Annotated in this window: 126 protein-coding genes, 1 tRNA gene, 3 pseudogenes and 1 riboswitch (1 of these 131 running past the window's edge); of the genes and pseudogenes, 50 read left to right on the plus strand and 80 right to left on the minus strand. The window is 66.7% G+C overall.

Going from position 1 to position 108,064, the window contains the following annotated elements; genetic code table 11:
- Positions 1–303: 303 nt before the first annotated feature.
- The 45 genes from BMZ38_RS09530 to BMZ38_RS09730 all read right to left on the minus strand — a co-directional run bounded on the left by BMZ38_RS09530 (position 304) and on the right by BMZ38_RS09730 (position 30,579).
- Positions 304–819 (minus strand): hypothetical protein, encoded by a 516-nt coding sequence (locus tag BMZ38_RS09530; RefSeq protein ID WP_091336737.1) that lies wholly within the window; start codon positions 817–819, stop codon positions 304–306.
- Between the two features lie 10 nt (positions 820–829).
- Positions 830–4,984: a phage tail protein gene (locus BMZ38_RS09535; RefSeq protein ID WP_139202475.1), complete on the minus strand. Its 4,155-nt coding sequence runs from the start codon at positions 4,982–4,984 to the stop codon at positions 830–832.
- Positions 4,981–5,412, minus strand: coding sequence for a C40 family peptidase (locus BMZ38_RS09540; protein WP_139202474.1), 432 nt, complete (start codon positions 5,410–5,412; stop codon positions 4,981–4,983). The genes BMZ38_RS09535 and BMZ38_RS09540 overlap by 4 nt, the downstream gene beginning before the upstream one ends.
- Positions 5,409–6,383, minus strand: coding sequence for a DUF2163 domain-containing protein (locus BMZ38_RS09545; RefSeq protein ID WP_091336743.1), 975 nt, complete (start codon positions 6,381–6,383; stop codon positions 5,409–5,411). The genes BMZ38_RS09540 and BMZ38_RS09545 overlap by 4 nt, the downstream gene beginning before the upstream one ends.
- Positions 6,380–6,736: a DUF2460 domain-containing protein gene (locus BMZ38_RS09550; RefSeq protein WP_091336745.1), complete on the minus strand. Its 357-nt coding sequence runs from the start codon at positions 6,734–6,736 to the stop codon at positions 6,380–6,382. Before BMZ38_RS09550 ends, BMZ38_RS09545 begins: the two co-directional genes overlap by 4 nt.
- Complete coding sequence (locus BMZ38_RS09555) at positions 6,733–9,615, minus strand: phage tail length tape measure family protein (RefSeq protein ID WP_091336747.1); 2,883 nt, start codon at positions 9,613–9,615, stop codon at positions 6,733–6,735. Before BMZ38_RS09555 ends, BMZ38_RS09550 begins: the two co-directional genes overlap by 4 nt.
- Before the next feature lie 61 nt (positions 9,616–9,676).
- Positions 9,677–10,084: a hypothetical protein gene (locus tag BMZ38_RS09560; protein WP_091336749.1), complete on the minus strand. Its 408-nt coding sequence runs from the start codon at positions 10,082–10,084 to the stop codon at positions 9,677–9,679.
- A 186-nt stretch (positions 10,085–10,270) separates the two neighbouring features.
- Positions 10,271–10,666: a hypothetical protein gene (locus tag BMZ38_RS09565; protein ID WP_091336751.1), complete on the minus strand. Its 396-nt coding sequence runs from the start codon at positions 10,664–10,666 to the stop codon at positions 10,271–10,273.
- A 3-nt stretch (positions 10,667–10,669) separates the two neighbouring features.
- Entirely contained in the window at positions 10,670–11,404 is a 735-nt protein-coding gene (locus tag BMZ38_RS09570; RefSeq protein WP_091336753.1) for a hypothetical protein, read from the minus strand.
- A gap of 5 nt (positions 11,405–11,409) precedes the next feature.
- Entirely contained in the window at positions 11,410–11,661 is a 252-nt protein-coding gene (locus BMZ38_RS17875; protein WP_217638770.1) for a hypothetical protein, read from the minus strand.
- A gap of 11 nt (positions 11,662–11,672) precedes the next feature.
- Positions 11,673–12,110, minus strand: a complete 438-nt coding sequence (locus BMZ38_RS09575; RefSeq protein ID WP_091336755.1) for a hypothetical protein — start codon at positions 12,108–12,110, stop codon at positions 11,673–11,675.
- The gene (locus tag BMZ38_RS09580; RefSeq protein ID WP_091336756.1) at positions 12,107–12,598 is read right to left on the minus strand and encodes a hypothetical protein; all 492 of its coding nucleotides are present in this window, start codon (positions 12,596–12,598) and stop codon (positions 12,107–12,109) included. The genes BMZ38_RS09575 and BMZ38_RS09580 overlap by 4 nt, the downstream gene beginning before the upstream one ends.
- Positions 12,595–13,143: a head-tail connector protein gene (locus tag BMZ38_RS09585; protein WP_091336758.1), complete on the minus strand. Its 549-nt coding sequence runs from the start codon at positions 13,141–13,143 to the stop codon at positions 12,595–12,597. The genes BMZ38_RS09580 and BMZ38_RS09585 overlap by 4 nt, the downstream gene beginning before the upstream one ends.
- On the minus strand, positions 13,143–13,322 hold the full coding sequence (locus BMZ38_RS09590) for a hypothetical protein (RefSeq protein WP_091336760.1): 180 nt from the start codon (positions 13,320–13,322) through the stop codon (positions 13,143–13,145). Before BMZ38_RS09590 ends, BMZ38_RS09585 begins: the two co-directional genes overlap by 1 nt.
- 59 nt (positions 13,323–13,381) lie before the next feature.
- Complete coding sequence (locus tag BMZ38_RS09595; RefSeq protein ID WP_091336762.1) at positions 13,382–14,860, minus strand: hypothetical protein; 1,479 nt, start codon at positions 14,858–14,860, stop codon at positions 13,382–13,384.
- 97 nt (positions 14,861–14,957) lie between these two features.
- A complete protein-coding gene (locus BMZ38_RS09600) occupies positions 14,958–16,157 on the minus strand; it encodes a hypothetical protein (protein ID WP_091336764.1) in 1,200 nt (399 codons plus the stop codon).
- Positions 16,158–16,160: 3 nt separating this feature from the next.
- On the minus strand, positions 16,161–18,431 hold the full coding sequence (locus tag BMZ38_RS09605) for a phage portal protein (RefSeq protein WP_091336766.1): 2,271 nt from the start codon (positions 18,429–18,431) through the stop codon (positions 16,161–16,163).
- Between the two features lie 3 nt (positions 18,432–18,434).
- Positions 18,435–19,637 carry a phage terminase large subunit gene (gene terL, locus BMZ38_RS09610; protein WP_245747348.1) on the minus strand — a complete coding sequence of 401 codons (1,203 nt, stop codon included), beginning with the start codon at positions 19,635–19,637 and terminating at the stop codon, positions 18,435–18,437.
- 237 nt (positions 19,638–19,874) lie between these two features.
- A complete protein-coding gene (locus tag BMZ38_RS17560; RefSeq protein WP_139202473.1) occupies positions 19,875–20,186 on the minus strand; it encodes a hypothetical protein in 312 nt (103 codons plus the stop codon).
- An 8-nt stretch (positions 20,187–20,194) separates the two neighbouring features.
- Positions 20,195–20,371 carry a hypothetical protein gene (locus BMZ38_RS17760; protein WP_175483832.1) on the minus strand — a complete coding sequence of 59 codons (177 nt, stop codon included), beginning with the start codon at positions 20,369–20,371 and terminating at the stop codon, positions 20,195–20,197.
- The gene (locus tag BMZ38_RS17765) at positions 20,368–20,544 is read right to left on the minus strand and encodes a hypothetical protein (protein ID WP_175483831.1); all 177 of its coding nucleotides are present in this window, start codon (positions 20,542–20,544) and stop codon (positions 20,368–20,370) included. Before BMZ38_RS17765 ends, BMZ38_RS17760 begins: the two co-directional genes overlap by 4 nt.
- Before the next feature lie 47 nt (positions 20,545–20,591).
- Positions 20,592–20,999 carry a 3TM-type holin gene (locus BMZ38_RS09620; RefSeq protein WP_091336779.1) on the minus strand — a complete coding sequence of 136 codons (408 nt, stop codon included), beginning with the start codon at positions 20,997–20,999 and terminating at the stop codon, positions 20,592–20,594.
- The gene (locus tag BMZ38_RS09625) at positions 20,996–21,451 is read right to left on the minus strand and encodes a glycoside hydrolase family protein (protein WP_091336781.1); all 456 of its coding nucleotides are present in this window, start codon (positions 21,449–21,451) and stop codon (positions 20,996–20,998) included. The genes BMZ38_RS09620 and BMZ38_RS09625 overlap by 4 nt, the downstream gene beginning before the upstream one ends.
- Positions 21,448–21,681 (minus strand): hypothetical protein, encoded by a 234-nt coding sequence (locus BMZ38_RS09630; protein WP_091336782.1) that lies wholly within the window; start codon positions 21,679–21,681, stop codon positions 21,448–21,450. The genes BMZ38_RS09625 and BMZ38_RS09630 overlap by 4 nt, the downstream gene beginning before the upstream one ends.
- 11 nt (positions 21,682–21,692) lie before the next feature.
- On the minus strand, positions 21,693–21,935 hold the full coding sequence (locus BMZ38_RS09635) for a hypothetical protein (RefSeq protein ID WP_091336783.1): 243 nt from the start codon (positions 21,933–21,935) through the stop codon (positions 21,693–21,695).
- A complete protein-coding gene (locus BMZ38_RS09640) occupies positions 21,932–23,017 on the minus strand; it encodes a winged helix-turn-helix domain-containing protein (protein WP_091336797.1) in 1,086 nt (361 codons plus the stop codon). The genes BMZ38_RS09635 and BMZ38_RS09640 overlap by 4 nt, the downstream gene beginning before the upstream one ends.
- A complete protein-coding gene (locus tag BMZ38_RS09645; protein WP_091336799.1) occupies positions 23,014–23,250 on the minus strand; it encodes a hypothetical protein in 237 nt (78 codons plus the stop codon). Before BMZ38_RS09645 ends, BMZ38_RS09640 begins: the two co-directional genes overlap by 4 nt.
- A gap of 347 nt (positions 23,251–23,597) precedes the next feature.
- Positions 23,598–24,104: a hypothetical protein gene (locus BMZ38_RS09650; RefSeq protein ID WP_091336801.1), complete on the minus strand. Its 507-nt coding sequence runs from the start codon at positions 24,102–24,104 to the stop codon at positions 23,598–23,600.
- A 35-nt stretch (positions 24,105–24,139) separates the two neighbouring features.
- Positions 24,140–24,355, minus strand: a complete 216-nt coding sequence (locus BMZ38_RS18200) for a helix-turn-helix domain-containing protein (protein ID WP_091336803.1) — start codon at positions 24,353–24,355, stop codon at positions 24,140–24,142.
- Positions 24,352–24,555, minus strand: coding sequence for a hypothetical protein (locus BMZ38_RS09660; RefSeq protein WP_091336805.1), 204 nt, complete (start codon positions 24,553–24,555; stop codon positions 24,352–24,354). The genes BMZ38_RS18200 and BMZ38_RS09660 overlap by 4 nt, the downstream gene beginning before the upstream one ends.
- Positions 24,552–24,698, minus strand: a complete 147-nt coding sequence (locus BMZ38_RS17770) for a hypothetical protein (protein ID WP_175483830.1) — start codon at positions 24,696–24,698, stop codon at positions 24,552–24,554. Before BMZ38_RS17770 ends, BMZ38_RS09660 begins: the two co-directional genes overlap by 4 nt.
- Positions 24,698–25,222, minus strand: a complete 525-nt coding sequence (locus BMZ38_RS18135; RefSeq protein WP_343123974.1) for an XF1762 family protein — start codon at positions 25,220–25,222, stop codon at positions 24,698–24,700. The genes BMZ38_RS17770 and BMZ38_RS18135 overlap by 1 nt, the downstream gene beginning before the upstream one ends.
- Entirely contained in the window at positions 25,135–25,587 is a 453-nt protein-coding gene (locus tag BMZ38_RS09670) for a RusA family crossover junction endodeoxyribonuclease (RefSeq protein ID WP_091336807.1), read from the minus strand. Before BMZ38_RS09670 ends, BMZ38_RS18135 begins: the two co-directional genes overlap by 88 nt.
- Positions 25,584–25,973 (minus strand): nuclease domain-containing protein, encoded by a 390-nt coding sequence (locus BMZ38_RS09675; protein ID WP_091336808.1) that lies wholly within the window; start codon positions 25,971–25,973, stop codon positions 25,584–25,586. Before BMZ38_RS09675 ends, BMZ38_RS09670 begins: the two co-directional genes overlap by 4 nt.
- Positions 25,970–26,614: a DNA-methyltransferase gene (locus BMZ38_RS09680; protein WP_091336810.1), complete on the minus strand. Its 645-nt coding sequence runs from the start codon at positions 26,612–26,614 to the stop codon at positions 25,970–25,972. Before BMZ38_RS09680 ends, BMZ38_RS09675 begins: the two co-directional genes overlap by 4 nt.
- Positions 26,611–27,057 carry a hypothetical protein gene (locus BMZ38_RS09685; protein ID WP_091336812.1) on the minus strand — a complete coding sequence of 149 codons (447 nt, stop codon included), beginning with the start codon at positions 27,055–27,057 and terminating at the stop codon, positions 26,611–26,613. Before BMZ38_RS09685 ends, BMZ38_RS09680 begins: the two co-directional genes overlap by 4 nt.
- A complete protein-coding gene (locus tag BMZ38_RS09690; RefSeq protein ID WP_091336815.1) occupies positions 27,057–27,272 on the minus strand; it encodes a hypothetical protein in 216 nt (71 codons plus the stop codon). The genes BMZ38_RS09685 and BMZ38_RS09690 overlap by 1 nt, the downstream gene beginning before the upstream one ends.
- A complete protein-coding gene (locus tag BMZ38_RS09695; protein ID WP_091336816.1) occupies positions 27,269–27,478 on the minus strand; it encodes a hypothetical protein in 210 nt (69 codons plus the stop codon). The genes BMZ38_RS09690 and BMZ38_RS09695 overlap by 4 nt, the downstream gene beginning before the upstream one ends.
- Complete coding sequence (locus tag BMZ38_RS17565) at positions 27,475–27,810, minus strand: hypothetical protein (RefSeq protein WP_139202472.1); 336 nt, start codon at positions 27,808–27,810, stop codon at positions 27,475–27,477. Before BMZ38_RS17565 ends, BMZ38_RS09695 begins: the two co-directional genes overlap by 4 nt.
- Positions 27,807–28,631 carry a hypothetical protein gene (locus BMZ38_RS09705; RefSeq protein ID WP_091336833.1) on the minus strand — a complete coding sequence of 275 codons (825 nt, stop codon included), beginning with the start codon at positions 28,629–28,631 and terminating at the stop codon, positions 27,807–27,809. The genes BMZ38_RS17565 and BMZ38_RS09705 overlap by 4 nt, the downstream gene beginning before the upstream one ends.
- Positions 28,628–29,176: an HNH endonuclease gene (locus tag BMZ38_RS09710; RefSeq protein WP_091336835.1), complete on the minus strand. Its 549-nt coding sequence runs from the start codon at positions 29,174–29,176 to the stop codon at positions 28,628–28,630. Before BMZ38_RS09710 ends, BMZ38_RS09705 begins: the two co-directional genes overlap by 4 nt.
- Entirely contained in the window at positions 29,176–29,535 is a 360-nt protein-coding gene (locus BMZ38_RS09715) for a hypothetical protein (protein WP_091336841.1), read from the minus strand. Before BMZ38_RS09715 ends, BMZ38_RS09710 begins: the two co-directional genes overlap by 1 nt.
- Entirely contained in the window at positions 29,532–29,879 is a 348-nt protein-coding gene (locus BMZ38_RS09720; protein ID WP_091336843.1) for a hypothetical protein, read from the minus strand. Before BMZ38_RS09720 ends, BMZ38_RS09715 begins: the two co-directional genes overlap by 4 nt.
- Entirely contained in the window at positions 29,876–30,247 is a 372-nt protein-coding gene (locus BMZ38_RS09725) for a hypothetical protein (protein ID WP_091336845.1), read from the minus strand. The genes BMZ38_RS09720 and BMZ38_RS09725 overlap by 4 nt, the downstream gene beginning before the upstream one ends.
- A gap of 98 nt (positions 30,248–30,345) precedes the next feature.
- Positions 30,346–30,579: a transcriptional regulator gene (locus tag BMZ38_RS09730; RefSeq protein WP_091336847.1), complete on the minus strand. Its 234-nt coding sequence runs from the start codon at positions 30,577–30,579 to the stop codon at positions 30,346–30,348.
- Between the two features lie 85 nt (positions 30,580–30,664).
- Here BMZ38_RS09730 and BMZ38_RS09735 point away from each other — a divergent pair, with 85 nt between their 5' ends.
- The 4 genes from BMZ38_RS09735 to BMZ38_RS17775 all read left to right on the plus strand — a co-directional run bounded on the left by BMZ38_RS09735 (position 30,665) and on the right by BMZ38_RS17775 (position 32,142).
- Entirely contained in the window at positions 30,665–31,138 is a 474-nt protein-coding gene (locus BMZ38_RS09735; protein WP_091336857.1) for a hypothetical protein, read from the plus strand.
- Positions 31,139–31,163: 25 nt separating this feature from the next.
- Positions 31,164–31,370 (plus strand): hypothetical protein, encoded by a 207-nt coding sequence (locus BMZ38_RS17570; protein ID WP_139202471.1) that lies wholly within the window; start codon positions 31,164–31,166, stop codon positions 31,368–31,370.
- Positions 31,371–31,483: 113 nt separating this feature from the next.
- Positions 31,484–31,942 carry a hypothetical protein gene (locus tag BMZ38_RS09740; protein WP_091336860.1) on the plus strand — a complete coding sequence of 153 codons (459 nt, stop codon included), beginning with the start codon at positions 31,484–31,486 and terminating at the stop codon, positions 31,940–31,942.
- Between the two features lie 23 nt (positions 31,943–31,965).
- A complete protein-coding gene (locus BMZ38_RS17775; RefSeq protein ID WP_175483829.1) occupies positions 31,966–32,142 on the plus strand; it encodes a hypothetical protein in 177 nt (58 codons plus the stop codon).
- A 55-nt stretch (positions 32,143–32,197) separates the two neighbouring features.
- Here the strand turns inward: BMZ38_RS17775 and BMZ38_RS09745 are convergent, their stop codons facing one another.
- Complete coding sequence (locus BMZ38_RS09745) at positions 32,198–32,428, minus strand: hypothetical protein (RefSeq protein ID WP_091337456.1); 231 nt, start codon at positions 32,426–32,428, stop codon at positions 32,198–32,200.
- Between the two features lie 175 nt (positions 32,429–32,603).
- On the opposite strand from BMZ38_RS09745, the gene BMZ38_RS09750 reads away from it, so the two are divergent.
- The 26 genes and pseudogenes from BMZ38_RS09750 (at position 32,604) to BMZ38_RS17960 (ending at position 42,715) form a co-directional block, all read left to right on the plus strand.
- Positions 32,604–32,813, plus strand: coding sequence for a hypothetical protein (locus BMZ38_RS09750; RefSeq protein WP_091336862.1), 210 nt, complete (start codon positions 32,604–32,606; stop codon positions 32,811–32,813).
- A 42-nt stretch (positions 32,814–32,855) separates the two neighbouring features.
- Positions 32,856–33,116, plus strand: coding sequence for a hypothetical protein (locus BMZ38_RS09755; protein WP_091336863.1), 261 nt, complete (start codon positions 32,856–32,858; stop codon positions 33,114–33,116).
- A complete protein-coding gene (locus BMZ38_RS09760) occupies positions 33,113–33,409 on the plus strand; it encodes a hypothetical protein (protein WP_091336865.1) in 297 nt (98 codons plus the stop codon). Before BMZ38_RS09755 ends, BMZ38_RS09760 begins: the two co-directional genes overlap by 4 nt.
- On the plus strand, positions 33,406–33,702 hold the full coding sequence (locus BMZ38_RS17575) for a hypothetical protein (RefSeq protein WP_139202470.1): 297 nt from the start codon (positions 33,406–33,408) through the stop codon (positions 33,700–33,702). Before BMZ38_RS09760 ends, BMZ38_RS17575 begins: the two co-directional genes overlap by 4 nt.
- On the plus strand, positions 33,699–34,103 hold the full coding sequence (locus BMZ38_RS09765) for a hypothetical protein (protein ID WP_091336866.1): 405 nt from the start codon (positions 33,699–33,701) through the stop codon (positions 34,101–34,103). Before BMZ38_RS17575 ends, BMZ38_RS09765 begins: the two co-directional genes overlap by 4 nt.
- Positions 34,104–34,106: 3 nt before the next feature.
- On the plus strand, positions 34,107–34,274 hold the full coding sequence (locus tag BMZ38_RS17780) for a hypothetical protein (protein ID WP_175483828.1): 168 nt from the start codon (positions 34,107–34,109) through the stop codon (positions 34,272–34,274).
- Positions 34,271–34,726: a hypothetical protein gene (locus BMZ38_RS09770; RefSeq protein ID WP_091336872.1), complete on the plus strand. Its 456-nt coding sequence runs from the start codon at positions 34,271–34,273 to the stop codon at positions 34,724–34,726. Before BMZ38_RS17780 ends, BMZ38_RS09770 begins: the two co-directional genes overlap by 4 nt.
- Positions 34,723–34,899, plus strand: a complete 177-nt coding sequence (locus BMZ38_RS17785) for a hypothetical protein (protein ID WP_175483827.1) — start codon at positions 34,723–34,725, stop codon at positions 34,897–34,899. Before BMZ38_RS09770 ends, BMZ38_RS17785 begins: the two co-directional genes overlap by 4 nt.
- Positions 34,900–34,913: 14 nt before the next feature.
- Positions 34,914–35,336: a hypothetical protein gene (locus BMZ38_RS09775; RefSeq protein WP_091336874.1), complete on the plus strand. Its 423-nt coding sequence runs from the start codon at positions 34,914–34,916 to the stop codon at positions 35,334–35,336.
- Positions 35,337–35,445: 109 nt separating this feature from the next.
- The gene (locus tag BMZ38_RS09780) at positions 35,446–36,408 is read left to right on the plus strand and encodes a hypothetical protein (RefSeq protein ID WP_091336876.1); all 963 of its coding nucleotides are present in this window, start codon (positions 35,446–35,448) and stop codon (positions 36,406–36,408) included.
- 9 nt (positions 36,409–36,417) lie between these two features.
- The gene (locus BMZ38_RS09785) at positions 36,418–37,278 is read left to right on the plus strand and encodes a hypothetical protein (protein WP_091336878.1); all 861 of its coding nucleotides are present in this window, start codon (positions 36,418–36,420) and stop codon (positions 37,276–37,278) included.
- On the plus strand, positions 37,278–37,895 hold the full coding sequence (locus BMZ38_RS09790) for a lambda exonuclease family protein (protein WP_091336880.1): 618 nt from the start codon (positions 37,278–37,280) through the stop codon (positions 37,893–37,895). Before BMZ38_RS09785 ends, BMZ38_RS09790 begins: the two co-directional genes overlap by 1 nt.
- Before the next feature lie 2 nt (positions 37,896–37,897).
- Positions 37,898–38,161 (plus strand): hypothetical protein, encoded by a 264-nt coding sequence (locus BMZ38_RS09795; protein ID WP_091336881.1) that lies wholly within the window; start codon positions 37,898–37,900, stop codon positions 38,159–38,161.
- A gap of 10 nt (positions 38,162–38,171) precedes the next feature.
- On the plus strand, positions 38,172–38,399 hold the full coding sequence (locus BMZ38_RS09800; RefSeq protein ID WP_091336883.1) for a hypothetical protein: 228 nt from the start codon (positions 38,172–38,174) through the stop codon (positions 38,397–38,399).
- A 23-nt stretch (positions 38,400–38,422) separates the two neighbouring features.
- Complete coding sequence (locus tag BMZ38_RS09805) at positions 38,423–38,755, plus strand: hypothetical protein (protein WP_139202469.1); 333 nt, start codon at positions 38,423–38,425, stop codon at positions 38,753–38,755.
- A gap of 2 nt (positions 38,756–38,757) precedes the next feature.
- The gene (locus BMZ38_RS09810) at positions 38,758–39,504 is read left to right on the plus strand and encodes a hypothetical protein (protein ID WP_091336887.1); all 747 of its coding nucleotides are present in this window, start codon (positions 38,758–38,760) and stop codon (positions 39,502–39,504) included.
- Complete coding sequence (locus tag BMZ38_RS09815) at positions 39,501–39,860, plus strand: Lar family restriction alleviation protein (protein WP_091336889.1); 360 nt, start codon at positions 39,501–39,503, stop codon at positions 39,858–39,860. The genes BMZ38_RS09810 and BMZ38_RS09815 overlap by 4 nt, the downstream gene beginning before the upstream one ends.
- 133 nt (positions 39,861–39,993) lie before the next feature.
- Complete coding sequence (locus tag BMZ38_RS09820; RefSeq protein ID WP_091336891.1) at positions 39,994–40,395, plus strand: hypothetical protein; 402 nt, start codon at positions 39,994–39,996, stop codon at positions 40,393–40,395.
- Between the two features lie 251 nt (positions 40,396–40,646).
- Positions 40,647–40,859, plus strand: a complete 213-nt coding sequence (locus BMZ38_RS09825; RefSeq protein ID WP_091336893.1) for a DUF551 domain-containing protein — start codon at positions 40,647–40,649, stop codon at positions 40,857–40,859.
- A complete protein-coding gene (locus BMZ38_RS09830) occupies positions 40,846–41,154 on the plus strand; it encodes a hypothetical protein (protein WP_091336895.1) in 309 nt (102 codons plus the stop codon). Before BMZ38_RS09825 ends, BMZ38_RS09830 begins: the two co-directional genes overlap by 14 nt.
- Positions 41,155–41,158: 4 nt before the next feature.
- On the plus strand, positions 41,159–41,461 hold the full coding sequence (locus BMZ38_RS09835; protein ID WP_091462172.1) for a hypothetical protein: 303 nt from the start codon (positions 41,159–41,161) through the stop codon (positions 41,459–41,461).
- Positions 41,458–41,715 carry a hypothetical protein gene (locus BMZ38_RS09840; protein WP_091336902.1) on the plus strand — a complete coding sequence of 86 codons (258 nt, stop codon included), beginning with the start codon at positions 41,458–41,460 and terminating at the stop codon, positions 41,713–41,715. The genes BMZ38_RS09835 and BMZ38_RS09840 overlap by 4 nt, the downstream gene beginning before the upstream one ends.
- Positions 41,712–41,906 (plus strand): hypothetical protein, encoded by a 195-nt coding sequence (locus tag BMZ38_RS09845; protein ID WP_091336903.1) that lies wholly within the window; start codon positions 41,712–41,714, stop codon positions 41,904–41,906. Before BMZ38_RS09840 ends, BMZ38_RS09845 begins: the two co-directional genes overlap by 4 nt.
- Positions 41,906–42,160: a helix-turn-helix transcriptional regulator gene (locus BMZ38_RS09850; RefSeq protein WP_217638768.1), complete on the plus strand. Its 255-nt coding sequence runs from the start codon at positions 41,906–41,908 to the stop codon at positions 42,158–42,160. The genes BMZ38_RS09845 and BMZ38_RS09850 overlap by 1 nt, the downstream gene beginning before the upstream one ends.
- A gap of 99 nt (positions 42,161–42,259) precedes the next feature.
- A pseudogene (locus BMZ38_RS18205) lies at positions 42,260–42,448 on the plus strand (HNH endonuclease signature motif containing protein); the annotation flags it as partial.
- 15 nt (positions 42,449–42,463) lie between these two features.
- Positions 42,464–42,715: a hypothetical protein gene (locus BMZ38_RS17960; protein ID WP_245747347.1), complete on the plus strand. Its 252-nt coding sequence runs from the start codon at positions 42,464–42,466 to the stop codon at positions 42,713–42,715.
- Here the strand turns inward: BMZ38_RS17960 and BMZ38_RS09860 are convergent.
- The 6 genes from BMZ38_RS09860 to murJ form a co-directional block, all read right to left on the minus strand.
- On the minus strand, positions 42,699–43,712 hold the full coding sequence (locus BMZ38_RS09860; RefSeq protein ID WP_245747346.1) for a tyrosine-type recombinase/integrase: 1,014 nt from the start codon (positions 43,710–43,712) through the stop codon (positions 42,699–42,701). The genes BMZ38_RS17960 and BMZ38_RS09860 overlap by 17 nt on opposite strands.
- 184 nt (positions 43,713–43,896) lie before the next feature.
- Entirely contained in the window at positions 43,897–44,859 is a 963-nt protein-coding gene (ispH, locus tag BMZ38_RS09865; RefSeq protein WP_091336910.1) for a 4-hydroxy-3-methylbut-2-enyl diphosphate reductase, read from the minus strand.
- A gap of 90 nt (positions 44,860–44,949) precedes the next feature.
- Positions 44,950–45,444, minus strand: coding sequence for a signal peptidase II (gene lspA / locus BMZ38_RS09870; RefSeq protein WP_091336912.1), 495 nt, complete (start codon positions 45,442–45,444; stop codon positions 44,950–44,952).
- Between the two features lie 132 nt (positions 45,445–45,576).
- On the minus strand, positions 45,577–48,438 hold the full coding sequence (gene ileS, locus BMZ38_RS09875) for an isoleucine--tRNA ligase (protein WP_091336914.1): 2,862 nt from the start codon (positions 48,436–48,438) through the stop codon (positions 45,577–45,579).
- 161 nt (positions 48,439–48,599) lie between these two features.
- Positions 48,600–49,553 (minus strand): bifunctional riboflavin kinase/FAD synthetase, encoded by a 954-nt coding sequence (locus BMZ38_RS09880; protein WP_091336918.1) that lies wholly within the window; start codon positions 49,551–49,553, stop codon positions 48,600–48,602.
- A 64-nt stretch (positions 49,554–49,617) separates the two neighbouring features.
- A complete protein-coding gene (gene murJ / locus BMZ38_RS09885) occupies positions 49,618–51,210 on the minus strand; it encodes a murein biosynthesis integral membrane protein MurJ (protein ID WP_175483796.1) in 1,593 nt (530 codons plus the stop codon).
- 245 nt (positions 51,211–51,455) lie between these two features.
- Between murJ and rpsT the strand changes: the two genes are divergently transcribed.
- Entirely contained in the window at positions 51,456–51,719 is a 264-nt protein-coding gene (gene rpsT / locus BMZ38_RS09890) for a 30S ribosomal protein S20 (protein WP_008213299.1), read from the plus strand.
- A 101-nt stretch (positions 51,720–51,820) separates the two neighbouring features.
- Here rpsT and BMZ38_RS09895 read toward each other — a convergent pair whose 3' ends face one another.
- From BMZ38_RS09895 to BMZ38_RS09915, 5 genes are all read right to left on the minus strand, one after another.
- Positions 51,821–52,861, minus strand: coding sequence for a glycosylasparaginase (locus BMZ38_RS09895; protein WP_091336922.1), 1,041 nt, complete (start codon positions 52,859–52,861; stop codon positions 51,821–51,823).
- Positions 52,862–53,078: 217 nt separating this feature from the next.
- A complete protein-coding gene (gene cgtA, locus BMZ38_RS09900; protein WP_091336926.1) occupies positions 53,079–54,149 on the minus strand; it encodes an Obg family GTPase CgtA in 1,071 nt (356 codons plus the stop codon).
- 154 nt (positions 54,150–54,303) lie between these two features.
- Entirely contained in the window at positions 54,304–54,561 is a 258-nt protein-coding gene (gene rpmA, locus BMZ38_RS09905; RefSeq protein ID WP_091336927.1) for a 50S ribosomal protein L27, read from the minus strand.
- Between the two features lie 24 nt (positions 54,562–54,585).
- Entirely contained in the window at positions 54,586–54,900 is a 315-nt protein-coding gene (gene rplU, locus BMZ38_RS09910) for a 50S ribosomal protein L21 (RefSeq protein WP_091336928.1), read from the minus strand.
- A 114-nt stretch (positions 54,901–55,014) separates the two neighbouring features.
- Complete coding sequence (locus tag BMZ38_RS09915; RefSeq protein ID WP_091336929.1) at positions 55,015–55,605, minus strand: DUF2059 domain-containing protein; 591 nt, start codon at positions 55,603–55,605, stop codon at positions 55,015–55,017.
- Between the two features lie 130 nt (positions 55,606–55,735).
- On the opposite strand from BMZ38_RS09915, the gene uvrA reads away from it, so the two are divergent.
- The 4 genes from uvrA to BMZ38_RS09935 all read left to right on the plus strand — a co-directional run bounded on the left by uvrA (position 55,736) and on the right by BMZ38_RS09935 (position 61,694).
- Positions 55,736–58,672: an excinuclease ABC subunit UvrA gene (gene uvrA, locus BMZ38_RS09920; protein ID WP_091336930.1), complete on the plus strand. Its 2,937-nt coding sequence runs from the start codon at positions 55,736–55,738 to the stop codon at positions 58,670–58,672.
- Positions 58,669–59,130 (plus strand): acyl-CoA thioesterase, encoded by a 462-nt coding sequence (locus BMZ38_RS09925; RefSeq protein ID WP_091336931.1) that lies wholly within the window; start codon positions 58,669–58,671, stop codon positions 59,128–59,130. Before uvrA ends, BMZ38_RS09925 begins: the two co-directional genes overlap by 4 nt.
- A 251-nt stretch (positions 59,131–59,381) precedes the next feature.
- On the plus strand, positions 59,382–60,824 hold the full coding sequence (locus BMZ38_RS09930; protein WP_091336932.1) for a DUF4139 domain-containing protein: 1,443 nt from the start codon (positions 59,382–59,384) through the stop codon (positions 60,822–60,824).
- 105 nt (positions 60,825–60,929) lie between these two features.
- A complete protein-coding gene (locus tag BMZ38_RS09935) occupies positions 60,930–61,694 on the plus strand; it encodes an enoyl-CoA hydratase/isomerase family protein (protein WP_091336933.1) in 765 nt (254 codons plus the stop codon).
- Between the two features lie 57 nt (positions 61,695–61,751).
- Here the strand turns inward: BMZ38_RS09935 and BMZ38_RS09940 are convergent, their stop codons facing one another.
- From BMZ38_RS09940 to bamJ, 3 genes and pseudogenes are all read right to left on the minus strand, one after another.
- A complete protein-coding gene (locus tag BMZ38_RS09940; protein WP_091336934.1) occupies positions 61,752–62,615 on the minus strand; it encodes a sulfurtransferase in 864 nt (287 codons plus the stop codon).
- Positions 62,612–63,423, minus strand: a pseudogene (locus BMZ38_RS09945) (CoA pyrophosphatase). The gene BMZ38_RS09940 and the pseudogene BMZ38_RS09945 overlap by 4 nt, the downstream one beginning before the upstream one ends.
- 143 nt (positions 63,424–63,566) lie before the next feature.
- On the minus strand, positions 63,567–64,277 hold the full coding sequence (bamJ, locus tag BMZ38_RS09955) for a BamJ family beta-barrel-assembly machinery protein (RefSeq protein ID WP_091336948.1): 711 nt from the start codon (positions 64,275–64,277) through the stop codon (positions 63,567–63,569).
- 146 nt (positions 64,278–64,423) lie between these two features.
- Between bamJ and BMZ38_RS09960 the strand changes: the two genes are divergently transcribed.
- Complete coding sequence (locus tag BMZ38_RS09960) at positions 64,424–65,206, plus strand: enoyl-CoA hydratase/isomerase family protein (RefSeq protein ID WP_091336949.1); 783 nt, start codon at positions 64,424–64,426, stop codon at positions 65,204–65,206.
- Positions 65,207–65,250: 44 nt separating this feature from the next.
- Here BMZ38_RS09960 and BMZ38_RS09965 read toward each other — a convergent pair whose 3' ends face one another.
- The 5 genes from BMZ38_RS09965 to BMZ38_RS09985 form a co-directional block, all read right to left on the minus strand.
- Positions 65,251–66,168 (minus strand): DUF1684 domain-containing protein, encoded by a 918-nt coding sequence (locus BMZ38_RS09965; protein ID WP_091336950.1) that lies wholly within the window; start codon positions 66,166–66,168, stop codon positions 65,251–65,253.
- Between the two features lie 113 nt (positions 66,169–66,281).
- On the minus strand, positions 66,282–68,087 hold the full coding sequence (gene mutL, locus BMZ38_RS09970) for a DNA mismatch repair endonuclease MutL (RefSeq protein ID WP_091336951.1): 1,806 nt from the start codon (positions 68,085–68,087) through the stop codon (positions 66,282–66,284).
- Between the two features lie 121 nt (positions 68,088–68,208).
- Positions 68,209–69,675, minus strand: a complete 1,467-nt coding sequence (locus BMZ38_RS09975; protein ID WP_091336952.1) for an N-acetylmuramoyl-L-alanine amidase — start codon at positions 69,673–69,675, stop codon at positions 68,209–68,211.
- Between the two features lie 161 nt (positions 69,676–69,836).
- On the minus strand, positions 69,837–70,295 hold the full coding sequence (gene tsaE, locus BMZ38_RS09980) for a tRNA (adenosine(37)-N6)-threonylcarbamoyltransferase complex ATPase subunit type 1 TsaE (protein ID WP_425431889.1): 459 nt from the start codon (positions 70,293–70,295) through the stop codon (positions 69,837–69,839).
- Entirely contained in the window at positions 70,292–71,776 is a 1,485-nt protein-coding gene (locus tag BMZ38_RS09985) for an NAD(P)H-hydrate dehydratase (protein WP_091336959.1), read from the minus strand. The genes tsaE and BMZ38_RS09985 overlap by 4 nt, the downstream gene beginning before the upstream one ends.
- A 40-nt stretch (positions 71,777–71,816) precedes the next feature.
- Here BMZ38_RS09985 and queG point away from each other — a divergent pair, with 40 nt between their 5' ends.
- On the plus strand, positions 71,817–72,917 hold the full coding sequence (gene queG / locus BMZ38_RS09990; RefSeq protein WP_091336960.1) for a tRNA epoxyqueuosine(34) reductase QueG: 1,101 nt from the start codon (positions 71,817–71,819) through the stop codon (positions 72,915–72,917).
- A gap of 34 nt (positions 72,918–72,951) precedes the next feature.
- Here the strand turns inward: queG and pgi are convergent, their stop codons facing one another.
- Both pgi and panD read right to left on the minus strand, forming a co-directional pair.
- Positions 72,952–74,577: a glucose-6-phosphate isomerase gene (gene pgi, locus BMZ38_RS09995; protein ID WP_091336961.1), complete on the minus strand. Its 1,626-nt coding sequence runs from the start codon at positions 74,575–74,577 to the stop codon at positions 72,952–72,954.
- Between the two features lie 128 nt (positions 74,578–74,705).
- Positions 74,706–75,092 (minus strand): aspartate 1-decarboxylase, encoded by a 387-nt coding sequence (gene panD / locus BMZ38_RS10000; RefSeq protein ID WP_091336963.1) that lies wholly within the window; start codon positions 75,090–75,092, stop codon positions 74,706–74,708.
- Positions 75,093–75,300: 208 nt separating this feature from the next.
- Between panD and metG the strand changes: the two genes are divergently transcribed.
- From metG to nth, 3 genes are all read left to right on the plus strand, one after another.
- Positions 75,301–77,385 carry a methionine--tRNA ligase gene (gene metG / locus BMZ38_RS10005; protein WP_091336966.1) on the plus strand — a complete coding sequence of 695 codons (2,085 nt, stop codon included), beginning with the start codon at positions 75,301–75,303 and terminating at the stop codon, positions 77,383–77,385.
- A 65-nt stretch (positions 77,386–77,450) separates the two neighbouring features.
- On the plus strand, positions 77,451–78,059 hold the full coding sequence (locus tag BMZ38_RS10010) for an RnfABCDGE type electron transport complex subunit B (protein ID WP_091336967.1): 609 nt from the start codon (positions 77,451–77,453) through the stop codon (positions 78,057–78,059).
- A complete protein-coding gene (gene nth, locus BMZ38_RS10015; protein WP_091336969.1) occupies positions 78,056–78,694 on the plus strand; it encodes an endonuclease III in 639 nt (212 codons plus the stop codon). The genes BMZ38_RS10010 and nth overlap by 4 nt, the downstream gene beginning before the upstream one ends.
- Position 78,695: 1 nt before the next feature.
- Here nth and BMZ38_RS10020 read toward each other — a convergent pair whose 3' ends face one another.
- From BMZ38_RS10020 to BMZ38_RS10030, 3 genes are all read right to left on the minus strand, one after another.
- On the minus strand, positions 78,696–79,481 hold the full coding sequence (locus BMZ38_RS10020) for a sulfite exporter TauE/SafE family protein (protein WP_091336971.1): 786 nt from the start codon (positions 79,479–79,481) through the stop codon (positions 78,696–78,698).
- Between the two features lie 42 nt (positions 79,482–79,523).
- The gene (locus tag BMZ38_RS10025; protein ID WP_091336972.1) at positions 79,524–79,949 is read right to left on the minus strand and encodes a protein tyrosine phosphatase family protein; all 426 of its coding nucleotides are present in this window, start codon (positions 79,947–79,949) and stop codon (positions 79,524–79,526) included.
- 310 nt (positions 79,950–80,259) lie between these two features.
- On the minus strand, positions 80,260–81,510 hold the full coding sequence (locus tag BMZ38_RS10030; RefSeq protein ID WP_091336974.1) for a porin: 1,251 nt from the start codon (positions 81,508–81,510) through the stop codon (positions 80,260–80,262).
- A gap of 193 nt (positions 81,511–81,703) precedes the next feature.
- Here BMZ38_RS10030 and rnt point away from each other — a divergent pair, with 193 nt between their 5' ends.
- From rnt to phoU, 6 genes are all read left to right on the plus strand, one after another.
- A complete protein-coding gene (rnt, locus tag BMZ38_RS10035; RefSeq protein WP_091336975.1) occupies positions 81,704–82,363 on the plus strand; it encodes a ribonuclease T in 660 nt (219 codons plus the stop codon).
- 135 nt (positions 82,364–82,498) lie between these two features.
- Complete coding sequence (gene pstS / locus BMZ38_RS10040) at positions 82,499–83,533, plus strand: phosphate ABC transporter substrate-binding protein PstS (protein ID WP_091336977.1); 1,035 nt, start codon at positions 82,499–82,501, stop codon at positions 83,531–83,533.
- 117 nt (positions 83,534–83,650) lie between these two features.
- Entirely contained in the window at positions 83,651–84,670 is a 1,020-nt protein-coding gene (pstC, locus tag BMZ38_RS10045; RefSeq protein ID WP_091336979.1) for a phosphate ABC transporter permease subunit PstC, read from the plus strand.
- Positions 84,670–85,536, plus strand: coding sequence for a phosphate ABC transporter permease PstA (gene pstA / locus BMZ38_RS10050; protein WP_091336981.1), 867 nt, complete (start codon positions 84,670–84,672; stop codon positions 85,534–85,536). Before pstC ends, pstA begins: the two co-directional genes overlap by 1 nt.
- A complete protein-coding gene (gene pstB / locus BMZ38_RS10055) occupies positions 85,529–86,341 on the plus strand; it encodes a phosphate ABC transporter ATP-binding protein PstB (RefSeq protein WP_091336982.1) in 813 nt (270 codons plus the stop codon). Before pstA ends, pstB begins: the two co-directional genes overlap by 8 nt.
- An 86-nt stretch (positions 86,342–86,427) precedes the next feature.
- Positions 86,428–87,150, plus strand: a complete 723-nt coding sequence (gene phoU / locus BMZ38_RS10060) for a phosphate signaling complex protein PhoU (RefSeq protein WP_091336983.1) — start codon at positions 86,428–86,430, stop codon at positions 87,148–87,150.
- Positions 87,151–87,206: 56 nt separating this feature from the next.
- Here phoU and BMZ38_RS10065 read toward each other — a convergent pair whose 3' ends face one another.
- The 3 genes from BMZ38_RS10065 to rnr are packed head-to-tail and all read right to left on the minus strand — an operon-like array spanning position 87,207 to position 91,071.
- Entirely contained in the window at positions 87,207–87,488 is a 282-nt protein-coding gene (locus tag BMZ38_RS10065) for a CBU_0592 family membrane protein (RefSeq protein ID WP_091336984.1), read from the minus strand.
- Positions 87,485–88,237: a 23S rRNA (guanosine(2251)-2'-O)-methyltransferase RlmB gene (gene rlmB / locus BMZ38_RS10070; protein ID WP_091336985.1), complete on the minus strand. Its 753-nt coding sequence runs from the start codon at positions 88,235–88,237 to the stop codon at positions 87,485–87,487. The genes BMZ38_RS10065 and rlmB overlap by 4 nt, the downstream gene beginning before the upstream one ends.
- On the minus strand, positions 88,234–91,071 hold the full coding sequence (gene rnr / locus BMZ38_RS10075) for a ribonuclease R (protein ID WP_425477774.1): 2,838 nt from the start codon (positions 91,069–91,071) through the stop codon (positions 88,234–88,236). The genes rlmB and rnr overlap by 4 nt, the downstream gene beginning before the upstream one ends.
- A 136-nt stretch (positions 91,072–91,207) precedes the next feature.
- Between rnr and BMZ38_RS10080 the strand changes: the two genes are divergently transcribed.
- Positions 91,208–91,292: transfer RNA gene (locus BMZ38_RS10080), tRNA-Leu, on the plus strand.
- 68 nt (positions 91,293–91,360) lie between these two features.
- On the opposite strand, the pseudogene BMZ38_RS10085 reads toward BMZ38_RS10080, so the two are convergent.
- A pseudogene (locus BMZ38_RS10085) lies at positions 91,361–91,579 on the minus strand (VOC family protein); the annotation flags it as partial.
- Positions 91,580–91,739: 160 nt separating this feature from the next.
- A riboswitch (glycine riboswitch) is annotated at positions 91,740–91,848 on the plus strand.
- A gap of 38 nt (positions 91,849–91,886) precedes the next feature.
- On the opposite strand from BMZ38_RS10085, the gene gcvP reads away from it, so the two are divergent.
- The 3 genes from gcvP to BMZ38_RS10095 all read left to right on the plus strand — a co-directional run bounded on the left by gcvP (position 91,887) and on the right by BMZ38_RS10095 (position 99,233).
- On the plus strand, positions 91,887–94,829 hold the full coding sequence (gene gcvP / locus BMZ38_RS10090) for an aminomethyl-transferring glycine dehydrogenase (protein WP_091336991.1): 2,943 nt from the start codon (positions 91,887–91,889) through the stop codon (positions 94,827–94,829).
- Between the two features lie 290 nt (positions 94,830–95,119).
- Entirely contained in the window at positions 95,120–96,586 is a 1,467-nt protein-coding gene (locus tag BMZ38_RS17790) for a ShlB/FhaC/HecB family hemolysin secretion/activation protein (RefSeq protein ID WP_175483793.1), read from the plus strand.
- Positions 96,587–96,743: 157 nt separating this feature from the next.
- Positions 96,744–99,233, plus strand: coding sequence for a beta strand repeat-containing protein (locus BMZ38_RS10095; RefSeq protein ID WP_175483792.1), 2,490 nt, complete (start codon positions 96,744–96,746; stop codon positions 99,231–99,233).
- Between the two features lie 90 nt (positions 99,234–99,323).
- Here BMZ38_RS10095 and BMZ38_RS10100 read toward each other — a convergent pair whose 3' ends face one another.
- From BMZ38_RS10100 to kdpB, 6 genes are all read right to left on the minus strand, one after another.
- The gene (locus BMZ38_RS10100; protein WP_091336997.1) at positions 99,324–102,158 is read right to left on the minus strand and encodes a glycoside hydrolase family 31 protein; all 2,835 of its coding nucleotides are present in this window, start codon (positions 102,156–102,158) and stop codon (positions 99,324–99,326) included.
- A 125-nt stretch (positions 102,159–102,283) separates the two neighbouring features.
- Positions 102,284–102,976: a response regulator gene (locus BMZ38_RS10105; protein WP_091336999.1), complete on the minus strand. Its 693-nt coding sequence runs from the start codon at positions 102,974–102,976 to the stop codon at positions 102,284–102,286.
- Positions 102,973–105,627 carry a sensor histidine kinase gene (locus BMZ38_RS10110; protein WP_091337001.1) on the minus strand — a complete coding sequence of 885 codons (2,655 nt, stop codon included), beginning with the start codon at positions 105,625–105,627 and terminating at the stop codon, positions 102,973–102,975. The genes BMZ38_RS10105 and BMZ38_RS10110 overlap by 4 nt, the downstream gene beginning before the upstream one ends.
- 9 nt (positions 105,628–105,636) lie before the next feature.
- On the minus strand, positions 105,637–106,215 hold the full coding sequence (gene kdpC, locus BMZ38_RS10115) for a potassium-transporting ATPase subunit KdpC (protein WP_091337004.1): 579 nt from the start codon (positions 106,213–106,215) through the stop codon (positions 105,637–105,639).
- A gap of 14 nt (positions 106,216–106,229) precedes the next feature.
- Entirely contained in the window at positions 106,230–107,042 is an 813-nt protein-coding gene (locus BMZ38_RS10120; RefSeq protein ID WP_091337007.1) for a TorF family putative porin, read from the minus strand.
- A gap of 3 nt (positions 107,043–107,045) precedes the next feature.
- A protein-coding gene (gene kdpB / locus BMZ38_RS10125) for a potassium-transporting ATPase subunit KdpB (RefSeq protein WP_091337459.1) crosses the window boundary here: on the minus strand, positions 107,046–108,064 show its 3' portion. The gene runs 1,054 nt beyond the window's last position; 1,019 of the gene's 2,073 nt are visible here — the last part of the coding sequence; its start codon lies off the right edge, out of view — the gene reads right to left on this strand; its stop codon occupies positions 107,046–107,048.

Genomic DNA, 108,064 nt, shown 5'->3' on the forward strand with positions numbered 1-108,064 from the left:
CGTCACGGATGGCTCAACCATGCGGCTTTGGTGGCGACACGCACGCCTATCGGGCGACAGCGCAAAACGCCAACATTGCCTATTTCCGGCACCAGCACAGCAAGGAAAGACGCCGCTTCCGAGACCCTCTGGGGTAATCTTGGGGCGGCGTTTCTCTTTACCCCACCGTCCGCCAGTGGCTACGCGCACCACTTGAAAGCGCCCCGGTCATCGGTCCGCGCCTGACAGGATCGGATGAGACCTGACTCGCGGGGCGAGATCAGTGTGCCACCCAGGGCTCCCCGCGGCTGTAGGGGCGCACCGTCAAAGTACGTCGGCGAGCGGTGCGGCGAGCTGGTCGGCGACGGCAATCGCTGTACGAATGGAGCCGTTCGCGGCGTCCATCGCGGGAGTTGGAAAAACGTCCTGTACCTGCGGTGCGGGCGGCGGATCAGAGCTGGGAATCGGCACCTGCGGCTGCGGCTCGCCCAAGGCCAGCATCAGACAGGCCTTGCGCACCGTGCTCACGGTCCAGGCATCCAGATGCTCCTGCATGACGCCACGCCAGGTTGCGACGCCGGCAATCTGGCCGTTGGCCTTCTGGCGTGGGGCACCGTCGACCAGTTGCATCGCCACGGCGAGCAGGTCGATCGCCACCGTCTCGGGCTTGTCGTGCACCACGCACGAGCACCAGACGGTTTGCCCGGTATCGAGCATGACGGCAGAGCCGGCGGCGATCAGATCGTCGGCAAGACCCGGGAAGTCGATGCCGTTCTGGGTCAGGAGCGCGGCCAGGCCGGCGGCAACATCGAAGGTGGTGTCGAGTTTCGTGTAGCTCATGGGTACTTCCTCACTTCGCGGGCTTCATGTTGTGGTGCGAGTAGTCGCCGACCCAGAAGCAGTCGTTCTCGCAGGTAATGTGCTGCACGAGGATGTCTCCCACGTCGAACACCTCCGCCACGCGCATCACGCCAGCCGTGCGATGTTTAAGCACCAAGTCGCGCGTATAGGGCGCACGCACGCAAAGGCCATCCGCCGTTTCGAGCGGCGCGCTCTCCGAGCAGATGATGCTGGAGCCGTCCAAGCCCACCACGCGCACGCCGGGCTGCAGCTTTGCCTCCGAGTACGAGACTCGGCCCCAGCGTCCGCTGGCGAGCAACAGGTCATCGCCCACGCGCACGTCGCCGGCACGGATCGTCTCGTGCGAGCCATCCGACGCGCGGCGAATCACCGGCTCGTCCACCTGCGGGCAACCGGTCTGCCCGCCGCCGCTGCCGGTACCGCTGGTGGGGTAGGTGATGGTGGCCTGTCCCACGAATACCCGACCGTTGGCGTTGAGGCTGGTGATCTGGCTCGTCGTCGCCTGGAGTGACTTGCTGCCGCCGGTCATGCCGGGGTCGTCGTAGTAGAAGTAGTACGTCACGGTTGCACCTGGCGAGCCCGATACCGTGACGTTGCCGGAGTTATAGGCAATGGAGTCGCCCCCGCCAACAAAGCTCGCGGCGCTGGCGCTGAACGAGGCGGAGGTCGTGGTGGTGGTGTAGGTGACGGACAGACCAGACCAGCCGCCACCGTAGTTGCCCCATGTCACCAGTGGTAGGTTGCGCTGGGTGCTGAGCGTGCCGGAGACTTCGGTGGCGAGGTCAGAAACCGAGTAACCCTGTGCGCTGATGACACGGCAGTCGTAAGGGAGGCTTCCTGCGACGTAGGTTGAGCCGCTGGTGTTGCTTATGTACCCGTCAACCTCAATCCATGCCGCCGCCGTGTCAGCGGGAGCGGTCAAGCTACCGCGCACAACGGATGACGCCCTTCCCACCCGAGCGAACTCCGCGCCGCTAATAATGCTGCCGTCTGCCTTGAGCCAGGCGACTTGAATCGTTGTATACGTGTTCACGCCAGCCGGCGGGATCGAAGCGAAAGCCACGCTTGCGTTCAGTTCCGCGACGATGACCTGCCCCGCGCTCACAGGAAAGATCTCAGAGCGCAGCACAGATACCACGGTGGCGCCATTCGGGACCGATGCGCCAGTAGCTACTCGGAAAAGAATGTCGGTGCTTTCCGGGATAACCGCCCAGGTTGCTGCGTTCTGGTTGATAGCCAGCGTCCAGTTGTCTACAGCGTACGCACCAACGGCGATGCCGAGACCCTTCGCGATGCCCATCGTGTTGCGCGAGAACGTGGGGTTTCCGATAAGGCTCTTGCCTGCGCCCGCCAACGGAATAGAGCCGTTGATGAGTGCCGCCAGCCGGGTCTTGCCCCACGTAGAGCTATCGGGGACCTCATCGAGGCTAGCCGGTTGCACCGTCATCACGCAGCTGGTGGCGTTGTAGTAGCCACTGGAGTGGTTGACGTAGTACAGCTCGAAATGCGCGAACTGCGCGCCCGCGGGGGCCGCGCCTACAGCCTTGCTCACGGTTTGGCCGGTTGGACCGCAGGTGATGGACGCCAAGGTCGTGGCGACTTCGGTATGCGATGCGTCGCGCCACGAGATGCGGCATCCCGCCGATGATCCGGCGTTCGCGCTCAGACCACGTAGGCAGCAGGCGACGGTGATCGTCTGCCCAGGCACCACGCTCACGTAGCCGGTATTGCGCGCGTAAGTCGTGGCACCGCCGGCCTGCCCCTGGCGCACCAGGTGGGTCGGGCACGCGCTGTCCGGGCTGTTGCCGTCCGTGCCGTTCTGATAGAAGCCGGTCGGGTTGTCGAAGGTCCAGCCAGCCGTTCCGTTGAGGAAGTTGCCGTTGATGACGTGCGGGACGTTGACCGCTGCTGTCACATCGGCGCCATCGGCGACCGTCTTGCCCTTGTTCGTGAGGACCGCCGTGTAGGCACTCCAGCCGGCCGAGACCACCGCGCCGCGCGAGCGCAGGCGGTAGTAGTAGGTCGCGCCGGTGGTGAAGTGGTGCACGTAGGACGTGCTGGTCGGGCCGACCTGCGCCAGCACCGTCCAGGGGCCGCCGCTCGCCGTCGCGTACTCGATCGACGTGCAGCCCACCGCGGCTGGGTTGGGGTTGAACCAAGTGATCGAGACGCCGTCAGCGACCGCCGTGACGGCGGGACTGTTGGGTGTCACCGGCACGTCCGGCAGCTCGATGTTCGTGCCGACGATGTAGGTGTAGGCGGTCTCGTCGGCCAGCGTCCGGCCACCCTTGCCGAACACGTTGAAGCTCACGAACTTGAGGTAGACCGTCTGGCCGATCTGCGAGGGATCGACCGGGATGCGCAGGATGTTCTCGTCTAGGCGCACGAATGGTGCGCCAGCGCTGTGCGCTACTTGGTCCGATCCGTAGCCGCCACGCCGCAGGTAGCCAAGCGTGTAGCTCGGGCCGCCGGCCAGCGTGGCGGTTTGGTAGGCGACGAGCTCGTTGTCGATCATCGCCAGGGTGATGAATTGGTCGGCGTCGGCCTGGGTTCCGCCCAGCAGCTCGACCGGGCCGTTGAGCACTACGTTGGGCGCGCCAGTCGTGTCCGGGTCACTGCCGGCGGCCAGGCTGTTGGTCAACTCACCATAGGCCGCCCGCTGGCTGTGCGTGGTCAGGTAGGTGTAGCTGGTGCCATCGTGGCTGAGGTACACATCGCAGCCAGCCCATAGCGGATCGGTGCCCGACAGGGCACACCATATCTCCGGTTGGTTGTTCGAGACTAGGAATCCAGGGCCGCGAAACAGGTAGGGGCCGTCCACCGGGCCGGGGTCAGCGTTGGGATCGACGCTTGTGCCGGCGTTCGGCTGCGTGGCGTAGATGCTGGCGTGGCTGATGCCCTCGGGGAACTCTTCGGCCACGATGGACAGCAGGCCATGCTCATCCTCGGACACTTCGGTGATGCGCACGGGCGTCAGGTACAGGCCCGTATTGGCATCGGTCAGCGTCACGATGTCCATCGGTTCCAAGTAGCAGTAGCGCCACGACAGTTGGAACTCGTAGGTATTGCGGATGTAGTACGTGCGCTGCAGCAGGTTTTGCGCCACCAGCTTGGCGACCGCCGCCTGCGTCACCATGTCGACCGAGTCGGACTGGTCGGCGCGGGCGCCCGTACCCACCACGTCTTGGTCAATCGACGCGACCACCGTGCCGGTGTGGTACGTGTTGGCGCGGTCCTTGAACTCCACGCGCTGCATGTTCATTGCATCGGCCGGCGCAATGCGCTTGACCGTGACCGGATCGCCGGGACCGTTGGTGATGAAATCGTCGCGGCCGAGATCCGCAACCGCCGTCAGGCTGGGCGTGTAGGTGACGCCGTTGCCGGTGATCGTGGCATCGCCGTAGGGGACAACCTTCAGCACACCCTCGGAGAAGAACGGGGCGCTGTTGGCGTACTTGAACAGGTCGTCCAGCGCCTGCTGGGCCGGCGTCTGCGTGCTGTAGACGGGCGAGAAGAACAGGCCGGCTGCGGTGCAATAGTTCTTGAACGCGGTCAGGTCGCCCAGCGCGTTGAACTGCACACCGATCTGGCTATCGGTGCAGATGGCGGTCGCAATGTCCGCCGGGTTGGCGTCCTTGATCGACGCGCTGAACTGGTTGCGGCCGTCTATCTCGAAGTTGTAATTCGGCAACGAGGCCGAGCTGCCCAGGTCCTTGTTCTGGAACGCGGCCAGCACCGTGCCTGAATAGCCTAGAGCATGGTCGCCGGACAGGTGCGACCACGCGGACTGCCCTTGCGCGCCCGTGAATGCCAACCCGCCCACAGCCGAGAGCGTGGTCGTGCTGCTGCCATCGTAGACGGTAACGATATTGCCCACGCCCTCCGCCAGGCCGAGCAGGTAGCTGCACTGGTAGGTGTAGGACGTGCTGGCTTGACCGCCGCCGCCACCACCCTTGCCGCCCTGCTGCTTTTGGGTGTGAGCGATGGCCTTGAAGTCCATGTAATCGATGACGTTGCCGGCCAGCTTGTTGCGGCCGAACACCACCGGGATGGGCGAGCCGTACTGCGCACCCTGCAGGTCGATGCCCATCGCACGGGTAGGCGTCTGCGCTGCGGATTTGTGACCGCCACCGAATAGGCTCACGCTCGGATTCTCCAAAAACCATGGGGGCGATCCGCCCAGCGGCGCACTTCGGCGCGCTCGACTTTGCCCGCCTCGCGGCTGGCGTGGATCATGTAAAGCTCGGGCTCGATGGCCTCGACGATGCCGCCGTGCGAGAAGCAGCGGCCGACGCGGAACAGCACCAGGTCACCGATCTGCGGGGCTTCGACCGGGTCGGCAAAGCGCTTCACCCAGCCGAGGTACTTTTCCTCGCTGCGGTGCAGGTGCCAGTCCGGCGCGTAGGGGCGCGGCTCCACTTCGGCCGGGATCAAGCCCAGCGCCGTCAGCACACGCACCGGCAGCATGGCGCAGTCCACGCCCACGCCGAGAACGTCCGCTTGGTGGCGATAGGGCGTGTCTAGCCATCGCCGCGCCTCCGCGACGATGCGTTCGCCTTGAGGGAGGGTCATTGCAGGTCGAAGCGATTTTTCTGCCCGCCCGGCCCACGCCCGATGCCGCCATGCCCAAGGCCGGCGCCGCCACCGCTCGAAGAGCTGGGAGCATTGCCGCCCATCTCGATCACTTCGGGCGTGGGCACGTAGGGGAATCCACGGAAGCGCGACAGGTTGGCGAATTTGGCCGAGCAGGTGCTTTGCGTCTTGTCGCAGCCGGGGTACGCGGTGAAGGTGTCACCGGCCGCACAGGCGCCAGGCAGCGGATAGAGCAACGACAGCACGCCGCCGCTGAAGCTCTTCACCGATCGCGTCAGGCCGGCATTGGCGCCCGAGGTAATGACGATGTACCCCTGCGCGAAGTAGTCCGCCGCCTGCGTGAGCCCAGCGTCGGTGATCGTCGTGACCGTACCGCTATCGACGCTACCGGACACGGCAAAGCTCGACTTCACCAACCCACACCCGGCATCGAACAACGCATGGTTGCACTGCGGCAGGAAGTAGTTGCGAGGGAACGCGGCGCTCAGGTAGACAAGATCGCTCGACACGTTGAGCGAGACCTTGCCCGAGCCGGCCGACACATCCGCCACCGTGCCCGTGAACAGGTTGACGATCCCGCGCGAGGTGTCGGTCAGGCTGGGCGTCAGGAACTTGTCCACCTTGACGCGCGCGCCATCGAAGCCGCCCGCATTGGCGAACGCGCCCGGCGTCTTGCCCATGATCAGCGTGTCGCCGTCGTAGAACACGTCGACTTCCAGGCTTTCGACCTGCAGGCCGATCGACAGCTTGATCGGGCCGCGACCGAAGCCAGGCACGCCACTGGACGACTGCGCGGCAAGGAAGATGTGCCCGCCGTAGGTTATGTTCTGCGGCGCGTCGGTGTAGTACAGCACCGTCCCCGAGAGCAGCGTCAGGGTGTAGAGGTCGGCCACCATGAGCTGCTTCGAGCTGGTGAGCATCGTCTTAAAGTCGGCGCTGATCGATTTCATCGCACCGTCCGCATGGTCACGGTCTGGACCTCGTACATCTGGTTTAGCATCTGGTTGAACTCGACCTTGTCGTCGACAAAGCGCACCGTGAACGGGCTCGCCGGGTCGTTTGGCACGTTGAGGTAGAACGGCGTCAGGCTTCCCTGCTGGCCGTCGAAGAAACTCTGGAAGGTCTGGAAGTCGGCCTGCGACAGGTAGGCGAACGTCAGGTCGAACTCATAGACCGGTGCCGTCCATCGGCCGGTGCGGAACTCCGCTCCCGATGCCGTCGTCTCGACGTCCGTCGACCATAGCGAGCGCTTCTTGATGTCCCAGGTGACGCCGGGAAAGGTCGGGAAGGTGTTGATGCTCATCGCGCCCCCAGCATGTGACCGCGACGGCCTGCCAGCTTGATGGCGCTAGCAATGGCGGCCGGATTGCGCCGCATGTAGTCCTTGAAGCTGCGCGGGTCGGTTGTGTGGACGTGCACCTGTGGGCCGCCCCCCTGCCCGCCCTGCTTCGCCATCTGGCGCATCGGGTTGGCGATATTGGCCGGCAGCACCATCTCGTCCTTGTGCAGCTCGGTCATCGCGCCATCGAAGGGGACGCGCTCCCAGCCGCCACGCGCCGAGGCCAGCGAGCCAGAGAACGCCTCGATACCGGCGAACGCCACGCCGGCCGCAATCGGCGCCAGGATCGGGCCGACGTAGGGGATGCCCACGATGGCCTGATAAGCCTTCGCCGCGCCGGTAGCTGCTGCGCTGGTGATTTGGCTCTTGCCGGTGGCGGCGTCGGTGGCCTTGGATTGGGCGGCGGCAGCCTGCTCGACTACGGCGCGCTGCTCGGTGCCAGTAGTGGTTGCGGCAGTCTTTGCGCCCTCGTTGGCGATCCAATTCATCAGGGTTGAGATACCCATCTGGGCATAGCTCGCCACAATCGACAGCAGGATGTTGTCCAGCCCCTTCTTGAAACTTTGCGTGCCTTGGATCATTCCTTGGATCGACTGCTGGAAGGCGCTGTCGATGGGCTTGAGCGCCTTTTGCCACGACTGCTGCATGGCCTTCTGCCGGTCCGCATCGCTCTTGGCGGCATCAGCGGTGTATTGCTTTTGCAGGTTGGCGATCTTGCGCTCGACTTCTTCGGCCGCCTTTGACTTGGCATCGAGCAAGGCAAGCTCGCGGGCAAGCGCCTGAATTTCGAGCTGGTACTCGGCGTCGTTGGCGGCGGCGATGGCGGTCAACTCCTGCTGCCGGGAGATGTTGCCCAGCTCGAACGCCGTTTCGATCTGCTGCCGCTTGGTCGCCATGGCGGTCTGCACGGCGTCGATGTCGATTACTTCCTTCTGGCGGGCCGCCTGCTCGCGTTCGCGGACAACCGCTGCGTCATAGCTCTTCTCGTCGGCCAGCAGTTGGTTCAGCGCGGCCTTTTGCTGCGATGAGTTTTCCCCGTACAGCCGGGAGGCGTTGGTTAGAACCGATGCGTCAGCCTGCATCCGCTCGGCCGTGTTGGCGGCAGTGCCGGCCCGAACCATTTCCAGGTCGTTAAGCTCTTCGGCCATCGCCTGCTTGCGTTCACGCGAAGCCTGCATCTCGGCCTGATGCTGGGCACGCGTGGTGGTGTCGATGTCCTGGTATTTCTTGTTGATCTCCGCCAGTAGCTCTGCCAGCTTGGCACCACCTACGGCGGCGCCACTGATGGGATCGAACTCGACGCCTTGAACGCGCTCATCGTTTGGGTTGGCGTCGTGCATCGCTTTGAGCTGCTGTTCAAGCTCAATGCTTTTCTGTAGACGCTCGTTCTTGCGGTCTAGGTTGGCGAACTGCGCATCGAACGCCTTGGCAGCATTGATGCCATCGGTTTGTACCTGCGCGGCTTTCGCTTTGGCCTTCGCTGCATCCTCGGCAGCTTGCTTGGTCTTTTCCAGCGCGGCGCGCTGCTGCTCCAGGTCGGCAATCTGCCCCGACGTGTCCTGAGCGAAAATAGCGTCAATGATGTCCGAGCCAGAATCGACGCCCTGCCCGTCCCGCAGCGTTTGAATCTGCGCATTGATCTTTGCGATCTTCTCGTCAACGGTGGCCTCGCGGAGCGAATCGCCCATGCGCGTGCCGATGCCCTCGATCGCCATGCCGAGGTCTTGCCACGCCTGCTTGATCAGGTTCGTTTCTTTGACCGCCTCGGGGGCTCGGTTCGCCATCGCGTCGGCAAAGGCGTTCAGTGCAGTCGTGGCGGCATCGGTTGCGTCGCCGGTTCTCTCTAGCTGCTCGATTTCCTCCATCTGCGTGAGCGAGAGAAAATGGAACTGCTGATCCAGTGCACGAACCGCCTCCACTGGGTTCGCCTGCAGCTTCATGACCGCATCCACGGCCTGATCCATGCTCTGGCCGGTGACAGTCGCCATGTCTGCAGCGGCTTGCGCGGCTACCTGCATCTGCTCTGCGTTGAACCGGCCCGAGCCAGCGAGCTTGGTTACGGCCTGCTCGGCTTCGCGGGCGCTCACCTCTGCGCTGGCCGTGGCGCTAGACAGGCTGAGCAACTGGTCGCGAGTCATGCCCGCCACGCCATTGGTCAGCGTCAGCGAGTGTGCCAGGTCATCATCGGCCTTGATGCCCTCGTAGGCCTCATACGCGAAGGTGCCCACCGCAGCCGCAGTCGCCGTGATCGCCAGCCCGAGCGGGCTGAATGCGTACTGCAGCAGGTTGAGACGGTTCGCCATCGTCATGGCCGAACCTTCCATGCGCGTCCAGTTTCCGCGCAGCGCCTCGCCTACCAGCACGCCGGCCTCACGGGTCACGCCCGCATTGACGACGATGGCTTCGGTATTGGCCTCAACCGCAACCGTCGCCGCATCCGTTGCCTCGGCAACTTCGGTCTCAGCCGCCGCCTGCCGCGTGGCCGCGGCCATCTGGTCGTTCTGAGCGGCGATCTGCGCCGCCGTCGCGTCAAGTTGGGCGTCCGTAGCCTCCACGCGCAAGCCCATGCGCTCGGCTAGGCTGCGTTCGCTCTCAGCCAGCCCCGAGTTGGCGCGAACCTGCTCCATGGATGCCGCGACCATCGCTTTGATACGAGCGGATGCGGCCTCGGCAGAATCCGCCACGGCGGCCTGGGCCGCCTGTATCTCCGTCGATGAGGCCACAACCGATGCGGTCATGGCTTCGGACGAGGATGCTACCGACTCGGCGGCCGCATCCATGCCGGCCTTGAGCTCGCTAAGGTCAGCGGTCAGCAGGACTTTGATTTCGTTGTCGGCGGCCATGGGTTTCCTGCGGGCAATAAAAAACCCCGCCGGAGCGGGGTTTGTATGGAGATCACTTGGATCAACCGTGGTTTATTGATTCGACCCTATCGTCGCTTCCGTAACCAACGAAATCGGATGGGACGACGGAATCGTCTGCTGCCTCCATCTCAAGATCAATGCGCTTGCATTGATCTATGTGCCCGATGGTTGAGAATTCCTTCTGCCGGCAGTCAAAGCCTGCAGCCTCAACCTCATCGGGCGACATTCCGATGTGTATAAACCCTTCCGCAATCTCTTGTTTGAACTTGCTTTCGGGATGAGCATTGATATACGCATCCCTGTCTGATTGGACTCGCTCGGCTGCGCGCTGGCTGCTGGCGTCCCTAGCATCCTGCTCTGCGCGCATCTGTGCAGCGTAATCGACGACTGGGGCGGTCGAGCATCCACCAAGACCCAGCACGACAGTTACAACAAACATCCGCTTCATTGCGCACTCTCCACTGTTGAGTGCGCCGATCCTACCGCTGCCCGGCGAACGCTGCCACAGCAGCGTCAAACTCGCCGTCGTCCTCTGGCTTGGCCGTGGTGCCAATCCCGAGATACGCCTGCACCATCCATTGCACGGGCGGCCGATCCTTCCAGCCCTCGGAAAGATCGGCCACGTCGCGCCAGGTCAAACGTTCGAGGATGTCGTCGGGGAACCATCCAGTAGCGGAGTGGACGAGTCCGACGACGCCGGCTCGGGTGAGGGGCTCGCGCTCCCCGTCGCCGCCGGTTCCAAAGGGCGGCCGACATACCCCGAGATATGCAGCATGCCGTTGATGATGGGACGCAACATCGGCAAGTCAATCAGGTCGTTGAACTGATCGCGGGTCAGGTCCGGATAGTTACGTTTGACTAGCGCGAACAGCACGTTCGACGCTGCCTCGACGTAGACCCGGAAATCCACGTTGCCTTCCGGCTCGCACAGAACCGCGATGGCGTCCTTGTAGTCGAAGTCGATGCGCAGATTGATCGGAGGCACGGTGAACTCCGTGCCCCCGAGGTTGAGGATTGCACCCGGGATCATGCGTTACTCCGAGACATACGGGGTGATGGTGCGGCCGGCGCTGTCGGCGAACGCAGTGAAGTCCAGCTCCGTGATGCCCCAATCGGCCATCTTGGTCGGCAGCGAGAGCTTCGAGGCGATGCACGACCACAGCTTGAACGCCTCCTGCTGGCCGTTGTACTGGCGCACAACGATGATCGAGAAGGTCGGCTGGACGCCCTGCAACGGGTTGCCGGTGGTGATCGTGGTGCCGTTGGTCGCGTCCGTCTTGGTGTAGCTGATGAGCACGTTCTTGGACGCATCGGCCGCTGCGAAGGTGTATACGCCGGCCGCTACGCTGTACTGGCCCTGCGTCGGGGCGCTGGCCACCTTCTTGAACGGCAGGCCGGTATCGGCATACAGCACGCCCTCGTCGTCGACGAAGTTGGCCGAGCCGTTCACGGTAACGGTGTAGGGCGTGACCGCGGGGATCGCGCCGGCCTCCTGATACACCAGCAGCGTCTGGCCCGTGGCGGAGGTGCCGCCGAAGAACAGGTCGTTGTAGAGGTTGCCGCTGACCTGGGCGAACTTCGCCTTGCCGGTGATCTTCTGCTGCGCGGCGCCCACGGCCACCGGGAACTGCCCCTGGCCGTACAGCTCCTTGACGGTGCGCGAGATGTCCAGCGAGACATCCTGCAGGGTGCCGAACTGAATCGGGGTGGAATTGGCGGCGGTGTTCGTGGCGAACAGCAGGCCGGAGCCGAAGGAACGCTGGGGCATGACGGTTACTCCTCAGTGGCGGCGGGTGCCACGGCTTCGGCGAGGTGCTTGAGCAGCTCGGCCTTGTCGGCGGCGGAAACAGGGGCCATGCCGGCAACGGCGCAGCGGTGGAAGTGGCGCTCGTACCAGCGCTCGACGGCGGCGAGCACGCGCTCGGCGTCGACCGTGGCGGGATTGGCGATGTCGCCCAGGCGCGTTGAGCGGGATGCGGGCAAGGCCTGGCCCTCCGGTTGCCCGGATGCGGTGTCGTCGTTCATGGGGTGGCCTCCTAGAAGCCGGGTAGCACGATGGTGATGGGAAGGACGGCCACGGCGCGGTCGCCAAGCACGCCCTCGAACACCTGAATGGCGCCGTCAATGGCCGCATATTCGACCAAACCGCCGAGTGTCTGGCGGTTGGAGCCGGGGGGCGGGTTGAGCAGCGCGCAGGCCGCGTCGATCAGCGCATTGAGGTCGGTCGACGGCGCCGCGCTGGGATCGTCGTTGTGCACGTAGAGCAGCCAGTCGGCCTTCCAGGTGAAGGTTGACGGCGTGTTGCCGCTGAACTTCGCGTCCTGGCTTCCCTGCAACTGGAACGCGGCCGGAAACTCCTCGGGCTGCACATCCTGCACGTTGCGCAGGCGGCGGCTGACCGTGAACACGCCCGGCAGGCTTTGCAGCTTGGCGAACAGGGCCGCAAACACGGCCTCACGGGTGGCGCGGGTCATAGACCGATCGCCTCTTTTACGGCGGCGCGCAGCTCGGCGATACCTTCGGGCGCCTGCTCGCGCAAGGCACTGCGCATGTAGCTTCGCTCAGGCAGGTTCACGTAGCTCGAATGCTGATTCACCAGCACCTCGCGGGGGTTTGCCATCGGCTTGCCCCAGGCCATCGTCTGCATGCGGTGGAACGCCGACACGACCACGTTGCGCTGCATGCCGTACTCGTGCGCCTTGGGGTAGGGCACGTCCAGGCCGGCCCGCGCGCCGCCGCTGATGGTGTCGGCGGTCTCGCGCTTGTCCGGGTAGACGGAACTCGACAGTTTGCCGCTGCGACGGTGCAGCGGGTCGCCGGACAGCTTGCTCATCTTGATGTAGCCGGCAAGCTCGGTCGCCCACATATCCAGTGACGTCTTCGCTGCCGCCTTGATCTTGCCGGTGGTCTCTTCCAGCTTGGTGACGAGCGCCGTGTCGCCCGTGATCTGCACGCCAATCATGGGACGGTCCACCACACGCGCTGCTTGAGCGCCGTCTTGACCGCCGCGGGCATGTCCGCCTGGCTGTAGCTGATGGTCTGCTGCGTGCCAAGCGTCTCGCTCGACTTGTCGATGCGGTCGCGCTTGGCGAAATGCGCTGCGACCAGCTCAACGCACGCCTGCGCCACGTCAGACGGCACGCTCGCATAGCCAGCCGTATAGCTCACGGTGACGTTCTGAACGCCACGGTGGAAGCAGTAGCCGCGCAAGTAGACGGTTGTCTCGTCGAACAGGTAGCCAGTGCCCGTACCGACAGCAGCAGGGATCGCCTGACCGTCCACCGTCACGGACGCGACCGCCGTCACTAGACCATGCGCCAGAAACAGGCGATTGCCACCTGTCCCATTTCGGGACTCGGTGTAGGCCGCGCTGGCGAACGTCCGGTTGCAATAGCTCTCGATGGCGGCCGAGATAGCCGTAATCAGGGACGACAGCACGCCATCGGTCGCGCTGGACGTGATGCCCAGGAACGCTTTCACGTTCGCCAGCGTGCAAAGGTCGGCCATTACGGCGCTACCGGCTCGGCGGGTTGCTCACCCACGGCCACAAAGCCATGACGCAGCAGGGATTCATAGGCCTCCACCGGAACGGTGAAGATGCCCTTCTTGTCGGCGCTATAGCTTTCGCCCGCGTGCGACAGGGTATCGGCGCAGCCATTGGGGCCGCGCATCTTGATGTCGGACATGGATTACTCCGAAGCAAAGCGGGCGACGGGATGCCGCCCGCTTGTGGGGTTGCCGCGACTTAGCCGGCGCCGACGCCCGTGATGACGCCCATCGCAAACGGGGCGTACACCGCGAGGGTTTCCTCGGCGTAGATGCCGTGCTGGTAGCTGCGGGTGACCAGCGGCCATTCGATCTCGTACCAGTCGCGGCGCAGGTGCATCTCGGCCACGTTCGGCACTTCGTTGGACTGGTACTGGGCCGGCAGGTTGTCCGCCCAGGCGATGATGCAGCCCGCCGGCACGTCCGGGTGCAGCAGGACGGGGATCATCACGCCGCCGTTGAGCGCGAACGGGTTGTAGTAGTGGGCGACGACGTTGCCCGCCACGATCGCACCCGGCTCGCCCATGGCGATGTTCTGGCGCAGCAGCGAACCGCTGGTGCCGCTCAGCACCTTGTTGGTGATGCCCTGCTGCTCCTGCGCCGAGACGTAGATGACGGTCGACGAGAGCTTGTAGTTGTCCCACATGCTCTTGAGCATCACGTCGATCTCGGTCACCGAACCGCGACCGGAGGCGGTCAGGGTGGCGCCGTTGAGCTGCTTGACGTAGGCGTTGTTCGCCGGGTTCAGCGCGTTCACCAGCAGGCCGTCGAAGCCCAGGTTCTGGTTGCGGCTGTTGTCGGCAGTGATCGCGGTCGCGGCCTGGTTGCCCGAGGCCAGCGGAGCCGAGAACGCCGCGGTCGGAACCGTGGTGATGGCCTGCAGCGTCTCGCTACCGGAGGCGCCCACGTACCAGGCGAAGCCCAGCGCCGAACGGCTCGGCACCACGGTGGCGGTGAGCGTCTGGCCCAACGTGACGGCCTGCGTCGCAGCGGTGGACTTATTGCCCGAGCCGCCCGCGAGCGAGAACGTCTGGCCGTCCTGGCCGGTGATGGTCTTGGTCGTGGCAACGCCGGTCGCGCTGACGGACGAGTTCTTCAAGCCCTCGAAAGTCAGCTCCACGCAGATGACGCTGTAGGTCAGCGCCGGCAGGGTCGCGCCAGAGCCGGACGCGCTCAGGGTCGGGGTCGCGCAGGTGCCCAGGGCCACGGAGGCGTTGCCGCCCAGGATCGCCAGTTCCTCCTTGCGCATGGCCTTCTGCAGAAGGCGGATGGACGAGCGCGAACGCTCATCCTCGAAGCCCTCGGACGCGCTCTGCGCCTCGAAGGTCAGCGCCGCTTCCTCACCCAGCGTGCGGTAGCTGGCCGCCTTGTCGGTCACGTCCAGGGTCATCACGCCCGAGCGCTGGCCTTCCGGCACCCAGCCCATGGCGTCGAAGCCCGAGCCGAACAGGTTGTTCACCTGCTTCCAGTTCGTGGCGGTGCCGCCCTTGCCCTTCACGCGCGGGATCTTCTTCGAGAGGATCGTGATGATGGGGTAGAGGTTCTTCGCCGGGGCCTGCAGGTCGTAGTTGACCAGGCCGGCAGCGGTGGTGACGGTGTTGCCAGCCTTCGCCAGCGGGCCGCTCTGGTAGACGCCCTTGAGCATGCCAAGGGTCTCGGTGGTGATGTCATTGCTCATGGGTCGCTCCAAATGAAAAAGCCGCCTCTTGGGCGGCCGGGGGTGAAACGAAAAAGCCGCCTCGTGGGCGGCTTGGGTGCGGGGGTGAATCGTTGGTTTAGCGGCGGTGCGCGAGCTTCATCAGCTTCAACGCGGTTTCGGCGTGGTCGACGCTGCCGTCCTTGCGCAGCACGGGAGAGTCGTCCAGCTTGTTCATTGCCTCATGGCCCGCGTCGGCGTCCTTGTCCACGGCCACTACCTTGGCAACGCCCTTGGGCGGGGCGGCCTTCTGCATCAGGTCGGCGTATGCGGTCGTGACCTTTTCGAGCTTGCCGGCGAGGTCATCGCGATCGGCGGTGACCTTCTTCAGCGCGTCGTGCGCCTTGGCGAGGTCGTCGGCGGCCTTGGCGAGCGCATCGGGCTCGGCATCCTTCGCCAGATCATCCACGGGCGCGGCCAGTTCCAGCACCTCGACCACCTCGGACGCCGGCTTGATCGCCTCGTCCACTTCCTCGGCAGCCATCGCCAGGAAGGCATCAGCCAGCGGCTTGAGCGCGGCGCGAAGCTGGGCCGGCACCTTGCTGCCGTCCTTCTCCCAGGCCGCCTCGTCGTCGGCGCAGTCGGCGATGAACGACAGGTCGTTCAGGGTCTCGGCGAACTCGGCCACCGACCACAGGCCCTTCTCGATCACATCCTTTCCCAGCAGCACGCGGATCACATTGCCGGCATCCTCGGCGCCATCGGCCTTGGCCAGTCGTTCGGCTTGGGCGTTGTAGCCCTTGGCGACGGGTTCGGCCTCGGCCGACTTCGCAAGCGGCTCGGCGCCCGAAGCGGCAAACTTGCGCAGTTCCTCGGCCCCATCCGCCTTGATGACGGAAAACTGCGCGTCGGGGTTGCACGGCAGGTCAACGATGCTGACCTCGACCGGATCGGCGGTGTAGCGCTGCAAGCCGTCGTCGCCCTTCCACTTGCGGGCGTAGGAGCCGCCAATGGAGAACCCGGTGTAGCAGCCTTCCAGCACCTTGTTCCATTCGTTGTCGTCCACGATCTTGGCGCACACGCTGATGGCCTTGGCGTCATCATCCATGTCCAGCTGCTTGACCACGCCGGCCACGGCCGGGCTGTGCATCACGCGCACGTTGCCGACGCTCTTGCCGTCGGTGGCCTTTGCGATGCCGGTCGACCACTTCTCGAACAGCGGCTTGGACGAGTCGTAGTCGAACACCTCGCCGGAGCGGTCCAGCGCCTCGTTGGCGATCACGCCGGTGACGGTGCGCTGGGCCTCGTCCACCTTGGTCATGCGGGCGAAAATGTGCATGGGTCAGTTCTCCGGGAGTTTGCGCTTGTACGCCGCGTCGCAGCGGCAATGCGGGTGCGCGATGGGCGCGGCATCGCCGCTCTGGAAGGGTTGGTCAATCGGTATCCATCCCTGCTTGGCGTTGCGCTGGCAGGGCACGCAGATGCCCTCGTCGTTCGACAGGAGCCAGTGCTTGGCCTTCATGCCCACGGCAGTAGCGCCGACATAGGCGCCCTTGCCCTCGGCGTCGCGCAGTTCAGTGGTGGCGATCAGCTCGGCACGCTCGGGGCTGAAGGCGTAGGCGGTTTCCAGCAGGTCAGCCAAGCCCGTGTGGCTCGCATCGGCCTGCAGCGCATCGGTGAGCGTCTGGCGCACCATTTCGCGGGTCGCCTCAGCCAACTTGCCGCCCTGCCCGTCCTTGGTCAGCATCTCCACGGCATGCTCGGACGCCCATTTGATGGCGTCAGGGTCTTTGCCGCCGAAGATGGTCGCGACAGCCTCGGGCGACTCGGTCAGCACCTCGGGCTCGGTGACGATCAGGCGGGCCACTTCATGCTTCGCGCCATCCGCAGCGGTGGCCGTGATCGCGTCGACGTAGTCATCCCACGCCAGAGACAGGCCCGACGTGTCGAGCTCGCTGATGTACTCGGCAATCCATGCATCCTGAGGCGAGGTGCCGTTATCGCCGCCGCGGGTGCCGTCAGCCGCGGTCTTGCCCAGCTTCTTCAGCGCCTTGATGGCGTTCTGCTTGACCACGTCCAGCGCAGCGGCGAACGCATCACGCAGCTCCATCTCGCCATTGGTCAGCGGCTCGGCGGCCTTGTTCAGGTCGCCGTCGGCGTGCTTCTCGGCCTTGTCGCCGGGCTTGGGTGCCGGCTTGCCACCCCTGGGCGGCGGTTCGTCGGGGTTGGCCGGATCGACTGGCGCCGGGGGAGGCGCCATCACCTGCTCCAACGGCACGGCGCCGCTCGCGGTGAAGATCAGGTAAGCGTCACCGCCCGGCTCGGTAATCCGCTTCTCGCCCAGCTTGGCGCGGATTTCGTTGATCGTGTATGCGCCGTGGGACTGGTACGTGGTCAGGATGGTCGCCTGCGCGGCCGGATCGAGCGATTCCTCCTCGACCCACTTGAACTGCAGGTCTGGACAGCCAAGGTGGACCTGGATCAGGTGATCCATGACCTCCTTCACCCACACCATGATCGGCGTGAGACCTTCCTTGAGCGCCGCCTCCTGCTGCGTCTCGGACGTGGAGCGGTTCTGCTGCTTGATGAAGGCCGTGGGCGGCAGGCTGAAGGCGTAGCAGACGACGCGCGCCAGCCACTCGTCGAACTCGTCCTTCAGCGGCGCATCCTTGACCGACTCGACCTTCGTGCCGCCCGGAACAAAGCGCACCTTGCGCTTGTAGCCCTGGTCGCCCTCGATGACCGAATCCCAATACGCCTGGAACTGCTTGATCTGCTCCCCCGACCAGTCTTGCGGCATCGAGGCGTAAGCGGCTGGGATGTTGCCCTCGGTGAAGTACTGCAGCTGGCTGGCCATGCGGCGCAGCGCGATGTTCACCGTGAGGATGATCTGCTCGACGGGGCTGAAGCCGTAGAACTTGTGCACACGCGGGTTGCGCGGCGTGTAGACCAGCTCGTCGGCGGTGTAATCGACGGCCGGGATGCCCTTCAGCACCTGCTGGTAGGCAGGCGACGGCGGCGCGGGACGGCGCCCCGTGTCGTCCACCAGCGGCTTGATGGTCGTGCCGTCGATCAGCTCGAAGCCGTACATCTCGCCGTTGTTGCGGCGGCGCACGTAGATGCTGGTCGCGTCCGTGACCATGACCTCTTCGAGCACCATGCGCAGCCACGACTGCCAGCTGTGCACGCCATCGGGACGCTTGAGCAGCGCGGTGATCGTCTGGACGCGCGTGTCGCCCTCGGTGTCCTTGGCGTCGTCCACGCCCCCCACGGACCACACCATCGCTGACATCTGATCCTTGCGGGTCTCGATGGCGAGGCGTACCAGGTCGCAACGGTCGGCCAGCGCACGGAGCTGCTGGAAGCTGGTCAGCTCCGTGCCGCGCGGGGTATAGGTGAGATTGACGCCAACGGGATAGTCGAACTGGCGGCCGGCCGCGCCCTGCGCCACAGGCTGCACGGGCTGGTTGGGGCTCATCCATGTATCGGGCGACACGCCGGCAATGGCATAGCGCACGGCGGTGGAAAGGCGGCCAAGGAAGCCCTGCTGCCGGGCAGCATTCGCCACTGGCGCAAGATCGGTTGTCTTTGCGCCTTCGGGAATGCGGGGCATCGGTCAGTCCTGTTTGCGTTCGGCTTGCTGGCGGTAGAAGTCGAGGATGCCGGTGGTCGTCGGCTGCACGAACTCGGCAAAGGCGCGACTGAGCGCGTCCACCTGGTCGTCATGCGTGCCGTTGGGGAACACCCGCATCTCTGCGACCAGCGCGTCATTCCACGGCGCCCGCACCATCGCCACGTTGCCCACGTTGACCTGGGCGGCGAAGGGCTCGGCGCGCGTCACCTTGTCGCCCGTTTCCGGGCTGGCCTTCACCCGGTAGCCCTCAAGCAGGCGGGTGAAGTGAAGAACCTGTGTCTTGCCGGCCTGCCCCGGATCTTGGGGAATCGAGATGCGCGGCACCTTGCCGTCGCGCTCGGCCGTGTTTTTGAGCGTGGCCTGCACTTCATCAGGGCCGCCCCGCATCCGGGCCACGTCCGCGATGTAGTAGCGCCCGGAGCGCCCCCGGCCCAGCTTGCCGCCCACCGTCCAGTCCGGATCACTGCCCGGCTTGGGTACGCTGGCGGCCAAGTCCCAGCCGCGCACCCATTCGATTTCGTCATCCACCGGTAGCGCGTCGATCACGCGGATGGCGTCGGGCTTGAAGATGTTGCCCTCGCCGGGGCTGGGCGCCTGCTGGTACTGCCCGGCGAACGTGTAGGGCGCTGCGGTCTGCATCCGCCGCAGGTCTGCGATCGAGTGTTTGGCCGGCCACAGGGCCTCGCCCTGTTCCGTGATCGCCGGCAGGCAGACGTGCTCCCACGACTCCCCGTTCCCGCCCGCCAGCAGCCAGCCCGCCAAGTCGCGCTCGTGCAGGCGCTGCATGATCAGGATGATGGGTGTTTCCGGCCCGTTCTTGCGGCTTTCCAGCGTGTTCTGGAACCACTCGATCACGCCGTTGCGGATCACATCGCTGCGGGCTTCGTCGGCCTTGTGCGGGTCATCGATGATGATCGCGCCACCGAAGCCAGGCCGGTGCTTGCCCGCGCCGTATCCGGTAATCGTTCCGCCCGCGCCTACCGCATAGACGCATCCACCAGCCGTGGTGCGCCATTCGTGCTTCGCTGCGCTGTCGGCCCGTAGCTCGGTGTCCGGGAAAATCTCCCGGTACGCTTCCGACTGCACCAGCTCGCGCGTCTGCCAGGCGTTCCCCGTGGCCAGCGCGCCGGAATAGCTCGTATGGATGAACTCGGCGTCAGGCACCTTGCCCAGCGCCCAGGCCATGAAGTTGACCACCGCTAGCTCCGTCTTGGAGTAGCGCGGCGGGATGTTGATGATCAGGCGCCTGCACTCGCCACGGAATACGCGCTCCAACGCATCGCAGATGGCCTGGTGATGCTCGGCCCGTTGCCAAAGGTAGCCCTTGCGCTGGCGGAACATCCACCGGCTGAACGCGTATAGCTGGCCGCGACATAGTGCCTTGGCGCCCTCGACCTCTTGGGGGGTGAGTGCGTCCACGAGCTAGAACTTCTCTGCGGCAGACTGCGCGGCCTCCCGCAATTCGTCCTGCCCCAGGACGGGCAGCGGTGGCTTGACGGTCGTGGTTTGGTCGATGGTCTGCGGCGCCTTGCCATAACCACGGTCAAGCAGCTCTTTGGCTGCTGATACGCGGGCAGCGGGCGGCATCTCGGCGCCGCGCATGATCTGCGCCAGCATGCAGACGGCCTCTTCCCCGTATTCCTGCGCCGCAGCCTTCACATCTGCCGTGGCCTTGTTCCGCGAGCCGGGTTTGCGGCCACCAGTTTTCGGGGTGCCCTTCGGTCGGCCTGCCATTTCTAAACCTATCTATCTTCCGAGTACTGTTTTTGTCCGCGGCCCTGCTTACGCTCACACGCCGCAACCCTGACCTTGATGGACTCGATGTCCTTGAAGGCTTCAGGCGCCTCGGCGAAGGCCTTGCCATCCACACATGCGCGGGCTTTTGCCAGCTCGGCGTACAGTCCGGGCATCGGGTTCATTCGGGGGACTCATTGGTCGTGATGTCAGCCGGCACAGTCGGGCTAACCGGCTCCTTGCGCGGCTTCCCATCCCACAGGATCAGCAGCAGGACGAAGCAAACCGAGCACAGGCCGGCGAGGAACAGGAGCGCGTGCTTGACCTGGTCGCTGTGCGCGGCGAGATAGGCGGCCACGTCAGCCGCCCTGGGTGTCGATGCCGTCGTGGCAAATGCCGTCGCGGTCAGTGTCCATTGCTCACGCCCTTGAGCTTTTCAGCCGTGCGCATGCCGCCCAGGCCCAACATGCCGAGCAACAGGGTCATGAGCGATTCGGTGTCCAGCGCAGGGAACGAAACCGGATGGCCAGCGAGCGCCGCGATCCACGACAGCAGCGGGCCAAGGATCGTCACGCCGAAGCCGGCGCCACACACCCAGCCCACGAAAGGACGCCAGCCGGCAACGAACAGGCTCTGACTTCCAGCCTCGGCCTTGTTCACGTCCGCCTGCATCTGCGCCATGGCCGTGTCTTGCTGCATCACGGCGATCTGCAGGGAGAGCGCGTTCTTCGCTTCCTCGGACTTGTCAGGGAAGAACTTGTCGACGATGCCCTTCACCGCCTCGGCGGCTTCGCTAATGCCCGTCAGACTCATACCCACACCCCCGTGCGCATGATCTGCGCGAGATTGGTTGCACGCTGGCCGACTTGGCGAGCCCACAGGCTGTCGAGCATGCGTGTCGCGGCACTGTCGTAGTCACCCGCGCCAATGGCCGCGAGCATCCCCGTGAAGCCCTTGACCGCCTTGATGCCCATGTTGAACACCATGTCTGCCAGCACCAGGCGGCGGGGATCGGACAGGTTCGCCCAGCCCGGCAGCGTGGCGGCGTCAGCGCCAGCAAGCACCAGCCGGTTCCAAAGCAGGTATTCCGCTTCCGTCTCAGTGATTCCGGCGCCTGGACCGATGTTCGTACCGATACCGATGGTCGGATTGCCCACTACGCGCGAGCCGGGCCGGATGTACGCACCCGTGGCATCGTCGTAAACGCACAGGCGCAGCCCTTCCTCGCCCTTGAGGCGATCGATCAGCGGATGCAGGTCCGTCATGGCCGATCAGCCTTGCGGTCCAGCTTTTCCTCGATCCGCACCAGCGTGGCCCGGATGTCCTGATACACCGCATCACTTCGCCGCCGGTCGGCCTCGGCGTTGGCCGTCAGCCCCTCGATGCGGATTTCCGATGCGGTCAGGCGCGTGGAATGGCGCCAAAGCCAAGCGATCAGGCCGCCCACCGTTGGTATCGCCACCGCAGCCAGTGCGATCAGGTCCGAAGTGTTCATGGGCTCTCGCGTCAGTCTGCGCGGCGCGGGGCCGGCTTGATGGTGGCGACCTTGCCGCCGTTCTCTACTTGTGGCTTGCCGTCGTCCATCAGCAGCGAATCGACGGATACCTCGCCCTTGCCAGGGATACCCATGAGCATGGCGCCGCCTTCCAGCCGGTAGACGTACAGACCGCCGTAGCGGGCGCACAGGGCCGGAGCGTCCTCGATCCATGCCTCGCCTTCGCGAAGGAAGACTTCGGATTCCTCGCTCATGCAGCCACCATCCGGGCACTGACTCGCACGCGGCCAACCTCGCCCCAGGTCTTGGAGTAGGTCACCACTTGCGCGTCGCGGTCACTCATCCAGCCGCCGCGCGAGGCGTAGGCGTCTTTCGCGGCTAGCGTGCGGTGCTGCTCCACCAGCATTAGGCTGGTTTCCTTCACGTCCACATGGTGCAGGTGACCCATGTGCGCGTAGGCGTATTTCGTGCGGCCGAACACTTCGCGGAACTTGGCGGCAAACACCGCGTCGATGCCCGCCATCTTGTGCTTGTGGCCGTGGTGGAAGAACAGCGCTGTAGCGCCATGCTCCACGCAGTAATAGGGGTCCGGTGACACATCCACCGCCACCCGCGGCTCATCGGCATACAGGGCTGCCAGCAACTCGCGCAGCCAGATGGAGCTAGCCGTGTCGTGGTTGCCCTCGGCCATGAGGACGATCACGCGGGCGTGCTTGGCGAGCAACATGCCGATCACCCGGCGAATCGCCCGGATCGCCACGCGGACGATCTTCTGGAACCGTGTATCAGCGTCCAATAGGTGCTTGGATGCCGGCGTTACCGCGTCCAGCCCGTCTTGGTGCAGGAAGTCACCAAGCTGGCAGAACACCCCAAGCTCAGCATCGGGACTCTGCGCGATCGCCGCGCCGAACCAGTCCACCAGCATGCTTTCGGCAATGTCCAGGTTCCAGTCGTCGCCAGTTTCCTCGGGCCAGCTCAGCATGCCTAAGTGGTAGTCCGAAACGACGTACAGGTTCGCCAGGTCCTCGGCCGTGCGCTTGGGAGCGCGCTGCGCTGGGACAGGCTTGATCTTCTCAGCCAGCGCGGCGATTGCCGCCTGTATGGCTTGCTTGCGGGCTTCCTCATCCGCCGATGTTTTGACCCACTGCAACACGGTTTCACCCGTGCGCACATCGGTCAGCGTCGACGTGCCGCGCAGCTTCACGCCCTCGGGCAGGTTGTCCGGATCACTCAGCGAGGCCGGGCCCAGCTTGAACGCATGGCTACCCGTCTTGCACCAGCCGCGCCCACCGCCGTTGCGGATCGCGCCATCAGCTTGGCACCGGGGGCACTTCACGCAGCCGCCGTATCGTCGTCAGTGGCGTCCAGGCGTTCGCGCAGGACTTCGGCGGGGGTTACCGGCTCGGGCGGATTGACCAGCGCCAGCGCCTCATCGATCAGCAGCCGCGCGTGGTAGATGTACTGCAAGGCCGTACGCAGCTTGGCCTCGACGGGGCTCACCTCGTGGGCGGGCGGCGGCTTGGCGTCGCTCACTGCCGCCTCGGTGAACGGCGGGAACTTCGCTTGCATGGCGGTTCTCCGCTTCCTTGTAGATGCCGTGCCAGGGAGGCCGCCGTAGCGCTTTACCTGGATCATCCCCTTGGGCCGTCACGGCAAGTCGAATAGGCTGGCTCCGCTATCGGCGGTCGGAGCCGTATACGTTGCTTCGTGGCGCGCTTTCCACATTAGGCGCAACGCTAAGCCGGTCGCACGCCGCGACGAACGCTGAAATAGATGGCCGGTCTGCGTCAGGGGGAACGCAGCCGGCCGGGTGCCGAATGGGCACAAAAAAAGCCCACCGGGTTAGGGCGGGCTTTTGGGCTTGCTGCGGACGCAGCTTTGCCTGTACTGATTTGTACCTGATTACCCTCTTGACGTCAAGCGGCCCGTTCTCGTGACTCGCCAGAGGATCGTTCGGCGTACTCGGCCCGGTCCAGCGTGGACTCGCACTTCATCCATAGCCAGCCAGCGCCGATGTTCACCAGCCCCTCGAAATCCACCGGGCGAAGCTTCGGGCGCTTCGGCTCGACCCCGTGCACCGCCAGCCGATAGGACGCCATCGCCACCACCAGCATCCGCGATGCGTTGCGCTTGCCGATAGGCCCGGTGCCGGCGATCAGCTTGTCCGCCAGCCAAGTCACAATCTCCCGCTCCCGGTCGTCCACCCGAAGCGCGATGCTGTAGACGATCCACGGTCCGACGTCGCGGGGGTGCAATGCCGCCATCTTGAGCGCTACCAGCATGCGGGCCTCGCTGGTCAGCCATCGGGCCGCGAACGGCTCACCCCCTCCTGAATCCGCCGTGCGGTAAGTGGTCGATCCAAGCAAGCGGCCAAGGCGCTCCATCAGCCTCGGGCGGTCTTTCCCGTACAGGTCGTTGGTCATAGCGCCCCCTTCAGGCGTTCGTGGTCAGGACGGCGTTATCGATGGCGCTGGATCGGCGTAGGGTCCATGCTCAAGCTTTCCTTTATGAGGGCCTCAACGTCCTCTTCGCGATAGCGGACAGTGCGGCCAAGGCGAACGAACGGAAGAGACGGGCCGCTGCGGCCAAGCCGCCAGTCTTCCAGGGTGCGAGGCTTGATGCTCAGGATTTCGCAAACTTCAGCGGGTGTTAGCAGCTTCGTTGCCATTGTCATTTCTCCAGCTTCGAGTGGTCGAGTTCAAACTGTTTGCCCGGCGTGCTCATGCAGCGCGGGAAGGTGCGGTCGTACTGGCATCCGCCCCAATTCGTGAGTCGGTGTTGGCAGGCTCCGCACCCGCCCATGCGGTAGACCTTCGCCAGTTGGCGGCGGGCCAGCGCCCGTTCGGCGGAGCGTTCGGGCGCGGAGTAGGTCATGCGGCTGGCTCGTGCTGCTTGCACAGATGCGGCGCGCTCGGATGCCAGTAGCCGTTGCCCTTGGCGCATGAGCCCATGCCGGCTTCCGGGTTGATCGGGTCCGGACGGAAGTGCACGCAGCGTTCGCAGGTGGTGGTGGGCATCAGGCGGCTTCCCACCGGAGCTTTCGCTGCACGGGGTGGTGATCGACGCGCGGACGCGACGAGCAGGACCACGAGCCGCCGCCCGCCTCACCCACGCATTGCCAGCCAGCTGCGCGTAGCGAAGCTCCACCCTCCTCTGGCAGCGTGTACGTGACCACTCGCGAGTATCCGAGCGCCCGAGCCGCGCGGCGCGCCCGGCCGTAGAGAATCGAACAGGCGTTCCGAGTACCGTCGGTGCAGCAGCGCGTCACCTCAGCCGTCCGCCCGTCATCCAGTCCGCGAGCCACCGGTCTGCCAACGATGACCACGCCGCAAAGGCGTTCGCCATCCATCGCTGCGAGCGCGAACAACCCGCCTTGCGGCGCCCGGTGATGCCGGTGATGCTCGGCCACGAACGCCTTGGCCTGCCGCTGAGTGCAAGGGACGACAGAGAGGCTCACGCCATCACCTCCACCACGATCCGCACGCCCGGCGCATCCAGCGCGCCGTCGCCCTCGTTCGGGAAGCGCTTGGCCCCGATCCACTCGACCACGCGGGCGTCATCGGCCCACACGCCGGCATCGGTCAGCGCGTCCTCGGTGGAGCGCTGGAGCTTGGAGCCGTCCGGCTTGCGGTCGGGGTAGGTCACGCGCGTCTTGGGCGCGCTCTTGGGCTTGGGCAGGGTGAAGGTCAGGCGGACGCGGAGCGGGCCGTCGAGCGGGCCGGTCATGCCTACCGATGCCATCGCCTCGCGCGCCGCCCACTTCACGGCCTCGCGCCAGGGCTTCACCTTGGCGGATGACTCGACCATCACACCGCGACCGCCGCGCATCCCGACGAAGCGCTTGGAGCCTTGCGGGCCGGGGATGCCGTAGACCTCGATCACTAGGCGATGGGGCTTGCCGGTCATGCTTCCTCTCCCTTGTAGATCAGCACGCCCTTTTCGCGCTGCCGGCGCAGGGTCCGAATCAGGGCGCGGGCGATGCACTCGTGCCAGTTCACCTCGGCCCGAAGCTCGGGGATCAGGTGCGTGCGACCGTCCAGCAGGTTGTGGCAGTAGTCATCGGCAAACACCGCCTCGGAGTCGTGCGGCTTAATGCCCATGCCGCCACCGCCGTACATGCGCAGGTGCGCAAGCACAGTCGTCTCGCGGGCGTTCGGGCAGCCGGGGAAGCAGACAGTGCAATCCTCGCCCTTGGCAGCCTTGCGGGCCGGCGTCATCTTCGGGCGGCGACCGCTGGCCTTGATGGTCGTGGCCTTAAGGGGCGTCTTGCGCTGGATGGGGATGCGCTTCATGCGATCAGCCTCCCTTGCCGCTGGGCGTCCTCGATGCGGCGGCAGGCGATGTCGAAGTACTTGGGTTCGATTTCGATGCCGACGAACTCGCGCCCAAGGTTCACGCAGGCAACGCCAGTCGTTCCCGATCCCATGAACGGGTCAACCACAACGCCACGAGTCCAACCAATAAACTGCTCCATGAGGTAAACAGGCTTTTCGGTCGGGTGATCGCCATTGCCTGTGCGCGGAGCGCGCACAACGTCGGTCGGCCGTTTGCCGGGCCATGAGTGGTCGGGGCCGGGCCAGAACATGGCGATTTCCGTCTGCCTGGCGTGTTCGTGCTCAAGATCGCCCATCGACCAGTTGTTCTTGACCCAGGTAACGCACGACTTCGGGTGCGGTACGCCGTCGCGGAGGTTGTCCCACCTGCAGAACACATAACGGGAGTGAGTGGCCGGGATGCTGCAGGCCCAAACCAGCAAGCCCACGTCGTCGTCATTCGCGATTCGGGCGTGCTGCTCTGCCCTGAAGTTCGACCGGAAGCTCATCCCATACGGCGGATCAGTAATAACCGCGTCCACCTTGGGCAGCGTCGGCAGGATTTCGCGGCAATCGCCTAGATACAGGGTCGCGTTGCCGATGATTACGGGATTGCTCATGCGGCCCACCTCTCGCGCTGTCCCCACATCGGATCGGGCGAAGGCACGTCAACGCCAGCCTCGGCTCCGATGCGCTGCACCATGTCGTAGAACCGGGCGAAGGTCGCCGCGTCGATCACGTCCCGATCGCCTTGCTCGTTCGTGGTTGTCGTGCGGCGCGGCCGGCTGACGATCTGGCCCATGACCTCGCGCTCGACCTCGCCGAAGAACTTGCGGCAGAAGGCGTCGTGGAGCTCGTCCGGGTCGTAGCCGGTGGCATCGGTGAGGGCTGGGTAGGCCACTCCCCACAGAGCCGCGTTCTGGTCGCCGCTTCGCTCCTTGCGTGCCTCCTTGACCTCGATGCGCCAGGACTTGTTGGCCGGCAGCCGATCAAGGAAGGCGTGCGCGTTGGCCAGCACCTGGGGGCGCTCGGGGCCATTGGCGTTGAGCTGGTAGCGCTGCATCACGCCACCTCCCGCAGCTTCCAGCGATACGGCTTGCTCGCATCCTTCGGCTTGAGCTTCACGACTTCGCGCCGGCAGTGCATTCCTCGCAGGGTCGAGGCGATGGCCTCGTAGGGGAGCGCGAGGCGCTGGGCCAGTTCGGCGGCGGTCATCGGCTCAGCCATCACTTGTGCGATGCGCTCATGGGTGCCGCGAAGGTAGGTGCGCTGGGTCACGCGGCAACCCTCAGCACACGGCGCGGCGTATTCACCCAGCCGGCCCAATTGGGGAGCTCATGGACGTCACCGCGGGCGCGCATGATGACCAGCTCCTCACCCACGTCACGGCGGCAAGCGCACAGGACGCGGGCCAGCTCGGAAATGGTCATCGGCTCAAGGCGCAGGGCGCCAGTGATGCGCTCGCGTAGGGGCAATGGGTTCATGCGCGCACCGCCTTGGCCTGCTTGGCTGCATCGGCGGCATCGACACGCGACCAGTGGGCCTTCACCATGTCGATATTCATGTCCGGCTGGCGGCCGGTGATTTCGCAATGCACGCCCTTGCCAGCGGCGTAGATGTGCCGGATGTAGCAGTCGCCGCACCGTGCGATCACCGTCCCATCGTCCAGCGTGAACACCACATCCGCGAAGCCTCGCAGGTGCTTGGCATCGCGTGGGTCCCAACGGGACTGGCAATTGGCGACTCCGCAGAACTGGGGGCGCTCAGTGGGGCGCTCGGACTCTCGCTGAGGCGCGCCGGTCGTGTATTTGCTCATCGGTGATACCTCCCCTCGGCAACCTTCGCGAAGTTGCCGGGCCGGGTTAGCCATTCCAGGTCAGCCACGAACGGCGGCTTGCCATCCCGGCCAGGAGCGCGCCCCGTCAGGAACGGCGACCGGGAAACGTCAGTGAAGTAGTTCCGCCACGCCTCAAGCGTCGGCAGGTCTTCCCGCCACCGTTGGCGGATGTAGCCGGCGCGGGCATCGGTCAACTTTTCGACCGCCCTGCACATCGGCAGCAGCTCGTGGTACAGCGCCACGATCTGACTCAGCGGGCAGCGGCTTGCGGGTTGGGCAGCGTCCTTTGCCCCTTTCGACTCGTCCGTGTCACCCGATGGCAGGTCGTCCGCGTTAGCGGCGACGTCTAACCTTCCGTCAGGAAGGTTAGATAGCTCTTGAAGGGAATCAGGAATCAGAGAATCAGGAATCAGCACGGCAACTTCCGTGCCTTCACCGTGCTTGTCAGTTGCTTGCACCGTACTTGCACCGTGCATGCATGGTGCCGGGATCGAGCTAGCCTGTTCTTTGCAGTGCGGGTTCTGGTGCTTGGCGAACTCAGGGATGGCTATGTATCGGGCCTCGCTCACCGTGTAGCGCACGATGAACCCTCGCTCAGCAAGCTCGCCAAGTAGCGCATCGCAGTCACATTCGTCATACGGCAGGCAGTCCGCCTTGATGCGCTTCGGACGATCCTCTAGCCGCCCCTCCCTATCTGCCACGCACCAAAGCCCGCAGAACAGGATGCGCGCGAGCGGGTTGCACTCGGCAAGCAAGTCGTTCTTGAAGAATCCCGGCTTTATGTTGCGGGCGCGGCTCATAGAGAACCGCCCTCCCGGACGATGTTCCAGCAGATACCGCAGAAGTAGCTGAAACACTGTTGCCGGCTATAGGGCTTGCGAGCCGTGGCGATTTCCATTGCACGGATGCACTCGGCGACGCCGATCTTTTCCACGAACTGCTTGATGCTCTGTAGCCAATCCTTGCGGATGCCATCCAGCCGGAACTGCTCGACGAAAATGTCAGCAATGTCCCAAGCCTGCTCGTGGATGCGCTCGCGCTTGGCGGCCATTACCTCGGCGTAGCCACGAACCTGCTCCTCGCGCTCAGCAACCTCTGCGGCCCTGGCCGAAAGGGACGCCGGCACGCTCTGAAGCGATACGGCGCCTTTCCCAAGGTTGCAGTGGTCGCAGGCAGTAACGAGGTTGTCCATGTCGTTCTGTCCGCCTTCGGCAACGGGCACGATATGGTCAACGTGCAGCACGGCCTCTGGCGGATGCGATCCGCAGTACTGGCAGGTAAAAGAGTCCCGCTTGAACACCTCAAACCGGGTGCGCTTCGACAGCGGCTTGCGCTTTCCGGCCATTACGCAGCGCCTCCCGCGTACACCAGCGACCGCCACTTCGGGCAGATCGACGCGTGGCGCCTACGGCTGCGCCCTGCCCCGCACTGTTCGATCAGGCCGGCATTGGCAGCCTTGCGGTAGATGGCACCCCATGCGCGATCCGTAGGCGGCGTGGGGAAGCGTTTGTCGTCGTGCGCGGCGTCGCTCACGTCCTCGCTGATGAAGGTGGCGTTGTTCCGTGCGTACTCGGCCAGGAACGCATAGGCGCGTTCGGGCCAGTCGAAGCACAGGTCTTGTGCGTGGTCGATCGCCTGCTGGATGCCGGTGTCGCGACGCTGGCGGGCGGCGGTGAAGTCGATGCAGGACTGGACGGCGCTCATGCGATCACGACCCCATCGCGGATGTGCTCAGCAGCGAAGCGGCAGGCATCCACCACTTCCCAGCGCTCGGGTGGCTCAACGGTGCCGGTACGATCCGCCAGGAACGCGGCTTGCCTGTCCAGCACAGCGGCAAAGCGGGCGGCGCGGAGGTTGGCGCTGACGGGCCGGTTAGGAAGGTGCGCGCCGATGTGCGCAACCGTCTCAGCGTCAGGAGCCGCCCAGTCGACGCCTTCCTGTTTGGCTTCACGCTCGGTCACCGTCACGTTCACGGGTACGGTGACAGGCTGAAGCTGCGGGTGAGTACGCGCGGTGCGTTTGCGGCCGGAGAAAAAGGACAGGGTCATGCTGCCACCCTCGCCCGCAACTCAGCGTTCTCAGACTCAAGCCGCGCCAGCCTTTCCTCCGGCGACTCCACGCGCGGCACCATGTCCATGCCGCACTGGTAGCTGACCCACTGCTGCCACGCCCACGAGTGGGTGGCACGGGCGAAGTCCAGCGCCTTGTCGGCCGGGAAGTGGTGCGTGCCGCCGATGATCCGGGAGAGCTGCGCCCGCTCCATGCCAATCAGGTCAGCGATGCGCGAAGCGGTCTTGCCGGACTTGAGGATGGCGAGGCCGATGGCCTGCCCGCTCGTCTTGCACAAGGCCACTTCATGCGCCGGAGCGCGTTCTATGCCTCGCACAGAACCAATGATCGGTAACTCGTGCTGCATGGTCGTGTCTCGTGTTGATGGTTGGAAATCGGGCGAAATAAAAGGCGAGGCCGAGAGCGGCTCGCCTTTGGGGTTACTTGATGAGTACGGTCAGCACGTCACGCCGCCTTCGCTTTGGTGCGGGGAGGCTTTGCGCCGAACACGTCGGGGCGGAGGTCGTAGCGGGTGATAGCGCCGTCAGTGGCTTTCTCGATCCGCTTGGCGAGATCGATGCCGGCCTTCCTGCCGCGCCAATTGACGGCGACCTGCCAGAGGTAGCCCGGCGTTGTCCCGCACTGGTCAGCAAGAGACCGGCGCACCCCTGTGTCTTCGATGTAGGCGAGTAGGCTCATAATGCAAACGATAGCACACTGCTACCATCATGCAATAGCACCTTGCCAGTATCCGGCGAGTAGCACCCTGCTACATGCTCTCGACATGGGTACCGCTCCAAAACTTCAATCGATCAAAGAGTTCCGTCGCGCTCGCCTCGCCGCCCTGCTCGACAAGCATGGGAAGACCGAACTGTCGCGTCTGGTCGATATTTCGGCCGACTACCTGTGGCAGATGGGAAAAGGCCGGGGCGGCTCCGCTCGCGGCGTCAGCGACGCTAACGCGGCCAAGATCGAGGCGGCGCTAGGCAAGCCTGCCGGATGGATGGATGGCGAAGAATCCGCGCCGTTGAGCCAATCTCAGCCGCTGCTACTTGACCCGGTCATGCTGGCCGAAACCCACAGAACTCTTCGAGAGCTTGAAGAGGAGCGGGGGCGGACATTCTTCCTGGAAGACGAATCAGATGCGGCACGATTCGTGCAGCTCTATCAGGAGCGGGCGGCGTTGCCAAAGCATCCGTCGCAGGAGGACTGGGTTCAGTTCGGTAGAAAGCTAGCGGTGATAGCGGCGCGGGGCTAGCGTCTATCGCCACAGGGGGCGACAGATGGACGAGGAGATGGTATGCCGACTAAAGGCGCTGGCAAGGGAAAAGTGGCCGAAGGACTACAAGAGCAAGCCGAAGCTTAGGCTTGTCGGCGTCAACGATTTGGCGCCCGCCAACGAACCGCCGCGACGCGTGTTGCGTCCGACCGAGGCCCGCAAGCTGTACGGGTGGCCCGGTGAAGGGATGAAAACGGGCTCAGATGGGTGAGGCTGCCCTAAAGCCCAGCAAAATTAAGCCGATAGAAATTTGCAGTTGACAAATCACGACGCCATTGTTAGCGGCAAGTTTTTTTGCTAGTCTTCACATTGTGACAGGTAGGGTTGGCCTACCTCTGCGACGAGGCCGCCCTTTTGGGCGGTCTGTTCGTTCTAGGAAAGCAAGAGGTCATGCGCGGTATGAATGGATACGACGGTTTCGATGTCGCCGAGGCGCAAACGACGGAAGAGCGCGAGAAAGAGGCCGTAGCGGCCGGACTTTGGCAGGACGTCGTAAGGGCGACGAACGACTGCATCGAGGCGCACAACTTGCTCGGGTATGTCCGGTTCGAGCAGATGACCAACCCGTCGATCGCTGAGATGGCCCTACAGTTGGCCGCGATCGAAGGAGCACTGAACGGGCTGGTCAACAACCCTGGACTGTCTTTTGCGGCCTGGAAGGACCTGAGCAACTGCAATCAAAACGTCCACTGGATCCGCAGGCTGTTCCTGTCGCTCAAGAACAAGGATAAGGATGAGTACGACACCTGCATCCGCAACTTGAAAGCCCAGTGTCCGTTGTAACGAGGTAGGACTAGGAGAGAACCATGAATGCCCACGAACTAGGCTTTGACCTGCAGGCGCTGGCTTCGCCCAAGAGCCATGAAGACTTCATGGCGCTAGCTGCTGAGGCGAGGACGGAGTTCGCGCTACTGCATAGTCGTATGAACGCGATTCTTGCCGCGGAACGTGCTGCGCGGCTTCCTAAGGAAGAGGCGCTCTAGGCGCCAACGCACCATCGCATACAAAGGACCCCGCCTCGGCGGGGTTTTTTGTGCCCTACGCCAACTCAGGCACCTCCCCCGCCGTGAACAGCACCAGCGGATTGCCGTAGTCCCCTGCTTCCTCGTCCACGTCCATGCTGTAGGCGATGACGCCTGCATGCTGCCCGGCCAGGCGTTGAGCCAGGCTCGCGGCCTCCTGTCCCGTGGCGCGCTGCGCCGCCATACGCGGGATCAACCCGCCCTTCTGCCGATCGAACGGCTGCACTACGTGGATCGTCTCTCTCATGGCCCTGCCCCTGTCTACTGAGGGCATGGTCGCGCACGCCTGGCGCATGGGCTGAGATCGATGTGCGGCAATTACTGTACTACGTCGTTTCGCCATTGGTAGCATTTCGCTATTGCGTACCGCTAGCAATGTGCTATCGTTACTCCCGTCGCCAGCAAGGCGAGGGAGATGCCCCATGTTGCTCTGGACCTCTGAAGCCATCCGCGTAACCCCGGCCCTGTGCCTGGACGTCAAGGCGTTCAAGCACGACGTGACGCTCGGGGTCGTGGTCGACGGATCTCCCCTCCTGGAAGACATCCACATCGAAGACGACGCGGCTACCGCGGCGCTGATCGACGCGCTGCAGACGGCGCTGCGCATCAAGCGCGAAGCCAACAGGCATTAACCACCGGCGCGGCCAAGTGCCTCGCGATGAAGGGGGAGTGAGATGGGTAACGAATTGCAGCGGGTGGATGTAGTCGAAGCACTCGCCTCTTGGTGCAACGAGAAGAACATCGGCAGGGCTGAGTACGACCGACGCTGCTCTGTATGCGCCGCCGTGGCCGAGATGATCGAGGCGGGGCGCGAGCTTCGGGCCGGCATGGACGAGAACGACACCCGTCCGATGGATGCTGGCCCGGCCAAGCGATTCCTCGCTGCCGACGCTCGCCATCGTGCAGCCCTTGCTCGCATTGGCGGTGCCGCATGACCGCCCTCCCCTACCAGCCCGTGCCGACCTTGGCCCAGCAGCGCCGATTGAGGCGCTGGGTGGATAAGACCCACCCCATCCGCCAGTACGAGCAGACGCAGGCCCTCATCAGCCCGGTAGAGGCGGCTGGTGTGGCGTGTTGCGACGTGACGGATGAACCGCCCGTGATGCTGGCCGAGGCCGTCTCAATCATCGCCAAGGGCTTTGCCTGCATCGCTGGGTGGCTGGCCTTCGGCTTCGGTGTTCTTTGGCTGTGCGATCTGGCCGGCCAGTATTTCGGAGGTCATGCATGAGTAAGCACGCGCCAGGTCCGTGGTACGTCGTCACTAAGGCCGCCAACCCTTACTGGCGCTGTGATGGAACCGAGGTAAGCAGCGAATATGGCCGCATCGCTGATTGCGGCTCCGATGGCATGCGCGCGCTTGATGTATGCCAAGCCAACGCCCGCCTTATCGCCGCCGCGTCTGAGCTGTTGGATGCGCTGACGATGGTCCGCGATTACGTGGTTACCATGAAGGGTAGGGGGCACGAGTACCAAGTCGCCATTGACGCCGCCATAGCCAAGGCCACGGGAGAGCAGGCATGAGCGCCGCCTACCGCATCCCCAATCACGACGGCTACCTGCTGGCCGGGTCCGACTGTGACAACTCCGCGATAGATGAGGCGTTCGAGTCCATCACCGACAAGCAGAAGCGCGAGATTGTCGTGAGCGTGGCGGATCGGTTCGGCGGGCATGACGCCTTCGAAACGCTGGAAGCCTTCGCGGATCAGATCGACACGCTGGCGAACGCCCACTACATGCTCGACCAGTTGTTCACCCGTGACTGCTCCATCTCGCAGCTCATGGAGCGTCAAAAGGCGCAGCCCGACCGGATTATCAGCCTGCGTTGCCTGCTGAACCTGACCGGTCAATGCGCGCAGGCGGTAGACGAGGCGACTACGGACAACGCGCGTGAAATCCTCGACGGCTGGAATGGGGAGGAATGAGCCATGTGCGACCTCCTGACAGATCCGGTCATTGCCGAGCTTCGCAAGCTGACCGTCTACCGGCGTATCGAAAACGCCCTTGACGAACTTTTCAACGCCACCCCGGCAGCGGAAGCACTCCCCCGCGAAGCTGTCGGCGGTGGCACTTTTGAGCAAGGAGATGCGGCGTGAACAACGTTTCCGAACGCAATCCCGAGTGCATCGCCAAGGATGGCTGGCGTCACTCCGACAAGTGGAAGCGCGAAGGTAAGAACTTCCTTGTCGAGGTGTCGCGCCATTCGAGCCCGGAGTTCAACAGCGATTATTCCGAGGTCATCGGGCAGGAGCATCGCTGGTGCGTCTACTTGTACGTCTACCCGAGGCATCCCGACTTCGCGCGATTCGACTCCAATGGGGACATGCACTCTCAGCCGTACTACGAGTGCCACAGCTACGTGAGCCTTTTCCGCGTGCATAGGGATGAGAGTGGCGAGATTACGTCGTTCCAGCTTGGCTGGGACTACAACCACGACGGCGACGACTATTACACGCACCTCGCCACCCCGAGCGCGGCCGGAAGCGTGTTTTACGACGCCAATCGCCTGTTCGACGAGGCAGCCGAGCGCACCAAGGTGACCGCATGACCACCCTCACCCACGCCCCCGGCTTCGTGATGCACGCCCGCACATGGGCCGCTATCCGCCCGCTGAGCAACGACGAGCGCCGCGCCATGTGGGCGGCCAGGTTCTACGCCCAAGGCCACCACCGCACGCCGCAGAAGCCGCGTGTGAGGGTTCCGGCTAGGCCGCAGCACTGACAAAGGACATAGCAATGGGCACTCGTGCAGATTTCTACGTTGGCCGTGGCGACGATGCCGAATGGCTCGGCAGCATCGCTTGGGACGGCTACCCCAAAGGCATTGCCGACACCATTCTTGGTGCCCTGAACGAGCAAGATTTCAGGGATGCCGTTGAATCGTTTCTCACCGGGCGCAAGGACGCCACGATGCCTGCCATGGGCTGGCCGTGGCCGTGGGAAACCAGCGCCACCACGGACTACGCCTACGCCTTTGATGGTGACGTTCACGCCTCCTGTTTCGGCGGTAACTGGTTCGACCCGCGCAACGAGCCGGACGATGACGACGAGGGCCGCGAGGTCACTGGTGATCCTGCCGTGTTCCCCAACATGTCCGACCGCAAGAACGTCCAGATCGGCGGCGCTAGGAGCGGCATCCTCGTTTTCGGCATGAGCTAACAACCCCGCTAGCTGCTAGCGCCTCCTGGTGAGCCGCCCGTCCACTGAAGCAGCAACGGGCAAACCTATTCCAACGCGCAGCCGGCGCTATCCGGCAAAGGATTCTGAAATGGACGGTAGTTCCCTGATCCCGCTGGAAACCATCAACGCCATCGAGGTGTTCAAAGGCCCGAACCTTGATGAACTGCTGGCGAAGATTCGGCAGGAAACGGCCACCATCGTGCCGGACGTTTCCACGGCTGGCGGGCGCAAGGAAATCGCCTCGCTTGCCTACAAGGTGGCGCGCTCCAAGACCACGATTGACGAGGCCGGCAAGTCCCTTGTTGCCGAATGGAAGAAGCAGGCCGGCGAGGTGGATGCCGCCCGCAAGAAGGCTCGCGATTACCTGGATGCGTTGAAGGATGAAATCCGCGCTCCGCTGGATGCATGGGAAGCCGAACAGGCCCGCATCGAGCAGGAAAAGCGCGAAGCCGAGGAACGAGCCAAGGCTGAGGCTGAAGCCGCCGCGCGCGCCGAATTGGAGCGCCGCGAGGCCGAGATTCGTGCCCGCGAGGAAGCTATCGCCAAGGCCGAAGCTGAAGCCCGCGCCAAGGCGGAGGCGGAACAGGCCGAGCGCGACCGGATTGCCCGCGAGGAACAGTTGCGCAAGGAGGCAGAGGAAAAGGCCAAGCGTGAGGCTGCGGAGGCCATCGCCCGCGCCGAGGCCGAAGCTGCCCAAGCCAAAGAGGCTGCGCGCCTCGCGGCTGAGCAGGCAGAGCGCGAGAAGGCCGAAGCTGCCGAACGCGCCGAGCGCGAGAAGCAAGAGGCCATCGCCCGCGCCGAACTAAAGGCTAAGCAGGAGGCCGAGGAAAAGGAGCGCGTCCGCTTGGCAGAGGAAGCCAAGAAGGCTGCCGAGGCTGCGCGCATCAAGGCCGAGGAAGACCGCCGCGCCGCTGACCGTGAACACCGCAAGCAGGTGAACAACGCCGCCCTCGCCGCTCTCACGGATGAGGGGATCGACGCCGAAATCGCTAAGCGCGTCATCACCCTGATTGCGTCCGGCAGCGTGCCGCACGTCAGCATCAAATACTGAGGATTCGAGATGAGCAACCAGCACCTACAAGTCGTCCCGATGACGCAGCAGGCCGTGGCCGTCTATGGCGAGCGGAGCCTGACGGCAGCGGACATGCGCGCACAGGTCAACTTGATCCAGGACGTGATGCGCTCCGTGATGTTCGACGGCACCCATTACGGAACGATCCCCGGCACCAAGTCCGTAAGTCTCTACAAGGCGGGCGCGGAAAAGCTGATGGCGACGTTCCGCCTCGCTGCCGATCCCGAGGTAGAGGACTTGAGCGAGCCGGGCGAGGTTCACTACCGCGTCAAGGTCCGCATCGTCTCTCCGTCCGGCGTGATGCTTGGCGCGGGCCTTGGTGAGTGCAGCAGCCAGGAAGAAAAGTACGCGTGGCGTCGTCCGATCTGCCCCGAAGAGTTCGATGCCACTCCGGAAAACCGCCGTCGCATCAAGTTCAGCAAGTACCAGAGCAAGGTCGAGAAGCAGCAGCAGATTCGGACCAACCCGGCAGACGTGCGCAACACCATCCTCAAGATGGCGAAGAAGCGCGGGCTGGTTGACGCGATCCTGACCGTGACCGCCGCGTCGGACATTTTCACGCAGGACATTGAAGACCTGCCGGAAGAGCTTCGCGAGCAGGTTGCCGAGGATGTCCGCAGCCGTGCCCGCCCCGGTGCCCAGGCGGTGCAGAAGACGATCCCCGAGGACACGCCGGAAAGGCTGGCGCTCATCGCGGACATGGTGGCCGTGGCCGACAACGGATCGGACGCTTTCCGCGATGCGTGGAAGGACCTTTCCAAGGATCGGCGCGCCTTGATCGCTGACCGCATGGATGAGTTCAAGCAGCACGCACTGGCCGCTGACGCCAAGAGTGCGGAGGGCGAGTAATGGATCAGAACACGACCGAATGGTTGCAGGCCCGCGCCGGCAAGATCACGGCCAGCCGCATGTGTGACGTGATGGCGTTCGGAAAGCGCGACGGCAAGCCCCTGAAGTCCCGCCAGGACTACATCGGGGACATTGTGGCCGAGCTGCTTACGGGCGAGCCGAAGGAGCAGGTCAAGGCCAGGCCGCTGGATTGGGGCCACGACGTGGAGGCCGCCGCCCGTGTCGCCTATGAGGCCGAAACGGGCGAAGTCGTGCAGCAGGTAGGGTTTCTGACCCACTCCCTGTTGCCTTACATCGGTTGCTCGCCAGATGGGCTGATCGGCGGTGATGGGCAGATGCAGATCAAGTGCCCGAACAACCCCGCCGTGCACATCGCCACGCTGCGCGACGGGATGCCCGAGGAACACATCGCCCAGGTTCAGGGCGAAATGTTCGTCACCGGGCGCGCATGGTCGGACTTCGTTAGCTTCGATCCCCGTATGCCGGAACACCTGCGCCTCTACCGCCAGCGCATCAAGCGCGACGAGGCATACATCGAACAACTGGCCGCTGCCTGCGAATCGCTGTGGGCGGAAGTGCAGACGTACATCACCTACCTCAACGAGAAGGCAGCTTAATCATGGGCATCCAATACGAAGTCACCGCGATTACCGGCAAGTACACCGACCGGGACGGCAACGAAAAGAACCGCTACGCCAAGCTGGGCGTGGTCATGGAAACGAAGAACGGCCCCATGCTCAAGCTGGAAACGATCCCGCTTGGCTGGGACGGATTCGCCTACCTCAACGAGCCGCGTGCCAAGGATGAGCAGCCGCGCGGCCAGCGCCAGGGCAACCGCGCTCCCGCTCAGTCGCCCAACGACCCCGAAGACCTGCCCTTCTAAGGACACCCCCATGACGACGAAAGAGAGTGAGGTGGATGTGCTGGCGGTGATGGAGGAGTCGGTTGCGGCTAGTGAAGTCGGAGAGTACCCGGGCACGGCATTGGCTCTGGCCGATGCCCGCGCCGCCGTGGCCGAGGCGTTCGAGGCGGCGGAAGAGGTGTACCGCATATCCGAGCGCAAGCATGACGCCTGGGACCGCCTCCGCACCGCCCTCCGCAATGCAGGGGTGAAGCTGTGAACACGACAACGAACACGCGAGGGGTGAGTGAGGCGATGGTGGAGCGGATTGTCGGCCGCTTGGACGGCAACATTCGCCATGTGCTGACTGAAGTATCCAAGGGGGCAGCCCCTGCGGCGTTGCAGGATTTGGCTACACATGCGGTTCTGCACCTCGATGGCGTGCAGGATGAAATCCGCCTTGCTCTACGCCACACGGCCATCGGAGTTCCCGATTCGCAGCTTTGCACCTTCTACCAGGTCAGCACGTTTCAAGACTTGGTGCGCGCGATGGATGGACACATCGGTCAGCTCCAACACAAGCTCAAGGACAAGCGCCCTTGGGAGGACACCTTCCCGCCGAGTCCGAGGGCCTGAACATGACCGACCAACTGAACTTCGTGACGCTGCTCGGTCGCGCGCAGGCGCAGGTGGAGGCGAGCCCGCTATGGCGGCGTTTCATCGACGGCACGCCACTCGCCAACGATATTGCCGTCTGGATGGCGAACTTCGCCCTTGAAGCCGCCCTGTCCGCCGAGCCTGCCGCACAGGGGGATGGTGAGGCGGTGGCGGATGAGTGCCGCCACGACTGGGTCGATTACGTGAAGGAGGAATACAAGCCGCGTCATCGTGTGCTCGAACTCGGCGAGTCGAACATTGAGCGATACGTGCGCATCGGCCTGATGTGCACCACCTGCGGCGCAGAGAAACCCGCCCCGCCCGCCCAACCTGCCGAGCTGACCACCGACGCCCAAAAGATCCAGTGGCGCATCGCATATCTGGAACACGGCCAGTGGTCGAAGCTGCCGGACGGCCTATACCGGGTCAAGCACGAAAGCCCAGGTACCACCGTACTGACGCGCACCGAGGAACCTGCCGAGCGCGTGCCGGAGATAACCGAGGGGCACGTTCGCGTGTTTCTTGATTGTCAGGATGCTGACCCTGCTGACGGCGAGGAATCGCAGGTGTATCACGGCCTTATGGCCGTGCGCGACGCCATGCTCGCCGCCTCTCCCGCGCCGTCCGAGGGCGGGAAGGGGGTGGAGTGCCGCCACAAATGGGCCTCCAGGCTAGGCCCTGAGAATGCCGGGAAGCGTTGCGACTGGTGCGGAGAGGTGAGGCCATGACCGCCCATGACGTGAATGATGTGCGCGCGAGGTTGCTGCCGTGCCCGTTCTGTGGACGTGAGCCGATCCCTGGTCACGGGATGAGTGGCGACGTGACGCTCTACAACGTCCGCTGCCGCTGCGGCGCTGGCGTCAATGACTTCTTCGACAGGCAAGAGGCAGACGATGCATGGAACACCCGCGCCGCCCACGCCGACCTGGCCGGGGAGGTGCGGGAGTTGGTGGAGAGATGGCGGACGCGCATGCCAGCGAACGCGCCGGATACCACCCGCGTTCTGATGCGCGAGTTTTGCGCAGACCAGCTTGAAGCGACTCTCGCCAAGTTCCCCACCCAGCGCGCGGGAGGTGGAGAGTGAGCGCCGCAACTGCAATCTGTCTATGGGTGCTGGTGCAAATCTTGAAGGTCACATTTGCTGCGGCTGTGATCGTTGTTCTGTGGCGCGCACGCACTCCGAAGCGCACCCACCCCACCCACCAGGAGAAGCCGTGATGGGAGAGAAGATGACGCTGGAAGCCGTGCGCGACTGGCATCGGAAAAAGGCGCGTGAGATGGACGTTTGCGGGGAGCTTATGTTCCCGGGTCCGAACGAAAGCCCCTTCTACCGCTATCCGTCCGAAGCGTCCAAGGAACACGACCGTATTGCCGACGCCCTCGACGCCCACCTTACCCAGCCTGCGCAATGCCCCTACATCGCATCTAACGACGAGGGCACGCACTACTGCCGACTGGCTGAGAGTGCCCAGCCTGCGCAGGCGGTGGATGTGGGGGCGATCAATGCCGTGATCCGCGAGCTGCGCAAGTGGCCGAAGGAAGAAACGTTCTACGACCACCGGGCTACGCGCCTCGCTTGTGCCGACAAGCTAGCTGACGCCATCGGGGAGGAAAAATAGATGGAATGGATCATTCGTAATCGGCCACCCGTCCACTCGCCGAGAACACCAAGACCCGCCAAGCCGATTGGACAGTTTGGCCGCTGTCCTGCTGCACCGCTAGTACACGTCGAAGGGCTTGATGTGGATGTGCGTATTCGCGTTGACGACAACAACGACAGAGATAGCGCGCCTTGCCATGGAAATGGCTGAGCGTCGCTCTCGGCCAAGCACCGCCGCCCTCCCCAACGCCAACGGGAAGGAGGGGTGAGATGGGCTGGCAACCAATCGAAACGCTCGACCCGAAATGCGGCATGTTCCTCGCCTTTCACCCGCATCTCGGCCAGCGGATTCTCACTGTGGCGTCTTACGACGGTGGCTGGTTCTACAACGAACGCGGCGACCTGTACCCAAAGCAGGCCGTTACGCACTGGCACCCGTTACCCGACGCCCCACAGGAGGACACCCCCGATGCTGCCCGATGAGGTGAGGAAGGCGGTGGAGTATCTGGACGACCTGATACTCAACTATCACAACTTCGATCTACTGAAGTGGCAGACCATCCGCGCCCACCTGCTGGCCCGTGAGGCGGAGGTGGAGTTCGAGCAGAAACGCAGCGAAGAGCGCGGGCGCATGTTCGACCGTGAACAGCGCAGGCGTATAGCTGCCGAGGCGCTGCTGCGGGAGCTTCGTCTGCGCATCAACGAGACGCGCGGCCCTAACGCATTTGACGTTTTGCAGCGTGTAGACGCCCACCTTTCGGAGAACAGCCGTGGCTGACCCCATGCTTGCAGAGCTGGATGAGGTGAAGTGGCTGCGTGATGCGGCTGCTGGGATCGCGCTTGAGGGACATGCTGGCTGGGGTAACGCCTGCATCTTCGGTGCCGAATGCATCGAGCGCTTGCAGTCCACCCTAGCCGACATGGCGAAGCGGCTTGAGGCGGCGGAGAGGGATGCGGCGGTGATCCGCGAAGTGGTCGGGAACTGGCGAGTCTTAGAGCGCGTCAGCGGCAACAGCTTCGAGCGCGGCGCCTTCAAGCTGTGCGCAGACCAGATCAACGCCGCCACACAGGAGGGCGAGGGATGAAGCTGAGGACGGAGATGCGAAGGGTTGGTAGCCGCATGGAGCTATTCGATATTGAGCTAAACACCAGCACGTATCCAACCGTAGAACACGACGCTATGGCAGCACACGCGCTGTTGCAGGCGATGGTCGATTGCCGCAAGCGGTATAGCTCTCTGGAATACGCCGCTGACCAAACCGCAGAGCACTACCTGCAAAGCACGCTGGAACGCGCCGCCGAAATCCTGGCCGGCTGGATGGGGGAGGAAAGGGGATGACTCCGATTTGCAAGCACGAGGTGGAGGTGAAGCATTGCGCCGACTGCCTGCCAGCCGCCGCGATGAAAGCAGCCCGCAAGCTGTTCACCGTCAAAGGCCGCTACCACTCGCAGATTGCCATGTGCGAGTTGGGCGAACTGTTGGGCTATCCGGTCGTTTGGCCGAACAAGAAAGAGCAAGAGGTCGAGTGATGGGCGCTGAGAACGAAGACAAGAAGGACAACACCGTCGAGCTGATCGCGGCCCTTGTGGCTGGCGATCGCTGGTTGTCGGCGGATTCCTGCGCGGTGTTCCTTGGCGGGATCGCGCGACGCACGTTCCTGGAAAAGATCGCCTGTCGGCCTGACTTTCCGGCACCGTCGCGCATCCTTGGCACGACGAAGCTCTGGAAGAAGTCCGAGGTAGACCAGTGGGCCGAGCGCCAGAAGGTCAACCGAGCCGCTTAGCGTGTTATAATAACTCCTATGTATTCAGACTCTACATATGTCCGCGTAAAGGACAAGCTGGCCTTGTTTTCCGATACTTCGGCGTGTTGGGAATGGCCTATGTCAAAGACAAGAGCGGGATACGGGCAGCTTACATATAGGGAAGACAATTCCACCAAGCTTGCGTATGCGCACAGGGCATCGTTCGAGATAGCTAAAGGCCCAATACCGGATGGGATGTGCGTCTGCCACACATGCGACAACCCAGGGTGCTTCAATCCGAGTCATCTTTTCATTGGGTCGCATCAGCAGAATATGGCGGACATGGCCTCCAAGGGCAGGACAAAGAAGGGAAAGTCTTACCCGATCGGTGACGCCCATTGGGCAAAAGGAAGGCGCAAAGAAGTGCAAGGAAGTAACAACGGTAACTCAAAGCTGGAAGAGGCTGACGTCATTGAAATACTACGATCAAGCGAGAAAAATGTTCGTTTGGCCGAGCGGTTCGGTGTTTCGCAAACGATCATTTCGATGATCAAAAAGCGAAAGGTATGGGCTCATGTCAGCCCAAGCGTTTAGCTAGATCGCTGGCGGAAGTATTGTAATAAAGAAGAAGTGACTTCAAATCCTTGTGCCCGATGACACGGGCCAGCTCAAGCACGTCGAGCTTCTTGGACAGCCGCCAGATGGCCTCTGCCCTGCTGTCATGGAAGTGAAGGTCGCCAAGTCCTGCCGCTTGCCGCGCCTTGCGGAATAGCGAGTCCCGCGTCGGCGGGTGCAGGTCGAACACCGTTGCGGTGTCTCTTGGCAGTACAGAAAGGATTTCAACGGCACGCGTGGACAGCGGAACGTCCCGCGCCTCGCCGTTCTTGGTCTTCGGCAGGTGGATGTAGCAGTCTTTCAGGTGGACGTGCTTCCACGTCAGCCCGACTATCTCCCCGGCCCTACAGGCGGTTTCCAGAGCGAACAGGAAGGCTAGGCCCGTCCTCTGCTTCGCGGTGGCCGCAGAGAGGCCGTCATGCAGACCTAGCGCGGTCGAGAGCCTATCAATCTCGTCATCCGACACCCTGCGCTTACGGCTTGGCGGTGCCTTGGGCTTGCGCACGTCCTTGAGCGGGTTGGACTTGATCCAGCCCCAATCCCTGCGCGAAACCTCGATCACCGAGCGCAGAAGGTTCATTTCCCGTAGCACCGTGGCCGGCGTCACCGACTTGAGGCGCAAGTCTCGCCAGTCGGCAATGTCCGTGGGCGCTAGAGTCGCCATCGGACGCTTAGCTATCGGCATCTTCGCCATCGCGTCCAGGCGGGTGCGCTCCCATTTCTCCCCGCCCTTCCCTTTTGAGACCTCATCGCGGTAGCGCTCGAAAGCGTCCGCCATGTTCTTGTCCGGGAGCTTCTTGCCGGATAGCTGGGCCTCCCGTTCAACCGCCCATGCCGCTGCCTGCGCCTTGGTATCGAATGTGCCAGACTCGCGCACGCCTTCGACGTATACCTGAGCCCGCCACTTCTTGCCACGTTTCTGGAAGGTAGCCATCGCCGCCGTTGGTGTAATTTTGGCGTAACGATGATAGGGCAACGCGCATCCTAGTGGGGCGATAGTGCATATCGCTACCCGTCACGGATGGCTCAACCATGCGGCTTTGGTGGCGACACGCACGCCTATCGGGCGACAGCGCAAAACGCCAACATTGCCTATTTCCGGCACCAGATACGAAAAAGGCCCGCGCAAGCGGGCCTTTTTTTGCGGGCACCGCCTCGCGTCACAGGCTGGCAGGCACGCTGCCGCCGTCCAGGCGCAGTTCGCGCGGCAGCGCGAAGGTGATGGTTTCGGCCTCCCCCTGCAGCTCGCGTACTTCGCCGGCGCCCCAGGATTGCAGCCGGGCAATCACATCGCGTACCAGCTTGTCCGGCGCCGACGCCCCCGCGGTGATGCCGATGCGGGCGACGCCCTCCATCCAGGCGTGGTCGATGTGCTCGGCGCCGTCGATCAGGAAGGCCCGAACGCCGTGCTTCTCCGCCAGCTCGCGCAGGCGGTTGGAGTTGGAGCTGTTGACCGAGCCGACCACCAGCACCAGGTCAACCGCTTCGGCCAACCGGCGCACGGCGTCCTGGCGGTTCTGCGTGGCGTAGCAGATGTCGTCCTTGCGCGGACCCTCGATATCGGGAAAGCGCTCGCGCAGCGCGGTGATGATCGCCTTGGTGTCGTCCACCGAAAGCGTGGTCTGGGTGACGTAGGACAGCTGGTGCGGAAAGCGCGGCGCGAGCAAAGCCACGTCCTCCACCGACTCGACCAGCAGGATCTCGCCGCTGTTGGCCGGGTTCCACTGGCCCATGGTGCCTTCGACTTCCGGATGGCCGGCATGCCCGATCAGCACCACGCTGCGCCCGGTGCGGCCCAGCCGCGCGACTTCCATGTGCACCTTGGTGACCAGCGGGCAAGTGGCGTCGAACACCTTCAGCGCGCGCTGACCCGCTTCTTCTCGCACGGCCTGGGACACGCCGTGCGCGCTGAAGATCACCGTGGCGCCATCAGGCACCTCGTGCAGTTCCTCGACGAAGATGGCGCCGTCGGCGCGCAGCTTCTCCACCACGTAGCGGTTGTGCACCACTTCGTGGCGTACGTAGATCGGCGCGCCGTACGACTCCAGCGCGCGCTCGACGATGGCGATGGCGCGATCGACGCCAGCGCAGAAGCCGCGGGGATTGGCGAGCAGGATGTCCATGGGCGTTTCGCAGAAGTGACGGAGTACTGCAGCAGATGCCTGCGCTCGACCGCTGCGGTCATGCACGGACGCGCTCCTGCAACTGCCGCATTATCGCACGTCGGCCTTGCCGCTCCTGAAACCGAACAGGATGAGCAACACGGCACCTACCGTGATGCCGCAGTCGGCCACGTTGAAGACTGGATAACTCCACTGCCGGTAGTAGACCTGGATGAAGTCTGTTACCTGGGCCGCGTGCAGGCGGTCGACCAGGTTGCCCAGCGCGCCACCGACGATCAGCGCCAGCGGCAGCGCGGTGCGCCAGTCCCGGCGCGCGGTGCGTGCCAGCCACACGACCAGCGCGCCGCTGATCAGCAGCGCCAGCACCACGAAGAACCAGCGTTGCCAGCCATCGCCGGAGGCCAGGAAGCTGAAGGCAGCGCCGGTGTTGAAGGCCAGCGTCCAGTTGAGCACGCCGGGGACCACCGGATGCGGCATGCCGGCCGGCTGCAGGGCCTGCAGCGCCCACACCTTGGTGAGCTGGTCGAGGCCGATGACCAGCAGGGAGAGCAGCAGCCAGGGCAAGGCGTTGGGTTTGGGGTGCATGGGCCAGTCCGAAGCGATTTATCCAACACCGTTCGCCCTGAGCGTAGCGCAGCGGAGTCGAAGGGCAGCGTGCGGTCGGCCCTTCGACCCCGGCCTGGCGGGCCTACGCTCAGGGTGAACGGTTTCGTGTGGTCAGAACCAGCGGCGCGTCTCGCCCTGCCCCGCCACGTTTTCGATACAGCGACCGCACAGCTCCGGATGTTCCGGATGGCTGCCGACGTCAGGACGGCGGTGCCAGCAACGCACGCACTTGGCCGCGTCGCTCACGGTGGCCGAAACCCAGGCTTCGCCATCGGCCAGTTCCACCTTGGCTGCCTCGTCAGGACGCGGCGCAAGCGGTGCCAGCGCGGCATCGGACGTGATGAAGAAGAAACGCAGCTCTTCCTGCGCCGGTGCATAGCGCTCGACCAAGGCCGGGCCTGCGTGGATCGCCAGGCTCGCCTCCAGCGATGCACCGATCCGGCCGTCCTTGCGCATGCCCTCCAGCACGCGCGCGCCCGCTTCGCGGATGGCCAGCAGGTCGGCCCACCAGCGGCGCTGCTCGGGCGACCCCTGCGTCGCGGCCAGGCCCTCATACCAGGTTTCGAACAGCACGCTCTGGCCGCGCGCGCCGGGCAGCTGTTGCCAGATTTCTTCGGCCGTGAACGCCAGCACCGGCGCCAGCCAGCGGACCAGTGCCTCGGCGATGCGGAACATCGCGCTCTGCGCGCTGCGCCGGCCGTGGCTGTCGGTCGGCATGGTGTAAAGGCGGTCCTTGGTGATGTCCAGGTACAGCGCGCCCATCTCGTTGGTGCAGAAGTTCTGTACGCGCGAGACCACGTCCGGGTAGTCGTAGCGCTCGTAGGCCGCCACCATCGCCTGCTGCACGTCGAACGCCTGCTGCACCGCCCACTGGTCCAGCGGCAGGGTTTCCTCGACCGGCAGAAGGTGCTTGGCCGGGTCGAAGCCATCCAGATTGCCGAGCAGGAAACGCGCGGTATTGCGGATGCGTCGATAGCTGTCCGATACCCGCTTGAGGATCTCGTCGGAGACGGTCATCTCGTTGCGGTAATCGGCCGAAGCCACCCACAGGCGCAGCACGTCGGCGCCGAGCGTGTCCATCACCTTCTGCGGCGCCACCACATTGCCCAGCGACTTGGACATCTTGCGGCCGGAAGCGTCGACGGTAAAGCCGTGCGTGAGCACTTCGTCGTAGGGTGCGCGGCCGTTGATCGCCGAGGAGGTCAACAGCGAGGACTGGAACCAGCCGCGATGCTGGTCCGAGCCTTCCAGGTACATCACCTTGTACTGCGCGGCATCGCCCTGCTGCAGTTCCGGCCGCTGGCCGATCACGCAGAAGTGGGTGACACCCGAATCGAACCAGACGTCGAGGATGTCGGTGACTTTCTCGTAGTCCCCGGCCTGCTCGCCCAGCAGCTCGGCCGCATCGAGCTCATACCAGGCGTCGACCCCTCCCTGCTCGACCTTCTTCGCCACCTGCTCCAGCAGCGCGACGGAATCCGGATGCGGTTCGTGCGTGGCCTTGTGCACGAACAGCGCGATCGGCACGCCCCAGGTGCGCTGTCGGCTGATGCACCAGTCCGGACGACCCGCGACCATGCCGGCGATGCGCTCCTCGCCCCAGGTCGGCACCCAACGCACGTCCTTGATGGCTTTGAGCGCGGTCGCGCGCAGGTCCGACTGCTCCATGCCGATGAACCACTGCGGCGTGGCGCGGAAGATCACCGGCGTCTTGTGGCGCCAGCAGTTCGGGTAGCTGTGCTCGATCTTGGCGTAGGCCAGCAGCACGCCGCGACTGCGCAGCAGCTCGACGATCGCTTCGTTGGCCTTCCAGATGTGCATGCCGGCCAGCGCGAGGCCGTCGGCGGGGGGCACGTCCTCGCGGTAGGCCCCGCGCGGGCCGACGTAGTTGAGCGTGCCCAGGCCGTTGTCGCGGCCGACGATGAAGTCCTCCATGCCGTGGTCGGGCGCGGTGTGCACGGCGCCGGTGCCGTCCTCGGCAGAAACGTGCTCGCCGAGCAGGATGGGAACCTCTCGCGGATAGAACGGGTGCCGCAGCTTGAGGCGGTCGAGGTCCGCGCCCGTGGCGTGGCCGAGCACGCGCGCGGCTTCCACGCCATAACGCTTGAGCGCAGGCTCGACCAGCGCGCTGGCGACCACCAGCAGCAGGCGCTGGCCATCGCGTGCAGGTCCCTCGACCAGCGCGTATTCCAGCTCTGCACCCAGCGCCACCGCCTGGCTGGAAGGCAGCGTCCAGGGCGTGGTGGTCCAGATCGGCACGGCGACGATGGCGTCGCCGGGATCGACATCGAACTTGCCGGCCAACGCCTTGGGATCGACCGCATCGTAGGCCACGTCCACCGCCGGCGATTGCTTGTCGCCGTACTCGATCTCCGCTTCGGCCAACGCCGAACCGCAGTCGAAACACCAGTAAACCGGCTTGGCGCCGCGCACTACGTGGCCATTGGCGACGATGCGCGCGAGGGCACGCAGCATGTCGGCCTCGTAGCGGAAATCCATGGTCTTGTAGGGATGGGCCCAGTCGCCCAGCACGCCCAGCCGCTTGAAGTCGGCACGCTGCGCGTCGACCTGTTCCTGCGCGTACTCGCGGCACTTCTGGCGGAACGCGCGCGCATCGAGCTTCTCGCCCGGCTTGCCGTGCTTTTTCTCCACCGCGATCTCGATCGGCAAGCCGTGGCAGTCCCAGCCCGGCACGTAGGGCGAGCGATAGCCGGCCAGCAGCTTGGACTTGACCACCATGTCCTTGAGGATCTTGTTGACCGCGTGGCCGATGTGGATCGCGCCGTTGGCGTACGGCGGGCCGTCATGCAGCACGAACACCCTGTCGCGCCCGGCCGCATGCTGCTGGATCTGGGCATAGCGGCCGACCTTCTCCCACTCGGCCAACCAGTGCGGCTCGCGCTTGGGCAGGTCGCCGCGCATCGGAAAATCCGTCTGCGGCAGGTTGATCGTGCTTTTGTAGTCGTGCGTCATGGGGCTGTCCGTGGGGCGACGCCGGAAGGCGCGAAACGCGCTGGCGAACCGCTAAAACTAGTGGAAATTGTTGCGTTGCGGTAGGGGACGATCCGTGCATGGGCGCCCGCGGACGTCAGCAGAGACGGCGGCGTGCCCAGCGCGCTCCTGCTGGAGACCGCTCAGGCTTCCGCAAGCCGCGGATTCATGCCCAGCAACTCCCGCGCCTGCCTGGCGTCCTCGTGCATCTGCACGGTCAACGCCTCCAGGCCGTCGAACTTCCGCTCGTCGCGCAGCTTGGCGACGAACTCCACCGCCATGCGCCGGCCGTAAAGGTCACCCTCGAAGTCGAACAGGAAGACCTCCAGCACCGGTTGCTCGACCTGGTTGACCGTCGGCCGCAGACCCAGCGATGCCACACCCGGCCAGGCGCACGGCGCCTCGCCCAGGCCCACGCGCACCGCGAAGATGCCGTGCACCGGGCTGACCCGCCCGCGCAGGTGGATGTTGGCCGTGGGAAAGCCCAGCGTGCGGCCAAGCTGGTTGCCGCGCTCGACCCGTCCCTCGATCACGAACGGCCGGCCGAGCAACAGCGCGGCACCGGCGAATTCGCCCGCCGACAGCAATGCGCGCACGCGGGTCGCCGACACGCGTGCGCCGTCGAGCAGCACCGGCGGCATCACCCGCGTGACGAAGCCGAGCTGCGCACCCATGCGTTGCAGCAGTGCGACGTCACCGGCGCGCTTGTGGCCGAAGCGAAAGTCCTCGCCGACCCAGACCTCCCGCGCCGCCAGCCGCTCGACCAGCACCCGGCGCACGAACTCCTCTGCCGACATCGCAGTCAGCGAGGCGCCGAATCGCAACAGCAGCGCCTGCGCCATCCCGGCGGCCGCGAAACCCCTGAGCTTCTCGCGCACGCTGGAAAGCCGGGAGATCGGCTCGGGCGAGAAATAGGCCCGCGGAAGGGGCTCGAAGCTGACCACCGCCGGCAAAGCATCCAGCGCCTGGGCGCGAATGCGCACTTCGCCCAGCAGGGCCTGGTGCCCGCGATGCAGGCCGTCGAAGGCGCCGATGGCCACCACGCTGCCACCGGGGGCCAGGCAGGGGCCCGCAAGGTCCCGGGAAAGTCTCGTCATCCGGGCAGTATACGAGAGCCGTGCAGAGGTCCCGTATGCGCCCGGTTCCCTCTTTTGCCAAGCGTCAGGCCCCGCGCAGCTCGCCCAGGCGGAAGCCCATGGCGAAGAGCGCCGCCACGTAGGTCAGCCCCCCTGCCCCGACCAGCACCGCCAGGTGCCAGACACGGGTAGCTACCGGCACGACCATCCAGTGCGGCCACAGCCAGCGCCCGGCCAGCAGCACCGCCACCATCGCCGCGCAGGCGATGCCCAGGCGCAGCCAGTGGCGCAGCCAGCCCGGCCGCGGATCATAGACACCCGCGCGCCTGAGCCAGTACCAGAGCTGCGCGAATTGCAGGTAGTTGGACAACACGCTGGCGACCGCCAGTCCCACGTGCAGCCCCGGCACGCTGGCGATGCCCTGCAGCCAGCCCGCCTGGCGTTGCACCGGCGTGGTCCACAAGACATACAGCAGCCAAACGATCAGCACGTTGAAGACCATGTTGGAGATCAGCGATACCACCGCCGCACGCACGGGCGTACGCGTGTCCTGCCGTGCGTAGAACGCAGGCAGCAGCACTTTCACCAGCGCGTACGACGGCACGCCGCAGCTGAGCGCCATGGTGGACAGCGTCGTCATGCGCGTGTCGAACATCGTGTACTGGCCGTTCTGGAAAAACGTGCTCACCAGCGGTTCGGCCAGCAGCAGCAACGCCAGCATCGCCGGCACCGCGATCAGCAGCGTCGTGCGCACGCCCCAGTCCAGCGCCCGGGAGAAACCCGCCCGGTCGGTGCCCACATGGTGGCGCGAGAGCGCCGGCAGGATCACCGTGCCCAGTGCCACGCCGAACACGCCCAGCGGCAGTTCCAGGAACCGGGTGGACTGGTACATCCAGGTCTGCGAGCCGGTCACCAGCAGGGTGATCAGCACGGTATCGAGCAACAGGTTGATCTGCCCCACCGAGGCGCCGAACAGGGTCGGCACCATCAGTTTCATGATTCGCCGCACGCCCGGCTGGTGCCAGCCCCAGCGAGGGAGCGCCAGCAGGTCCAGCTCGCGCACCGCCGGCAGCAGGAAGAGCAGTTGCAGCACGCCGGCCACCAGTACCGCCCAGCCCAGCGACATGATCGGCACCGCCAGGCGTGGCGCCACCCAGAGAGCCCCGATGATCATGCACACGTTGAGGATCACCGGCGCCATCGCCGGCAGGCCGAAGCGGTGGAAGCTGTTCAGCGCGCCGCCGGCCAGCGCGGTCAGCGAAACGAAAAGCAGGAACGGGAAGGTCAACCGGAGCAGGTCGACGATCAATGCGAACTTGTGCGGCTCGGCCACCGCACCGGGCGCGAACACCAGCGCCAGTTGCGGCGAGAACAGCACGCCCAGCGCCACCACCACCAGCAGCACGCCGCCCAGCGTGCCGGCCACGCGCGCGGTCAGCTCCTTGAGCTCGGCGTGACTGCGGGTCTCCTTCACCTCGGTGAACACCGGCACGAAGGCGGTGGAAAACGAACCCTCGGCGAACAGCCGTCGCATGAAATTGGGAATGCGAAAGGCGATCACGAAGGCGTCGGTCGCAGCCGAAGCGCCGAACACGTGGCTCATCGCCACGTCGCGGGCCAGCCCCAGCACGCGCGAAACCATCGTCATGCTGCTGAACGAAAGCAGCCCGCGTAACATGCTCGGGGTTTTCATGCGTGGCGCGGAAACCGGTACGTGGCAAAGCTGGTAGTTTGACAGCCCACCGGGGCGCGCAGGTAGCTTCTGCGTGGCGACAAGGTGGCTTGAGGGAAGCCAGCCGGTCCACCCTCGCGGCAACATCGCCCCGGGATCTGCCAAATCCCGGGTAACCGGTTGACCGGCCAGCCCATTGCCCGCATAATTGCCCGTCTTTTTCCAACCCAAGCCTTCCCTGGAGTTCTACCTTGGCCAACATCAAGTCCGCGAAGAAGCGCGCGCGCCAGTCCGAGCAGCGCCGCCTGCGCAACGTCAGCGCCCGTTCCATGGTGCGCACCGCCCTGAAGAAGGTCGTCAAGGCCATCGAGGCGAAGGACAAGGCCGCCGCCGTGGAAGCCTTCGCCGCCGCCCAGCCGGTCATGGACCGCTACGCCGCGCGTGGCCTGATCCACAAGAACAAGGCCGCTCGCCACAAGAGCCGCCTCAACGCGAAGATCCACGAGCTGGCGTAAGCCGGCCTCGTCATCAAGGGTTGGTGAGAAGGCCGGCGCAAGCCGGCCTTTTCGTATGCGTGGCAGAAAGGCATGCAGCACCCGGCTGCCTCCTTCCATGGTCAAGAGAAACTGGTGGTGTACACGCTGGGTGAGGCGAACAGGCCATCGCGCTTCTTCGCGTCACAAACCGCGTAGGTAAAGCCGCGCTGGATCGCATGCGCACCCACGGCGCCGTCACGGCGCAGCGCGATGAAGCCGACCTGGATTTCCTTCGCCCCGTCCGGGCGCTTCTTCACGATACGGCGCACGGCCTCCTCGCAGGCTTCCTGTGGACTGCGCCCCTGCCTCATCAGCTCGACCACCAGGAAGCTGCCGGCATTGCGGATCACCTCCTCGCCCACGCCGGTGGAGGTGGCGCCACCCACTTCGCCGTCCACGTAGAGACCTGCGCCGATGATCGGGCTGTCGCCGACGCGGCCGTGCATCTTCCACGCCATGCCGCTGGTGGTGCAGGCGCCGGCCAGGTGACCATGCGCATCGACGGCAAGCATGCCGATGGTGTCGTGGTTGTCGCGCCCGCCTGGCAGGCCACGGTGGTAGTCGAGGTTCTCGCTGTTGACCACAGGCTTGTACCTGGCCGTCTTCAGCCAGTCGCGCCAGGCCTTTTCCGCTTCCGGCGTCAGCAGGTTCTCCTCGTCGAAACCCTGCTCGCGGGCGAACTGAAGCGCGCCGTCGCCGACCAGCAGCACGTGCGGCGTGGCCTCCATCACCCGCCGCGCCACGCGTATCGGATGGGCGATGTGCTCCAGGCAGGCGACCGCGCCGCAGCGACCGTCGAAATCCATGATGCTGGCGTCCAGGGTGACGTGGCCGTCGCGATCGGGATAGCCGCCCTTGCCGACGCTGTGGTTGGACAGGTCCGACTCCGGCACCTGCGCACCCTGCTCCACTGCATCCAGTGCCTTGCCGCCACGCGCGAGCACGGCCCAGGCCGCCTGGTTGGCGGGTACGCCGAAATCCCAGGTGGAGATCACGCGGGCGCCATCGGTGCCAGGCAGCGCACCCTTCGATGGCGCTGCGGTGGCGAACCCCAAGCGTGGCGCGGCAAACGCACCGGCGGCCAGCATGGAGGTCTTCAGGAACTCGCGGCGGGAAGGCATGTGCGGGGATTCCTCGGGAAGAAGCTCCGCATGATGCGCGATTCGGGCTGAGCAGGCGAACTTGGCGGTTTTCCCGTCGGCTTCCCCCACCCGCCTGTCGGAATCTCCCGTGAATGGAGAAAGGCTAGCCGAGGACGGGCTACGGTACCCGGGTCCTTTCCCCGTTCACGGGGACGGTATCCCAGGGGCGGAGGCGGAGTCCTTGCGAGGAAGCCGCCTACGACTCCCCACGCAGCCGCACGTCTCCCGGGTGCATGTCGACGCGTTCCTCGCGCACCTGGCGCTGGGACTCGAAGAAGCGCTGCACCTGCTGGCAGACGGCCATGGTGTTGTCGCGCGCGATTGCCGAAACAAGGAACCACGGCTCCTTCCACCCCAGTCGGGCCACGATGGTCTCGGCTACCGCCTGGCGCTCGTCCTCCGGCAGCACGTCCGCCTTGTTCAGTACCAGCCAGCGCGGGCGCTCCAGCAACTCGGGATCGAACTTGGAGAGCTCCTGCTCGATCGCACGCACCTGCTCGACCGGATCGGTGCCGTCGATCGGCGCGATGTCCACCAGGTGCAGCAGCAGGCGCGTGCGCGAGACGTGGCGCAGGAACTGGATGCCCAGGCCCGCGCCCTCGGCCGCGCCCTCGATCAGCCCCGGGATGTCGGCGATCACGAAGCTCTGGTCGGTGCCCAGGCTGACCACGCCCAGGTTCGGGTGCAGCGTGGTGAACGGATAGTCGGCCACGCGCGGCGTTGCCGCCGACACGGCGCGGATGAAGGTCGACTTGCCGGCGTTGGGAAAACCCAATAGCCCCACGTCCGCCAGCAGCTTGAGCTCGAGCTTGAGTTCGCGCACCTCGCCCGGCGTACCCGGCGTGGACTTGCGCGGCGCCCGGTTGACCGAGCTCTTGAAGTGGATGTTGCCCAGCCCACCCTTGCCGCCCTCGGCCACCAGCAGGCGCTGGCCATGCTGGGTAAGGTCGCCGATCACCTCGTCGGTATCGACGTTGGTGATCACGGTGCCGACCGGCACGCGGATGGCGGTGTCCTCACCGCCCTTGCCGTACATGTCCGAACCCATGCCATTCTCGCCGCGCTGCGCCTTGAAGCTGCGCTGGTGGCGAAAGTCGATCAGCGTGTTGAGGCCCTCGTCGGCCACCAGCCAGACCGAACCGCCGTGGCCGCCGTCGCCGCCGTTGGGACCGCCGAACGGGATGAACTTCTCTCGCCGGAAGCTGACGCAGCCGTTGCCGCCGTCACCGGCCTGAACTTTGATGATCGCTTCGTCGACGAATTTCATGGCATGGGGACCGGAACTGGGGAGATAACTGGAAGATGGAAGCGCAAGGTTAACCGGGAAGCTGCATGTTCCCCGTTCCCCGCTCGCCGATCCTTGCTTCACAAAAAACAAAAGCCCCGCCGGAGCGGGGCTTTCGCTGCAGCATCGGGAGCGATCAGCCCTTGACGACGCTGACGAACTTGCGGTTGTTCTCGCCGCGGGTCTTGAACTCGACCACGCCATCGGTCAGCGCGAACAGGGTGTGGTCGCGGCCCAGGCCCACGCCGGTGCCGGCATGGAACTTGGTGCCGCGCTGGCGGACGATGATGTTGCCGGCCTCGATGGCCTGGCCACCATAGATCTTCACGCCCAGGTACTTCGGGTTCGAGTCGCGACCGTTGCGGGACGAACCTACGCCTTTTTTATGTGCCATGACTTAAATCCTCCGGCTGGTGTTTCAGGCGTTGATGCCCGTGATCTCGACTTCGGTGAAATGCTGCCGGTGCCCCATCTGCTTCTTGTGGTGCTTGCGGCGGCGAAACTTGATGATGCGGATCTTGTCCGCACGGCCGTGGCGGCGCACGGTGGCCGAAACGGTGGCGCCGGCGATGGTCGGCACGCCGACGTTGACCGAATCGCCCGAGCCGACCAGCAACACCTGGTCGAAGCTCACGTTGGCGCCTTCCTCGGCATCCAGCAGCTCCACGCGCAGCACGTCGCCCTGCTGGACGCGGTACTGCTTGCCGCCGGTCTTGATGACTGCATAACTCATGGGATTGTCCCTTCTGTCGTTATTCTCTTGGGTTCCACCACGCGCGAACCGGCCGCGGTGAACGGCGGATTATAACGAGCCCGTCAACGCCTGGTCAATCTTTGAGCAGGCGGCTCAATGCCCGGCGGATGAGCTGCCGGCCGCAGGCGCGGCCAGCTTCGTGCCCGGCGCGGCGGCCGGCGCCGCCGGGCAGCGGCCCTGGGCGTCGATGCGGCCGCTCTTCTGCAGGTCGGCCAGCATCGCCTGGGCCCGCTGGCGGCCCCATTCCTGGCCCAGTTGCATGCCTTCGGCCATGGTCGCCGGCATTTCGGTGATCACCTTCCGGCCCAGCGGAGAGCGGTAGAACCTGAGCAGGCCCTGGATGTCGGCCGCGCTGAAGTGCCGCTGGTAGATCGGCACCATGCGGTCGGTCAGCTCCCGCACGCCCTTGGCGTCGATGAAGTTCTGCCAGTAGCTTGCCGGCACGCAGGGAATCTGCTGCTGCATCATGGCCTCCATCTGCGTATTCATCTGGCCGAGCATGCGGTCGACGCCGGACGCCTCCATCAGCTGGCGCACCTGCTCGTCGCTGGGCTCCTTGGGGCTGGCCGGCTTGTGGGAGACCGCCTTGTGCTTGTGGCTGGCCGACTTGTGCGTGGCCGCCACGACGTTGCCGGCGCCTGCCGCCAGCAGCAGGCCCAGGCCCGCCCCGATCCACTTGCGCATTCCGTCTCCGCCGCTTTGCGGCCTGTTGCTGAAACTCGGGCATTTAGCCACAGCGCGACGGCCGGCGGAATCTCAATTCCTGATCCGGGCAGGTTGCTATAGTGGCCGGTCTCCCCCATATCCCTGCGCGATGGAAACCATACGCATCCGCGGCGCCCGCACGCACAACCTCAAGAACATCGACCTGGACCTGCCGCGCGATCGCCTGATCGTGATCACCGGCCTTTCCGGCTCGGGCAAATCCTCGCTGGCCTTCGACACGATCTACGCCGAGGGCCAGCGCCGCTATGTCGAGTCGCTTTCGGCGTACGCGCGCCAGTTCCTGTCGATGATGGAAAAGCCCGACGTCGATCACATCGAAGGGTTGTCCCCGGCGATCTCGATCGAACAGAAGTCGACCTCGCACAACCCGCGCTCGACCGTCGGCACGATCACCGAGATCTACGACTACCTGCGCCTGCTGTTCGCCCGTGTCGGCACGCCGCGTTGCCCGGACCATGGCATCCCGCTGGAAGCGCAGACGGTCAGCCAGATGGTCGACGCCACGTTGGCGCTGGATCCGGAGAAGCGCTGGATGCTCCTCGCGCCGGTGGTTCGCGAGCGCAAGGGCGAACACGTGCAGGTGTTCGACCAGTTGCGCGCGCAGGGCTTCGTGCGCGCCCGGGTCGACGGCGTGGTCTACGAGCTCGACGCGGTGCCGCCGCTCACCCTGCGCCAGAAGCACACCATCGAAGTGGTGATCGACCGCTTCCGCCCGCGCGAGGACCTCAAGCAGCGGCTGGCCGAGTCGTTCGAGACCGCACTGCGACTGGGCGACGGTCTGGTGATCGTGGTCGACATGGACGACGACAGCGCGCCCGAGCAGCTGTTCTCCTCGCGCTATTCCTGCCCGGTCTGCGACTACTCGCTGCCGGAGCTGGAACCGCGCCTGTTCTCCTTCAACTCGCCGATCGGCGCCTGCCCGAGCTGCGACGGCCTGGGCGTGACGCAGGTGTTCGATCCGGCCCGCGTGGTCGGCCATCCGGAACTGCCGCTGTCCAACGGCGCGATCCGCGGCTGGGACCGGCGCAACCCGCATTATTTCCAGATGCTGCACTCGCTGGCCGCGCACTACGGCTTCGACGTCGACACGCGCTGGCGCGACGTGCCGCCGCACATCCAGCAGGCGATCCTCTACGGCAGCGGCAAGGAAAAGATCGCCTTCCGCTACCTCACCGAGCGCGGCGGCCGGGTGACACGCGAGCACGCGTTCGAAGGCATCCTTCCCAACCTCGAGCGCCGCTACAAGGAAACCGAGTCCACCGCGGTGCGCGAGGAGCTGGCCAAGTACATCAGCGATCATCCGTGTCCCACCTGCGAGGGCCAGCGCCTGAACCGGTCGGCGCGCAACGTGTTCGTCGCCGACCACGCGCTGCCGGCGCTGACCAATCGCTCGATCGACGATGCGCTTTCGTTCTTCGCCGACCTCAAGCTCACCGGCTGGCGCGGCGAGATCGCCGCCAAGATCGTCAAGGAAATCCGCGAGCGGCTGACCTTCCTCAACGACGTGGGCCTCAATTACCTCACCCTGGACCGCCAGGCCGACTCGCTCTCCGGCGGCGAGGCCCAGCGCATCCGCCTGGCCAGCCAGATCGGCGCCGGCCTGGTCGGCGTGATGTACGTGCTGGACGAGCCCTCGATCGGCCTGCACCAGCGCGACAACGAACGCCTGCTGGGCACCCTCACCCGGCTGCGCGACCTCGGCAACACGGTGATCGTGGTCGAGCACGACGAGGACGCCATCCGCATGGCCGACCACGTGCTCGACATCGGGCCGGGCGCCGGCGTGCACGGCGGGGACGTGGTGGCGCAGGGCTCGGTCAAGGACATCCTCGCCTCGGAGCGCTCGATCACCGGCCAGTTCCTCTCCGGCGCGCGCCGCATCGAGGTGCCCGCCGAGCGGCGCAAGCCGGCCGGCGAAGACGCCTGGCTGCACCTGAAGGGCGCGCGCGGCAACAACCTCAGGGGCGTGGACCTGGGCATCCCCGCGGGACTGTTCACCTGCGTCACCGGCGTGTCCGGCTCGGGCAAGTCCACACTGGTCAACGACACGCTGTTCCGCCTGGCGGCCGCCGAGCTCAACGGTGCCAGCGCCCAGCCGGCACCGTTCGAATCGGCAACGGGCATGGAACTGTTCGACAAGGTGGTCGACATCGACCAGTCGCCGATCGGCCGCACCCCGCGCTCCAACCCCGCCACCTACACAGGCCTGTTCACTCCGCTGCGCGAGTTGTTCGCGCAGGTGCCCGAAGCCCGCGCGCGCGGTTACACGCCCGGCCGCTTCAGCTTCAACGTGCGCGGCGGCCGCTGCGAGGCCTGCGAAGGCGACGGCATGATCAAGGTGGAGATGCACTTCCTGCCGGACGTGTACGTGCCCTGCGACGTCTGCCACGGCAAGCGCTACAACCGCGAGACGCTGGAGATCCACTACAAGGGCCACACCATCGCCGACGTGCTCGACATGACGGTGGAGGACGCGCTCACCCTGTTCGAGAACGTGCCGACCATCGCGCGCAAGCTCGACACGCTGCGCGCCGTCGGCCTGGACTATATCAAGCTCGGCCAGAGCGCGACCACGCTGTCCGGCGGCGAGGCGCAGCGCGTGAAGCTCTCCAAGGAACTGTCCAAGCGCGACACCGGCCGCACGCTGTACATCCTCGACGAGCCCACCACCGGCCTGCACTTCCACGATATCGAGCAGCTGCTGGATGTGCTGCACCAGCTGGTCGACCAGGGCAACACCGTGGTCGTGATCGAGCACAACCTCGACGTGATCAAGACGGCCGACTGGATCGTCGACCTCGGCCCCGAGGGCGGCGCAGGCGGCGGCCGCATCCTGGTCGCCGGCACGCCCGAAGAAGTGGCGGCCACGCCTGAGTCGCACACCGGGCGTTTCCTGCTGCCGCACCTGAAGGTCCCGGCGCCGGTGGAGAAGAAGCCGGCGGCCAAGCGCGCCAAGAACACGCTCAAGCACATCGCCTCGGCCGACAAGCACCGGCCGATGCCGCGCAAGAAGAAGGCCCCATGAGCCCGCGCAAATCCGCCAAGGCGGCCAAGGCCGAAGCCGCCGAGGCCGTCGCTCCTGCCGCGCCCACGCCGCTGTTCACTGCGACCCTGCCGGTGCGCTGGCGCGATCTGGACGCCTTCAACCACGTCAACAATTCCAATTACCTCACCTATCTGGAAGAGGCCCGGCTGCAATGGCTCAGCCACGTGCCGGGGCCGTGGTTCGACGACCACGCCATGCCGGTGATGGCCGCGGTTCTGCTGAACTACCGCCGCCCGATCGAGTGGCCGGCCCGGCTGCACGTGGAGCTGTTCTGCGAGCGGCTGGGTACCAGCTCGATGACGATCGCCCATCGCATCCTCGACGCCGAACAGCCGGACCGCCTGTACGGCGACGGCAATGTGGTGATGGTCTGGATGGACCCCGCCACCGGCAAACCGGTGCCGCTGCCCGAAGCGATCCGCGATGCTGTGGACTGACGTGGCGCGTACGCCGGGCGGGCGTCATTGGGATCGGTGGCCCTGCCAGGAGCCTTGAGGCAACGCCTCGACATCGGTGCCACGCGCCTACGCTCAGCCGATAGTCGTTCGCCGAGGGGGCAGACTGGATGCCGGCGTCGACGTGGCCGGCGCGGATGGCCGCTTTCTCTGCGGGGAGGACCCGAACAATGGTCCGGTAACAGCGGAAGCCATGCCTCTATGATGGCCCCTCCCCTCGAAGGAGCCTGCCCATGCCTCTGCCCCCTCGCCGTGCCCTCGCCTTCGCCTGCCTTGCCGCTTGCCTTGCGCCTGCCGTACAGGCTGCCGACGGCACCGAACTGACGCTCTACCGCAGCGACAGTCCCGCGCTTTACACCGCCGCCGGCGATGGCAGTGTCGGCGAGGGCCATGCGGTGGTGCGCGAGCAGCGCACGCTGCAGCTGAAGGCCGGCACACAGGACATCACCCTGGGCGACCTGCCGCTGTACCTGGACCCGGAGGCCATCGCGCTGGACTTCGCAAACGAGCAGGCCAGGGTCGTTTCGCAGCGCCTGCTGCTCGGCCAGGGCAACGAGGCGGCGCTGGCCGGGCTGGTCGGCCAGGACATCACCGTACTCGGTAGCAATGGTGAAGCGCTGGCGCAAGGCACCCTGCTGCGCGCCGGCAGCGGCCTGCTGGTCAAGGGAGCGCTCGGCACCACGCTGGTGCGCGATTACGCCGCAGTGCGCTCGTCCAGTGGCGGCTTTCCCATCGGCGCCAGCCTGCGCCTGCGCGTGGATGCCGCCCGCGCCGGCGATGCCGCCGCCACGCTGAGCTATCCCACCGCCGGCCTGGGCTGGCGCGCCGCCTACGTGGCCACGCTGCAGCCGGGCGATGCCTGCCGCATGCAGTTCGAATCGCGCGCCAGCATCGCCAACCGCAGCGGGCGCGACTGGCACGACGCCACGCTCAAGCTGGTCGCGGGCGAGCCACGCTTCGCCAAACCCACGGCGCCTCAGCCGATGATGATGGCACGTGGCTACGCCAAGGCGGAGGCCTCGGCCATGCCGCTGCAGTCCTCGCTCGGCGACTACCGTCTGTACACCCTGCCGCGGCCGGTCGACCTGCCCGACGGCAGCGTCAGCCAGGTGCCGCTCTACGCAGACCGCACGCTGGCCTGCGAACGCACCGCGCTGTACGAGAACGGCAACGGCTGGAACCCATCCGAACCGATGATCTCGCCCGATTTCAATGTCGGCGGTAGCAACACCATCGAGAGCACGCTGCGCTTCACCGCCTTCGACAGCCTGCCCGCCGGCTTCCTGCGCGTGCTCGGCAGCGACAACGCCGGCACGCCGCAATTCCTCGGCGAGGGCCGCCTCGACGACACGCCCAAGGGCAGCGATGCCACCCTTACGCTCGGCACCGCCTTCGACCTGCGCGCCGAGCGCGAGCGCACCGCGTTCAAGCTGGACAAGGCCGCGCACGCCATGGACGAGGCCTTCCGTATCACGCTCACCAACGCCGGCCCAGCGGCCCGCGTGGTGACCGTGCGCGAGCATCCCAGCCGCTGGCGCGAATGGACGCTGGCGTCCTCGTCGGTCAAGCCGAGCAAGCAGTCGCCGGACCTGCTGGAGTTCAAGGTGAACGTGCCGGCCGGTGGCAAGGCCACGCTGGACTACGCGGTGCACTACCGGTGGAGCGCGGGCGAATAGCCCGCCACCTGGCTGTATCCGAACCAGTGCGCGACCGGCCACGACGCTGGTCGAGCACCGGTCACTCGCCCTCGGCATTCCAACGACGAACCAAGGAATCGCGCCATGCTCGACATCCTCCCTCACGACGGCGAGATCGCCGAGATCCGCCTGGCCCGTCCGCCCGTCAACGCGCTGAACCTGGAGCTGATCGCGGCCCTGCGTGACGCCCTGGCCCAGGCGCCGCGCGACGGCGCGCGCGGGCTGGTGATCTCCGGCGCGCCAGGCCTGTTCTCCGCCGGCGTGGATGTGCCCGCGCTGCTGCAACGCGACCGCGCCGGCGTGCGCGAATACTGGCGCGCGCTGTTCGCACTGTGCGCGGACCTGGCCTACCTGCCTGTGCCCGCGGTGGCGGCGATCACCGGCCACAGCCCCGCGGGCGGCGCCGTGCTTGCGCTGTTCTGCGACTACCGCGTGATGGCGCAGGGGCCGTTCCGGATCGGCCTGAACGAGGTGCAGGTGGGACTGCTGGTGCCCGACTGCATCCAGCTTGCGCTACGCCGCGTCGTCGGCACCTACCGCGCCGAGCGGCTGTTGGTCGCCGGCGCCATGATCGAGGCCGAGCAGGCGCTGTCCTGCGGCTTCGTGGACGAACTGACCGGCGTGGACCAGGTGGTCACCCGCGCGGCGCACTGGCTCGGCGAACTGCTGGCGCTGCCGCGCCAGGCGATGCTCGCCACCCGCGAACTGGCCCGCGCCGACCTGCGTGCCGCCTGGCACGACGTCGACGCGCTGCCGCTGGACAGCTTCACCGAGGCGTTCTTCAACGCCGAGACGCAGGCGACGTTGCAGGCGCTGGTGGCGCGGCTGAAGGCCAAGAGCGCCGGCTGACCCCTCCTCCCTGCATGCAGGCAACGCACCCTTGCAAGCAGGAAGAAGCCAACCGGCTCAACCGGTAGCGATCGGCCGCGACGGATCGCTCACCCAGCCGCTCCACGACGGCGCGTAAAGCCGGGAACCGTGCAGTCCGGCGTACTCCATCGCCAACAGGTTGTGGCAGGCGGTCACGCCGGAGCCACACATGTGCACCACTTTGCCTGGAGCCGTGTCTCCCAACACGGCGGCAAACTCCTCGCGCAGCTGCGCTGGCGGCTTGAAGTGGCCGTCGGGCGCGAGGTTGTCGGCATAGGGACGGTTGAGCGCACCCGGCACGTGGCCGGCAGCCCGGTCCAGCGGCTCGGTATCGCCGCGATAGCGCGCGGCGGCACGCGCATCGACCAGTACCGGCGACGGCTCGGCATGCAGTGCAGCGTGGTCGGTGATCGCCTGGCTGGCATCGAAATGCAGGTCCACCTGGGTCGGCGTGCGCTGCACTGCGCCGGTTTCCTCGGGCAGTCCGGCCGCACGCCAGGCAGCGAGCCCACCGTCCAGCACCGCCACCTCGCGCACGCCGGCCAGGCGCAGCAGCCACCACAGCCGCGCCGCGGCCAGCGCGCTGCTGCCGGCGTCATACGCGACCACCTGCAGGCCGGGGCGCCAGCCCCAGCGGCCAAGCACGGCAGAGAACGCCTGCTCCAGCGGCAACGGATGGCGGCCCAGCCCCTGGCCCTGGCGGCCGAGGTCGGAAAGGTCGTGCTCCAGGCTGGCGTGCACGGCGCCGGGAATGTGCGCCTCGCGGTATTCCCGTTCGGGCTTGTCCGGATCGGCGGCGGCGGCGCCCGCCGGGTCGGCCCGGCAGTCGACGATCAGCACCTGGTCCGGCGGCAGCTCGGCCAGCGCGGCCGCATCGATCAGCGTGGTGTGCAGGCTCATGCGTGTCCCATCCGTTCGAGCAGGTTGAGCAGCATCGCGGCGGTGGCGCCCCAGATGCGGTGACCGCCGTGGACGAATTCGACCATCGCCCGCCGGTGGCCGCGGTAGTCCATCACATAGCGCTTGAGGTTCGACGGTTCAAGGAAGAACGCGAACGGCACCTCGAACACCTCCGCCACCTCTGCCGGCGTCGGGTAGAGCACCGCCTGCTCGGCGATGCATCCGACCACCGGCGTGACGCTGTAGCCGCTGATCGTCTCGAAGCAGTCGAGGAATCCCAGCGGCTTCACCTGCGCGCGCGACAGGCCGATTTCCTCCTCGCTCTCGCGCAGCGCGGTATCGACCGCGTCGGCGTCTTCGGGATCCTTGCGCCCACCGGGAAAGGCCACCTGCCCGGCATGCGCCTGCAGGTGCGCCGTGCGCACGGTGAACACCAGGCGCGGCTGCACGCCCTCACGCAAGCCGATCAGGACCGCCGCGGGGCGCCTGGGCACATCGCCGAGCAGATCGGCCATCTGGGCATGGTTCCAGCCCGGGCCAGTGGGCGGATCGGAGAGCGGCCGCAGGGCGCGCGGCAACGCGTCGAACACGCGGACCGGACGGTCGGGCACGCCGTCCATTACGCGCTCGCGCGCGCGGGAAGGATCTCGCGCATGTAGTGCAGGCGCTCGGCGTCGTCCATGCTGCGCCAGCGCGCGATCTCCTCGCCGCTGCGCAGGCAGCCCTCGCACCAGCCGCGCGTATCCAGCCGGCAGATGCCGATGCAGGGCGTTAGCGGAGAGGCGGGGGCGGCGGAGTCGTGCGGCATTCGAACGATTTTAGCCGATGCGCTGGAACGTGGCGGTGCTGCCGCGACGGGCGCTTCGATGTCGCCTGCGGGCTGCGCTTATCCACGGATCGCGATCGCTCGTCCGAGGGCGGCGCGACGCGCCCAGGTCGAAGGACCCCGCCCTATTTGGCGATATCGAGCAATTCGATCTCGAACACCAGCGCCTCGTTCGGCCCGATGCGCGGCAGCTGGCCACGCTCTCCATAGGCCAGCTGCGGCGGGATCACCACCTTCCAGCGATCGCCCACGTGCATGCGCGGGATTACGTCCTGCCAACCGGGGATGACCTTGTCGACCTGGAAGGTGACCGGCGCGCCATGCGCCCACGAACTGTCGAACTCGGTGCCGTCGACCAGCATGCCGCGGTAGTTGACCGTCACGGTGCTGGTCACCGTGGGGCTGTCCTTGCCCTTGCCCGATTCGATCACCGCGTACTGGATGCCCGAGGGGAGCTGCACCACGCCAGGACGCTTGCGGTTCTGCGCCAGGTAGTCGGCGCTCTTGCGTGCGTTGGCCGCGGCGATGCGCTTGAACTCGGCCACGGCATGGGTGTGCATCTGCTGTTCCAGGCGCTCGAGCTGGGCGTGCATGTCCTGCATCGAGACGGCCGGATGGCGCTTGGCGTAGGCATCGGCCATCGCCTTCTGCACCGTGGCCAGGTCCACGTCCGGATCGCCGCCGGCGAACTGGGACCCGATCTGGTAGCCGATCGCGTAGGACAGCTTGTGCTTGTCCAGCCTGGACTGCGACGTCGACGCGGAGGCGAGGTCCTGCGCATGCGCGACGCTTCCCAGCAGCAGCATGCCAAGCGCCAGCCTACCCAGTCGTGTCATGCCTTGCCTCCACCATCGACGGAACCGACATGCTAAGCGCATTGGCGACGCCCTGCAGCGCCACGGCCGGCGCTTGCTTCGAACCCGCGCGGTGGCAAAGGTTCCCGCGCTACCATTCCCGCTTTCATCCGCCGGAACCGCTTGCCATGGCCTATCGCAACCTGGAAATCGCCAACCTCGGCGCGGTGCGCACCATCACCGTCAACCGCCCCGACAAGCTCAACGCGCTCAACCGCGACACGCTCAACGAACTGACGATCGCCTTCACCCAGGCCGCGCAGGACGATGCCGTGCGCGCAGTGGTGCTCACCGGCGCCGGAGAGAAGGCGTTCGTGGCCGGCGCTGACATCGCCGAGATGAACGGCTATACCCCGGTCCAGGCACAGTCGTTCTCGCGCACCGGACAGCGGTTGATGAGCACGATCGAGCGGTTGGGCAAGCCGGTGGTCGCGCGCATCCAGGGTTTTGCGCTGGGTGGCGGCATGGAGCTGGCGATGGCCTGCCACCTGCGCGTGGCCAGCGAGAAGGCGAAGTTCGGCCAGCCGGAAATCAACCTCGGCCTGATCCCCGGCTTTGGCGGCACCCAGCGCCTGCTGCGCCTGGCCGGCCGCAGCGCGGCGCTGGAGCTGTGCCTGACCGGCGCGCCGATCGGTGCGCAGCGGGCGTACGAGCTCGGCATCGTCAATCGCGTGGTCGCACCCGAGGCGCTGGACGAATCCGTCGATGCGCTGGCCGACCAACTGGCTGCTGCCGCGCCGCTGGCGGCCGCGGGCATTCTCGATGCGGTTCTGCTGGGCGGGGAGACCCCGCTCGACCAGGGCCTGGAGTTCGAGACGCAGGGCTTCGCGCTGGCCTTCGCCACCGAGGACATGCGTGAGGGGACCAGCGCGTTCCTGCAGAAGCGCAAGGCACAGTTCAAGGGCCGTTGAGCGAAGCCTCGCGGGAGCGCACCGTTGCGCTCCCGCGAGAATGGCTAGTGCCCGCCGCGGTATTTCTTCTCGCCTGCGCTCACGTCCAGGTCCAGCCGGTTCTCCGGCGGAGCCAGCGGACAGGTCGCGAATGGGGTGAACGCGCAAGGCGGGTTATAGGCTTTGTTGAAATCCAGCTCGACCTTGCCCGGCCGCGACAGACCGTCCTTCGGCAGCGCCGCATAGAGGAAACGCGCGGCGCCGTAGGTCTCCTTGCCAGAGGTGCGGTCGGCGATGACGAAGAACAGCTCGCCGCCGGGCTCCTCCTGGTAGGGCAGCAGTTCGAAATGGTGGCCGTCGCGCTGGAACACAGCCTTGCCGGGTACGTCGACCGCATCGATGGTGCCGATCACCGAGCCGATTTCCAGCTTGTGCGCGGGCGCGAACGGTACCCAGTCGGCCTCGATGCGCCAGGACGGATCGATCGGGAAGTAATCGATGCCGGCGAAGTTCGCGCGAGTGGGCGCGGCCGGATCCTTCACGCGCAGCGCCTTGCGTCCTTCGCGGTCGATCACGTAGAAGCTCGCGCTGCCGAAACGCACGATGGTCGGACCGCTGGCACTGGCATGCATGTCGTCGACCAGCACGGCATCCGTTGCCTTTCGGCCGTCAACGGTGGCTCCGGCCGTGTTGTCCAGCGCGATGCGCAGGCTGCCGTCCGCGGCGAGCGTGACCGTGCCCAGGTGCGCCGGTCCGGCCTTGAGCACAATGTCGTTGTCCGCAGCGCTGCCGACCCGGTTGGCTCCTTCGCGCAGCCACTCCAGCCCGATCAGGCTCAACCAGCCGTCCGGCGCGGTCAGCCGCGCCACGCGGTCGGCGCGCCACTGCTCGATCTGGCGGGTGTACGGATCGGTATCGGCGGCGTGCACGGCAGCGGCTCCCAGGGTGATGGCGGCAGTGAGGAACAGGCTGGCGCGAAGCATCGGGCTTTCCAGCGTGGGGGGAGCGTCCGAGTATAGACGAGCCCGCATGGGCATCCGCAGGAATGCACTCTGCGCGTTTCCATGTTCGCGCGCCGTACAAGTGCGGCCTGCGGTCAGCGGCCGCGCAGGAACAAGCGGTCCAGTTCGCCCAGCGAGAGCTGCACCCAGGTCGGGCGGCCATGGTTGCACTGTCCCGAACGCTCGGTCGCTTCCATCTCGCGCAGCAGTGCGTTCATCTCGGGCATCGTCAGCCGCCGTCCCGCGCGCACCGAGCCATGGCAGGCCATGGTCGAGAGCAGTTCGTTCTCCAGTTCCTGCAGCCGGCGCGAACTGCCATGCTGGGCCAGCTCCGCCAGCACGTCGGTGGCGAGCTGGCCGACGTCGGCGCCCTCCAGCAGCGCGGGAATGCGCCGCACCACCACGGTCGACGGACCGCTGCGCGAAAGCTCCAGGCCCCAGTCGGCCAGCGCCTCGGCATGCTCCTCGGCCGCGGCGGCTTCCTTCGCGCTCACCGACAGGTTGAGCGGCACCAGCATCAGTTGCGAGCGCAGGTTGCTGCACGCGCGGCCGGCCTTGAGCTTTTCGTAGGTGATGCGCTCGTGCGCCGCGTGCATGTCCACCAGTATCAAGCCATGCGCATTCTCGGCCAGGATGTAGATGCTCTTGAGCTGTGCAATGGCGAAGCCCAGCGGGGGTGCCTCGCGCTCGTCGGCATCCGGCAGCGCGGCGGCGATCGAAGCCGATGCAGGCGGTTGGCCCAGCAGCGCCGCGTAATCGGCCAGCGGCTCGTCGCGCAGACCGAGGCTGAGCCGGCTCTGCGCGAATGGCGCCGGGCGCGACGCACCCATGCCCGGGTAGGCATACGCCAGCGCGGTGGCCGCGACCGGCTCCGGTGGCGGAACCATTCCCGCCTGCCCTGCCCGCGTCTGCGCCAGCGCTTCGTGCAGGCTGCGGAACAGGAAATCGTGCACCAGCCGCTGTTCGCGGAAGCGGACCTCGTGCTTGGCAGGATGCACGTTCACGTCCACGCCGGCCGGGTCCAGCTCCAGGTACAGCACGAAGGCCGGATGACGACCATGGAACAGCACGTCTGCGTAAGCCTGGCGAACCGCATGGGCGACCACGCGGTCGCGCACCAACCGGCCGTTGACGTAGAAATACTGCCCGTCGGCCTGCGCTCGCGAAGCGGTCGGCAGGCCGACCCAGCCGGACAACTGCATGCCGGCGGCCGCATGCTCGATGCGCAGGCTCTGCGCGGGGAAGGCGTCGCCGAGTACCTCGGTCACGCGCAGCAGCGCGGCGGCGTGATCCTGGCAGGCCTTGAACAGGCGCAGCGGCTTGCCGTTATGGCTCAGTCGGAACTCCACCGAACGGCGCGCCAGCGAAAGCGACTTCAGCAGGTCGTCGATGTGCGCGAATTCGGTGCGCTCGGCACGCAGGAATTTCCGTCGTGCCGGCACATTGAAGAACAGGTCGCGCACCTCGACGCTGGTGCCGACTGGATGCTGCGCCGGGCGCACCGGCTGCATGCGCCCGCCGTCGACTTCCAGCCGGAACGCACTGTCGGCGGCGCGCTGGCGCGAGGTAAGCGCGAAGCGCGCCACCGAGGCGACCGAGGCAAGCGCTTCGCCGCGGAAACCCATGCTGGCGACGTGTTCCAGGTCTTCGAAGCTGCCGATCTTGCTGGTGGCATGCGAGGCCACGGCCAGCGGCAGTTCGTCTGCGGCGATGCCGCCACCGTCGTCGCGCACGCGGATCAGCCGCGCCCCACCCAGCTCGATGTCGACCTCGATACGGGTGGCGCCGGCGTCGAGACTGTTCTCGACCAGTTCCTTGACCACCGAGGAGGGCCGCTCGATGACTTCGCCGGCGGCGATCTGGTTGATGAGGTCGGGGGGGAGCTGGCGGATGACGGGCATCGCACAAGCTTAAAGGCTGCGGGGATGGATGCCCACGCTTCGAGTCTCTCCCCCGCGCGAAGAGCATGGGGCGAGGGACCGCGGCGCGCCGCGGCTGCTCCGAAGCTACCGGCGCCTCCGGTCAGCCCGCCGGAATGGCCAGCACCGCGCCCGCGTGCACCGTATCGCTGCTCATGCGGTTGGCGCTCTTGAGCGCATTCACGCTGACGCCGTACTGGCGGGCGATGCTGCCCAGGCTTTCGCCGCGTTCGACGCGGTGCAGGTCGCGCACGTCGGCATCGGCACGGACACCGCTCGCGCCGGCCATTGCGGTGCCCTTGGCAGCCGGCTGCTCCTCGGCCACCAGCGTGCCGTTGCGGCGCATCGCCTGTGCGGCGAACCAGGTTCCCGGCGGCGGTGTGGCCTCGAAATAGTTGCGCACGCCACCCATCACCGCTTCGGCCAGCTGGCGCTGGTGCGCGGGATCGCGCAGCTTGTGCTCCTCGGTCGGATTGCTGATGAAGGCGGTCTCGACCAGGATCGAGGGCACGTCCGGCGAGCGCAGCACCACGAAGTTGGCGTGTTCGACGTAGCCGCGATGGGTCGGCCCCAGTTTGCCCAGCGCCTTGAGCACGTTGCCGGCGATCGCGTCGCTGGCCTGGATGGCATAGCCCTGCTGCAGGTCCAGCAGCACCGCGGCGAGGCTGTCGTCCTTGTCGTCCAGCGAGACGCCGCCGATCAGGTCGGCGCGGTTTTCGCGGTCGGCCAGCCAGCGCGCGGCCTCGGAGGTCTTGCCGCGCGGCGACAGCACCCACACCGACGAACCCTTGGCATCGCTGCTGGTGAAGGCATCGGCGTGGATCGACACGAACATGTCCGCGTTCTGCTCGCGGGCGATCTGGTAGCGGCGCTTGAGCGGGATGAAGTAGTCGCCGTCGCGCGTAAGCACGGCCTTCATGCCCGGCTGCCTGTTGATCTCGTCGGCCAGCGCACGGGCCACCGCCAGCGTGACGTTCTTTTCCTGCGTGCCGCCGGGACCGTGCGAGCCCGGGTCCTTGCCGCCGTGGCCGGCGTCGACCGCGACGATCACCTTGCGCTCGCCGCCCAGCAACGCGGCCGCCTGCCTGGCGCCCTTGCCCACGCTGGCGGTCGGCTTGACGCTGGCCAGTGTGTGCGTCGCCTGGTCATCCGCCTTGTCCGCGACAGCCGTGTCCTTGCCGGGATACAGGTCCAGCACGAGGCGGTAGCCATGTTCGCCGGCGGGCTTGAGCAGAAAGCTCTTCGGCCGTGCGCCGTCGGCGGCGCGCGCGCGCAGGTGGAGTTCGCCAGCGATCTTGCGGCTGTCCATGCCCTGGTAGAGCCCCTGGGCCGCCGGCGCGTCGAAGCTGCCGGCCAGGTCGGCGCCGCGCAGGTCGAGTTCGATCGTGTTGCCGTCGCGTCCGAGCTTGTACTCGGCCGGGCCGGAAAGATCGAATACCAGGCGTGTGTAGTCGGGGCCAGCCCAGACCCGCGCGCGCTGTACGTCAGCCGCCTGCGCGGCGCGCAGCGGCAGCATGGCGGCGAGGGCCACCAGGCCGAGACTTCCCAGTCGCGCGAACGTACGGTTCATGGCGCCGCATTGAACCCCAGCAAAAGTGCGATTGCAAGGGTTTTTCCCTTGGATATCCATAACCTGCATCGCATTCGTCATGGTGGCCCAAGGTTTGGTCAGCTGGCACGCCCCGGCGAACAAGAGGCGCGAACACCACTTTCCTCTTACGGAACCGTAACTTAGCCTTCGCCCAGTCGTCCCAGCACGGCGCGCCCGCGGTCACTGTGCGGCTCGGCGCGGGCCCGACGCCCGTTGCCGGCGTGTTCCAGCTCGAGCACGAGGTCCGGCGCCGGCAGCGCGCCGGCTCCGCGCTCGGGCCATTCCACCAGCACCAGCGCGGCGGCATCGCCGAGCGCATCCAGCCCCAACCATTCGAGTTCGCCCGCATCGGCAATGCGGTAGAGGTCCAGATGCCAGGCGGTGAGCTCGCCCGCCCGGTAGGACTCGACCAGGCTGTAGGTCGGGCTCTTGACTCGCTCGCCCACGCCCAGCGCCGTGAGCAGCGCGCGCGCGAAGCTGGTCTTGCCCGCACCGAGGTCGCCATGCAGGTAGAGCACCAGGCCGCCATCGACCACTGCGGCGAAGCGTTGCGCCAGCGCCGTGGTGGCGGTTTCGTCGGGGAGGGTCCAGTAGCTCATGCTTCCCATCCGTTGAGCAGAAGGCGCAGGGGGACAAGCAGGTCGCTGGCGACCATCCCGCGTTCGCCCTCCCGCGCGGCGAGGTCCCCTGCACGCGCGTGCAGGCCAACCCCCAGGCGCGCTGCGTCCCGGGCGGGACAGCCCTGCGCCAGGAGCGCGGCAACCAGGCCGGTGAGCAGGTCGCCCATGCCACCGGAGGCCATCCCCGGATTGCCCCATGGACAGACGTCCAGGCGGCCATCCGGATCGGCCACCAGCGAGCCGGTGCCCTTGAGCACCGCCACGGCGCCGAAACGCTGCGCGAGCGCGCGCACTGCGGCGAACCGGTCGCGTTCCACGTCGTCGACGGAGCATCCGAGCAACCGCGCCGCCTCGCCTGGATGCGGCGTAAGCACCACCTGCCTCGCGTCGTCGAAACGCCGCGTTTCAGTCGCCAGCAGGTTGAGCCCGTCGGCGTCCAGCACCAGCGGCAAAGGGCTTTCCAGTGCAGTCAGCCACAAGGCATGCCCCCACGCGCCTTGCCCCAGGCCCGGGCCGACGGCCAGCACGGTGGCTCGCGCCAGCAATGGTTCCAGCGCCTGCGGGCCATCGACCGCATGCGCCATCAGTTCGGGGCGGGCGGCATTGAGCGCGGGCAGGTGTTCATGCCGCGTCGCCACGCTGACCAGGCCGGCGCCTCCGCGCAGCGCGGCCTCGCCGCAGAGGCGGATGGCGCCGGCGGTCCCGTGCTCGCCACCTATGGCCAGCACATGGCCGTTGCGTCCCTTGTGCGCGTCGCGCGGGCGCGGCGGCAGCGTGGCCGGCTCGAGCAGGTGGGCATCGGGCTGCTCCTGCCACAGGCTCTCGGGCAGGTCCAGCGTGGCCAGTTCGATACGCCCGGCGTGCGCGGCCGCCTGGCCGGTATGCAGGCCGCGCTTGGCAGCGATGAAGCTGACGGTCAGGCGGGCACATATCGCCGCGCCCGGGCAATGTCCCGTATCGGCATTCAGACCCGAGGGCACGTCCAGCGACAGCACCGGCGCACCGCAGACATTGATGCGTTCGATCAGCGCTGCCGCCACTGGTTGCGGCGGGCGATTCAGGCCCGTGCCGTAGAGCGCGTCGACGTGCACGTCCACCCGCGGCAATGACGAGGTACCGTCCCAGCGAAGCACCGGCACGCCGCCCTGCTCGCACGCCGCGCGCGCGCGCGCAGCATCTTCCCCGACCGCTTCGTCGGACAGTGCCCAGGCCTCGGCAGCCAGGCCGGCCTCATGCGCCAGCAGCGCCAGCAGGTAGCCGTCGCCGCCGTTGTTGCCCGGCCCGCAATAGACCGCGATGCGCCGCGCGTCCGGCCAATGCCGGCGCAGGCTGGCGAAGGCTGCCGCGGCCGCACGGCGCATGAGTTCGCCCGCGGGAATGCCCAGCACGTCGATCGCGCGCCGATCCAGCGCGCGCACCTGGGCGACGGTATAGAGGGCATGGCGACGTGGCGCGGTCATCGGCCGATTATAGAAGCGGCCCGGCGCCTACAATGTCCCCATGTCCGTCGTTCCTTCCCCCGATTACGCCTTGCTGGCGCGCGACATCAAGCAGTGGGCGCTGGAGCTCGGCTTCGCACAGGCCGCGATCAGCGGCGTGGAACTGGGCGAGGACGAGACGCATCTGGAGCACTGGCTGGGCGAGGGCCTGCACGGCGAGATGGACTACATGGCCCGCCACGGCACCCGGCGCAGCCGTCCGGCCGAGCTGGAACCGGGCACGCTGCGGGTGATCTCCGTGCGCATGGACTACCGCGCGCCCGGAACCCGCCACGCCTGGGATGTGCTGAACGACGGCGAGGCTGGCTACGTGGCCCGCTACGCGCTCGGCCGCGACTACCACAAGCTGATGCGCAACCGCCTGCAGAAGCTTGCCGAACGCATCCGCGCCGCCATCGGCGAGTTCGGCTACCGCGCCTACGTCGATTCGGCGCCGGTGCTGGAGAAAGCGCTGGCGCGCAACGCAGGGCTCGGCTGGATCGGCAAGCACACCGTGCTCATCAACAAGGACGCAGGTTCGTACTTCTTCCTCGGCGAGCTCTACACCGACCTGCCGCTGCCGGTCGACGCACCGGCCACCGCGCACTGTGGCACCTGCACGCGCTGCATCGAGGTGTGTCCGACCCAGGCGATCCTCGGTCCCTACCGGCTCGACGCGCGGCGCTGCATTTCCTACCTCACGATCGAACTGAAGGGCTCGATTCCGGAGGAACTGCGCGCACCGATGGGCAACCGCATCTTCGGCTGCGACGACTGCCAGCTGGTATGTCCCTGGAACAAGTTCGCGCAGGATGCCACCGAGCCGGACTTTGCCCCGCGCCATAGCCTGGACGGCGCGAAGCTGGCGGAGCTGTTCGGCTGGAGCGAGCAGGAGTTCCTGCGCCGCACTGAAGGCATGGCGATCCGGCGCACCGGTTACGAAGGCTGGCTGCGTAACATCGCGGTGGCACTGGGCAACGCGCCCTCGTCGGCGCAAGTGGTGGCGACGCTGCGTACGCGGGAACACGCCGCATCTCGCATCGTCCGCGAGCACGTCGCCTGGGCGCTGGCGCGGCACGGCGAACGGATCCTGGAGGGCGGGCCCCAGCCTGCCGCTTCGTAGCCACCCAAACGGCGGGCCGAAGCCGACTGCGATTTCAGCTGCGGCGTTCCCGGATCGCTCCGATCGATGCGCTCGTGGCCGCATCCAGCGGCGGCACATCGGACGACTCGCCGCGCAGCGCCGGCAGGATCTGCCGCGCAATGCTCTTGCCCAGCTCCACGCCCCACTGGTCGAACGCGTTGATGCCCCACAGGTGGCCGAGCAGGAACACCTTGTGCTCGTACAGCGCGATCAGCGCGCCGAGGCTTTCGGGAGTCAATGCGTCCAGCAGGAGGACGGAACTGGGGCGATCGCCCGGGAAAGTACGCTGCGCCGCCAGCGTGCGGTCAGCGGGGCTCTCGGCCAGCGCCTCGTCGAAGGTCTTGCCCAGCGCCAGCGCCGCGGCCTGTGCGAGCAGGTTGGACAGCAGCGCGTCGTGGTTGCCGTGCAGCGGATGCGCCGGGTTGACGATGCCGATCAGGTCCAGTGGCACCACTTCGGTGCCCTGATGCAGCGCCTGGAAGTAGGCGTGCTGGGCGTTGGTGCCCACGCTGCCCCACACCACCGGCACGGTCGGCTGGCCGACCGGTGCGCCCTGCGGCGTCACCGACTTGCCCAGGCTTTCCATCTCCAGCTGCTGCAGGTAGCTGGGCAGGTCGCCGAGCAGGTCGGCGTAAGGCACCACGGCACGCGTGGGATAACCCAGCACGTCGCGGTTCCAGATCTCGGTCAGCGCCAGCAATGCCGGCAGGTTTTGCTGCCAGGGCGCGCTGCGGAAGTGGTCGTCCATGTGCGCGCCACCGGCCAGCACGGCGCGGAAGCCCTGCATACCGATCGCCAGCGCCAGCGACAGGCCGACCGCCGACCACAGCGAGTAACGCCCGCCGACGAAGTCCCACATCGGAAAGATCTGCCTGAGCGGCACGCCCCAGCTTCCGGCCACTTCCGTGTTGGCGCTTACCGCCAGGAAGTGCCGCGCCACCGCGCGCTCGTCGCCGTTGCAGGCCTCGGAAATCCAGCCGCGCAGCACGTTGCCGTTGAGCAGCGTCTCCTGCGTGGTGAAGGTCTTGGACACCATCACCACCAGCGTTGTCCTCGGATCCAACCGGTTGATGAGGTCGTAGGCGGCCTGGCCGTCGACGTTGGTGAGGAAATGGCTGCGTACCTTCGGCGTACGGAACGGCGCCAGCGCGGCGACCGCCAGGCGGGGTCCCAAGTCGGAGCCGCCGATGCCGATGTTGACGATGTCGGTGACGGTGCCCGGCAGGCCCAGCGCCTCCTGCCGGCCGTCGTGGACGGCATCGACCAGTTCGCCCATGCGCGCAAGCGTCGCCTCGATCTCGCGCTGCGCCTCGGATGGTGCGGGCGACGGCAGGGACGAACCGCCGGCGCGCAGCGCCGTGTGCAGCACCGCGCGCCCTTCGGAGGTATTGATCGGGTCGCCGGCGAACATGGCGTCGCGCGCGGCCTGCCAGCCGCTGGCGTCCAGTTGCGCGCCCAGCGCGTCGAGCGCCGGCACGTCCAGCTTCTGCCGGCTGAGATCGAGCAGCAGCGGCCCGGCGCGATGGCGCAGGCGCGCGCCGCGGGCCGGGTCGGCGATCAGCGTGCGCAGGTGGCTCTGCGAAAGACGGCGGGCATGGTCGGCAAACAGCGAGGCGTACGTCGGGACGTTGGCTGGCATGGGCAGACGCGCTGGCGGGGAAGCCTTGCATCTTAAGCCGAGCGCGCGTGAGGAGCACGTCGGGTGAAGCTTGTACCACCGCCACCCGCCGCGCATTTCGCCGACGGGAAGCGGCGGTCACCGCAGTATCAGGCGACCGCCATCTGCTTGGGGATGGAGCGGTTGGTGTGGCTGATGCGGTTGGCCGCATCGACGTACACCAGCATCGGCTGGAATTTCTCCAGCTCGGCCTCGCTGAGCTGCACGAAGGCGGCGATGATGATCAGGTCGCCGGCCTGCGCGCTGCGCGCGGCGCTGCCGTTGACCGAGATGATCCCGGAGCTTTCCTCGGCGCGCAGCGCATAGGTCACGAAGCGCTGCCCGCTGTTGATGTTCCACGCGTGGATCTGCTCGTACTCGCGGATGCCCGAGGCATCCAGCAACAGGCCGTCGATCGCGATCGAGCCCTCGTAGTGCAGCTCCGCGTGGGTCACCGTGGCGCGGTGGATCTTGGCCTTGAGCATGTTCAGGTGCATGACAGATGTGTTTCCGGCAGGAACAGCCTGCGTCTGCCAATTATCGAACCCCTGACGCTGCATCGCAACATTGGGCCAGGGCGCCGTTCCCGGGGGGCCCTGGGAGACCGTGGACGCCATGCCCGCGATCAGGCGTTCGGCCATCCAAACAAGAGGTCGTACAGCCGCCGCATGCCATAATGCGCGATTCCGCCGAAACCACTCCGCCATGACCCGCCGCCTGCTCGTCACCAACGCCCTGCCCTACGCCAACGGCCCGCTGCACATGGGCCACCTGCTGGGCTACATCCAGGCCGACATCTGGGTACGCGCGCAGCGCATGGCGGGCAGCGAGGTCGCGTACGTGTGCGCGGACGACGCCCACGGCACGCCGATCATGCTGGCCGCGCAGAAAGCGGACATGACGCCGGAGGCCTTCATCCAGGGCATCCGCGCGGGACACGAGGCCGACTTTGCGGGCTTCGGCGTGCACTTCGACCACTACCACTCGACCCATTCCGAAGAAAACCGCGAACTGGCGACGCTGATCTACACACGCCTGCGCGACGGCGGGTTCATCGCGCGGCGCGACATCAAGCAGCTGTTCGACCCGGAAAAGGAAATGTTCCTGCCGGACCGCTACATCAAGGGCATCTGCCCGCGCTGCGGCACGCCCGACCAGTACGGCGACAACTGCGAGAACTGCGGCGCCACCTACGCGCCGACCGACCTGCTCGAGCCCTACTCGGTGGTCTCCGGCGCCGCCCCCATGCTGCGCGATTCGGAGCATTACTTCTTCGAGCTGTCGAAGTTCGAAGCGCTGCTGCGCGACTGGTTCGCCGGCCGCTACACCGAAGGCAAGCCGGTGGCCAACGCCGGCGTCGCGGCCAAGCTGCGCGAGTGGCTGGACGGCGGCCTGAAGGACTGGGACATCTCCCGCGACGCGCCCTACTTCGGCTTCCCGATTCCCGGCGCGCCGGGCAAGTTCTTCTACGTCTGGCTGGACGCGCCGGTCGGCTACCTGGCCAGCTTCAAGGCGCTGTGCGACCGCACCAACCTGAAGTTCGACGACTTCCTGGCCCCGTCCAGCCGCGCCGAGATGCACCACTTCATCGGCAAGGACATCATCAACTTCCACGGCCTGTTCTGGCCGGCGATGCTGCACGGCGCCGGTTTCCGCACGCCCACCGCACTGCACGTCAACGGCTACCTGACCGTCAACGGCGCCAAGATGTCCAAGTCGCGCGGCACCTTCATCCAGGCGCGCACCTACCTCGACGCCGGCCTGAACCCTGAGTTCCTGCGCTACTACTTCGCCAGCATGCTGGACGACGCCCCGGTGGATGTGGACCTCGACCTCAAGGCCTTCGAGGAACGCGTCAATTCGCACCTGGTGGGCAAGTGGGTGAACATCGCCAGTCGGACCGCCGGCTTCGTGCACAAGTTCTTCGACGGGCGCCTGGCCACGCGATTCGGCGCCGCCGGTCAGGCGCTCTGGAACACGCTGCTGGAGCATTACGACGGGATCGACGCGCTCTACGACGCCGGCGATTTCGCCGAGGTCACCCGCCGATTCGTGCTCATGGCCGACCTGGTCAACGGCCACATCGCGGCCACCGCGCCGTGGTCGATGGCCAAGGACGAATCGCGCCGCGCCGAATTGCACGAAGTGTGCTCGTTCGCCATCGCCGCGTTCCGCCTGCTCGCCGGGCTGCTCAAGCCGATCCTGCCGGCCACCGTCGCGGCCGCCGAGACCTTTCTCGATGCGCCGATCGCCGATTTCGACGATGCACGCGCGGAGCTGCACAACCACGCGATCGGGCCGTTCGAGCCGCTGCTGGGCCGCATCGATCCCAAGCGCATCGAGGCCATGATCGAAGCCTCGAAGGAATCGCTCGCAGCCACCCCGGGCGCCGCACCCAAACCTTCCAAGGAAACCCGCAAGCCCATGGCCGAACCTGCCGCACCCAACGACACGCCCGCCACCATTTCCATCGAAGACTTCGCCAAACTGGACCTGCGCATCGGCAAGGTCGCCGCCTGCGAGTTCGTGGAAGGTTCGGACAAGCTGCTGCGCTTTGAACTGGACGCCGGCCCACTGGGCATGCGGCAGATCTTCTCCGGCATCCGTGCCGCCTATGGCGAGCCGGACAAGCTGGTCGGCCGCAACGTGGTGTTCATCGCCAACCTGGCGCCGCGCAAGATGCGCTTCGGCCTTTCCGAGGGCATGATCCTGTCGGCCGGCGAAGGCGGCGGTGACCTGTTCCTGCTGGATGCCGACCAGGGCGCCAGGCCCGGCGCCACCGTTCGCTGAGCGGACTTCAGGCCGGGGCTCGTCGCCCTGGCGACAGCACCACGACGACACGCTCGCATACCGCCATGCCCACCCTCGCCGACTGCCTCGATGCCCTGCTGCCGCAGACGCAGTGCGAGCAATGCGGCTTCCATGGCTGCCGTCCGTACGCCGAAGCGATGGCGCGCGGCGAGGCGCCGATCAACCGCTGCCCGCCCGGCGGCGCGGCGGGCATCGCCAAGCTGGCGGCATTGCTGGGTGCCCCCGTGCTGCCGCTCGATCCCGGGCATGGCGTGGAGAAGCCGCGCACGCTCGCGCGCATCGTCGAAGCCGATTGCATCGGCTGCACCAAGTGCATACAGGCCTGTCCGGTCGACGCCATCGTCGGAGCCGCCAAGCTGATGCATACGGTGCTGCCCGACCAATGCACCGGCTGCGAGCTGTGCGTGCCGGCCTGCCCGGTCGACTGCATCGTGCTCGAGCCCATGCCGAGGGAGCAGGTGGAAGATCCGGCACACGCTGACGCCTCGCGCACGCACTTCCAGCGCCGCGAGGCGCGCCTGGCCCGCGAACGTGCCGGACGCGAGGCCGAGCTGGCCGCGCGCAAGGCCGCCGTCGATACGATCGCCACCCCGCAGAGCCCGGTGCTCGCCGCGCTCGCCCGCGCCCGTGCCAGGCAGGACTCGAAGGCATGAAGCGCGCCGATATCGTCGAGCTCTTCACGCGACTGCGCGAGCTCAACCCGCACCCGACCACGGAACTGGAATACCGCACGCCATTCGAGCTGCTGGTCGCCGTGGTGCTCTCGGCGCAGGCCACCGACGTCGGCGTCAACAAGGCCACGCGCAAGCTTTACCCGAAGGCCAACACGCCGCGGGCCATCCTGGCGCTGGGCGAGGAAGGCCTCAAGCGCTACATCAGCACGATCGGCCTGTACAACGCCAAGGCGAAGAACGTGATTGCGCTTTGCCGCCTCCTGGTCGAGCAGCACGGCGGCGAAGTGCCACGTACCCGGGAGGCGCTCGAAGCCCTGCCCGGCGTGGGCCGCAAGACCGCCAACGTCGTGCTCAACACGGCCTTCGGCGAGCCCACCATCGCGGTCGACACGCACATCTTCCGCGTCTCCAATCGCACCGGCCTGGCGCCCGGCAAGGACGTGCGGGCGGTCGAGGACAAGCTGGAAAAAGTGGTGCCGGCCGAGTTCAAGAAGGACGCCCACCACTGGCTGATCCTGCACGGCCGCTACGTGTGCAAGGCGCGCAAGCCCGACTGTCCGGCGTGCCCCATCCGCGACCTGTGCCAGTACAAGCACAAGACGCCACCGGCGTAGCTCACGCGCCTTGCGTCGACGAGCGGTAGAGCATGTAGATCGCCACCAGCACGATCACGCCGGCGAAGACCACGTTGAGCGCGCCGCGTGTGCCGGCCAGGCGATGCGCGCCCAGGGCGCCGAGCCAGCCGCCGACCACGCCGCCGCCGATGAACTCGGCGGCGATGCGCCAGTCGACCATGCCTGAGGCCGCATAGTTGCCCGCAGTGGTCGCCGCGAAGGTGCCCACGGAGAACAGCGAGGTGCCGATCGCGTTGATGATCTCCATGCCGCTGGCGAACATCAGCCCCGGCACGATCAGGAAGCCGCCGCCGATTCCGAAGAAACCGGCAAGGCCGCCGGCACCGAGGCCTACCGCCCCCAGCCGCGGCAAGGTGCTGGGCAAGGGATAGCGGTCCGCTCCGCCGGCGCGCCTTCCGCGCAGCATCAGGAACGCCACCACCAGCATCAGCAGCGCGAACAGCGCCAGCAGGCGATGGCCGTCCATCGCCTTGCCGACGCTGGACCCGAGCCAGGCGCCCAACACGCCGGCGGCGGCAAACACGAATGCGGCGCGCCAGCGCACGTGGCCGGCGCGCGCATGCGGGAGCAGGTTGGCGAAGGCATTGGCCGATACCGCCAGTGCGCTGGTGCCGATCGCCACGTGCGGGTCGCGCACGCCAACGACGTAGAGCAGCAGCGGCGTGGCCAGGATCGAGCCGCCGCCGCCAATCAGCGCGAGCGAAAAACCCACGACCGAGCCGCACAGCACCGCCAGCAGTTCGCCGGCTTCGGGCGACAGGCTCATCGCGATCCGCGCCGCGCGCGGGGGGAATGTGCCGGCGTCGACTCAACCATGCCGCATCGCCCGTAGCCGCGGCGCCAGCGCGGCCAGGTCGTAGCCCGCGTCGCCGGCCACCTTCACCAGCGCCTCGGGCTCGGTGCCGCGGGCGGCCTGCAATGCCCACAGCGATGTCGATCGCGTCCCGGTGCGACAGAAGGCGAGCACCGGCGCGGGCAGTTCGTCGAGCGCCTGCGCCATCGCATCGATCACCTCCGGCTCGTAGTGCCCCGGCACCACCGGGATGTAGCGATACGCCAGGCCATGTGCGGCGGCGGACGCCGCCATCGCGGCGCTGTCCGGCTGCTCATCGACCTCGCCGTCCGGCCGATTGTTGATGACGCTGCGGAAGCCGGCGGCGGCGAGGTCGGCCAGTTCCCCAGGCAGGATCTGCGGTGAGACGCTGACTTCGTCGGTTAGCTTGCGGATGTGCATGGCTGGGGCTCCGGTGGCGCCGAAGGCGGCGACGCGACCTTAGCAGCAGGCTCGTGCCTGCTGCACCGGCCCTGTCGCCTGGCCGTGCGCCGGGCGTGCAGATTCCGTCCGGGTAGGGTGACTCCTGCGCGCTAAGGATTCGCGCAAGGAATGAAACGTCCGGGGATGGAAAAAAATAACGGCGGGCTTGCGGCCCGCCGTCGTCCCTCCCTGGGTAGAACTCCCTTCCGATAACCGCTCCTTGACACCCGGCTAATGATCCACGCGCCGCGTGAAGGTTTCTTCAAGGGCCGCCAAAGGCAGCGCCCGACTAGAACGCGACCTCGCCGAACACGCCGATTTCGTTCGTCTTGACGTTTTGTACATGCGGCGGCACCGGATCGCTGACCGAATGATCGGCCTTCTCGTGCTTCCACACGGCCGCCAGCTTGAAGCCCTTGGCCACCTGGTACTGCAGGCCGAGGTTGTAGTAGACGTCCTTGGCCTGGCCATCCAGGTCCTTGCTCAGCTTGGCGTTGTCGTAGCGGCCAAACAGGGCGACGTCGTCGGTGAGCGCATACGAGGCCCAGAACGAGTAGCCGTCGGCCTTGTCGCCTACCGGGCTCAGCACCAGGTTGCCCCAATCCTTGGCGGTGAAGTACTCGGCGCCCACGCGGACCTTCTTGTCGGCATAGGCCACCATCACGTCGCCGCGCTGGGCGGTATGCGGCGTGTCGATGCTCTCGGTCTCCTTGCCCAGGTGGCCGCTGTAGCCGCCGACCGCGACGATCATGCCCTCGAACGGCACGAAGCCCACGCGGCCTTCGATGTCCACGCCCTTGCTGCGGCCCGGATTCTTGTAGCCGCCGCCGTTGACCACCGACACCGCGTAGTTGGCGACCTTGTTGGCACCGATGTCGCCACCCAGGTGCACGCCCCAGTCGGCCGAGTTGGCGTACTTCAGGCGATCGGTCAGGGTGTTCTCGACATAGCGGAAGCCGTAGTAGTTCTCCACGAACGGAATCCACGGCATGTCCGCCGAACCGATGCGCAGCACGGCCGCCTGGTCGAACTTGCCCTGCACGTAGGCCTTCTTGACGAACAGGTTGGTCTCGCCGTCGGAGCTGACGTAGTTGAAGTCGGTGGTCAGGTTGGCCGACCAGATGTCGTTGAACTGGTGGTCCACGCCCAGGTAGAAGCGCTTGACGTCCAGGCCCGTACCCGAGGCGTCGGTCTTGCCGGTGTCGCTGTTCTTCTGGTCGATGTTGCTGAAATCGAAGAACATCTTGCCGGAGAACTTCGTATCCGCCAGCGCCTTGTCCAGCGAGGAGGCCGAGGAGGTCTGCGTCTTCTGCAGGGCCTCGATGTTCTGGCCGGTGCTCACGTTGATGTCCGACTGCGCATCGGTGCGCTGCTCCAGCTCGTCGACCTTCGCTTGCAGGGCCGCCAGCTGGGCCTTGAGCTGCTCGACCTCGACGCTGCGCGTCGACTGCGCATCCTGCGGGGCCGGTGCGGCATGCACGCCGGCGCCTGCCAGGCCCAAACCGGCGGCGATCGCCACCACGAGCATCTTCGAACGCATGTGTCTCTCCACTGTTGGTAGGAACCCCTCGACCGCCCCCTTCGATCCGGATGGCCAAGCTGGGATGGGCGGCAGGATGCGTCGCTTCGTTTACGGTTCCATGCCGGTTGTGTGACAGAACGAAGACAGCGCGTGCCTGGGCTGCCCACGCGGGCTTCGCGAGCCGCATGACAGGCGCTGATATGCTTGTCCGATGGAATATGTCAGCAACAGCATGGCCAGCCGCATGTGCCAGCGGTTCCGCGGCTTCATGCCGGTCATCGTCGACGTGGAAACCGGCGGATTCGACGCCGAGCACGACGCGCTGCTGGAGATCGCGGTGGTGACCCTGTGGATGGATGGCGAGGGCTACCTGCACCCGCGACCGCCGGCGTTCACGCACGTGGAGCCCTTCCCCGGCGCGCGCATCGATCCGCGTTCGCTGGAGATTACCGGAATCGACCCGGACAATCCGCTGCGCGGCGCGCTTTCCGAACGCCAGGCGCTCGACCACGTCTTCAATCCGGTCCGCCTGGCGATGCGCGAGAGCGAATGCCAGCGCGCCGTGCTGGTCGGCCACAACGCCGCCTTCGACCTCGCCTTCCTCAACGCCGCGGTGAGGCGTACCGGACACAAGCGCAACCCGTTCCACCCCTTCAGCTGCTTCGACACCGCCACGCTCAGCGGGCTGGCCTATGGGCAGACCGTGCTGAGCAAGGCCGTGCAGGCGGCCGGCCACGCGTTCGACGGGCGCGAGGCGCACTCGGCCATCTACGATGCCGAGCGGACCGCCGAGCTCTTCTGCGCTATCGTCAACCGCTGGCGCAGGCTGGAAACGCTCGAACGCGACCAGGTCGGACTGACCTTGAGCTGAGCCATTTCGTGACGGTTGCGCGCAACGTGTCATCACCCTGCAACATTCATCTCATTTCATTGCAACACGCCTGACCTCAAATGCGTCCCGCCGGGAATCCACCCGCGACGCACACTCTCAAGAGGACCGACCGTGTTGAACGCAACCACTACCGTTTCCCGCCTCGGTACGGCCGCCGTGCTGGCCGCCGCCACGCTGCTGGGCGCCAATACCGCCCGCGCCACCGACATCACCGGCGCCGGTTCGAGCTTCGTCTATCCGGTGATCTCCAAATGGTCCGCCGCCTATGCCGAAAAGACCGGCAACCACCTCAACTACCAGTCGGTTGGTTCCGGCGCCGGCATCGCGCAGATCAAGGAAGGCACCATCGATTTCGGCGCGTCCGACGCTCCGATGAGCAGCGAGGACCTCGCCAAGTACGGCCTCGGCCAATTCCCGATCGTGGTCGGCGGCATCGTGCCGGTGGTCAACATCTCCGGTGTTTCCGCCGATCAGATGAAGCTCGACGGCCAGACGCTCGCCGAGATCTTCATGGGCAACATCAAGAACTGGAACGACCCTAAGATCGCCGCGCTGAATCCGGGGCTCAAGCTGCCTTCCAAGCACATCACCGTCGTGCACCGCTCGGACGGCTCGGGCACCACCTTCAACTTCACCAATTACCTCAGCAAGGTCAGCCCGGCCTGGGGCAGCTCGGTCAAGTTCGGCACCTCGGTGAAGTGGCCGACCGGCGTGGGCGGCAAGGGCAACGAGGGCGTCTCGCAGTACGTGCGCCAGATCGCCGGCTCCATCGGCTACGTCGAATACGCCTATGCCAAGCAGAACAAGATCGCCTGGGTGGACATGAAGAATGCGGCTGGCAAGGTGCTCAAGCCCGACGCCGCCGGCTTCGCCGCCGCGGCGGCGACCGCCGACTGGGCCGGTGCGAAGGACTTCAACCTGATCATGACCAACGCCCCGGGCGCCAATGCGTGGCCGATCACCGCCACCACCTGGGCGATCATGTACAAGAAGCCGAAGAACGCCGAACACACCAAGGTGGTGTTCGACTTCTTCAAGTGGTCCTACGCCAACGGCCAGCCCCAGGCGCAGGCGCTGGACTACGTCCCGCTGCCGCCGAGCCTGGTGCAGAAGATCGAAGCCTACTGGGCTTCGGATTTCCAGAAGTAAGGCGTTGACCGGCGCGGGCGACCGCGCCGGCCCTCCGGCCGCCCCGATGACCCGGGGCGGCTTTCCGTTGATGGAAGACGCCTGATCATCCGTTCCACGCAAGGACCGAAGCTGACCATGTCCAGCCTGCCCTCCGTCGCTGCACCGCCCCCCGACCAGGACGTGCGCAGCCGGCTCGATGCCCGTAACGACCGCTGGTTCGCCTGGCTGCTCAAGGGCTGTGCGCTGCTCGTGCTGGCAGCGCTGCTGGGTGCCGCGTTCGCCACCCTGTGGGGCGGGCGCCATGCCTTCTCGACCTTCGGCTGGCACTTCCTGGTCAGTCCGGCATGGGATCCGGGCACGGACACCTACGGCGCGCTGGTACCGGTGTATGGCACGGTCGTGACGTCGCTGGTCGCCGTCGTGCTGGCGGTGCCGGTGAGCTTCGGCATCGCCCTGTTCCTCACCGAGGTGGCGCCCGGCTGGCTGCGTACACCGATCGCTTCGGCGATCGAATTGCTGGCGGGCATCCCTTCGATCATCTACGGCATGTGGGGGCTGTTCCTGTTCGCCCCGTTCTTTGCCGAACACATCAAGCCCTGGCTGACCGCCTACCTGGGCAACAACCCCGACGGCGACCACCCGTCGTGGGTGTACGACCACTTGCCCTTCATCGGCAAGCTGTTTTCCACCGATTACCCGTTCGGCGCCAGCGTGCTCACCGCCGGCATCGTGCTGGCGATCATGATCATCCCGTTCATTTCCTCGGTCATGCGCGAGGTCTTCATGACCGTGCCCACGCGTCTGAAGGAGTCGGCCTACGCGCTGGGCTCGAGCACATGGGAAGTGGTGTGGGACATCGTCCTTCCCTACACCCGCTCGGCGGTGATCGGCGGCATCTTCCTCGGCCTGGGCCGTGCATTGGGCGAAACCATGGCGGTCACCTTCGTGCTCGGCAACACGCTCAACCTGTCCGCCTCGCTGCTGGATCCGGGCGCTTCGATCGCCTCGACCATCGCCAACCAGTTCAGCGAGGCGGTCGGCCTGCAGAAGTCGGCGCTTATGGCGCTCGCCTTCCTGCTGTTCGTGGTGACCTTCATCGTGCTGCTGATTGCGCGCCTGATGCTGCGCCGACTCGCGATCAAGGAGGGCCGCTGATGGAAACGCTGTATCTGCGCCGCCGCGTGACCAACGCACTGGCGATCCTGCTGAGCCTGGCCGCGACCGCAATCGGCCTGGGCTTCCTCGCATGGATCCTGTGGGATACCGTCCAGCAGGGCATCGCCGCGCTGAACCTCAAGCTGTTCACCACGATCACCGCATACGGCGACACCGGCGGCCTGTCCAATGCGATGGTCGGCAGCCTGATCATCAATGCCATCGGAATCGCGATCGCCACCCCGATCGGCGTGGCCGCCGGGACCTGGCTGGCCGAGTATGCCAACCGCACCAAGCTGGGCGAGTCGATCCGCTTCCTCAACGACATCCTGCTGTCGGCGCCGTCGATCGTGCTGGGCCTTTTCGTCTACACCATCGTCGTATTGCCGAGTACCGCGATCACGCACGGCAATACCTCGTTCTCCGGCCTGGCCGGCGGCATCGCGCTGGCGCTGATCGCGCTGCCGGTGATCGTGCGTACGACCGACGAGATGCTGCGCCTGGTGCCGGCGACGCTGCGCGAGGCCGCGCTGTCGCTCGGCATCCCGCAGTGGAAGCTGACCATGCAGGTGCTGATCCGCGCCGCGCGCTCGGGCATCATCACCGGCGTGCTGCTGGCGCTGGCGCGCATCAGCGGCGAAACCGCACCGCTGCTGTTCACCGCCTTTGGCAACAACTACATGGCGCTCAGCCCGCTGGACAAGATGGCCAGCCTGCCGCAGGTCATCTACCAGTACGCCAACGATCCGGGCGAGGCCATGCATGCGCTGGCCTGGGCCGGCGCGTTCGTGGTCACGATGTTCGTGCTGCTGCTGAGCCTGGCCTCGCGCCTGGCGTTCTCCCGCAACAAGGTGTCCCATGACTGAACCCAACGTCCGTTTCGATCAGGTGCAGCCGGTGGGAGAGGCTGCCGTGGCCGAGCCGAAGCTGAAGGTGCGCGACGTGCACTTCTACTACAACGGCTTCCATGCCCTCAAAGGCATCAGCATGGATATTCCCGAGCGCCAGGTCACGGCGATCATCGGGCCATCGGGTTGCGGCAAGTCCACCCTGCTGCGCATCTTCAACCGCATCTATGCCATCTACCCCAAGCTCGAGGCCAGGGGCTCGATCGAACTGGACGGCGAGAACATCCTCGATCCCCGCTATTCGATGAACCGCCTGCGCGGCAAGGTCGGCATGGTGTTCCAGAAGCCGGTGCCGTTCCCGATGACGATCTTCGAGAACGTTGCCTACGGCATCCGCCACCACGAGAAGCTGTCGCGCAAGGCCATGGAGGAGCGCGTGGAACAGGCGCTGCGCAGCGCGGCGTTGTGGGACGAGGTCAGGGACAAGCTCAAGCAGAACGCACTGGGCCTGTCCGGCGGACAGCAGCAGCGGCTCTGCATCGCGCGCGCGATCGCCCTGAAACCCGAGGTGCTGCTTCTGGACGAGCCGACCTCCGCACTCGACCCGATCGCCACCGGCCGCATCGAGCAGCTGATCGAAGAGCTCAAGACCCAGTACACGATCGTCATCGTCACCCACAACATGCAGCAGGCGGCGCGCGTGTCCGACCAGACGGCCTTCATGTACCTGGGCGAGCTGATCGAGTTCGACAATACCGAGAAGATCTTCACCAAGCCGGGCAAGAAGCAGACCGAGGACTACATCACCGGCCGCTTCGGCTGACCCATCTGCCCCCCTCCCCACCAGGGAGGGGGCCGGGGTGAGGGGCCACGCCGCGAAACCCTGTCCCACCCGCACGGACACCCACCATGACGACCTCCAAAGACCACATCATCAAAAGCTACGACAGCGAACTGGCGCGCCTGACCGGCGAGATCGTGCGCATGGGCGAGCTGGCCGCCGCGCAGCTCGAGGCGGCCATCGACGTGGTCGAGCGCCGCGACGACCGGGCGGCCAATCGCGTGGTCGCCAACGACGATGCCATCGACACGCTGGAGCAGGAAATCGGCCATGACGTCATTCGCCTGCTCGCCCTGCGCGCACCGATGGCAGGCGACCTGAGAAATGTCTTCACCGCACTGCGCATTGCCTCCGACATCGAACGCATCGGCGACTATGCCGCCAACGTCGCCAAGCGCTCGATTCCGCTGTCGATGGTCGCGCCGATCGCACCGACCAGGGGACTGGGGCTGCTCGCCAAGCTGGCGGCCGCCGAAGTACGCGACGTGCTGTCTGCCTACGCCCGGCAGGATGCCGAACAGGGCTACCAGGTGTGGAAGCGCGACGCCGAACTGGACGAGGCCTACACCGGCTACTTCCGCCAGTTGCTGACCTACATGATGGAAGACCCGCGCAACATCACGCCGTGCACGCACCTGCTGTTCATGGCCAAGAACATCGAGCGCATCGGCGACCACGCAACCAACATCGCCGAGAACCTGTGGTACCAGGTGTACGGCGAACCGCTGGACAAGCAGCGGGACAAGCGCGACCTGACCTCGAATCCGGAGATGCCCAGGCTGGGCGGCTGAGGCTGGCTTTCCCTCCCGCCCGCCGCACCACGGCGCGGCCGGGCCTGGCGAAGAACTCAGGCGTCCGGCCGGGTCATCCGCTCGGTCTGCCGCCGCCTGGCGCTGCGCACGATGCCGAAGATGCCAATCGCCATCCATGCGATCTCGAGTGCAAAGGCCGAGGCGTTGAAGCTCCCGAACAGCAACGACAAGGCCACGCCCAGCGCGCCGAAGACGTTCATCAGCTGGTAGGTGATCCCGTTGCCGTGCAGCTTGTGGGCCTGCAGCAGCAGGAACGCGAGCAGCACCAGCACCACCCCGATGAACCCGGCCCAGTCGTACCAGAACAGCGTGCTCATCGTTTCGCCGCCCGCTGTCGCAGCGCCTCGAACAGCACCACGCCGGTCGCGACCGAGACGTTGAGGCTTTCCATCGCACCCGGCATCGGGATCTTCGCCACGAAGTCGCACAGTTCGCGGGTGAGCCGGCGCATGCCCTCGCCCTCGCTGCCGAGCACCAGCGCCACCGGGCCGCGGAAGTCGACCTCATAGACGGACGTCTCGGTGTCGCCGGCCAGGCCGGTGATCCACACGCCGGCGTCCTTCAGCTCGCGCAACGTGCGCGCCAGGTTGGTGACCGCGACCAGCGGCACGCGGTCGGCGCCGCCGGCCGAGGCGCGACGCACCACCGGCGTCAGGCCGACGGCGCGGTCCTTCGGCACGATCACCGCCGTGACCTTCGCCGCTGCCGCCGAACGCAGGCAGGCGCCTAGGTTGTGCGGATCGGTGATGCCATCCAGCACCAGCACCAGCGTTTCCATGCCGTCGCGCTCGAGCAGTCCGGCCAGCTCGTCCTCGTGCGTCATCGGCGGCGGCTCGTACAGCGCCACGATACCCTGGTGGCGCGCCTGCCCGGCCAGCTTGTCCAGCTGCTCGCGCGGGCGGTGGTGCACCGGGATGTGGTGGGCGCGCGCCTGGTCGACGAGCTCCTTGATGCGCGTGTTGCGCTGCGCGGTGGCAATGTCCACCAGCAGCTCGCGCACGCGCGAAGCGTCGTTGGCGAGGGCGCCCTCGACCGGGTTGATGCCGATGATCCAGCTTTCGCTCATGCCTTGCCCTTGGGTTTGCGTTGCCGGCCCGGGCGCCTGGTGGCATCAGACGCGGCTTCCAGTGCCTTGCGCTTGCCGCCACCAACCTCGCCCGGCGCGGTCGGGTTGTCGCTGGCACGCTTGCCCTTGGCCGGGCTGCCTGCCTGGCTACCTCGAGCCTGTTGGCCCTTGGCCTGGCCGGTCGTGCCCTGGCTGCCCCTGGCTCGCGCCCCCGCCGATTCGGGCGGGATGGCCGGCCGGCCGATCGCCTCGGACGCCAGCTTGCTCGCCTTGCCCCGCACTCTCGGCTGGCCGGCCCCGGACGGAACCGCCGGCCGCCCCGCCGCCTCGGACACCCGCTTGGCCTTGCCGCGGGGGGCGCGATTATCGCTCACGGCGACCACCACTGGCGCAGGTTCGGCCGGCCTCGGCGCGCCGCGCCCGAACGCCCGGCCCACCGCACGGGCGGCGCGGCCAAACATGCCGGGCGGCTTGGCCGCAGGCGCGCTGCCCGGCCTGGGCAACGAGTAGCGCTCGCCGCTGGCGCTGTAGTCGTGCGCCTTGCGTGGCTCCTTCGAGGGTTGCGCCGGCCCGCGCTGCGGCACCAGGCGGAAGTCGATCTTGCGGTCTTCCAGGCTGGCGCGCAGCACCTGCACGCGCACGTGGTCGCCCAGGCGGAACTGCTCGCCCGTGCGTTCGCCCTTGAGCAGCTTGCGAGTGGGATCGAAGTGGTAGTAGTCGTTGGCCAGCTGGCTGATGTGCACCAGGCCGGACACCCGCGACTCCTCCAGCTCGACGAACAGGCCGAACGAGGTCACCCCGGTGATCACGCCGTCGAACTCGCTGCCGACGTGCTTGGACATCCACGCGGTCTTGAAGCGCTCGTCGACGTCGCGCTCGGCTTCCTCGGCGCGGCGTTCGCGCTGCGAGCAATGCACTGCCATCGCCGCCATCTCGGCCGGCGTGTAGACGTAGTCGTTCGGTTTGCCGCCGGTCAGCGCATACCGGATCGCGCGATGCACCAGCAGGTCCGGATAGCGCCGGATCGGCGAAGTGAAATGCGCGTAGGCCTCCAGCGACAGGCCGAAGTGTCCGCGATTTTCCGGCTGGTAGGCGGCCATGCTCTGCGAACGCAGCAGCACCGACTGGATCAGCTCGCGCTCGGGACGGTCGTGCACCAGCGCCAGGATGTCGGCGAAATCGCCCGGCGTGACCTCTTCCACCGGCGGCATGCGCAGCTTGAACTCACGCAGGAACTGCTGCAGGTCCTCGTACTTTTCCGCCGGCGGCGGCTCGTGCGCGCGGAACAGCGCGGGGATCTTCTTCCTGCTGAGAAACGTCGCCGCCTGCACGTTGGCGGCAATCATGCACTCCTCGATCAGCTTGTGCGCATCGTTGCGCTCTGTCGCGCCCATGGACTCGACTTCGCCGCGCTGGTCGAGCCGGAACTTCACTTCGGGTGTCTCGAAGTCGATCGCGCCGCGACGCTTGCGCTGCGCTGCCATCGCCTTGTAGAGCGTGTGCAGGTGTTCCAGTTGAGGCAGCACGTCGGCGACCTGGTCGCGCGCTTCCGGATCGAGCAGGCCCATCGCCTGCCACACGATGTCGTAGGTCAGCCGTGCGTGCGAGCGCATCACCGCGTCGTAGAACCTCGACTTGAGCACTTCGCCGTCGTCGCTGACCAGCATGTCGCACACCATGCACAGCCGCTCGACCTTGGGGTTGAGCGAGCAGATGCCGTTGGAGAGCGTCTCCGGCAGCATCGGCACGACGAAGCCGGGAAAATAGGTCGAGGTGCTGCGCTCGTAGGCCTCTCGGTCCAGCGCCGTGCCGATCCTGACGTAATGCGAGACGTCGGCGATCGCCACGATCAAGCGCCAGCCGCCGCCGCGGCGCGGCTCGGCATAGACCGCGTCATCGAAGTCGCGCGCGTCCGCGCCATCGATGGTCACCAGTGGCAGCTTGCGCAGGTCCACGCGGCCCTGGCGCTCGGCCGCGGTCACTTCCGGCTCGACCTGCGCGGCGTCGCGCAGCACTTCGGGCGGCCAATCGTGCGGCAGGTCGTGGCTGGCGATCGCCATTTCCACCAGCAGCGAAGGCTGCAGTCGTTCGCCCAGCACCGAGACGATGCGGCCGAGCGGGCCGCGATGCTGGGTAGGCGGATCGGTAATTTCGGCCACCACGATCTGGCCGGCGCGCGCGCCCTGTTCCTGCCCCGGCGGCACCATCACGTCCTGGTGCAGCCGGCGGTCATCGGGCGAGACCAGCGTCACGCCGTTCTCGATCACTACCCTGCCAACCAGCCGCGCCGAGCGCCGTTGCAGCACCTCGGCGATCGCACCCTGGCGGCGGCCGCGGCGGTCGATGCCGACCACGCTGGCGAGCACGCGGTCGCCGTGCAGCACCATGCGCATCTGCTGCGGCGAAAGGTAGAGGTCGTCGCCGCCCTCGTCGGGGCGCAGGAAGCCGTAGCCTTCCGCGTTGGCCAGTACTACGCCGGGAATCAGGTCCAGCTTGCGCACCGGCGCAAAATCGCCGCGCCGGCCCTGCAGCAGCTGGCCGTCGCGCACCATCGCGCCCAGGCGCTTGCGCAGCGCATTGATCTCGTACTCGTCCCCCAGTCCCAGCCCTTCGGCGATGCGCGCCTCGCTGAGCATCTCGCCCCGCTCGTCCAGCAACGCCAGGATCGCCTCGCGGCTGGGGATGGGCCGTTCGTAGCGCTGTGCCTCGCGTTCGGCGAACGGATCGCGCCCGCCCTTGGGTCGAGGCGGTGCTGCCTGCGCACGGCGTGCGCGGGGTTTCGGTGCGCCGGAATCGCCGCCCTTGCCGGTGCGGGATGTGTTCTTTCTTGTCACGTAATGTCCTTGTGCCTGAGCGCCACGCAGCATGCCGCGCGGCGCAATGAAATTCCTATCAACGAAGTGTTGACAAGCCTGGGGGAGGTGCCTACTCTACGCGGCTCGCGCAGCCCGAACGGCTCGCGCGACACCTGCCCAGGTGGCGGAATTGGTAGACGCACTAGTTTCAGGTACTAGCGGGTAAAACCGTGGAGGTTCGAGTCCTCTCCTGGGCACCAATTGTAGATGAAGCCCGCCGCAAGGCGGGCTTTTTCGTTTTCGAAATCGCGGGCGAGCTTCGCGATCCCGCTCGCTCCCCCAGCGGCACCAGGTCGATGAGCGACGTACCGGCGCGAAGCTGCACCAGGCCGATGGCGTCCTGGCGCCGCTCCTGGGTACACCCGAGCACGTCGCAGTAGAACGCCTGCATCGCCGCCAGGTCATGCACACGCAACACCACGTGGTCGATCTGCTGGAGCCGGAACGGGGGCATGGGAAGCTCGCTGCGACGAAGGGAGGCGGCCATCCTACAAGCGCCTGCCGCGCGCTTGGGCGGTTAAGCCAATCGGGCACGCGACCGGTGTCCGGCCTGTATAATCGCCCCTTCGCACGCGGCGGGAGAAGCGGGGAACAGCCCGCTGCCGAAGACGCAACGCCCGTAATCGCTCAGGCCCGATACCGCCGCGTGCAAAAACTCTGGAGAGAGCGGTTGAATCCGCCGCCGAAGGGGCACGAAGCAGCCGTCACCTGACAAGCTGCCTCCAAACTCTCAGGCAAAAGGACAGAGGGGCGCCCCGCGTGCGGCACGCACGCGTTGCCTTCGGACGCCCGTCATGAGCCAGACCAAGAACCCCTCGCTGCGCGACCTGGAACACCACGACGCCTTCATCGCGCGCCACATCGGTCCCAACGACACCGAGATCGCGCAGATGCTGCGCACGATCGGCTACGACTCGCTCGAGGCGATGACCGACGCCATCGTGCCCGGCAAGATCAAGTCGCCCGCGCCGCTGGACCTGCCCATGGCGGTCAGCGAAGTCGAGGCGCTCGCCAAGATCCGCGCGATCGCCGACAAGAACCAGGTCTTCAAAAGCTTCATCGGCCAGGGCTACTACGGCACCCACACGCCGAACGTCATCCTGCGCAACATCCTGGAGAACCCGGCCTGGTACACGGCCTACACGCCCTACCAGGCGGAGATCTCCCAGGGCCGCATGGAAGCACTGATCAACTTCCAGACCATGTGCGCCGACCTGACGGGCATGGAGATCGCCAACGCCTCGCTGCTGGACGAAGGCACCGCGGCGGCCGAGGCAATGACGCTGGCCAAGCGCTCGGGCAAATCGAAGTCGAATGTTTTCTTCGTCTCCGACCGCGTCCATCCGCAGACGCTCGAGGTGATCAGGACGCGCGCCGAGGCGATGGGCATCGACCTGCACGTCGGTTCCGATGCTGACGCTGCCAACATCGACAGCTACGGCGTGCTGCTGCAGTACCCGGACACCTTCGGCCACATCGGCGACTACAAGACGCTGGCCGACAGCGTGCACGCGCGCGGCGGCATCGTCTGCGTGGCGACCGACCTGCTCGCGTTGACCCTGATCGCCGCGCCCGGCGACTGGGGCGCGGACATCGTGGTCGGCAACACCCAGCGCTTCGGCGTGCCATACGGCTTCGGCGGCCCGCACGCCGCGTTCATGGCCTGCCGCGACGCCTACAAGCGCTCGATGCCGGGCCGCCTGATCGGCGTCTCCATCGATGCCGAAGGCAAGAAGGCCTACCGCCTGACCTTGCAGACGCGCGAGCAGCACATCCGCCGCGAGAAGGCGACCTCCAACATCTGCACCGCGCAGGTGCTGCTGGCGGTGATGGCGAGCATGTACGCCGTCTACCACGGCCCCGAGGGCCTGACCCGGATCGCCCGCCGCGTGCATCGCCTGACCGCGATCCTGGCCGCCGCGCTGGGCAAGGCTGGCGTGGCCGTGGGCAAGGACTTCTTCGACACGCTGCACATCACCGGCGTCGACGGCAAGGCGATCCTCGCCAAGGCCGAGGTCGCGCGCATCAACCTGCGGCGGATCGATGACGCGAGCGTGAGCATCAGCCTGGACGAAACCAGCACGCGCGCCGACGTCGTCGCGCTGGCGAGCCTGTTCGGGGCAGAGGCGGACATCGACGCGCTCGACGCCGCTACCGCCGACGCCCTGCCCGCCGCAGTCGTGCGCAAGAGCGCCTTCCTCACCCACCCGGTGTTCAACACCCATCACAGCGAGCACGAGCTGCTGCGCTACATGCGCGCGCTGGCGGACAAGGACCTGGCGATGGATCGCACGATGATCCCGCTGGGCTCGTGCACGATGAAGCTCAACGCCACCGCGGAAATGATCCCTGTGACCTGGCCGGAGTTCGGCCAGATCCACCCGCTGGCGCCGGCGTCGCAGACCACGGGCTACCGGGAGCTGATCGACGGCCTGGAAGCCATGCTGGTCGAGTGCACCGGCTACGACGCGGTCAGCCTGCAGCCGAACTCCGGCGCGCAGGGCGAATACGCCGGCCTGCTCGCGATCCGCGCCTACCACCGCTCGCGCGGCGAAGGCCATCGCGACATCTGCCTGATCCCCGAGTCCGCCCACGGCACCAACCCGGCCTCCGCGCAGATGTGCGGCATGCAGGTGGTAGTCACCAAGTGCGACGCCAACGGCAACGTCGACCTGGAAGACATGCGTCGCAATGCGGAGAAGTATTCCGACCGTCTCGCTGCGCTGATGATCACCTACCCGTCCACCCACGGCGTGTTCGAGGAGGACATCGTCGCGATCTGCGACATCGTCCACCAGCACGGCGGCCAGGTGTACACCGACGGCGCCAACATGAACGCGCTGGTCGGCGTGGCCAAGCCCGGCAAGTGGGGCTCGGACGTCTCGCACCTCAACCTGCACAAGACCTTCTGCATCCCGCACGGCGGCGGCGGCCCGGGCGTGGGCCCGTGCGCGGTCAAGTCGCACCTTGAGCCGTTCCTGCCCCGTACTTATGCCGACATCCCTGTCGGCGAAGATCAAAAGGCGGCCACCCATGGCCGCACTCCTCACAACAGCCGCTCGGTTGGGATGGTCTCGGCCGCGAGCTTCGGTAGCGCGTCCATCCTGCCGATCAGCTGGATGTACATCACGCTGATGGGCCGCGAGGGCCTGCGCCGCGCCACCCAGGTGGCGCTGCTCAACGCCAACTACATCGCCAAGCGCCTCAGCCCCCACTACGAGACGCTCTACACCGGCCGCAACGGCCTGGTGGCGCACGAGTGCATCCTGGACCTGCGTCCGCTCAAGGACACCACCGGCATCAGCGCCGAAGACGTGGCCAAGCGCCTGATCGACTTCGGCTTCCATGCCCCGACGCTCAGCTTCCCGGTGGCCGGCACGCTGATGGTCGAGCCGACCGAGTCCGAATCGCAGCAGGAGCTGGACCGCTTCATCGACGCGATGATCCAGATCCGCGACGAGATCCGTGCGATCGAGGACGGCCGCCTGGACCGCGAGGACAACCCGCTCAAGCATGCCCCGCACACTGCCACCCAGGTGTCGGCCACCGAGTGGACCCACGCCTACCCGCGCGAGCTGGCGGCCTTCCCGCTGCCCAGCCTGAAGTTCCAGAAGTACTGGTCGCCTGTGGCCCGCGTGGACAACATCTACGGCGACAAGAACGTGTTCTGCAGCTGCGTGCCGATCAACGACTTCAAGGAAGACATCGAGGCATTCAGCGAGCCGAACGTGTCCTGAGGCGACATCCGCGCCGAACCGAAGGCCCCGCATGCGGGGCCTTCTTTTTTTTCGCAGGCCGCTGCGTTGACAACACCTCCACGCGGGAGCCGCCAGCCCGAATCCGCGCCGGCTGGCGCTGGCAACCCTGTCCTGCGCATTTCGCACACATTTGGCCCGTGAGAATCGCCCGCTTTGACGGTGGCCGCGCCACCGGCACCGGAGCTTCGATGTTCGCGATGTCCGCCCTTCCGCCTCCCTCGCCGAGCGTCGCGCGGGTGCTTCCACCCACCCAGGGAACTCCACTGTCGGTGCAAAGCCACGGATTCCGCTATGCGGTCCAGGGCAATACGCTGCTCGATCCGTCGACCGTGCAGGCGGCTATCGACAGTGCGGCGACGCCGAAGGCGGCGATCGGTGCACTGAAGCAGGCCTATGCCGGCCGGGGCTACTTCCTGGTCGCAGTCGCCGCAGCCGTGCGGGGCGAGGACGTGCGCGTCCAGGTGACGCAGGGACGGCTTGCCCATGTGGAAGGGCCGCCCGACCTGGCCACCTACTTCCGCGGCTTGCTCGGACGGGACGCGCTGCGCAAACCCCAGGTCGTGCGCCGCAACCTGCTCGCCCAGGCCTATGCAGCCACCGACGGCGAGCAACCGCAACTCCGTTTCGAACCGGCGGCCGAACCCGGCGCGAGCACCTTGCGCGTCGCCGCCGCGCCGCTCGCGGACAGCGCGCCGGCCAGCGGCAGCCTGACCGTGGGCAACCTCGGCAACCGCTACGCCGGGCACGACCTGGCCCAGCTGCAGGGACAGCTGCAGCACCATGGCTACACCCTCCAGGCCAGCCACGCGCGCGCGTTGACCGGCATCGACCAGGACAGCCGTGGCGCTTACTACGCCTCGACCAGCGCCAGCCTCGCCAGGGTCACGCCCGCCGGCTGGTTCCAGCTTGACGCCAGCAGGACGCGCTACCGCCTGGGCACCGCGTTTGCACCCCTGGACCCGGGCGGTTCGGTGAACGTGTTCGGTGCCTCCGCCACCCAACTGCTGTTCGCCGACGACAGCCGGCGCTGGACGCTGGCCGAAGGCCTGCACCGTATCCATGACCGCCAGACCGTGTTCGACGGCGCCTATGCCTTGCGCGACCAGCGCTACGACGTGCTCGACCTGGCGTCGCAGGCCTCCTGGCGAATGCCGGGCCTGGGCGGGCGCAACGCCGTGTTCAACGCCGGCGGCGGCATCAAGTTCGGCGGCCTCGGTGGGGCGCGCGGTTTGGGCGGGGAACCGGGTACACCGCGCGAGCACTTCCGCATCTACACCGCGCGCGCCGGCGTCGATCAGGTGCTGGCCCATGGCTTCAGCGTGCAACTGGACCTCAGTGGCCAGGCCACGCCCGACACTTTGCCCTCCTACGAACAATGGGTGCTCGGCGGATGGAACTCGCTCTCGGCATGGCTGCCCGGCACGCTGGTCGGCGATCGCGGCTACCAGGGCCGCCTGGCCTTGCAGGCGCCGACGTGGCGGCTGGGCTCTGCCCTGAAACTGCGTGCCGGCGTGTTCGCCGAGTACGCGGCGTCACGCTACCGCTACGTGGCCACCGGGGGCCCCGGTTGGCAGCGTCTGGCCGATGCCGGTGCCAACCTCATGCTGGACCTGCCGCGCCCGGGCATGCATGCGCTGTTCGCCTACGCGCGGCCGGTGGCCCATTCGCAGGTGTCCTACGACGTGCGAAGGCACCAGCGAGCGCACGCGTTCGTCTACCTGCAGTTGGATTTCTGAGCCCACTTCAGAATGGGTCGGGGTCGTCTTCTTCACGTTTTCGTGGCGCGGCGGGGGCGCGATTTCTTGCGCCCGGCGTCACTCACGAGCCCGCTACTTCTCCGTGCGTAGCCTCCCCTTCACTTTGCCTCCCCCCAACGCACGACGAGGTTTGCACATGCACACGATCAGTGGCTGGACTGTGGCCTCCCTAGCCGCGGCAATCACGCTCGCTCTAGGTATCACTCCCGCCCACGCGAGCGTCGGCCTGCGCCAGTTGCCAGGCCAGGGCACCGTGGTCGCCGGCCATGTCGCCGCCGGCTTGCCCAGCTCCGGCACGCAGGCGATCACCATCGGCAACGCGACCGACACCGGCCCTGCCAGCGCGGTCATCAACTGGGGCTCGGGTACGGACATCAACCCCACCGGCACCGCCGGCTTCAACCTCGGATCCAGCGCCCACCTGACGTTCAACGACGGCACCGGCGGCCAGGGCGCGGCCGTGCTCAACATCGACAGCACGGGCAACCCCTCGCAGATCTTCGGCCAGCTGACGGGCAACGGCACCAGCATTTTCGTCGCCAACCCGAATGGCATCATCGTCGGCAGCACGGCGAGGATTTCCTCCACGGCCAACGTCGGCCTGATCGGCAACACGCTCACGTCAAGCGGCAACTTCGATGGCACGGCCGGTTCGATCGCCTACACCGGCACGGGCGGCGACGTCACGGTGGCCCGGGGCGCGCGGGTCAGCGGCACCACCGTACTGGTCGCCGGCGGCGGCAACGTCAACGTGGACCTCAGCGCCTTCACCGGTGCCACCGGCAGCACCACGCTCAATGCCGGTGTCGCATCGGCCAATGCGGGCGCCGGCTCCGCCGACAACAGCGCCGCCGTGCTGACCACCGCCGGCGCGCTGCCGTCCGGTCGCCGGCTGGCCGGCTTCGGCTCGGCCGGCAGCGCACTCAATACCGGCACGCTCACGCTTGGCGCCTACAGGGTCGACGGCCTGTTCACCAACAAGGGGCGCCTCACCCTGCCGGCAACCAACGGCGCCATCTGGAACCAGGGCACCCTGACGAGCGGAAAGAACGCGACCTTCAGCTCGCTCGTCAACGACGGGCACCTTGCCGGCAGCAGTTCCATCAAGGTGATCCGCGGTGACCTGGTCAACAACGGCACGATCACCGGCGCGCCCTGGATCAACGTGATCGACGGCAGCATCACCAACACCGGCCAGATGCTGGGCGTGAAGTACCTGAGCACCCAATCGGACGGTTTCTGGCAGCCCGGCGCGGACTACTCGGTCACCAACAGGGGAACGATCAGCAGCAACGTCGAGCTGACCATCGACGCCAACCGCACCAATCACTACCTCGACCAGGCCAACACCTCCACCGGCAGCCTGGTCAACACCGGTACGCTGCAACTGGCCAAGGGCACCAACCTGCAGGTCAAGGGCTGGCAGGACGTCTACCTGGGCGGCAAGGTGCAGACCGGTTCGGGCAGCACGGCGCAGGACGTGTCCGCCAGCAACCCGATCCGCGAGCTGATCAGCTCGGCCGGCGGCTACAACGCCACCGACGACACGCCCACCTTCTGGAACGACGGCGTGCTAACCATCGCCACGCCGCTGGCGGTCGACGGCGCGATCATCCACGGCCGCCAGGTGAAGATCCTCAGCGACGTCCTCGGGGTGGACAGCACCGGTGCTCCGAGCGGCAACCTCACCATCGTCGCCGGCAGCCAGATGGCGAACGACTACGCCGTGACCATCGGCGACGGCGTGACCGTCTCGGGACACATGATCAGCATCAAGGGCCCGACCTATACCGTCGCGCCGACCGACGGCCGGGTGACCAACCCCAATGTGCTGCTCGGCGGCACGCTGAGCGCAACCTTGATCTACCTCGGCGATGCGGGCCAGCCGCTCAGCGACGTGTACAGCGATCCGAGCGGCGGGCTGATCTTCACCAGCACGGTCCCCCGCCTGACCGTCGCCTTCACCGGAACGGTCGGCGCGCTGCCATCCCCGGGACTCGACTTCCGCCATGCCTACCTGCCGGCCACCGTCCAGCGCAACGTTCCACTGGCGCTCGCACTCAAGCCGGTCGCCTACAACAAGGCCTCCGGCTCGGTGAACCTGCTGGTGAGCGGCAGCGTCAATCTGGTCCCGCCGGTCTATCTCAACTCGCCCGCGATCTACGGCAACGGAACCGCGCCGGTGGCGGCCAATCTGCCGAACACGCATCTGGTGCTGCAGGCATCGGGGAACATCGGTGGTGCGTCGGGCCGCTTCTACTGGCCGGGCTACATGTACCTGGGGACGGTCGCCAAGAACGCCGACGGCAGTGCTGCGCCGGCGACGCTGGGCAGCGGCACCATCAGCCTCGGCGGCCCGCTCAGCAATGTGCTCCCGGGCAGCATCGACGGCGGCGCAGGCATCGAGTTCGCCACCGCCAATCCGCTTGCCCTGCACGGCTACACCGTCACCACCAACGCCAACAGCACGATCAGCTTCGGCACCGACGCGCTGACCCAGCAGTACGCCAACGGGACGCTTGGCGCAGGCGCGTTCTTCGGCGGTACGCAGAACGGTGACCAGGTGATGTACGGCGCGCTCGATCCGTCGATGTTCACCACCGACACGCCCCCGGCCGCGCAGTAGGGCCCATCGCACGGCAGTGGAGAAGGGCCCCGCGTCGCGGGGCCCTTTCTTGATCCGCCGCACGCAAAACGCCGCACCAGTCGCGGGTCCCTACAGGGCGATGCGCGGAACCTGCGCCATCGCGGCCGTGTTCGAAGCCACTGGCGCCGCAGTACCGCGCAGCCAACGCACGGTCACGGGACGGCGCACGTCCTGACGGGACAGCCGCACCACCGCCACGTTGCCGGTTGCGTCCCATCGCCAGTCCGCAAACGGCTTGCCCTCGACCCGCATGGAGGCGGGCCGGTCCGCCATGTGCAAGCGCAGCTCGTACGAACGTGCCGCCTGTTGGCCGGCGAAATGGCCGCGGGTCGGTCCGACGACCAGTTCCTGCGAGCCGTCGATGCCGGTGGTGTGCGCGATCGGAGTGAGCGCGTAGGCGCCGCGCTCGTAGGCGAGCGAATGGCCGTCGTCCTCGTACAGCTCGAAGCGCCCCTGTCCCCGGCCGTAGACGTTGACGATCAGCGGATCCAGCGGCCGGGCTTCGGAGTACGGCGACGGCGCCTGCTCGGGCACGATGGCGCCTTCGCGCACGAACACCGGAATCTCGTCCACCGCATAGCGCGCGCTGAAACTGCTCCCTCCCGCGTAGCGCTTGCCGGTGAAGAAATCGATCCATGCCCCGGGCGGCAGCCACACCGTCACGTTGCCGCCGGGTGCAAGTACCGGCGCCACCAGCATCGACCCGCCGAAGAGGTACTCGTATGGATGCCGGTAGGACTCGTCCAGCGCGGGCCAGGCGAGGTAGAGCGGGCGCAGGATCGGCATCGTATCGCGGTGCGCCAGCCAGGCCTGGGTGTAGAGGTAGGGAATCAGCTGCTCGCGCAGGGTGAAGTACTTGCGCATCAGCGCCACGCCCTTGTCGCCATATACCCACGGCATGCGCAGGTTGCCCTCGCGGGGATTGGCGTGGGCGCTGTGCATGCGCAGGATCGGGCTGAACGTGCCGAATTCGATCCAGCGCGCGTAGAGGTCGAAATCGATTCTGCCGCCGTGGAAGCCGCCGATGTCGTGGCTGATGTAGGGCACGCCCACGTTGCCGCCGCGCGCGGTGAAGGCGACTTCATACGCCAGCACCGGCCACTCCGACCAGGTGTCGCCGGTAAAGAAGCCCGGATAGCGCTCGCTGCCCCAGCCGCCGTAGCGGCCGAGGATGAACGGACGTTCGCCCGTCGTTTTGCGCGCGTCGTCGTAGAAGACCTTGTTGGTCCACATCTGCGGGTCGAGCCCCGGCATGCCGGCGGCGCCGCTGCCGCCGTCCACCCACCACAGGTCCACGCCCTGGCGCATCAGCGGCAGGTGCAGGTCGCGCATGAAAACGTCGGCCTGATGCCGATCGGACAGATCGAACGCGATGCGCTCCGGCGGCGGCACGTCGCGCAGCGCAACCGGTCCGCGCAGGATGCCGCCGCCGCGCTTGCCCGGCACCACGCGCAGGGCGATCACATTGGCCTGTCCGGCCTTCGCATACGGCGCGATGTCCGCCGTGGTCAGCCGGCGTGGCCAGGGCACGTGGCTGTGCTGCACTTCCGTGCCGTCGACGAACAGGCGGTAGTCCTGCGCGACCTCGCCCAGGTAGAGGTAGAGGTGTGCCGGCAGGTGGTCCGGCAGCCGCACCCGCGTGCGGTACCAGCCCGGCCCCCGATAGTCGGGCCAACCCTGCGCCTGCCAGGCCAGGTCGGTACGGATCGGCTTCCAATGGCCGTCGTCAAAGCCCGGCGCGAACCAGTGCCGGTCGAGTCCCAGGTCATGCGGATCGGGGGCGAAGCGCCAATGACCGGCGACGTCCATGTCGAAGCTCGGTCTGGGCGGCAGCGGCCGGCCGAGATCCTTCAACACCTGGGGCGCATGAGTGTCGCTGAAGGAAAGGATGCTCTCCTTCGTGTTGGCGTAGCCCGGGTGGTCGTTGAGGGCGAGCTTGATGCCGCGCGCATGCAGCCAGTCGATGAATGGCTGCGGCCGCGGTACCAGCGGGCTCCAGTCGTAGCCCCCGTCCCAGCCATAGTTGTGCCAGGCGAAATCCAGCACCAGCGTGTCGAACGGAATGCCGTATCCGCGCAGCCGCGTGACCTCGTCCTGCAACGCCTGCTGGTCGTAGCGCAGGAAATCCGGACGGGCGGCCTCGGCCGTGCCCGGGAAATATTCGAAATTGAAGTCGGTGACCCACGGGCCAAACACATCGCGCGGCACCATGGGAATCGCGCCGCAAAGCTGCGCGTAGTCACGCAGCACGCCACGGTAGTCGCCGGCATAGGTAAACAGGTACCAGTCCTGTCCGGCGGCGTCCGGCCGCGGCTCGATCCACTGCGTCCGCACGTTCCACAGCGGCGTGCGGCTGTCGTCGATGAGCGCCCAGCCGCTGCGGCTGAGCAGGCCCGGCGCGGCCTTGCGCAGCGGCACCCCGATGCCGGGGATGACGATGCCGACGGGGCTGTCGCGGGTGTCGGCGGGCACGTTGGCCGTGCGCAGGTCGTCCAGCGAATAGGTCAGGCCGCCGAGATTCCTGTCGTCCACCTGCCCCGGATGCCAGCGGACCCGGCCGCCGGGTCCGTGCCAGATCACTTCGAGGTTGTCCGCCGAAAACGGTCCGCCCCCCTGCCGATAGCGCAGCGTCACCGCATCGGTGGCGAGCACCAGCCAGGCTTGCTCGTGCGAGGCATGGACGGCGACTGCCGGCCAGTCGCGCCGCTGCACCACCGCCGTGGGCGCATCGGCGAAATGGCCGCTGGGCGCGTATTCCATCCGCACCAGCGACGCGGTGAGGAACTCGAAGCGCGCCTTGCCGGCCACTACCGTCGAACCGGTGGCGGACTGCGCGATGGCTGCAGGCATCCAGCTGACGAACAGCCCGATGGCGAGCAGGCGAACCATGCGACGGACGCTCATGCATACCTCCCTTTCGATGACAGGCCCGCGTGGCCTTGCGCAACCGCGGCGCGCCTCCCCCGTCGCGCGGCGGTTGCCGACCGAAAAGTACACCCAAGCCCTGGTCCCGCGCGCTGGCGGCCGCGTCAATCCAGGAAGCGGTAGCCCACGCCCGGCTCGGTCTTCAGCCAGCGCGGCGCGGCGGGATCGTCGCCCAGCTTCTGGCGCAGGCGGCCGAGCACGATGCGCAGGTAGTGCGTGTCCTGCACATGGGTCGGCCCCCACACCTCGCGCAGCAGCTGCTGCTGGCTGACGACGCGGCCGGCATGGCGCAGCAGCAGCGTGAGTACGGCGTACTCCTTGCGTGTGAGCGCGACCGGCGCGCCATCCAGCGCGACATCCCGACGGACCAGGTCAATCACCAGCCGGCCGTCGTCGTAGTGCGCTGGCGTGCCGGCCTCGGCTGGCGCAGCGCGGCTGCGCAGCAGCACGCGCAGCCGGGCCATCAGTTCCTGTATCCCGAACGGCTTGGTGACGTAGTCGTTGGCGCCATGGTCGAGCGCCTTGACCTTCTCCGCCTCGGCATCGCGCACCGACAGCATCAGCACCGGCACCGCGCTCCACTGGCGCAGCTCGGCCAGCACCTCGTGGCCTTCGCGGTCGGGTAGGCCCAGATCCAGGATGACCAGGTCCGGCGTGTGCGCCGCCGCCAGTGCGAGCCCCTCGGCGCCCGTTGACGCGAGCAGCACCTGGTAGCCCTCGGCGCGCAGGCCGATGTCGAGGAAGCGCCGGATCTGCGGCTCGTCGTCGATCACCAGCACGCGGGCAGAAGGATTCATGGCATGGACTCGGGTGGCGGCGGCAGCGGCAGGCTGATGCGGATGGTGGTGCCGCCGCCCTCCCCCGGCAAGGCCTCCACGCTGCCGCCGTGCGCGCCGATCATGCCGCGGCAGATGGCCAGGCCCAGGCCGGTGCCCTGCGCCGAGCGGTCGCCGCGCGCCACCGAATAGAACATGTCGAAGATCCGCGCGCGCTCGGTTTCCGGGATACCCGGCCCGCGGTCGATCACGTCGATGAGCAGCCGGTCTTCCTCGCTGCGCACCGCCACGCGCACCGGCGCATCGGGCGGCGAGAAGCGGGCGGCGTTTTCCAGGATGTTGAACAGCGCCTGCTCGATCAGCGCCGGATGCACGAACATCAGGACCGTGGTGTCCGGCAGCAGGGTATCCACCGGTACCGCCGGGAACAGCTTGCGCAGGCGCGCCACGGCTGCGAGCACGATCTCACCGGCATCGACCCAGTCGCGGTTGAGCTTGAGCGTGCCGTAACCCAGGCGCGTCATGTCCAGCAAATTCTGGATGTAGCGGTCCAGCCGCTGTCCCTCGCCGAGGATCGCCTCCAGCAATTCGTGGCGTTCCGACGCCGGCAACTGGTCGCCATAGCTGGCGAGCGTGCCGGCTGAGCCGACCATGGAGGCCAGTGGCGAACGCAGGTCGTGCGAGACCGAGGACAGCAGCGCACTGCGCAGGCGCTCGGTCTCGCCCTGCACCCGCGCGCTTTCCAGCTCGTCGGCCAGCCGCGCGCGCTCGAGCGCGAAGCCGATGTCCTGGGCCATGGCGAAGGCGAGCCCGCGCCGGTCGGGATCCGGCTCGCCGGCGTCGGCCTCGAAGCGCAGCGCGGCGACGCCCAGGCGATTGTCCTCGCTGCCCAGCGGCAGCGTCCAGCAGCTCGCGGCATGGATGGTGTCGGTATAGCGGCCGGCCGGTTCCGCGTGCTGTTCGCTCCACTCCGCGGCACCCTGGTCCTGCGGCGACAGGACCATGCCCGGCGGCGTGGACGCGCCGACGTGCAATTGCTGGCCCGCGTCGCGCGCGAGGATCGCCACCTGCGCGCCCAGCGCCTGCGCCATGGCCTGCGCGCCGACCAAGCGCACCGCCCGGGCATCGGCGCTCGCCGCGAGTTTCTGGCCCAGCGCCAGCATCGCGCGCGAGCGGACCTGCGCGGCGCGCAGCGATTGAACCTGGCTGGCCAGCCGCGTGGCCAGGCGGCTGCACACCAGCGCGGCGACCAGGAACAGAGTCACCGCCAGCACGTCGTCCGCGTTGGCGATGACCAGCGTGTACCGCGGCTGCGCGAAGAAGAAGTTGTAACCGAGAAAACACAGCACGGCCGTATAGATGGCCACGGACATCCGCGTGCGCACCGCCACCACCAGCACGGCGGTCAGGAAGATCAGCGACAGGTTGGCCACGGTCAGGTAGCGGTCGCCGATGAAGGCGAGCACGAACGCGACCAGCGTGGCCGCCGTGGCGAACAGGTATTCGCGCCGGGCACCCGGCCCGCGTGCGAGCCGGCGCCGGGCGCGGGCGCGCTCCACCGGCGTGGCGATGATGGTCAACTCCAGGTGCGCGCCCCGGCGCAACAGCTGCTGCGTCAGCGAGCGGCCGAGCATGCGCGCCAGCGGACGCTCACGGGTCCGCCCGAGGATGATCTGGCCGACACCCTCGTGGTCGGCGTGGGCGAGCAGCTCGTCGACCACCGCGTGCCCGCGCAGGATCACCGCATCGCCGCCCAGGCGCCGGGCCATGCGCAGGGCCGCGTCGACGCGCTCGCGCCGCAGCGCATCCGTCGACCCGCCGGTATCGACGTAGACCACGCTCCACGGCGCGCCGCGCCGCTCGGCGATGCGCCGCGCCACGCGCACGAGATACTCGCTTTGCGCATGCCCGTCGATCGCCGCCAGCACGCGCCGGCGCACCGGCATGGCGCCGCCGCGCGCCAGCATGTGCTCGCGCAGGTCGCTCTCCACGTGGCTGGCGACGGTCTCCACCGCCAGCTCGCGCAGCGCGGCCAGGTTGGTCGGCGAGAAGAACGCATCCAGCGCGGCGGCCGCCGTCTCGGGCACGTAGACCTTGCCCTGCTTGAGCCGGCCGATCAGCTCGCGCGGCGGCAGGTCGACCAGCATGATGTCGCGCGCGCGGTCGAGGAAGTTGTCCGGCACCGTTTCGCGCACGGCCACGCCGGTGATCCGGCGGATCTGATCGTTGAGGCTCTCCAGGTGCTGCACGTTCAGCGCCGTGTAGACCTCGATGCCGGCGTCCAGCAGCTCGGCCACGTCCTGCCAGCGCCGCTCGTGGCGGCCGCCCGGCAAGTTGGTGTGCGCCAGCTCGTCGACCAGCAGCACGTCCGGCTTGCGGGCGAGCGCGGCGTCGAGGTCGAACTCGGTGAAGTCGCGGTCGCGGTAGCGCACGGCACGGCGCGGCAGTACCTCGATGCCTTCCAGCAGCGCCGCCGTTTCGGCGCGGCCGTGGGTTTCGGTCACGCCGACGACCACGTCCACGCCCTGGCGCTTCAGCTCGCGCGCCGCCGAGAGCATGGCATAGGTCTTGCCCACGCCGGGCGCGGCGCCGAGGAACACCTTCAGGCGGCGTTGGTCCTCCTGCACGGTATTGAGCAGGGCATCGGCGCGCGCCTGGCGGGTGTCGTCCATGCCGCTACGTTAGCGCGTCGACAGGTGGTCGAGGGCCAGGTTGAGCTCCAGCACGTCGACCCGCGGCTCGCCCAGCACGCCCCAGGTACGTCCGGCCGTGTGCGCCCGCACCAATGCCTGCACCGCCGCCGGCGACAGGCCGCGCAACCGCGCCACGCGGGCGACCTGGTACTGCGCCGCCGCCGGGCTGATCTGCGGGTCCAGGCCGCTGCCGGAAGCGGTCACCAGGTCCACCGGCACCGGCGCGGTGTTGCCCGGGTCAGCGGCGCGCAGGGCCGCGATGCGCTGCCTCACCGCGGCGACCAGCGCGGGGTTGTTCGGCCCCAGGTTGGAGCCGCCGGACGCTGCGGCGTTGTAGGGCATTGGCGAGGTGGCCGACGGCCGGCCCCAGAAATAGCGCGGGTCGGTGAACGACTGGCCGATCAGGCGCGACCCGACCGCCCCGCCGTGCTCGAGCACGAGGCTGCCGTTGGCCTGGGCGGGAAACAGCCCCTGCGCCAGGCCGGTGACGAGCAACGGATAGGCCACGCCGGTCGCGGCGGTCAGCAGGAGCAGCATCAGCAGGGATTGTCGAAGGAGCTTGGCCATCGAAGGTCTCCGGGTCAGAACGTACCTTGCAGCATCACGAACGCGCGGGTGCCGCCGACGTTGCGCACCTCGCCCGGGTTCGTGAAGCTGCCGGTATGGCGGTAGAAGCGGTCGTTGGTCGCCCGCGTGAGGCCGAGGCTGGCCGACCAGTGCGCCGCGAACTGGTATTTCAACGTCGCCCCGAAGTCGGGGTAGTCGGGGTTGCGCGCACCGTCGCCGTTGGGGACGGCCAGCGCGGTCGCGTAGTCGGTGTAGCCGGCGTGCAGCGCCAGGCTCCAGGCGTCGGCTAGCGGAAAGGCCGCGTCCAGTTGCAGGTACTGCGTGCCCCGGGAATCGGCCCGGTAGTCCTGCCCCACGTCGGCGCCGAAATAGTCGGTGAGCGCGTAGTTGTACTTCAGCGTGAACTGCTTCCAGGTCAGCGCGAGGTTGGCCTCGTCGGTATTCAGCGAGCGCGAGGGGAGTCCCGCCGCGTCCAGGTTGGCGCCAGGGTAGACGTAGCCGTACAGGCCGGCGCGCCACGACCACGCGCCCGAGAGGCTACCGCCGTAACTGGCGTAGAGGTCCAGCTCCATCGAGCCGCCCGGGTAGCTGTTGCCGCTGATCGAGGATCCCCACGCCCCGGCGGCGAAACCGTCGGCGAGCGCCAGGTCGGCGCCACCCTGGATGGCCGGACAGCCCCAGCTCTGGGTCAGGCCGCGGAACATGTAGTCGGTCGTGACCGCGACGTTGCCGGTCATGCTGGCGGACGGCGCGTCAGCGGCGTGGGCCGGCGCGAGAAGTGCGACTGCGACCGCGACGCCGGGCAGGATGAAAGTGCGCGTCTTCATGGGTCAGGCCAGCCTGAGCAGCACCAGCAGCATGTCGATCAGCTTGATGCCGACGAACGGCACCGCCACGCCGCCCAGGCCGTAGACCAGCAGGTTGCGGCGCAGCAGCGCACCGGCGCCGAGGGCGCGATAGGCCACGCCCTTCAGGGCGAGCGGGATCAGCACCACGATGATCAGCGCGTTGAAGATCACCGCCGAGAGGATGGCGCTGCGCGCGGTGGCCAGGTGCATCACGTTGAGCGCGTTCAGCGCGGGGTACGTGGTCGCGAACGCGGCCGGGATGATCGCGAAATACTTGGCGATGTCGTTGGCGATCGAGAACGTGGTCAGCGCGCCGCGGGTGATCAGCATCTGCTTGCCGATCTCCACCACCTCGATCAACTTGGTCGGGTTGGAATCCAGGTCGACCATGTTGCCCGCTTCCTTGGCCGCCTGCGTGCCGGTGTTCATCGCCACCGCCACGTCCGCCTGCGCCAGCGCCGGGGCATCGTTGGTGCCGTCCCCGCACATCGCCACCAGGCGGTTCTCGGCCTGGATGTCGCGGATCAGCTTGAGCTTGGCCTCCGGCGTCGCCTCGGCGAGGAAATCGTCCACCCCGGCCTCGGCGGCGATGGCCGCGGCGGTCAGCGGGTTGTCGCCGGTGATCATGATGGTCTTGATGCCCATCGCGCGCATCTCGGCGAAGCGTTCCTTGATGCCGCCCTTGATCACGTCCTTGAGCTCGATGACGCCGAGCGGCGCATGGCCGTCGACCACCATCAGCGGCGTCGCGCCGCGCCGTGCGATGTCGTCCGCGGCGCGCTTGAGCGCGGCGGGAAGATGCCCGCCCGCGGCGACCAGGTAACGCTCGATCGCATCGACCGCGCCCTTGCGGATGCGCTGGCCGCCCATGTCCACCCCGCTCATGCGGGTCTGCGCGGAGAACGGCACGAACTGGGCATGCAGCCGCTCCAGGTCGTGCTCGCGCAGGCCGAAGCGTTCCTTGGCCAGCACCACGATGCTGCGCCCCTCGGGCGTCTCGT

This window comes from Frateuria terrea, assembly GCF_900115705.1.
GTDB classification, from domain to species: domain Bacteria; phylum Pseudomonadota; class Gammaproteobacteria; order Xanthomonadales; family Rhodanobacteraceae; genus Frateuria_A; species Frateuria_A terrea.

Bases quoted from the DNA above. Each gene is read 5' to 3' on its own strand.
- BMZ38_RS09530 (WP_091336737.1), bottom strand. From the start codon at position 819: ATGAGCTACACGAAACTCGACACCACCTTCGATGTTGCCGCCGGCCTG.
- BMZ38_RS09540 (WP_139202474.1), bottom strand. From the start codon at position 5,412: ATGACCCTCCCTCAAGGCGAACGCATCGTCGCGGAGGCGCGGCGATGG.
- BMZ38_RS09545 (WP_091336743.1), bottom strand. From the start codon at position 6,383: ATGAAATCGATCAGCGCCGACTTTAAGACGATGCTCACCAGCTCGAAG.
- BMZ38_RS09550 (WP_091336745.1), bottom strand. From the start codon at position 6,736: ATGAGCATCAACACCTTCCCGACCTTTCCCGGCGTCACCTGGGACATC.
- BMZ38_RS09555 (WP_091336747.1), bottom strand. From the start codon at position 9,615: ATGGCCGCCGACAACGAAATCAAAGTCCTGCTGACCGCTGACCTTAGC.
- BMZ38_RS09560 (WP_091336749.1), bottom strand. From the start codon at position 10,084: ATGAAGCGGATGTTTGTTGTAACTGTCGTGCTGGGTCTTGGTGGATGC.
- BMZ38_RS09565 (WP_091336751.1), bottom strand. From the start codon at position 10,666: ATGATCCCGGGTGCAATCCTCAACCTCGGGGGCACGGAGTTCACCGTG.
- BMZ38_RS09570 (WP_091336753.1), bottom strand. From the start codon at position 11,404: ATGCCCCAGCGTTCCTTCGGCTCCGGCCTGCTGTTCGCCACGAACACC.
- BMZ38_RS17875 (WP_217638770.1), bottom strand. From the start codon at position 11,661: ATGAACGACGACACCGCATCCGGGCAACCGGAGGGCCAGGCCTTGCCC.
- BMZ38_RS09575 (WP_091336755.1), bottom strand. From the start codon at position 12,110: ATGACCCGCGCCACCCGTGAGGCCGTGTTTGCGGCCCTGTTCGCCAAG.
- BMZ38_RS09580 (WP_091336756.1), bottom strand. From the start codon at position 12,598: ATGATTGGCGTGCAGATCACGGGCGACACGGCGCTCGTCACCAAGCTG.
- BMZ38_RS09585 (WP_091336758.1), bottom strand. From the start codon at position 13,143: ATGGCCGACCTTTGCACGCTGGCGAACGTGAAAGCGTTCCTGGGCATC.
- BMZ38_RS09590 (WP_091336760.1), bottom strand. From the start codon at position 13,322: ATGTCCGACATCAAGATGCGCGGCCCCAATGGCTGCGCCGATACCCTG.
- BMZ38_RS09595 (WP_091336762.1), bottom strand. From the start codon at position 14,860: ATGAGCAATGACATCACCACCGAGACCCTTGGCATGCTCAAGGGCGTC.
- BMZ38_RS09600 (WP_091336764.1), bottom strand. From the start codon at position 16,157: ATGCACATTTTCGCCCGCATGACCAAGGTGGACGAGGCCCAGCGCACC.
- BMZ38_RS09605 (WP_091336766.1), bottom strand. From the start codon at position 18,431: ATGCCCCGCATTCCCGAAGGCGCAAAGACAACCGATCTTGCGCCAGTG.
- terL (WP_245747348.1), bottom strand. From the start codon at position 19,637: ATGGCCTGGGCGCTGGGCAAGGTGCCTGACGCCGAGTTCATCCATACG.
- BMZ38_RS17560 (WP_139202473.1), bottom strand. From the start codon at position 20,186: ATGGCAGGCCGACCGAAGGGCACCCCGAAAACTGGTGGCCGCAAACCC.
- BMZ38_RS17760 (WP_175483832.1), bottom strand. From the start codon at position 20,371: ATGAACCCGATGCCCGGACTGTACGCCGAGCTGGCAAAAGCCCGCGCA.
- BMZ38_RS09620 (WP_091336779.1), bottom strand. From the start codon at position 20,999: ATGAGTCTGACGGGCATTAGCGAAGCCGCCGAGGCGGTGAAGGGCATC.
- BMZ38_RS09625 (WP_091336781.1), bottom strand. From the start codon at position 21,451: ATGACGGACCTGCATCCGCTGATCGATCGCCTCAAGGGCGAGGAAGGG.
- BMZ38_RS09630 (WP_091336782.1), bottom strand. From the start codon at position 21,681: ATGAACACTTCGGACCTGATCGCACTGGCTGCGGTGGCGATACCAACG.
- BMZ38_RS09635 (WP_091336783.1), bottom strand. From the start codon at position 21,935: ATGAGCGAGGAATCCGAAGTCTTCCTTCGCGAAGGCGAGGCATGGATC.
- BMZ38_RS09645 (WP_091336799.1), bottom strand. From the start codon at position 23,250: ATGCAAGCGAAGTTCCCGCCGTTCACCGAGGCGGCAGTGAGCGACGCC.
- BMZ38_RS09650 (WP_091336801.1), bottom strand. From the start codon at position 24,104: ATGACCAACGACCTGTACGGGAAAGACCGCCCGAGGCTGATGGAGCGC.
- BMZ38_RS18200 (WP_091336803.1), bottom strand. From the start codon at position 24,355: ATGACAATGGCAACGAAGCTGCTAACACCCGCTGAAGTTTGCGAAATC.
- BMZ38_RS09660 (WP_091336805.1), bottom strand. From the start codon at position 24,555: ATGACCTACTCCGCGCCCGAACGCTCCGCCGAACGGGCGCTGGCCCGC.
- BMZ38_RS17770 (WP_175483830.1), bottom strand. From the start codon at position 24,698: ATGCCCACCACCACCTGCGAACGCTGCGTGCACTTCCGTCCGGACCCG.
- BMZ38_RS09670 (WP_091336807.1), bottom strand. From the start codon at position 25,587: ATGACCGGCAAGCCCCATCGCCTAGTGATCGAGGTCTACGGCATCCCC.
- BMZ38_RS09675 (WP_091336808.1), bottom strand. From the start codon at position 25,973: ATGAAGCGCATCCCCATCCAGCGCAAGACGCCCCTTAAGGCCACGACC.
- BMZ38_RS09680 (WP_091336810.1), bottom strand. From the start codon at position 26,614: ATGAGCAATCCCGTAATCATCGGCAACGCGACCCTGTATCTAGGCGAT.
- BMZ38_RS09685 (WP_091336812.1), bottom strand. From the start codon at position 27,057: ATGCAGCGCTACCAGCTCAACGCCAATGGCCCCGAGCGCCCCCAGGTG.
- BMZ38_RS09695 (WP_091336816.1), bottom strand. From the start codon at position 27,478: ATGAACCCATTGCCCCTACGCGAGCGCATCACTGGCGCCCTGCGCCTT.
- BMZ38_RS17565 (WP_139202472.1), bottom strand. From the start codon at position 27,810: ATGAGCAAATACACGACCGGCGCGCCTCAGCGAGAGTCCGAGCGCCCC.
- BMZ38_RS09705 (WP_091336833.1), bottom strand. From the start codon at position 28,631: ATGAGCCGCGCCCGCAACATAAAGCCGGGATTCTTCAAGAACGACTTG.
- BMZ38_RS09710 (WP_091336835.1), bottom strand. From the start codon at position 29,176: ATGGCCGGAAAGCGCAAGCCGCTGTCGAAGCGCACCCGGTTTGAGGTG.
- BMZ38_RS09715 (WP_091336841.1), bottom strand. From the start codon at position 29,535: ATGAGCGCCGTCCAGTCCTGCATCGACTTCACCGCCGCCCGCCAGCGT.
- BMZ38_RS09720 (WP_091336843.1), bottom strand. From the start codon at position 29,879: ATGACCCTGTCCTTTTTCTCCGGCCGCAAACGCACCGCGCGTACTCAC.
- BMZ38_RS09725 (WP_091336845.1), bottom strand. From the start codon at position 30,247: ATGCAGCACGAGTTACCGATCATTGGTTCTGTGCGAGGCATAGAACGC.
- BMZ38_RS09730 (WP_091336847.1), bottom strand. From the start codon at position 30,579: ATGAGCCTACTCGCCTACATCGAAGACACAGGGGTGCGCCGGTCTCTT.
- BMZ38_RS09735 (WP_091336857.1), top strand. From the start codon at position 30,665: ATGGGTACCGCTCCAAAACTTCAATCGATCAAAGAGTTCCGTCGCGCT.
- BMZ38_RS17570 (WP_139202471.1), top strand. From the start codon at position 31,164: ATGGACGAGGAGATGGTATGCCGACTAAAGGCGCTGGCAAGGGAAAAG.
- BMZ38_RS17775 (WP_175483829.1), top strand. From the start codon at position 31,966: ATGAATGCCCACGAACTAGGCTTTGACCTGCAGGCGCTGGCTTCGCCC.
- BMZ38_RS09745 (WP_091337456.1), bottom strand. From the start codon at position 32,428: ATGAGAGAGACGATCCACGTAGTGCAGCCGTTCGATCGGCAGAAGGGC.
- BMZ38_RS09750 (WP_091336862.1), top strand. From the start codon at position 32,604: ATGTTGCTCTGGACCTCTGAAGCCATCCGCGTAACCCCGGCCCTGTGC.
- BMZ38_RS09755 (WP_091336863.1), top strand. From the start codon at position 32,856: ATGGGTAACGAATTGCAGCGGGTGGATGTAGTCGAAGCACTCGCCTCT.
- BMZ38_RS09760 (WP_091336865.1), top strand. From the start codon at position 33,113: ATGACCGCCCTCCCCTACCAGCCCGTGCCGACCTTGGCCCAGCAGCGC.
- BMZ38_RS17575 (WP_139202470.1), top strand. From the start codon at position 33,406: ATGAGTAAGCACGCGCCAGGTCCGTGGTACGTCGTCACTAAGGCCGCC.
- BMZ38_RS09765 (WP_091336866.1), top strand. From the start codon at position 33,699: ATGAGCGCCGCCTACCGCATCCCCAATCACGACGGCTACCTGCTGGCC.
- BMZ38_RS17780 (WP_175483828.1), top strand. From the start codon at position 34,107: ATGTGCGACCTCCTGACAGATCCGGTCATTGCCGAGCTTCGCAAGCTG.
- BMZ38_RS17785 (WP_175483827.1), top strand. From the start codon at position 34,723: ATGACCACCCTCACCCACGCCCCCGGCTTCGTGATGCACGCCCGCACA.
- BMZ38_RS09775 (WP_091336874.1), top strand. From the start codon at position 34,914: ATGGGCACTCGTGCAGATTTCTACGTTGGCCGTGGCGACGATGCCGAA.
- BMZ38_RS09780 (WP_091336876.1), top strand. From the start codon at position 35,446: ATGGACGGTAGTTCCCTGATCCCGCTGGAAACCATCAACGCCATCGAG.
- BMZ38_RS09785 (WP_091336878.1), top strand. From the start codon at position 36,418: ATGAGCAACCAGCACCTACAAGTCGTCCCGATGACGCAGCAGGCCGTG.
- BMZ38_RS09790 (WP_091336880.1), top strand. From the start codon at position 37,278: ATGGATCAGAACACGACCGAATGGTTGCAGGCCCGCGCCGGCAAGATC.
- BMZ38_RS09795 (WP_091336881.1), top strand. From the start codon at position 37,898: ATGGGCATCCAATACGAAGTCACCGCGATTACCGGCAAGTACACCGAC.
- BMZ38_RS09800 (WP_091336883.1), top strand. From the start codon at position 38,172: ATGACGACGAAAGAGAGTGAGGTGGATGTGCTGGCGGTGATGGAGGAG.
- BMZ38_RS09810 (WP_091336887.1), top strand. From the start codon at position 38,758: ATGACCGACCAACTGAACTTCGTGACGCTGCTCGGTCGCGCGCAGGCG.
- BMZ38_RS09815 (WP_091336889.1), top strand. From the start codon at position 39,501: ATGACCGCCCATGACGTGAATGATGTGCGCGCGAGGTTGCTGCCGTGC.
- BMZ38_RS09820 (WP_091336891.1), top strand. From the start codon at position 39,994: ATGGGAGAGAAGATGACGCTGGAAGCCGTGCGCGACTGGCATCGGAAA.
- BMZ38_RS09825 (WP_091336893.1), top strand. From the start codon at position 40,647: ATGGGCTGGCAACCAATCGAAACGCTCGACCCGAAATGCGGCATGTTC.
- BMZ38_RS09830 (WP_091336895.1), top strand. From the start codon at position 40,846: ATGCTGCCCGATGAGGTGAGGAAGGCGGTGGAGTATCTGGACGACCTG.
- BMZ38_RS09835 (WP_091462172.1), top strand. From the start codon at position 41,159: ATGCTTGCAGAGCTGGATGAGGTGAAGTGGCTGCGTGATGCGGCTGCT.
- BMZ38_RS09840 (WP_091336902.1), top strand. From the start codon at position 41,458: ATGAAGCTGAGGACGGAGATGCGAAGGGTTGGTAGCCGCATGGAGCTA.
- BMZ38_RS09845 (WP_091336903.1), top strand. From the start codon at position 41,712: ATGACTCCGATTTGCAAGCACGAGGTGGAGGTGAAGCATTGCGCCGAC.
- BMZ38_RS09850 (WP_217638768.1), top strand. From the start codon at position 41,906: ATGGGCGCTGAGAACGAAGACAAGAAGGACAACACCGTCGAGCTGATC.
- BMZ38_RS17960 (WP_245747347.1), top strand. From the start codon at position 42,464: ATGGCCTCCAAGGGCAGGACAAAGAAGGGAAAGTCTTACCCGATCGGT.
- ispH (WP_091336910.1), bottom strand. From the start codon at position 44,859: ATGGACATCCTGCTCGCCAATCCCCGCGGCTTCTGCGCTGGCGTCGAT.
- lspA (WP_091336912.1), bottom strand. From the start codon at position 45,444: ATGCACCCCAAACCCAACGCCTTGCCCTGGCTGCTGCTCTCCCTGCTG.
- ileS (WP_091336914.1), bottom strand. From the start codon at position 48,438: ATGACGCACGACTACAAAAGCACGATCAACCTGCCGCAGACGGATTTT.
- BMZ38_RS09880 (WP_091336918.1), bottom strand. From the start codon at position 49,553: ATGACGAGACTTTCCCGGGACCTTGCGGGCCCCTGCCTGGCCCCCGGT.
- murJ (WP_175483796.1), bottom strand. From the start codon at position 51,210: ATGTTACGCGGGCTGCTTTCGTTCAGCAGCATGACGATGGTTTCGCGC.
- BMZ38_RS09895 (WP_091336922.1), bottom strand. From the start codon at position 52,861: ATGCCTTCCCGCCGCGAGTTCCTGAAGACCTCCATGCTGGCCGCCGGT.
- cgtA (WP_091336926.1), bottom strand. From the start codon at position 54,149: ATGAAATTCGTCGACGAAGCGATCATCAAAGTTCAGGCCGGTGACGGC.
- rpmA (WP_091336927.1), bottom strand. From the start codon at position 54,561: ATGGCACATAAAAAAGGCGTAGGTTCGTCCCGCAACGGTCGCGACTCG.
- rplU (WP_091336928.1), bottom strand. From the start codon at position 54,900: ATGAGTTATGCAGTCATCAAGACCGGCGGCAAGCAGTACCGCGTCCAG.
- BMZ38_RS09915 (WP_091336929.1), bottom strand. From the start codon at position 55,605: ATGCGCAAGTGGATCGGGGCGGGCCTGGGCCTGCTGCTGGCGGCAGGC.
- uvrA (WP_091336930.1), top strand. From the start codon at position 55,736: ATGGAAACCATACGCATCCGCGGCGCCCGCACGCACAACCTCAAGAAC.
- BMZ38_RS09925 (WP_091336931.1), top strand. From the start codon at position 58,669: ATGAGCCCGCGCAAATCCGCCAAGGCGGCCAAGGCCGAAGCCGCCGAG.
- BMZ38_RS09930 (WP_091336932.1), top strand. From the start codon at position 59,382: ATGCCTCTGCCCCCTCGCCGTGCCCTCGCCTTCGCCTGCCTTGCCGCT.
- BMZ38_RS09935 (WP_091336933.1), top strand. From the start codon at position 60,930: ATGCTCGACATCCTCCCTCACGACGGCGAGATCGCCGAGATCCGCCTG.
- BMZ38_RS09940 (WP_091336934.1), bottom strand. From the start codon at position 62,615: ATGAGCCTGCACACCACGCTGATCGATGCGGCCGCGCTGGCCGAGCTG.
- bamJ (WP_091336948.1), bottom strand. From the start codon at position 64,277: ATGACACGACTGGGTAGGCTGGCGCTTGGCATGCTGCTGCTGGGAAGC.
- BMZ38_RS09960 (WP_091336949.1), top strand. From the start codon at position 64,424: ATGGCCTATCGCAACCTGGAAATCGCCAACCTCGGCGCGGTGCGCACC.
- BMZ38_RS09965 (WP_091336950.1), bottom strand. From the start codon at position 66,168: ATGCTTCGCGCCAGCCTGTTCCTCACTGCCGCCATCACCCTGGGAGCC.
- mutL (WP_091336951.1), bottom strand. From the start codon at position 68,087: ATGCCCGTCATCCGCCAGCTCCCCCCCGACCTCATCAACCAGATCGCC.
- BMZ38_RS09975 (WP_091336952.1), bottom strand. From the start codon at position 69,675: ATGAACCGTACGTTCGCGCGACTGGGAAGTCTCGGCCTGGTGGCCCTC.
- tsaE (WP_425431889.1), bottom strand. From the start codon at position 70,295: ATGAGCTACTGGACCCTCCCCGACGAAACCGCCACCACGGCGCTGGCG.
- BMZ38_RS09985 (WP_091336959.1), bottom strand. From the start codon at position 71,776: ATGACCGCGCCACGTCGCCATGCCCTCTATACCGTCGCCCAGGTGCGC.
- queG (WP_091336960.1), top strand. From the start codon at position 71,817: ATGTCCGTCGTTCCTTCCCCCGATTACGCCTTGCTGGCGCGCGACATC.
- pgi (WP_091336961.1), bottom strand. From the start codon at position 74,577: ATGCCAGCCAACGTCCCGACGTACGCCTCGCTGTTTGCCGACCATGCC.
- panD (WP_091336963.1), bottom strand. From the start codon at position 75,092: ATGCACCTGAACATGCTCAAGGCCAAGATCCACCGCGCCACGGTGACC.
- metG (WP_091336966.1), top strand. From the start codon at position 75,301: ATGACCCGCCGCCTGCTCGTCACCAACGCCCTGCCCTACGCCAACGGC.
- BMZ38_RS10010 (WP_091336967.1), top strand. From the start codon at position 77,451: ATGCCCACCCTCGCCGACTGCCTCGATGCCCTGCTGCCGCAGACGCAG.
- nth (WP_091336969.1), top strand. From the start codon at position 78,056: ATGAAGCGCGCCGATATCGTCGAGCTCTTCACGCGACTGCGCGAGCTC.
- BMZ38_RS10020 (WP_091336971.1), bottom strand. From the start codon at position 79,481: ATGAGCCTGTCGCCCGAAGCCGGCGAACTGCTGGCGGTGCTGTGCGGC.
- BMZ38_RS10025 (WP_091336972.1), bottom strand. From the start codon at position 79,949: ATGCACATCCGCAAGCTAACCGACGAAGTCAGCGTCTCACCGCAGATC.
- BMZ38_RS10030 (WP_091336974.1), bottom strand. From the start codon at position 81,510: ATGCGTTCGAAGATGCTCGTGGTGGCGATCGCCGCCGGTTTGGGCCTG.
- rnt (WP_091336975.1), top strand. From the start codon at position 81,704: ATGGAATATGTCAGCAACAGCATGGCCAGCCGCATGTGCCAGCGGTTC.
- pstC (WP_091336979.1), top strand. From the start codon at position 83,651: ATGTCCAGCCTGCCCTCCGTCGCTGCACCGCCCCCCGACCAGGACGTG.
- pstA (WP_091336981.1), top strand. From the start codon at position 84,670: ATGGAAACGCTGTATCTGCGCCGCCGCGTGACCAACGCACTGGCGATC.
- pstB (WP_091336982.1), top strand. From the start codon at position 85,529: ATGACTGAACCCAACGTCCGTTTCGATCAGGTGCAGCCGGTGGGAGAG.
- phoU (WP_091336983.1), top strand. From the start codon at position 86,428: ATGACGACCTCCAAAGACCACATCATCAAAAGCTACGACAGCGAACTG.
- BMZ38_RS10065 (WP_091336984.1), bottom strand. From the start codon at position 87,488: ATGAGCACGCTGTTCTGGTACGACTGGGCCGGGTTCATCGGGGTGGTG.
- rlmB (WP_091336985.1), bottom strand. From the start codon at position 88,237: ATGAGCGAAAGCTGGATCATCGGCATCAACCCGGTCGAGGGCGCCCTC.
- gcvP (WP_091336991.1), top strand. From the start codon at position 91,887: ATGAGCCAGACCAAGAACCCCTCGCTGCGCGACCTGGAACACCACGAC.
- BMZ38_RS10095 (WP_175483792.1), top strand. From the start codon at position 96,744: ATGCACACGATCAGTGGCTGGACTGTGGCCTCCCTAGCCGCGGCAATC.
- BMZ38_RS10100 (WP_091336997.1), bottom strand. From the start codon at position 102,158: ATGAGCGTCCGTCGCATGGTTCGCCTGCTCGCCATCGGGCTGTTCGTC.
- BMZ38_RS10105 (WP_091336999.1), bottom strand. From the start codon at position 102,976: ATGAATCCTTCTGCCCGCGTGCTGGTGATCGACGACGAGCCGCAGATC.
- BMZ38_RS10110 (WP_091337001.1), bottom strand. From the start codon at position 105,627: ATGGACGACACCCGCCAGGCGCGCGCCGATGCCCTGCTCAATACCGTG.
- kdpC (WP_091337004.1), bottom strand. From the start codon at position 106,215: ATGGCCAAGCTCCTTCGACAATCCCTGCTGATGCTGCTCCTGCTGACC.
- BMZ38_RS10120 (WP_091337007.1), bottom strand. From the start codon at position 107,042: ATGAAGACGCGCACTTTCATCCTGCCCGGCGTCGCGGTCGCAGTCGCA.